110 protein-coding genes and 1 tRNA gene (1 of these 111 running past the window's edge) are annotated in these 115343 nt (G+C 58.1%); 84 read left to right on the forward strand and 27 right to left on the reverse strand.

Translation table 11 applies throughout. The annotated features are described in order from the left end of the window. Window positions 1-50: 50 nt before the first annotated feature. The 12 genes from BLV11_RS10175 (at window position 51) to BLV11_RS10225 (ending at window position 13951) form a co-directional block, all read left to right on the forward strand. Entirely contained in the window at window positions 51-2195 is a 2145-nt protein-coding gene (locus tag BLV11_RS10175) for a type VI secretion system Vgr family protein (RefSeq protein WP_091813277.1), read from the forward strand. Window positions 2196-2221: 26 nt separating this feature from the next. Continuing rightward, window positions 2222-3064, forward strand: a complete 843-nt coding sequence (locus tag BLV11_RS10180) for a DUF4123 domain-containing protein (protein ID WP_245725991.1) — start codon at window positions 2222-2224, stop codon at window positions 3062-3064. Next, window positions 3057-5924, forward strand: coding sequence for a toxin VasX (locus BLV11_RS10185; RefSeq protein ID WP_091813283.1), 2868 nt, complete (start codon window positions 3057-3059; stop codon window positions 5922-5924). Before BLV11_RS10180 ends, BLV11_RS10185 begins: the two co-directional genes overlap by 8 nt. Further along, window positions 5899-6774, forward strand: a complete 876-nt coding sequence (locus BLV11_RS10190) for a hypothetical protein (protein ID WP_091813285.1) — start codon at window positions 5899-5901, stop codon at window positions 6772-6774. The genes BLV11_RS10185 and BLV11_RS10190 overlap by 26 nt, the downstream gene beginning before the upstream one ends. 75 nt (window positions 6775-6849) lie before the next feature. Next, complete coding sequence (locus BLV11_RS10195) at window positions 6850-7725, forward strand: hypothetical protein (RefSeq protein ID WP_091813288.1); 876 nt, start codon at window positions 6850-6852, stop codon at window positions 7723-7725. Between the two features lie 96 nt (window positions 7726-7821). Further along, window positions 7822-8697, forward strand: a complete 876-nt coding sequence (locus BLV11_RS10200) for a hypothetical protein (protein ID WP_091813293.1) — start codon at window positions 7822-7824, stop codon at window positions 8695-8697. 96 nt (window positions 8698-8793) lie between these two features. Further along, entirely contained in the window at window positions 8794-9669 is an 876-nt protein-coding gene (locus tag BLV11_RS10205) for a hypothetical protein (RefSeq protein WP_091813296.1), read from the forward strand. Window positions 9670-9847: 178 nt separating this feature from the next. Next, window positions 9848-10000 (forward strand): hypothetical protein, encoded by a 153-nt coding sequence (locus tag BLV11_RS18320; protein ID WP_175528326.1) that lies wholly within the window; start codon window positions 9848-9850, stop codon window positions 9998-10000. A 101-nt stretch (window positions 10001-10101) separates the two neighbouring features. Further along, the gene (gloA, locus tag BLV11_RS10210; protein ID WP_091813299.1) at window positions 10102-10542 is read left to right on the forward strand and encodes a lactoylglutathione lyase; all 441 of its coding nucleotides are present in this window, start codon (window positions 10102-10104) and stop codon (window positions 10540-10542) included. Window positions 10543-10623: 81 nt separating this feature from the next. Then, entirely contained in the window at window positions 10624-12024 is a 1401-nt protein-coding gene (locus BLV11_RS10215; protein WP_091813303.1) for a mannose-1-phosphate guanylyltransferase/mannose-6-phosphate isomerase, read from the forward strand. 79 nt (window positions 12025-12103) lie between these two features. Continuing rightward, window positions 12104-13498: a hypothetical protein gene (locus tag BLV11_RS10220; protein WP_091813305.1), complete on the forward strand. Its 1395-nt coding sequence runs from the start codon at window positions 12104-12106 to the stop codon at window positions 13496-13498. 75 nt (window positions 13499-13573) lie between these two features. Then, a complete protein-coding gene (locus BLV11_RS10225) occupies window positions 13574-13951 on the forward strand; it encodes a hypothetical protein (protein WP_091813309.1) in 378 nt (125 codons plus the stop codon). 67 nt (window positions 13952-14018) lie between these two features. Here BLV11_RS10225 and BLV11_RS18620 read toward each other — a convergent pair whose 3' ends face one another. After that, window positions 14019-14555, reverse strand: a complete 537-nt coding sequence (locus BLV11_RS18620) for a cold-shock protein (RefSeq protein WP_091813312.1) — start codon at window positions 14553-14555, stop codon at window positions 14019-14021. 199 nt (window positions 14556-14754) lie between these two features. Here BLV11_RS18620 and BLV11_RS10235 point away from each other — a divergent pair, with 199 nt between their 5' ends. Beyond that, entirely contained in the window at window positions 14755-14973 is a 219-nt protein-coding gene (locus BLV11_RS10235; protein WP_091813315.1) for a SlyX family protein, read from the forward strand. A 14-nt stretch (window positions 14974-14987) separates the two neighbouring features. Here BLV11_RS10235 and dapE read toward each other — a convergent pair whose 3' ends face one another. The 6 genes from dapE to map all read right to left on the reverse strand — a co-directional run bounded on the left by dapE (window position 14988) and on the right by map (window position 22324). Then, entirely contained in the window at window positions 14988-16118 is a 1131-nt protein-coding gene (gene dapE / locus BLV11_RS10240) for a succinyl-diaminopimelate desuccinylase (protein ID WP_091813318.1), read from the reverse strand. 57 nt (window positions 16119-16175) lie between these two features. Further along, window positions 16176-17204, reverse strand: a complete 1029-nt coding sequence (dapD, locus tag BLV11_RS10245; RefSeq protein ID WP_091813321.1) for a 2,3,4,5-tetrahydropyridine-2,6-dicarboxylate N-succinyltransferase — start codon at window positions 17202-17204, stop codon at window positions 16176-16178. A gap of 116 nt (window positions 17205-17320) precedes the next feature. Further along, window positions 17321-17665 carry an ArsC family reductase gene (locus tag BLV11_RS10250; RefSeq protein ID WP_091814085.1) on the reverse strand — a complete coding sequence of 115 codons (345 nt, stop codon included), beginning with the start codon at window positions 17663-17665 and terminating at the stop codon, window positions 17321-17323. 49 nt (window positions 17666-17714) lie between these two features. Next, window positions 17715-18911, reverse strand: coding sequence for a succinyldiaminopimelate transaminase (gene dapC, locus BLV11_RS10255; protein ID WP_091813325.1), 1197 nt, complete (start codon window positions 18909-18911; stop codon window positions 17715-17717). Then, complete coding sequence (locus BLV11_RS10260) at window positions 18908-21553, reverse strand: [protein-PII] uridylyltransferase (RefSeq protein ID WP_091813328.1); 2646 nt, start codon at window positions 21551-21553, stop codon at window positions 18908-18910. The genes dapC and BLV11_RS10260 overlap by 4 nt, the downstream gene beginning before the upstream one ends. Then, complete coding sequence (gene map / locus BLV11_RS10265) at window positions 21554-22324, reverse strand: type I methionyl aminopeptidase (RefSeq protein ID WP_091813331.1); 771 nt, start codon at window positions 22322-22324, stop codon at window positions 21554-21556. Between the two features lie 296 nt (window positions 22325-22620). Here map and rpsB point away from each other — a divergent pair, with 296 nt between their 5' ends. The 17 genes from rpsB (at window position 22621) to BLV11_RS10350 (ending at window position 40062) form a co-directional block, all read left to right on the forward strand. Next, a complete protein-coding gene (gene rpsB, locus BLV11_RS10270; RefSeq protein WP_091813334.1) occupies window positions 22621-23367 on the forward strand; it encodes a 30S ribosomal protein S2 in 747 nt (248 codons plus the stop codon). A 203-nt stretch (window positions 23368-23570) separates the two neighbouring features. Continuing rightward, window positions 23571-24440, forward strand: coding sequence for a translation elongation factor Ts (gene tsf / locus BLV11_RS10275; RefSeq protein ID WP_091813337.1), 870 nt, complete (start codon window positions 23571-23573; stop codon window positions 24438-24440). Window positions 24441-24652: 212 nt separating this feature from the next. Beyond that, the gene (gene pyrH / locus BLV11_RS10280; protein ID WP_091813341.1) at window positions 24653-25384 is read left to right on the forward strand and encodes a UMP kinase; all 732 of its coding nucleotides are present in this window, start codon (window positions 24653-24655) and stop codon (window positions 25382-25384) included. Between the two features lie 72 nt (window positions 25385-25456). After that, window positions 25457-26014, forward strand: coding sequence for a ribosome recycling factor (gene frr / locus BLV11_RS10285; RefSeq protein WP_091813344.1), 558 nt, complete (start codon window positions 25457-25459; stop codon window positions 26012-26014). Window positions 26015-26082: 68 nt separating this feature from the next. Beyond that, entirely contained in the window at window positions 26083-26862 is a 780-nt protein-coding gene (gene uppS, locus BLV11_RS10290; protein ID WP_091814088.1) for a polyprenyl diphosphate synthase, read from the forward strand. A gap of 12 nt (window positions 26863-26874) precedes the next feature. Continuing rightward, window positions 26875-27711 (forward strand): phosphatidate cytidylyltransferase, encoded by an 837-nt coding sequence (locus tag BLV11_RS10295; protein WP_091813347.1) that lies wholly within the window; start codon window positions 26875-26877, stop codon window positions 27709-27711. Continuing rightward, window positions 27711-28883 (forward strand): 1-deoxy-D-xylulose-5-phosphate reductoisomerase, encoded by a 1173-nt coding sequence (gene ispC / locus BLV11_RS10300; RefSeq protein WP_175528327.1) that lies wholly within the window; start codon window positions 27711-27713, stop codon window positions 28881-28883. Before BLV11_RS10295 ends, ispC begins: the two co-directional genes overlap by 1 nt. Window positions 28884-29077: 194 nt before the next feature. Beyond that, window positions 29078-30436, forward strand: coding sequence for an RIP metalloprotease RseP (gene rseP, locus BLV11_RS10305; protein WP_091813352.1), 1359 nt, complete (start codon window positions 29078-29080; stop codon window positions 30434-30436). A gap of 43 nt (window positions 30437-30479) precedes the next feature. Next, window positions 30480-32798 carry an outer membrane protein assembly factor BamA gene (gene bamA / locus BLV11_RS10310; protein WP_091813355.1) on the forward strand — a complete coding sequence of 773 codons (2319 nt, stop codon included), beginning with the start codon at window positions 30480-30482 and terminating at the stop codon, window positions 32796-32798. 45 nt (window positions 32799-32843) lie between these two features. Beyond that, a complete protein-coding gene (locus BLV11_RS10315) occupies window positions 32844-33341 on the forward strand; it encodes an OmpH/Skp family outer membrane protein (protein ID WP_091814091.1) in 498 nt (165 codons plus the stop codon). Between the two features lie 64 nt (window positions 33342-33405). Next, window positions 33406-34431 (forward strand): UDP-3-O-(3-hydroxymyristoyl)glucosamine N-acyltransferase, encoded by a 1026-nt coding sequence (lpxD, locus tag BLV11_RS10320; protein ID WP_091813358.1) that lies wholly within the window; start codon window positions 33406-33408, stop codon window positions 34429-34431. Window positions 34432-34442: 11 nt separating this feature from the next. Continuing rightward, a complete protein-coding gene (gene fabZ / locus BLV11_RS10325; protein ID WP_091813362.1) occupies window positions 34443-34880 on the forward strand; it encodes a 3-hydroxyacyl-ACP dehydratase FabZ in 438 nt (145 codons plus the stop codon). Next, window positions 34880-35671 (forward strand): acyl-ACP--UDP-N-acetylglucosamine O-acyltransferase, encoded by a 792-nt coding sequence (gene lpxA / locus BLV11_RS10330; RefSeq protein ID WP_091813365.1) that lies wholly within the window; start codon window positions 34880-34882, stop codon window positions 35669-35671. Before fabZ ends, lpxA begins: the two co-directional genes overlap by 1 nt. 12 nt (window positions 35672-35683) lie before the next feature. Then, on the forward strand, window positions 35684-36862 hold the full coding sequence (lpxB, locus tag BLV11_RS10335) for a lipid-A-disaccharide synthase (protein ID WP_245725992.1): 1179 nt from the start codon (window positions 35684-35686) through the stop codon (window positions 36860-36862). Further along, entirely contained in the window at window positions 36862-37542 is a 681-nt protein-coding gene (gene rnhB, locus BLV11_RS10340) for a ribonuclease HII (protein ID WP_091813372.1), read from the forward strand. The genes lpxB and rnhB overlap by 1 nt, the downstream gene beginning before the upstream one ends. Window positions 37543-37614: 72 nt before the next feature. Beyond that, window positions 37615-37691: transfer RNA gene (locus BLV11_RS10345), tRNA-Met, on the forward strand. Between the two features lie 559 nt (window positions 37692-38250). Next, window positions 38251-40062: a CocE/NonD family hydrolase gene (locus BLV11_RS10350; RefSeq protein WP_245725993.1), complete on the forward strand. Its 1812-nt coding sequence runs from the start codon at window positions 38251-38253 to the stop codon at window positions 40060-40062. Window positions 40063-40110: 48 nt separating this feature from the next. Here the strand turns inward: BLV11_RS10350 and BLV11_RS10355 are convergent, their stop codons facing one another. The 4 genes from BLV11_RS10355 to BLV11_RS10370 all read right to left on the reverse strand — a co-directional run bounded on the left by BLV11_RS10355 (window position 40111) and on the right by BLV11_RS10370 (window position 45248). Then, window positions 40111-41592: an amidase gene (locus BLV11_RS10355; RefSeq protein ID WP_245725994.1), complete on the reverse strand. Its 1482-nt coding sequence runs from the start codon at window positions 41590-41592 to the stop codon at window positions 40111-40113. A gap of 19 nt (window positions 41593-41611) precedes the next feature. Continuing rightward, a complete protein-coding gene (locus BLV11_RS10360) occupies window positions 41612-42622 on the reverse strand; it encodes an ion transporter (protein ID WP_091813377.1) in 1011 nt (336 codons plus the stop codon). Window positions 42623-42721: 99 nt separating this feature from the next. Further along, window positions 42722-43930 (reverse strand): acyl-CoA dehydrogenase family protein, encoded by a 1209-nt coding sequence (locus BLV11_RS10365; RefSeq protein ID WP_091813381.1) that lies wholly within the window; start codon window positions 43928-43930, stop codon window positions 42722-42724. Between the two features lie 13 nt (window positions 43931-43943). Continuing rightward, entirely contained in the window at window positions 43944-45248 is a 1305-nt protein-coding gene (locus tag BLV11_RS10370; protein WP_091813384.1) for an acyl-CoA dehydrogenase family protein, read from the reverse strand. Between the two features lie 233 nt (window positions 45249-45481). Between BLV11_RS10370 and trhA the strand changes: the two genes are divergently transcribed. From trhA to BLV11_RS10385, 3 genes are read left to right on the forward strand one after another with little or no spacing between them, the layout of a single operon-like run. Further along, entirely contained in the window at window positions 45482-46144 is a 663-nt protein-coding gene (trhA, locus tag BLV11_RS10375) for a PAQR family membrane homeostasis protein TrhA (protein WP_245725995.1), read from the forward strand. Continuing rightward, window positions 46144-47877: an autotransporter assembly complex protein TamA gene (locus tag BLV11_RS10380; protein WP_091813391.1), complete on the forward strand. Its 1734-nt coding sequence runs from the start codon at window positions 46144-46146 to the stop codon at window positions 47875-47877. Before trhA ends, BLV11_RS10380 begins: the two co-directional genes overlap by 1 nt. A gap of 10 nt (window positions 47878-47887) precedes the next feature. Then, window positions 47888-51589: a translocation/assembly module TamB domain-containing protein gene (locus BLV11_RS10385; RefSeq protein WP_175528328.1), complete on the forward strand. Its 3702-nt coding sequence runs from the start codon at window positions 47888-47890 to the stop codon at window positions 51587-51589. Between the two features lie 79 nt (window positions 51590-51668). Here the strand turns inward: BLV11_RS10385 and BLV11_RS10390 are convergent, their stop codons facing one another. From BLV11_RS10390 to BLV11_RS10400, 3 genes are read right to left on the reverse strand one after another with little or no spacing between them, the layout of a single operon-like run. Beyond that, entirely contained in the window at window positions 51669-51848 is a 180-nt protein-coding gene (locus tag BLV11_RS10390; RefSeq protein WP_091813398.1) for a hypothetical protein, read from the reverse strand. Further along, window positions 51829-52563: a gamma-glutamyl-gamma-aminobutyrate hydrolase family protein gene (locus tag BLV11_RS10395; protein ID WP_091813401.1), complete on the reverse strand. Its 735-nt coding sequence runs from the start codon at window positions 52561-52563 to the stop codon at window positions 51829-51831. The genes BLV11_RS10390 and BLV11_RS10395 overlap by 20 nt, the downstream gene beginning before the upstream one ends. Next, complete coding sequence (locus BLV11_RS10400) at window positions 52553-53557, reverse strand: amidoligase family protein (protein WP_091813404.1); 1005 nt, start codon at window positions 53555-53557, stop codon at window positions 52553-52555. The genes BLV11_RS10395 and BLV11_RS10400 overlap by 11 nt, the downstream gene beginning before the upstream one ends. Before the next feature lie 188 nt (window positions 53558-53745). Between BLV11_RS10400 and lexA the strand changes: the two genes are divergently transcribed. Further along, a complete protein-coding gene (gene lexA / locus BLV11_RS10405) occupies window positions 53746-54354 on the forward strand; it encodes a transcriptional repressor LexA (protein ID WP_091813407.1) in 609 nt (202 codons plus the stop codon). Between the two features lie 64 nt (window positions 54355-54418). Continuing rightward, window positions 54419-54946 carry a cell division inhibitor SulA gene (locus BLV11_RS10410; RefSeq protein ID WP_091813410.1) on the forward strand — a complete coding sequence of 176 codons (528 nt, stop codon included), beginning with the start codon at window positions 54419-54421 and terminating at the stop codon, window positions 54944-54946. Between the two features lie 100 nt (window positions 54947-55046). Here the strand turns inward: BLV11_RS10410 and BLV11_RS10415 are convergent, their stop codons facing one another. After that, a complete protein-coding gene (locus BLV11_RS10415) occupies window positions 55047-55307 on the reverse strand; it encodes a hypothetical protein (RefSeq protein WP_091813413.1) in 261 nt (86 codons plus the stop codon). 56 nt (window positions 55308-55363) lie between these two features. Then, the gene (locus BLV11_RS10420) at window positions 55364-56002 is read right to left on the reverse strand and encodes a DUF6586 family protein (protein WP_245725996.1); all 639 of its coding nucleotides are present in this window, start codon (window positions 56000-56002) and stop codon (window positions 55364-55366) included. A gap of 139 nt (window positions 56003-56141) precedes the next feature. Between BLV11_RS10420 and BLV11_RS10425 the strand changes: the two genes are divergently transcribed. From BLV11_RS10425 to flhB, 23 genes are all read left to right on the forward strand, one after another. After that, the gene (locus BLV11_RS10425; RefSeq protein WP_091814096.1) at window positions 56142-57497 is read left to right on the forward strand and encodes a DUF1329 domain-containing protein; all 1356 of its coding nucleotides are present in this window, start codon (window positions 56142-56144) and stop codon (window positions 57495-57497) included. Window positions 57498-57700: 203 nt separating this feature from the next. Continuing rightward, window positions 57701-58021 carry a flagellar protein FliT gene (gene fliT / locus BLV11_RS10430; RefSeq protein WP_091813420.1) on the forward strand — a complete coding sequence of 107 codons (321 nt, stop codon included), beginning with the start codon at window positions 57701-57703 and terminating at the stop codon, window positions 58019-58021. 169 nt (window positions 58022-58190) lie between these two features. Then, window positions 58191-59642 carry a sigma-54 dependent transcriptional regulator gene (locus BLV11_RS10435; protein ID WP_091813423.1) on the forward strand — a complete coding sequence of 484 codons (1452 nt, stop codon included), beginning with the start codon at window positions 58191-58193 and terminating at the stop codon, window positions 59640-59642. Window positions 59643-59867: 225 nt separating this feature from the next. Next, window positions 59868-61130 carry a sensor histidine kinase gene (locus BLV11_RS10440; RefSeq protein WP_091813425.1) on the forward strand — a complete coding sequence of 421 codons (1263 nt, stop codon included), beginning with the start codon at window positions 59868-59870 and terminating at the stop codon, window positions 61128-61130. A 12-nt stretch (window positions 61131-61142) separates the two neighbouring features. Further along, window positions 61143-62588, forward strand: a complete 1446-nt coding sequence (locus BLV11_RS10445; RefSeq protein WP_091813428.1) for a sigma-54-dependent transcriptional regulator — start codon at window positions 61143-61145, stop codon at window positions 62586-62588. A 267-nt stretch (window positions 62589-62855) separates the two neighbouring features. After that, window positions 62856-63224, forward strand: a complete 369-nt coding sequence (gene fliE, locus BLV11_RS10450) for a flagellar hook-basal body complex protein FliE (RefSeq protein ID WP_091813431.1) — start codon at window positions 62856-62858, stop codon at window positions 63222-63224. A gap of 15 nt (window positions 63225-63239) precedes the next feature. Next, entirely contained in the window at window positions 63240-64952 is a 1713-nt protein-coding gene (gene fliF, locus BLV11_RS10455) for a flagellar basal-body MS-ring/collar protein FliF (RefSeq protein ID WP_091813434.1), read from the forward strand. Then, window positions 64945-65982 (forward strand): flagellar motor switch protein FliG, encoded by a 1038-nt coding sequence (gene fliG / locus BLV11_RS10460; protein ID WP_091813437.1) that lies wholly within the window; start codon window positions 64945-64947, stop codon window positions 65980-65982. Before fliF ends, fliG begins: the two co-directional genes overlap by 8 nt. Further along, entirely contained in the window at window positions 65982-66833 is an 852-nt protein-coding gene (locus BLV11_RS10465) for a flagellar assembly protein FliH (RefSeq protein WP_091813439.1), read from the forward strand. Before fliG ends, BLV11_RS10465 begins: the two co-directional genes overlap by 1 nt. Continuing rightward, window positions 66814-68184, forward strand: a complete 1371-nt coding sequence (gene fliI / locus BLV11_RS10470) for a flagellar protein export ATPase FliI (protein WP_091813442.1) — start codon at window positions 66814-66816, stop codon at window positions 68182-68184. The genes BLV11_RS10465 and fliI overlap by 20 nt, the downstream gene beginning before the upstream one ends. Further along, window positions 68184-68624 (forward strand): flagellar export protein FliJ, encoded by a 441-nt coding sequence (gene fliJ, locus BLV11_RS10475; protein WP_091813446.1) that lies wholly within the window; start codon window positions 68184-68186, stop codon window positions 68622-68624. Before fliI ends, fliJ begins: the two co-directional genes overlap by 1 nt. Before the next feature lie 123 nt (window positions 68625-68747). Continuing rightward, entirely contained in the window at window positions 68748-69053 is a 306-nt protein-coding gene (locus BLV11_RS10480; RefSeq protein ID WP_091813448.1) for an STAS domain-containing protein, read from the forward strand. Window positions 69054-69084: 31 nt separating this feature from the next. Next, complete coding sequence (locus BLV11_RS10485) at window positions 69085-70803, forward strand: ATP-binding SpoIIE family protein phosphatase (RefSeq protein ID WP_091813450.1); 1719 nt, start codon at window positions 69085-69087, stop codon at window positions 70801-70803. 44 nt (window positions 70804-70847) lie between these two features. Further along, complete coding sequence (locus tag BLV11_RS10490; RefSeq protein WP_091813452.1) at window positions 70848-71195, forward strand: Hpt domain-containing protein; 348 nt, start codon at window positions 70848-70850, stop codon at window positions 71193-71195. A 106-nt stretch (window positions 71196-71301) separates the two neighbouring features. Then, window positions 71302-72537 carry a flagellar hook-length control protein FliK gene (locus BLV11_RS10495; protein ID WP_091813454.1) on the forward strand — a complete coding sequence of 412 codons (1236 nt, stop codon included), beginning with the start codon at window positions 71302-71304 and terminating at the stop codon, window positions 72535-72537. A gap of 229 nt (window positions 72538-72766) precedes the next feature. Further along, entirely contained in the window at window positions 72767-73267 is a 501-nt protein-coding gene (locus tag BLV11_RS10500; RefSeq protein ID WP_091813456.1) for a flagellar basal body-associated FliL family protein, read from the forward strand. A 40-nt stretch (window positions 73268-73307) separates the two neighbouring features. Next, window positions 73308-74306 (forward strand): flagellar motor switch protein FliM, encoded by a 999-nt coding sequence (gene fliM, locus BLV11_RS10505; protein ID WP_091813459.1) that lies wholly within the window; start codon window positions 73308-73310, stop codon window positions 74304-74306. A 67-nt stretch (window positions 74307-74373) separates the two neighbouring features. Further along, complete coding sequence (gene fliN / locus BLV11_RS10510; RefSeq protein ID WP_245726006.1) at window positions 74374-74841, forward strand: flagellar motor switch protein FliN; 468 nt, start codon at window positions 74374-74376, stop codon at window positions 74839-74841. 1 nt (window position 74842) lies between these two features. Further along, window positions 74843-75295, forward strand: a complete 453-nt coding sequence (gene fliO / locus BLV11_RS10515; RefSeq protein ID WP_091813464.1) for a flagellar biosynthetic protein FliO — start codon at window positions 74843-74845, stop codon at window positions 75293-75295. Between the two features lie 38 nt (window positions 75296-75333). Further along, window positions 75334-76041: a flagellar type III secretion system pore protein FliP gene (fliP, locus tag BLV11_RS10520; RefSeq protein ID WP_091814099.1), complete on the forward strand. Its 708-nt coding sequence runs from the start codon at window positions 75334-75336 to the stop codon at window positions 76039-76041. A 29-nt stretch (window positions 76042-76070) separates the two neighbouring features. After that, window positions 76071-76340 (forward strand): flagellar biosynthesis protein FliQ, encoded by a 270-nt coding sequence (gene fliQ, locus BLV11_RS10525; RefSeq protein WP_091813467.1) that lies wholly within the window; start codon window positions 76071-76073, stop codon window positions 76338-76340. An 8-nt stretch (window positions 76341-76348) separates the two neighbouring features. Continuing rightward, window positions 76349-77134, forward strand: coding sequence for a flagellar biosynthetic protein FliR (gene fliR / locus BLV11_RS10530; RefSeq protein ID WP_091813472.1), 786 nt, complete (start codon window positions 76349-76351; stop codon window positions 77132-77134). An 11-nt stretch (window positions 77135-77145) separates the two neighbouring features. Then, window positions 77146-78282 (forward strand): flagellar biosynthesis protein FlhB, encoded by a 1137-nt coding sequence (flhB, locus tag BLV11_RS10535; RefSeq protein WP_091813474.1) that lies wholly within the window; start codon window positions 77146-77148, stop codon window positions 78280-78282. Here the strand turns inward: flhB and BLV11_RS10540 are convergent. From BLV11_RS10540 to upp, 3 genes are read right to left on the reverse strand one after another with little or no spacing between them, the layout of a single operon-like run. Next, window positions 78265-79143, reverse strand: coding sequence for a class I SAM-dependent methyltransferase (locus tag BLV11_RS10540; protein ID WP_091813477.1), 879 nt, complete (start codon window positions 79141-79143; stop codon window positions 78265-78267). The two genes, flhB and BLV11_RS10540, sit on opposite strands and share 18 nt — an antisense overlap. Continuing rightward, a complete protein-coding gene (locus BLV11_RS10545; protein ID WP_091813479.1) occupies window positions 79124-80380 on the reverse strand; it encodes a uracil-xanthine permease family protein in 1257 nt (418 codons plus the stop codon). The genes BLV11_RS10540 and BLV11_RS10545 overlap by 20 nt, the downstream gene beginning before the upstream one ends. 2 nt (window positions 80381-80382) lie before the next feature. Beyond that, window positions 80383-81021 (reverse strand): uracil phosphoribosyltransferase, encoded by a 639-nt coding sequence (upp, locus tag BLV11_RS10550; RefSeq protein ID WP_091813482.1) that lies wholly within the window; start codon window positions 81019-81021, stop codon window positions 80383-80385. Between the two features lie 206 nt (window positions 81022-81227). Between upp and flhA the strand changes: the two genes are divergently transcribed. From flhA to BLV11_RS10630, 16 genes are all read left to right on the forward strand, one after another. Continuing rightward, a complete protein-coding gene (gene flhA / locus BLV11_RS10555; protein ID WP_091813485.1) occupies window positions 81228-83405 on the forward strand; it encodes a flagellar biosynthesis protein FlhA in 2178 nt (725 codons plus the stop codon). Between the two features lie 67 nt (window positions 83406-83472). Beyond that, window positions 83473-84750 carry a flagellar biosynthesis GTPase FlhF gene (gene flhF / locus BLV11_RS10560; RefSeq protein ID WP_091813488.1) on the forward strand — a complete coding sequence of 426 codons (1278 nt, stop codon included), beginning with the start codon at window positions 83473-83475 and terminating at the stop codon, window positions 84748-84750. Between the two features lie 108 nt (window positions 84751-84858). Continuing rightward, complete coding sequence (locus BLV11_RS10565) at window positions 84859-85671, forward strand: MinD/ParA family protein (protein WP_091813491.1); 813 nt, start codon at window positions 84859-84861, stop codon at window positions 85669-85671. 36 nt (window positions 85672-85707) lie between these two features. Beyond that, window positions 85708-86448: an RNA polymerase sigma factor FliA gene (locus tag BLV11_RS10570; protein ID WP_091813495.1), complete on the forward strand. Its 741-nt coding sequence runs from the start codon at window positions 85708-85710 to the stop codon at window positions 86446-86448. Between the two features lie 170 nt (window positions 86449-86618). After that, complete coding sequence (gene cheY, locus BLV11_RS10575) at window positions 86619-87002, forward strand: chemotaxis response regulator CheY (RefSeq protein ID WP_091813498.1); 384 nt, start codon at window positions 86619-86621, stop codon at window positions 87000-87002. A gap of 21 nt (window positions 87003-87023) precedes the next feature. After that, the gene (locus BLV11_RS10580) at window positions 87024-87818 is read left to right on the forward strand and encodes a protein phosphatase CheZ (protein WP_091813501.1); all 795 of its coding nucleotides are present in this window, start codon (window positions 87024-87026) and stop codon (window positions 87816-87818) included. A 12-nt stretch (window positions 87819-87830) separates the two neighbouring features. Further along, window positions 87831-89927 (forward strand): chemotaxis protein CheA, encoded by a 2097-nt coding sequence (locus tag BLV11_RS10585; RefSeq protein WP_091813504.1) that lies wholly within the window; start codon window positions 87831-87833, stop codon window positions 89925-89927. Window positions 89928-89980: 53 nt separating this feature from the next. Next, window positions 89981-91135, forward strand: coding sequence for a protein-glutamate methylesterase/protein-glutamine glutaminase (locus BLV11_RS10590; RefSeq protein WP_091813508.1), 1155 nt, complete (start codon window positions 89981-89983; stop codon window positions 91133-91135). Next, on the forward strand, window positions 91135-91875 hold the full coding sequence (locus tag BLV11_RS10595; protein ID WP_091813510.1) for a flagellar motor protein: 741 nt from the start codon (window positions 91135-91137) through the stop codon (window positions 91873-91875). Before BLV11_RS10590 ends, BLV11_RS10595 begins: the two co-directional genes overlap by 1 nt. A gap of 40 nt (window positions 91876-91915) precedes the next feature. Next, window positions 91916-92698, forward strand: a complete 783-nt coding sequence (gene motD, locus BLV11_RS10600) for a flagellar motor protein MotD (RefSeq protein ID WP_091813513.1) — start codon at window positions 91916-91918, stop codon at window positions 92696-92698. 190 nt (window positions 92699-92888) lie between these two features. Next, window positions 92889-93677: a ParA family protein gene (locus BLV11_RS10605; RefSeq protein WP_091813516.1), complete on the forward strand. Its 789-nt coding sequence runs from the start codon at window positions 92889-92891 to the stop codon at window positions 93675-93677. Window positions 93678-93734: 57 nt separating this feature from the next. Then, a complete protein-coding gene (locus BLV11_RS10610) occupies window positions 93735-94568 on the forward strand; it encodes a chemotaxis protein CheW (RefSeq protein WP_091813518.1) in 834 nt (277 codons plus the stop codon). 135 nt (window positions 94569-94703) lie between these two features. After that, on the forward strand, window positions 94704-95192 hold the full coding sequence (locus BLV11_RS10615; protein ID WP_091813522.1) for a chemotaxis protein CheW: 489 nt from the start codon (window positions 94704-94706) through the stop codon (window positions 95190-95192). Window positions 95193-95254: 62 nt separating this feature from the next. Further along, the gene (locus BLV11_RS10620; protein ID WP_091813525.1) at window positions 95255-95647 is read left to right on the forward strand and encodes a DUF2802 domain-containing protein; all 393 of its coding nucleotides are present in this window, start codon (window positions 95255-95257) and stop codon (window positions 95645-95647) included. Between the two features lie 60 nt (window positions 95648-95707). Then, a complete protein-coding gene (locus BLV11_RS10625; protein ID WP_091813528.1) occupies window positions 95708-97969 on the forward strand; it encodes an ATPase, T2SS/T4P/T4SS family in 2262 nt (753 codons plus the stop codon). Between the two features lie 5 nt (window positions 97970-97974). Then, window positions 97975-99072 carry an ATP-binding protein gene (locus BLV11_RS10630; protein ID WP_091813531.1) on the forward strand — a complete coding sequence of 366 codons (1098 nt, stop codon included), beginning with the start codon at window positions 97975-97977 and terminating at the stop codon, window positions 99070-99072. A gap of 24 nt (window positions 99073-99096) precedes the next feature. Here BLV11_RS10630 and BLV11_RS10635 read toward each other — a convergent pair whose 3' ends face one another. Continuing rightward, window positions 99097-99396 carry an EscU/YscU/HrcU family type III secretion system export apparatus switch protein gene (locus BLV11_RS10635; RefSeq protein ID WP_091813534.1) on the reverse strand — a complete coding sequence of 100 codons (300 nt, stop codon included), beginning with the start codon at window positions 99394-99396 and terminating at the stop codon, window positions 99097-99099. After that, window positions 99393-100754 carry a flagellar hook-length control protein FliK gene (fliK, locus tag BLV11_RS10640; protein WP_091813537.1) on the reverse strand — a complete coding sequence of 454 codons (1362 nt, stop codon included), beginning with the start codon at window positions 100752-100754 and terminating at the stop codon, window positions 99393-99395. The genes BLV11_RS10635 and fliK overlap by 4 nt, the downstream gene beginning before the upstream one ends. A 145-nt stretch (window positions 100755-100899) precedes the next feature. Between fliK and ccmA the strand changes: the two genes are divergently transcribed. From ccmA to ccmI, 9 genes are read left to right on the forward strand one after another with little or no spacing between them, the layout of a single operon-like run. Beyond that, window positions 100900-101541 carry a cytochrome c biogenesis heme-transporting ATPase CcmA gene (gene ccmA, locus BLV11_RS10645; RefSeq protein WP_091813542.1) on the forward strand — a complete coding sequence of 214 codons (642 nt, stop codon included), beginning with the start codon at window positions 100900-100902 and terminating at the stop codon, window positions 101539-101541. A gap of 10 nt (window positions 101542-101551) precedes the next feature. Next, window positions 101552-102253 (forward strand): heme exporter protein CcmB, encoded by a 702-nt coding sequence (gene ccmB, locus BLV11_RS10650; protein WP_091814102.1) that lies wholly within the window; start codon window positions 101552-101554, stop codon window positions 102251-102253. Between the two features lie 21 nt (window positions 102254-102274). Beyond that, the gene (locus BLV11_RS10655) at window positions 102275-103039 is read left to right on the forward strand and encodes a heme ABC transporter permease (protein WP_425433827.1); all 765 of its coding nucleotides are present in this window, start codon (window positions 102275-102277) and stop codon (window positions 103037-103039) included. A gap of 4 nt (window positions 103040-103043) precedes the next feature. Further along, window positions 103044-103271 (forward strand): heme exporter protein CcmD, encoded by a 228-nt coding sequence (gene ccmD / locus BLV11_RS10660; RefSeq protein ID WP_091813549.1) that lies wholly within the window; start codon window positions 103044-103046, stop codon window positions 103269-103271. 21 nt (window positions 103272-103292) lie between these two features. Beyond that, on the forward strand, window positions 103293-103751 hold the full coding sequence (gene ccmE, locus BLV11_RS10665; protein WP_091813552.1) for a cytochrome c maturation protein CcmE: 459 nt from the start codon (window positions 103293-103295) through the stop codon (window positions 103749-103751). A gap of 30 nt (window positions 103752-103781) precedes the next feature. After that, window positions 103782-105779, forward strand: a complete 1998-nt coding sequence (locus BLV11_RS10670; protein ID WP_091813555.1) for a heme lyase CcmF/NrfE family subunit — start codon at window positions 103782-103784, stop codon at window positions 105777-105779. Then, on the forward strand, window positions 105776-106312 hold the full coding sequence (locus BLV11_RS10675) for a DsbE family thiol:disulfide interchange protein (RefSeq protein WP_091813558.1): 537 nt from the start codon (window positions 105776-105778) through the stop codon (window positions 106310-106312). The genes BLV11_RS10670 and BLV11_RS10675 overlap by 4 nt, the downstream gene beginning before the upstream one ends. Further along, window positions 106312-106782 (forward strand): cytochrome c-type biogenesis protein, encoded by a 471-nt coding sequence (locus BLV11_RS10680; protein ID WP_091813561.1) that lies wholly within the window; start codon window positions 106312-106314, stop codon window positions 106780-106782. Before BLV11_RS10675 ends, BLV11_RS10680 begins: the two co-directional genes overlap by 1 nt. A gap of 49 nt (window positions 106783-106831) precedes the next feature. Then, window positions 106832-108085 carry a c-type cytochrome biogenesis protein CcmI gene (gene ccmI / locus BLV11_RS10685; RefSeq protein ID WP_091813564.1) on the forward strand — a complete coding sequence of 418 codons (1254 nt, stop codon included), beginning with the start codon at window positions 106832-106834 and terminating at the stop codon, window positions 108083-108085. A 26-nt stretch (window positions 108086-108111) separates the two neighbouring features. On the opposite strand, the gene BLV11_RS10690 is transcribed toward ccmI, so the two are convergent. The 6 genes from BLV11_RS10690 to BLV11_RS10715 are packed head-to-tail and all read right to left on the reverse strand — an operon-like array spanning window position 108112 to window position 115062. Then, entirely contained in the window at window positions 108112-109860 is a 1749-nt protein-coding gene (locus tag BLV11_RS10690; protein WP_091813567.1) for a BatD family protein, read from the reverse strand. Beyond that, complete coding sequence (locus BLV11_RS10695) at window positions 109854-111671, reverse strand: VWA domain-containing protein (protein ID WP_091813570.1); 1818 nt, start codon at window positions 111669-111671, stop codon at window positions 109854-109856. Before BLV11_RS10695 ends, BLV11_RS10690 begins: the two co-directional genes overlap by 7 nt. Then, complete coding sequence (locus tag BLV11_RS10700) at window positions 111664-112668, reverse strand: vWA domain-containing protein (RefSeq protein WP_091813574.1); 1005 nt, start codon at window positions 112666-112668, stop codon at window positions 111664-111666. Before BLV11_RS10700 ends, BLV11_RS10695 begins: the two co-directional genes overlap by 8 nt. Next, window positions 112662-113132 carry a DUF4381 domain-containing protein gene (locus tag BLV11_RS10705; RefSeq protein WP_091813577.1) on the reverse strand — a complete coding sequence of 157 codons (471 nt, stop codon included), beginning with the start codon at window positions 113130-113132 and terminating at the stop codon, window positions 112662-112664. Before BLV11_RS10705 ends, BLV11_RS10700 begins: the two co-directional genes overlap by 7 nt. Before the next feature lie 9 nt (window positions 113133-113141). Further along, window positions 113142-114083 (reverse strand): DUF58 domain-containing protein, encoded by a 942-nt coding sequence (locus BLV11_RS10710; protein WP_091814106.1) that lies wholly within the window; start codon window positions 114081-114083, stop codon window positions 113142-113144. Between the two features lie 16 nt (window positions 114084-114099). Next, window positions 114100-115062: an AAA family ATPase gene (locus BLV11_RS10715; RefSeq protein ID WP_091813580.1), complete on the reverse strand. Its 963-nt coding sequence runs from the start codon at window positions 115060-115062 to the stop codon at window positions 114100-114102. A gap of 232 nt (window positions 115063-115294) precedes the next feature. On the opposite strand from BLV11_RS10715, the gene BLV11_RS10720 reads away from it, so the two are divergent. Then, on the forward strand, window positions 115295-115343 hold the start of the coding sequence (locus BLV11_RS10720; RefSeq protein WP_091813583.1) for an NAD-glutamate dehydrogenase. Its footprint extends 4829 nt past the window's final position; the window shows 49 of its 4878 coding nt (coding positions 1-49); its start codon is at window positions 115295-115297; the stop codon falls past the right edge of the window.

Consider the following 115343-nt stretch of genomic DNA (forward strand, 5'->3'; position numbering starts at 1 on the left):
GGCTCAGGAAGAGCCCACACTCACAAGACGTCTCTTCAAGGATTGAAGATATGCCCGAGGCTCCCGCTTCCCCTCGTCCCCCGTCCGTGGGGCTGCAGTTTACTGTCCGTATAGGCGACCTGCCCGCCGACCTGTTGGCTGTCGTTGGTTTTGAATTCAGCGAGGCTCTGTCCTGTCTGTTCCGCGGCAAGCTGGCGTTGGCCAGTCCCGATCCTGCTTTAGGCCAGGCATCGGGCTCTGATGGGGAACAGGTTTCAAATCCGTCCCCCTCCCTGGATCAGATTCTCGAGCAACCGGTCGAACTCGCCATCTGGCAGGATGGCCAGCTGCTGCGTCGTTTTTCAGGCGTCGTCTCCGAATTCGCCCGCGGTGACAGCGGCCACCGCCGCACCTGTTACGAGGTGGTCGTAGAGCCGCCTTTGTGGCGCCTCGGGCTGATGCACAACAGCCGCATCTTCCAGACCCAGACCCCGGACGCGATTCTCAAAACCCTGCTGGAAGAGCGCGGCATCGTCGACACCGTGTTCGACCTCAAACGTTCGGCTCCGGAGCGGGAATACTGCGTTCAGCATCGGGAAAGCGATCTGGCCTTCCTCCAGCGCCTGGCCGCCGAAGAAGGCTGGCACTACCGTTTTGACCTCGACGCCGACAACCCGCCCCTGGTGATTTCGGACCATCACGGCGACGCCGTCACCCTGCCGCAGGCCACCTGCAACGCCACCGCCGGTGGTAGCACCCGGCAACCGGCGGTATTCCAGTTCAGCTACCGCGAACGGGTCCGCGCCGCGTCGGTGGTGATGAAAGACTACACCTTCAGGAACCCTGCCTACGCGCTGATGCACGAGAGCAACGCCGCCGGTATGGATCACCAGCGGGAGGATTACCAGCACTACGATTACCCTGGCCGCTTCAAGAATGACGCCCGTGGCCGCGCCTTCACCCAGGCCAAACTGGAGGCCCTGCGCAACGACGCCAGCGTGGCCAGTGGCCGCAGCAACCGCCCTGATTTTGCCGCTGGCGCCAGGCTGCCCCTGAGCAGCCACACCCAGGACGACCTCAACCGCGACTGGCTGATCACCCGGGTCGTCCACACCGGCAAACAGCCCCAGGCTTTGGAAGAGGCGGGGGGCAGCGAGCCAACCACCTACCACAATGCCTTCGAGGCCATTCCCGCGGATCGCAACTGGCGGCCACAGGGACTGGATCGACCGCTGATGGACGGCCCCCAGATCGCCCTCGTCACCGGCCCGGCCGGCGAAGAAATCCACTGCGACGAACACGGCCGGGTCAAAGTCCGCTTCCCCTGGGACCGCTACAGCCAGAATGACGAACACTCCAGTGCCTGGCTCAGAGTCAGCCAGGGCTGGGCCGGAGGGCAGTATGGCTTTATGGCGTTGCCACGGATCGGCCACGAAGTCATCGTCAGCTTTCTCGACGGTGACCCGGACCAGCCCATCATCACCGGTCGCACCTACCACGCCACCAACACGCCGCCCTATGCGTTGCCGGAGCACAAAACCCGAACGGTGCTGAAAACCCAGACCCACAAGGGCGAGGGCAGCAACGAGCTGCGGTTTGAAGACGAAGCCAATCAGGAACAGATCTACCTCCACGCCCAGAAAGACCTGGACCTGCTCACTGAAAATGATCGCACCGAGGTGGTCAAACACGACAGCCACCTGACGGTGGAGAACGAACGGATCAGCCACATCCAAGCCGACGATCACCTCACCGTGGACGGCGAACAACGGGTCAGCATCGGAGCCGACAGCAGCCAAACCATCGGCGGCAGCTATCACCAGAAAACCGCCCAAGCCACCCTCAGCGAAGCTGGCACCGAAGTGCACCACAAGGCCGGTGCCAAAGTGGTCCTGGACGCTGGCGCTGAACTCACCATCGTCGCTGGCGGCAGTTTCCTGAAACTCGACCCCAGCGGCGTTACCTTGTCTGGGCCGACCTTGAAGATTAACTCCGGCGGTGCGCCGGGAAGTGGAAGCGGGCAGGGGGTGAGTGGGCCGGTGTTGCCCTCGACATTGGGCGAAGCCAGTCCAACGGGTGATGGAGCAGAGAATCTCCCAGAGGTTTCGCAAAGGCCTATGGCTAGAGCCGACCAGATTCGAGCACTAAAAAATGCCGCGAATCAGGGGAAAGGGGTTTGCCAAATCTGCACCGGTCAAGCAGGGGGCTCAGCATAATGGCGTCGCTTCCACGACCCCAAAGCATGGGGGATAGCTTTATCCTGATCGATGGAGCGAAAGTAGACGCTTTGCCCCAGTATATTTATCGGGAGGAGGTGTCCCCCGAATGCGACGCGCTCTATCGGCGGACAGAATTGGAGTCTCTTGTTGAGATTTCTCCGTGGTTGGTGAAGGCAGAATTTGATGGGCCGATTTCCAGGAAGTGCTTTGTGGATTGGATGCACGATGGCGTGGCGATTGCGGTAACGTCGGAGGTTGGGTTCGATGCCTTGCTTGAACATTTCCGAAGTTTGTTGATTGCACACACAACCACTGGTGAAGACGCGATTTTCCGGTTTTACGATCCGGAAATCCTCAGGAGTCTATTGTCAGCTGGTGAATCAACTGATGATGTCAGGCGACTATTGGGACCGTGCAGCTCGGTTGCCATTCAGGATCGGGGCAATGGACGCTGGGAGTACTTCCAGAATGATGTACACCCGACAACTCATCTAACAGCATCGTTCGTTATCAGGGAAGAACACTTGGTTGCCATGGAACAGGGGGCCGAAAGAACCGCGTTAAGAAATCTGGAAGCGCACACGGCTACCTATTTCCCTCATCTTCTGAGTAACGGTGAAGACGAGCAGGAATCAGACAGCTCTATGGTGGCTCGGTTGATTAAAGCCGCCAATGGGAAAGAGCTGCGGAGTACAAGGGACATAGCTCTATTCATCAATACAATTGGCTGGCTTGGTGCAGATGCATTCGAGGATGTTGAAGTCAGCAATTTATGGCGTAGTGGTTCCGCGCAGCCAGGTAAGGCCATCGCACAAGTAGCGGAATACGCAGAGAGGAAGTCAATGGAGGGACTGAATCATGGGTAGTGCCAACAGCGCAGCATTCCTGCAGGGACGGGACGACATAAACTCTGCCGTGCAGGTGTGTCCCCTTCAGCAAAAAACGGTCGCGCTCTATCCGATTCGCTGGGCGATCAGTCAGGATGAAATCACTCTGCCTGACAACTTTTTCCCGCCTTCAGTACCTCTGGATAAAACGCACTATTGTTTGCGAAAACTGACCGCTGGGTGGGTCTATCTGTACTCAGATACATATGCCACGCTCCACGAATATCGGGTTGATGCGCAGGGCGCTATCGCTGAGGTGCTTCCGGGCAATCAGTGCGAACTATTGCCGGATGTTGATGCTGACTCCGCCTTACCCTGTATTCACCATCCAGCAACGGGCAAAGTTTTTTTGAAGTTTTCACCGCATAGGTGGACCGTTCGTTTGCAGGAACTTGTCCGGGTAGATGCTGCTGTCAGGGCAGGTTACATGCAGGCTTTCGAGTTGGATGGGCTTCCGGAAAACGGCCAGGGGGTGAACATTGCCGAAACCGAGATTGCGAACCAACTTATTGAAGATTTTCGCCCTGAGCCGATGGAATTCAACTGGAGTCTGACAGACTTCGCCCAAGGCATTGAAGAGCCCGACTTTAATGGTGTTTGCAAGAAGGCAACAGAGTTCTCCTACTGTGTGGCACTGGACGATGAGATAGGGATTACCTCCGAACTGGGGCAGCTGCATGCGCTGTATGTAAACCTGATTCAGAATCACGCCGAAGAGAATGCCTACGCCTACACCACGGCACAGATGGTGGATGCGCTGATCGCCCGGGAATCGGCGAAAGAAGAATCGGAAGACGACCGGAAAGAGGTTGCCGACAAGCTGAAAGAGCGCATTCGTTCCGCGGACAAGGATGCATTTGTTGCGCGTTACCACAAGAAGATTGAAGAGTATGACCTGGCCCGTGCCCAGGTATTTGACGACTGGAAGCAGTGGATTGACTCTGACCAACTGGCCAGTAAGTTGCAGTTCAACGACATTTACAGTGCCGATGGGTTCCAAGTGGTTGAGCAAGAACTTGCTGAGATCCTGGACGGCTATGTTTCAGCAGAAAAGGGCAAGGATGATGCCAAAAATTGGTTGGAGCCAGGTAACGAGTCCAGTGTAATTGGCACCGCATTGAAAAGTGTGTTGTTTCTGGTTTCCTCCACCAACAAAATCACCGAACAGCTGAAAGGCGTTCCTGGCTTTGATTACGGTAGCCTGAAAATCGTAGACAGCATGTACGACATGCCGGGGTATGTGACCGCCACTAAGGCCACAGACACCCTGCTGCTGGAGTTTGCTGCGCCGGCTGCGGATATGGGGGCCTGGGCAGCCAACCCTCAAACCCGGCCGCAGTGGAAAAAGTGGATCAAGCGTGTCTCGAAACGCTACCAGATCGATATCCATGAACATGGCATGACGCTGGACACCGCGACAGACCTGCTCCTGAAGGCTAATCGTGATGCTTTGGCGAGTGCCTCCGGCTACGATCTCACCGAACTCTCGATGACGCCCCTTGCCGCTGGAATGATGGAGGCCAATATCAGGAACCGCCTGCGCGAGAGCCTGATCGATGTGTTCCATCTTTATCCGGATCTCAGGGACAACCCTTTTGGATGGCTCCAGACCCGGCTTGATCCCGTCGTTGAAGGCATCAAACAGAACCGTACCAAATTCATTGGGGCTGTGACCTTCTTTCAGGCGTTTAACCTGGTGAGCTTGTTCAGCGGCCTGAAGGAGACCCAACAGGATGTCATGATGGCCGACCGCCAAGCCGCGCTCGATAAGTGGCTGCCGTTTATGGATGGCCTCTGGAATGTGGCTGAAGGGGTGGTCAACCTCAGTGGATTGCTGATCCGGTCGGAGTACGCCAAAGCTTTGGGGGTGGATTTGGCCGCGGCTGGGACTAGAGTGTCGGTAGCATTTAGTGGTGCTAGAGCACTTCAGATAACTGCTGGTTTCTCAAAATTCTTAGCAAGAGTGACTGTTAAGTTTCTTCCGTATGTTGGGCCACTACTTGCAATAGGCCTTGAAAGTAGGAGTGCATGGCGAGCGTGGCGTACGGACCATAGTGCGGCTGTGGCCCTGGCCGCTGTCCAAATAGGTTTGACCATTGGCATAGGTTACCTGACCGCTTTGGCGGTGGCGGGAACAGCGACTGTCGTTGGCGCCCCGGCTGTGCTTGTGGGGGCTGTATTAGTGGTGATTTCCATAACAGTTACTGCTATCCAGCTATACATCGCCCGCTCCCGAATTGAGGATTTCCTGTCGCAATCCTTTTGGGGTAATGCTCCCTATCTCCGTTACTGGGACGGCCAATCCAGGCCCAAGACGGTGGAGCTTCTAGAGACGAGTCAGGCGATTGTTTCTCCGGATAAAGGCGTAAATATTTGGGGCTACTTCGAGGCAGAGGTGGACGCGTTCTACTACCTGCTGTTCTCTCCGGTGGTGCGGATCACCAACTTTGTTGCCAGTCACTGGGAAACGACCCGACAGGGAGAGCTCAAAGTGCTGCCGGAAATTACCGGCTTCAAAGTGCACTTCCCCGGCTTCGATGAGGGAACCTGCATAATGTCCATCAAGCTCTACGAAGCCAGCCGGAATGTCTTCACCAGCAACGACGTGAATGACATTTCAGATGTGTTCGATGCGAGGCGAAAAGTTGAGGGCTCACCTCAGGGGGCGACGTATCGGTTCACGCACTACAACCATGATAAGTACGAGCAACTTGAACTGCTGATCGAATACGTAAAGGATGGCCGCAAAGTAACGGGGGATGATGGCTTGCGTATCATTCTGGATGGAAACGACGTAGAGGAGCTGAGCGTTGATGAGCGACTCACCTTTGAACTGTGATTTGCCAGTAACGGACATCGAGCAACAACTGGATAAGCGCTGGTATCGAACCCATGGTGAACGACTTGCTAGCCCTCCTGCGCGTAAAGTGGCGGGGGTGTCCGATTCTTCGGAAGAACAGGACTTCGGTGTTGCTTATATCAGTGACAAGTTTATAGACGTTCGCACGTTTTATATGATTTTTCGACGAGGTCAGCTGATATTTATAAATCTTTTCATGATGGCGGCCTTATCCATTATGTGGGTCATTGGCCAGTTCTATTACGGGGTTTTTACGGCATCCGCAGCCTTGTTTGTACCCTTGTGGGCAGCGGTATACTTGTTCGAGGTTTTTGCGCCGCTTACGTTGCCGGTGCGGATCGACCGGCAGGAAGGCTTCGTATATGTGGGACATCGCGGCACCTTCTACCGAATACCCTGGGAGGAACTGGAGGTGAGTTTTTCCCACAATTTGCAGTACCTCGGTTCTGGTGTGATGTGGGAGCGACAGTATTATTCTCACCTCTATCTGCGCGAAAAATATTACTTTTGCGGAAAAGCACCTAAACGAGCGCTATATCGCAGAAAAATCTCTTCCACGTTTAATGAAGAGATGATGTATCAGCGATGGAACTTTATAGTTAGATACTATAACGAAGGGGTCAGTGAGCATGATCTTGATATTCTTGCTACAGCCAATTATGACTCTTATATAAAGGCAGTTGGGTTTAAGTCATTGAGAGTTTTTCTAATAGATCATTTTTTCTTTGTGGTTTTTATGCCGACGATGATTTGGTGGAAGTTTAGCCCCTTCAAGTATAAATGGCCAAAGGAAATCGAAGCCGTTTTTGGGCAGATTAACTACTACTGACCTAAGGAAACACCTCAGCTCCATGGCAGACGGTGCGTCTTCTGGATGGAAATGACGTAGAGGAACTGGGCGTAGATGAGCGACTCACCTTTGAACTGTGATTTGCCAGTAACTGATATTGAGCAGCAACTGGAAAAACGCTGGTATCGCACCCACGGCGAACGGCTTGCTAGCCCACCAGCTCGTAAGGTGGTTGGGGTGTCTGATTCATCTGAGGATCAGGACTATGGCGTTGCTTATATTTGTGGCCGCTTCTTGGATATTAGAACTGCCTTCTCAGGTTTTCGTCGAGCCCAACTACTATTCATAAACTTGTTCATGATGGCCCTCCTTTTACTAGTGTGGGTTGTCGATGTTTTATTTTCCGGGAAGGCCCTTCAGGCAACGGCGACTTTTTTGGTGCCGATGTGGGGGGCGGTCTACCTGTTTGAGATTTTCTTCCCGCTCACGCTGCCAGTGCGGATCGACCGGCAGGAGGGGGTCGTGTATGTCGGGCATCGGGGTACATTCTATCGGATACCTTGGGAGGAAATGGAGGTGAGCTTTTCTCACAACTTGCAGTATCTGGGCTCCGGTGTGATGTGGGAGCGACAGTACTATTCCCATATTTACTTACGGGAGAAATATTATTTTTGCGGGAAAGTCCCAAAAAGCTCTCTTCTGCGAAAGAAGATCTCTTCTACATTTAATGAAGAAATGATGTATCAGCGCTGGAACTTCATTGTTAGATATTTTAACGATGGGGTCACAGTTGACGACGAGGGGCATCTATATGGGGCAAACCTTGACTCATATAATAGATATATGGCTGATGAGCCGCGGCAACGCTTTATTGGATATGCGCTATTCAGTGTTTTTTTGCCAGCTATGTTTTGGTGGAAGATAAGTCCGTTTAAGTACAAATGGCCCAGGGAAATTGAATCCATATTTGGTAAGAACAACTATTACTGATCCGCGGAGTCCTTTCTGGTCCCTGCTGTTGGGATGGCTAAACCTTCACGGGACTCGTTGTTCTTGATGGAAACGACGTAGAGGAGCTGGGCGTCGATGAGCGACTCACCTTTGAACTGTGATTTTCCGGTAACGGACATCGAACAACAACTGGAAAAACGTTGGTACCGCACCCATGGTGAGCGGCTTGCCAGTCCCCCTGCGCGAAAAGTGCCGGGGGTGTCCGATTCGTCAGATAAGGTAAGTTATGGCGTAGCCTACATCAGTGGCCGAATAGTGGATATTAGGACAGCCTTCTTGATTTTTCGACGGGGTATGCTCCCCATTATCAATTTGTTTATGGTCGTTGCACTTTCCATCATGTGGGTGATAGGTCAGTTCTACTACGGGGTGTTCATAGCATCTGCGGCGCTGTTTGTGCCTCTTTGGGTAGCAGTCTATCTGTTTGAAATCTTCGTTCCACTGACCCTACCAGTAAGAATCGACCGACAGGAGGACTTCGTGTACGTTGGGCACAGGGGGACTTTCTACCGAATACCGTGGGGCGAGCTGGAGGTGAGCTTTTCTCACAATCTACAGTATCTGGGATCTGGCGTGATGTGGGAGCGACAGTACTATTCCCATCTTTATCTACGCGATAAATATTACTTTTGTGGAAAGGCACCTAAAAGAAGCCTGCAGCGCAAGAGGATCTCTTCCACGTTTAATGAAAAACTGATGTATCAGAAATGGAATTTTATCGTTAGGTATTACGTCAAAGGGATGGTTGGTGAGGACGTTTCTAAATTATCCAAAATTAATTATGACTCATGCATAGCCACCGCGAATATTAAATCTACCAAGGATTGGCTTGTTGAGCACTTTTTCATGACAGTATTTATGCCAACAATTATTTGGGCGAAGATCTCTCCATTCAAGTACAAATGGCCGAGAGAAATAGAAGCCATATTTGGTAAGAACAACTATTACTGATCAACAGAATACATACTGCTCCCAGCTGCTTGAGCGGTTAAACGTTCTCGGGGCTTCTCGTTCTGCATGGAAATGCCATAAAGGAGCTGGGCGTCGATGAGCGACTCACCTTTGAACTGTGATTTGCCAGTAACTGATATTGAGCAACAACTGGAAAAACGTTGGTACCGCACCCATGGTGAGCGGCTTGCCAGTCCCCCTGCGCGAAAAGTGGCGGGGGTGTCCGATTCCTCCGAAGAACAGGATTTTGGTGTTGCCTATATCAGTAACCGATTTATGGACGTTCGCACGCTTTATATGATTTTTCGACGTTTTCAGTTGGTGGCCATAAATCTGTTCATGATAGCGGCCCTATCCATTATGTGGGTGATTGGCCAGTTCTATTACGGGGTTTTTACGGCATCCGCAGCGTTGTTTGTACCCCTGTGGGCAGCGGTATACTTGTTCGAGGTTTTTGCGCCGCTTACGTTACCGGTGCGGATAGACCGGCAAGAAGGCGTCGTGTATGTCGGGCACCGGGGCACCTTCTACCGAATACCTTGGGATGAGCTGGAGGTGAGTTTTTCCCACAATTTGCAGTACCTCGGTTCTGGTGTGATGTGGGAGCGACAGTATTACTCTCACCTCTACCTGCGCGACAAGTATTACTTTTGCGGGAAGGCTCCTAAAGGAGCGCTACAGAGGAAGAAGATCTCGTCCACGTTTAATGAAGAGATGATGTATCAAAGATGGAACTTTATTGTGAAGTACGTCAATGAAGGGCTAACTAAGCAAGAAATCGATGACCTTGTCGGTGTGAATTTCGATGCGTACAAAAACTATTTGAGCTCAAAATCTCTAGGGCGACGAATTCTCAGTTATTCGATTTTCTTGATTTTGATGCCAACGATGTTTTGGTGGAAGGTGAGCCCATTCAAGTACAAATGGCCCAAGGAAGTCGAAGCCGTTTTTGGGAAGATTAACTACTACTGACACTAAGGAAACACCTCAGCTCCATGGTAGACGGTGCGTCATCCCGGATGGAAACGACGCAGAGGAGCTGGGTGTCGATGAGTGTTGATCGAATACGTGAAGGATGGCCGAAAAGTTACGGGGAATGATGGCTCGCGTATCATCCCGGATGGAAACGACGTAGAGGAGCTGGGCGTAGATGAGCGACTCTCCTTTGAACTGTGATTTGCCGGTAACGGACATCGAGCAACAACTGGAAAAACGCTGGTATCGAACCCATGGCGAACGACTTGCCAGTCCCCCCGCGCGGAAGGTGGCTGGTGTGTCCGACTACTCGGAAGACCTGAGCTAAGGTGTCGCTTATTTCAGCGACCGATTTATGGGATGGTTACAGAAGCACCGGCTGGGTTATGGTAATCGTGTGTGCAGAACAGCCTCAAAGGAACAACCACCATGCAATACCTCCACACTATGGTCCGTGTTCACGACCTGGAAAAGTCCCTGCATTTTTATTGTGATCTGCTGGGATTGAAAGAAATCAGTCGCAAGGACAGCGAAAAGGGCCGCTTTACGCTCGTGTTTCTGGCGGCGCCGGGGGATGAAGCCCGGGCGCGGGAAGACAGGGCACCGATGATTGAGCTGACCTACAACTGGGATACCGAGGAGTACACCGGGGGGCGGAACTTTGGCCACCTGGCCTATCGGGTGGACGATATTTACTCCCTTTGTGAGCACTTGAAGAGCAATGGGGTCGTCATCAATCGGCCGCCCCGTGACGGCTATATGGCGTTTGTGCGTTCACCGGATGGCATATCCATTGAGTTGCTGCAGAAAGGCGATGCCCTGGCGCCGAAAGAGCTCTGGGTCAGTATGGAAAACACGGGTTCCTGGTGACCGCCATGGGGCCGGGTGCACGGGTATTCACGCCTGCTTTGATATAGACTTTCAAAGACACATAGATTCCAAGGACGAACCATGCTCGCAGTTATTCTTTCCGGTGGCTCCGGAACCCGGCTCTGGCCGCTGTCCCGTGAAGCCTATCCCAAGCAGTTTCTCCCGGTTGTTTCAGAAGACTCGCTGCTGGCAGAAACGATTCAGCGAGGGTTGATGCTGGAGGACGATCTGCGGGTACTGGCAATCACCAATGAGGACCACCGCTTTGTCGTTGCGGCACAGTTGCAGGTACAGGCACCCACTCGCACAGACGGTATCATTCTGGAGCCGGTGGGACGCAATACAGCGCCGGCCATAGCGCTGGCGGCATTGGCTGCGAGTGACCCGGAAGAGCTTCTGCTGGTGATGCCCTCCGATCATGTACTCAAGGATATCGAGGCCTTTCGGGTGGCGGTCAGAAAGGGAGCTGAAGCGGCCCGCAAGGGCAAGCTGGTCACCTTCGGCATCGTGCCGTCGGCGCCGCACACGGGCTACGGCTATATCCGGACCGGTGAAGATCTGGGTGGGTATTCCGAGGTGGCCGCATTTGTTGAGAAACCTGACGAAGCAACGGCCAGGCAGTATCTCAATGAGGGCGGCTATCTCTGGAACAGCGGCATGTTCCTCTTCCGTGCGGATCGCTACCTTGAAGAGCTGGCGGAACACCAGCCCGATATGCTGGCGGCCTGTAAGGCGGCCTGGGCTGAAAAACAGGACGATCTGGACTTTACTCGGGTAGGGCGTGAGGGTTTTGAGGCCTGCCCGGATGACTCTATCGACTATGCCGTGATGGAGAAAACCGGCGATGCGGTGGTGATTCCTCTGGATGCCGGTTGGTCGGATGTCGGGTCCTGGTCTGCACTGCAGGATATCCTGCCTCAGGATGAGCATGGCAATGTCTGCCGTGGTGATGTCATTGTTGAGGATGTTTCCGGATCCTATATTCATGCCGACAGCCGGCTGGTGGCGGTTCTTGGTGTTGAGGATCATGTCATTGTCGAAACGGATGATGTGGTTCTGGTTGCCGACCGCTCCCGGGTGCAGGATGTCAAAAAGCTGGTGGCGAAGGTCAAGGCTCAGGGGCGCCTGGAACACCGTTTTCACAAGAAAGTCCATCGCCCCTGGGGGACTTACGAAGGCGTGGCTATGGGGGAGCGGTTCCAGGTCAAGCGGATTACCGTAAACCCGGGAGCATCGCTGTCGCTTCAGAAGCATCATCATCGGGCCGAACACTGGGTCGTGGTTAAGGGCACGGCCAGTGTCCATCGTGGAGAAGAAACCCTGCTGTTGACCGAGGACCAGTCCACCTATATTCCACTTGGTGTGACTCATCGCCTGAGCAACCCCGGGGTGATTCCTCTGGAACTGGTCGAGGTGCAGACCGGCAGCTATCTGGGTGAAGATGATATCGTCCGCTTTGAAGATACCTATCACCGTACCTAGGGAGGGTCAGGATGACCGCCCAAGCGTTCTAATGTGCCCTTCGGGCAGCGATATATAGACCCGCAAAAAGGAGTTTGCGATGGAAGACTGGCAAGGATGCCTGAGTCCCTCCTGTCAGCTGGCGCTGGTCAATGCCCGGCAAAGTGTTGAAAACCGCAGTGGTTGCGCGATTACTGCAGAAGATTTCCTGTTGGCGCTTCTTGACGCCGAACCCCGTCTGCTAACCACGCTGAAAGCTCATGGGGTAGAGCAGGATGAACTCATCCGAACGATTCAATGCGAACAGCCCATTGTTTCAACTCTGGCTGGCGAAGGGCTGTTGTCGTCACAGCTGGTGTATTGGTTTGCTCTTGCCCGGGAGCGGACAGAGGCTGCCTGGCTCGACTGGCCGTTACTGATGAAGGTGCTGGTCCAGGGCGCTGAGCGTCTTCAGGGTAAGGCCTATGTCGCTGTACTGGAGCAGGTGGGTGACTGGGGTCCGGATGTGTCTGGTGTTGGAAATCTGGTCTCCGCTTCCGCATCAGCAACGATCTCTCCGGTTGTGGTTACAGACACCGATTGGCTTTACCTGGCCCAGGATATGGTTGTTGCCATGATGGCGTCCCCGCAATCCGTGTTCTGGCTGTCGGGAAACCGGGGGACGGGTAAGACGTCCTGGCTGCACTCGCTCTTGCCAATGCTGCCGTGGGGTCATATCTGCGTGGACCTGCGCCGGGAAACCGAAGTTATGGCATCCCGGGATCCCCTGATGCCGGTTTGCGGTTCCGGCGAAACGCCTGCATTGATACTGGACAGCATATCGCCCGGGCAACTCGCAGACTTTCTGGATCGGGACGGTCATCTTGCACGGGAGCTGGTGCCTGATTTTCCCGGCCCGGTTTTGTTGCTGGGGCACAGCACCGGCAATGACGGGCAGGCCTGTGAAGACCTGGCCTGTCGCTTGGGACGGCCAGTTGAGCACTATTGTCTGCCGGGTGTTACGGCCCGCCAGTTGCTTGCGGTTGCTGTTGCTCACCAGTCCCGGATTGAAAAGCGTTGGCAGGTGGAGCTGAGTCCGGGGGCGGTCAAATGCGCTGCGCGCCTTGCCGCCTGGAATGAACTGGGTCCCGGCAGAATGTTGGCGCAGTTGGAACGAGCTGCGGTACGAGTGGTGCTGTATGCAGAGCAGGGGCCACTGGAAAGCTTGAGCATTGCTGATGAGGAGCGTTCATTGAGGCGTCAGTTGCTGGTGGCGATGGCCCGACACCATGAGTTGGGTACATTGGAGCATGCGCTGCAAGAGCTGTCGCTGCAGCGGGCGGCCTCGGAAGTTGGCTGGCATGAGCGGAAAGCCGCAGGTAACTTGCGCCGGGTGTTGATGGATGATGTGGTTGCGGAGATGGCGCGATCTTTGGCGGCGGTGCAGCCCGGTTCGGTCACCACCCAGCTGGCACTGGTAAAACCGGCGGCCGGTCACGAGCCGATGACCGGTTAAAAAGGGGGCAGTGCTTGCAGGGCAACGAACTCCGCGTCACTATTGGGCCAACCTAATGTAACAGGAGAGACTGGGGTGCAAGACCTCGAAATCTACGTCCGGGATCTGGAACCGGGGCAATTGAACCGCTGGCTTTGTCAGCACCTCGATAGCCTGCAGCTCGACGATACCGTAACCGATGGCGATGCCTTCAAGGGTGAGGGATATGTCCGGAATAGCATGGTCAGGGTAAGTGTCTACCCCAAGGCTAACGGGAAACGTTATGCCTGCGTGGTTCTGGAAGGTGCTGAGCTACCCTGGAATGACGACCTGGACTGTGCACGAAGTGCCTGGCGGGCCCTGGATAATGAAGTCCGCTGCAGCCCGGGTGGCTGGAAAGAGGGCGACTCGGTTGAAGAGGATAAGTGGTGGCGGATTGACCCGCGTGGCGAGATGCTGGTGGTCTGGAACTGAGTGGAACACAGGGCTTTAAGGACATGCTGCGGGAACGATCGGTGCCGTTCCCGCAGCATGAGGATAATCAGTCGCTCAGGATGGACACATTGTCGGCCTGCAGGCCTTTGTCTGCGTCTACCACGCTGAACCGGACCAGCTGGCCCTGGCGAAGAACGCGACGGCCGCGACCGCGGATGGCGCGGAAGTGGACAAACACCTCATCGCCATTGCTGCGAACGATAAAACCAAACCCTTTCTTGACGTTGAACCATTTCACGGTGCCTTCTTCGTCACCTTCCGGGCCTTCTGCTTCGTAGTCACCTTCATCGTCGTAGCTGTCAGCGGAACTGCGGCGGCTGCTGGCGCGTGATGGCTGGCGCTGAACCAGGGCTACGGTCAGGAAACCTGCCAGACCGAACAGGACAAAACTGATGACATAGGCGGCGATGCCCTGAGCACTACCCAGAACGAACGGGGTGCTGCTGGCAAGCTCGCTGGAACCGGACTGAGAAAGAATCTGGAATACCTCAGGGGCGAATGTCAGCAGGGCAAATGCGAGTACAAAGGGCGCAGGAATTGCGATCAGGACGGCAAGAAGGATCGCTTTGGCTGGATTACGCATTGACGCAAGAATCTCCATTAATCAGATACTAACCAAAAAAACCGGCAATCACGTAAAATGGCCATGCCGGCAAGTGAAAACAGCCAGAAAACGCCAAAGCAGGACGTACTGGCTGGAAAAGCGGCATGATAACAGATATCCATGACGGCCCCCAAAGGCCGTCCCCGAATAATCCCATTTCCAGAAGTGGATCACAGCCATGAACACAGAACGGCTTGAAGAGCGCCTGGCGGAACTTGAAACCCGCCTGGCTTTTCAGGATGACCTGATCAATACCCTAAGCGAGCAGGTAGCGCGGCAAGAGCTGGATATCCGTGAACTCTGGGATGCCAAGCGTCACTTGCACAGCCAGCTCAAGGCGCTGTCACCGTCGAACATCAAGATGGAGCACGAAGAAACGCCGCCACCCCATTATTGAGTGGCGGCGCAGGGTCAGGCGAGCAGTTCGATCAGGATCTGCTCGTAAATCCGAGAGATGGTATCGAGGTCATCAACGCTGACGCACTCGTTCACTTTGTGAATGGTGGCGTTGAGCGGGCCCAGTTCAACAACCTGAGCGCCCGTCGGGGCAATGAAACGGCCGTCGGAGGTGCCTCCGGACGTGGACAGCTCGGTGTCCTTACCGGTGACCTGGCGAATGGCGTTCTGACTCGCAGTCACCAGCGCACCCCGGTCAGTGAGGAAGGGGCGGCCACTCAGATTCCACTCCAGATCGTACTTCAGGCTATGCCGGTCGAGAATTTCCGACACCCGTTCCGCCAGTGACTCGGCGGTATTCTCTGTGCAGTAACGGAAGTTGAAGTGCACCAGCAGCTCGCCGGGAATGATATTGCTGCCGGTTCCTGCCTCGATTTTGGTGATCTGGAACGTGGTTGGCGGGAAAAACTCGTTGCCACTGTCCCAGTGTTCCCTTGCAAGATCATCCAGTGCCGGAGCTGCAATGTGAACGGGGTTCTCAGCCAGGTGAGGGTAAGCGACGTGGCCCTGAATGCCGTGCACTGTCAGGTAGCCGTGGAGTGAACCGCGGCGGCCATTCTTGATAATGTCCCCGGCCCACTCAGTGCTTGAGGGTTCGCCAATCAGGCACCAGTCGATCTTTTCGTGGCGGGCTTCCAGTGTTTCGACAACCTTGACGGTACCATGCTTGGCCGGGCCTTCTTCATCGCTGGTGATCAGCAGGGCAATGGAGCCCCGGTGGTCCGGGTAGGCCGCCACGAAACGCTCGCAGGCGGTGACGAAGGCGGCCAGGCTGCCTTTCATATCCGCGGCGCCCCGGCCATGCAGCAGGCCGTCTTTGATCACGGCATCAAACGGGGCAATATCCCAGTTTTTCTCGGGGCCGGTCGGAACCACATCGGTATGGCCAGCGAAGGCCAGTACCGGGCCGTCCGTGCCCTTGCGGGCCCACAGGTTATCGGTGTCGCCAAAACGCATGGCTTCACCGGTAAATCCCAAAGGAGCGAGGCGGGCCATCATCAGGTCCTGACAACCGGCATCGTCGGGGGTGACGGAAGGGCGGCGGATCAGCTCCTGGGCGAATTCAATCGTGGGCGAATATGTCATGTGTCAGCCTGTTGCTTGGTAGAACGGGGCGCACAGCGCCCCGGGGTGCGGCAAGGATCAGTTGTTGGCGTGCAGTTCTTCGTTCAGCTCAATGGCTGATTTGTTGGTCTTGCACTCAACGGCTCCGGTCTGGCTATTGCGGCGGAACAGCAGGTCAGGTTTGCCGGCCAGGTCGCGGGCCTTCACAGTGTCCACCAGCTGGTTGTTATCGTCGAGCAGAGCAACCTTTGAGCCGGAGGTGATGTACAGGCCGGCTTCAACGGTGCAGCGGTCGCCGAGAGGGATGCCGATGCCAGCGTTGGCGCCAATCAGGCAGTTTTCGCCGACGGAGATGATAATGTTACCGCCACCAGACAGGGTGCCCATGGTGGAACAGCCGCCGCCGAGATCAGAGCCCTTGCCAATCATCACGCCCGCAGAAATCCGGCCTTCTACCATGGAGGTGCCTTCGGTACCTGCGTTGAAGTTGATAAAGCCTTCGTGCATGACGGTAGTGCCTTCACCCACATAGGCGCCCAGGCGTACACGGGCGGTGTCGGCAATACGTACGCCGGCCGGAACCACGTAGTCGGTCATCTGCGGGAACTTGTCCACGGATTTGACTTCCAGGGTGCGGCCTTCAATTCGGGCCTGCAGTTGGCGCTGGGGCAGTTCGCTGAGGTCGATGGCACCTTCGTTGGTCCAGGCCAGGTTCGGCAGCAGGCCAAAAATGCCATCGAGCTTGAGGCCGTGCGGCTTGACCAGGCGGTGTGAGATCAGGTGCAGCTTCAGGTAGACCTCGGGCGTGCTGGCAGAGGTATCGTCGCTCTCCAGAAGGGTGACCACAACCGGGCGTGTGCTTTTCGAGGCCAGCTCTGCGAGCTTGGCCTGGTCTTTGTGGTCGGTGGACCACAGTGCTTCTTCCAGAGCATTGAGGTCGTCGAGGCCGACCGTCAGGGCCTGGTTGCCACCCTGGTAGCCCAGGATGTCACGGGCGCACTGGAGCAGTTCAGGTGCCGGGTTCAATACTGGCTGCTGGTAGTAGACTTCCAGCCACTCGCCCTGAGTGTTCTGGGTGCCGATGCCGATTCCGAAAGCGAAGCTCATGTAAGGGTGCTCCTAGATCTGTATGGTTGTCTGTCGGGCACGGCAGGATTGCCGTGCCCGTTGAATGGATTGAGTTCCCGGCCAGTACCGGGCTGGCCTGTTGATCCTGACGCGGATCAGCGGCCGAAATTTGCGCTCCAGTCGTCGGCGTTGAAGCCGACGCTGAGCTGACCGCCATGCTCCACCACCGGTCGTTTGATGATCGATGGATTGTCGAGCATGACCTTATGGGCGGATTGGGCGTCAATGTTATCACGAACGTCATCCGGCAGTTTTCGCCACGTGGTGCCACGTTTGTTCAGCAGAACTTCCCAGCCCAGCTGCTCCTCCCAGCGCCTGAGCAGGGCGTCGTCCAGCCCCTCTTTTTTGAAGTCGTGGAATTCATGGGTAATGTTCGCATCATCCAGCCACTTACGTGCTTTCTTGACGGTGTCGCAGTTCTTGATGCCGTAGAGTTTCATGGTCATTCTTAGTATCGGTTGTCGTGGGTATCCGGCAGGTGCGGTGGATCTACCGGTTTTTCAGGTAGGTGACAATACGTTCAGCAGCTTCAACGCATTCCTCAAGGGGCGCAACCAGCGCCATGCGAATGCGGTTTTCGCCAGGATTGTAGCCGTTGACCGTACGTGACAGGTAGCGTCCGGGCAGTACGTTGACGTTCTGGGTGGCGGAAAGCTCCAGGGCGAAGGTCTCATCGCTGAACCCGGTTCGAGGCCACAGATAGAAGCCAGCGTCCGGATAGTCTACGTCCATTACCTGCCGCAGGATGGGGACCACCGCTTCGAACTTGGCGCGATAGGCCGCCCGGTTTTCGCGCACGTGGTCCTCGTCACGCCAGGCGGCAATGCTGGCCAGCTGATGTTGGATGGGCATGGCGCAACCGTGGTAGGTGCGGTAACGCAGGTAATCGCGAAGGATCGTGGCGTCGCCGGCGACAAAGCCAGAACGCAGTCCGGGCAGGTTGCTGCGTTTCGACAGACTGTGGAATACCACACAGCGCGCGAAGTCGTGACGGCCGATGGCCGCGCAGGTCTGCAGCAAACCCTCCGGTGGCTGGTTTTCGTCTGGATAGAGTTCGGAGTAGCACTCGTCAGAGGCAACTATGAAATCGTGCCGGTCGGCCAGCTCGATCACCTTGGTCAGGGTGTCCCGTGACACCACTGCGCCACTGGGGTTGCCAGGCGAGCATAGGAACAGGATCTGGCAATCTTCCCAGACCGCGTCGGGCACCTGATCGAAATCAGGAATGAACCCGTTGCTGTCATCGCAAGGCAGGTAATGGGGTTCGGCTCCTGCGAGAATCGCGGCGCCTTCGTAGATCTGGTAGAACGGGTTGGGGCTGACCACTTTGGCTGAAGGGCGGCGTTCCACCACCGATTGCACCAATGAAAAAATCCCTTCCCGGGTACCGTTGACCGGAACGATATGCTGATCCGCTGTCAGTGTGCCTGGCTTCAGCTCGAATCGCCGGGTTGCCCAATCAGCAATGGCCTCCCTCAGCTCATCCAGCCCTTTGGTGGTCGGGTAGTTGGCGAGCTTGTCGAGGTTGTCCGCGATGACCTGCTTGACGAACTCCGGAGCCGGGTGCTTGGGTTCACCAATGCCCAGGGAGATCGGCGGCAGATCTGCCGGTAGTTCGATGCCTGCTTTGAGCTTGGTCAGCTTTTCAAACGGATAGGGGTGAAGCAGGGAAAGGTTGGGGTTCATTGGCTATCGTCCAGCATGTTGCATAGGTCTTTCTGGAGGCTTTCGCAGATTTGCGGATCGCAAATCGGATTCCCGGTTTCATCGGTGACGAAAAACACGTCTTCCACTCTCTCGCCAAGGGTGGCAATTTTGGCGTTAGTCAGGCGAACCCGGTGTTCAAGGAATACCTGCCCTATGCGCGCCAGAAGTCCGGGGCGGTCAGGTGTGACGACTTCGACCACCGTTCGTTGATTGATGGTGTCGTTGGAGAAGGTCACTTCTGTCGGGAATGCGAAGTGTTTGAGTTTGCGCGGCGTCCGGCGGTGGATAATGTCCGGGTAATCTTCCGGATCATCCAGTTCCTCGATCAGGCGCTTGCGCACCCGTTCTTTTCGGGCAGGATCAATGCCCAGCGGGTGGCCTTTCTCGTCCAGCACCACATAGGAACTGATGGAGTAGGGGCCATCGCCACAACTGATACGAGCATCCGCGATGTTAAGGTTCAGTTGTTCCAGCACGGCGGTGGTTGCCGCAAACAGGGCAACCCGATCCTTCATGTAAATGGTGATCTGGGAGTAGCCTTCACTGGGGCCGCCACGGGTATCGCGGATCAGCACCAGTGGGTCAGGGTTGTCGCCGTGCTTGATAATTTCTGCGGTCTGCCAGGCGATGTCCACCGTCGAATCCTGCAGGAAATAGTCACCCTCCAGATTTCGCCAGATGTTATCAATCTGCTTGTTTGAGTAATTCTGCGCGCGCAGCATCTCACGGGCTTCGGTCTGGGTTGCCCGTATCCATTCCTTTCTGTTGACCGGGTTTTCGCTGCCGCGGCCGAGGGCCCGTTTGGCCTCAATGTAGAGTTGACGCAGCAGGGACGCCCGCCAGGTGTTCCACAGGCTGGGGTTGGTGGCGCTGATGTCACATACGGTCATGACGTAGAGGTAGTCCAGATGTACGTCACTCGGCAGCGCCCGGGCGAACCCGTTGATAATATCCGGGTCAGAGATGTCCTTGCGCTGTGCGGTCATCGACATCAGCAGGTGATTCTCAACCAGCCAGGAGATCAGCTGAGTATCACGGTCGCTGAGATGGTGGCGGCGGCAGAAAGCCTCGGCATCAATCGCACCCAGTTCAGAGTGGTCGCCACCTCGTCCCTTGGCGACGTCGTGGTAGAGGCCGGCAATGTAGAGATTTTCGACTTTGGGCAGGCGGTGGATCAGTCGTGATGCCAGGGGGAACTCAGAGCGAGCCTCGGGGCCGTAGAGCCGAACCATATTGCGGATCACCCCGAGGGTGTGGGCATCGACGGTGTAAATGTGGAACAGGTCATGCTGCATCTGGCCGATGATCTGCCCAAACTCCGGGAGGTAACGGCCCAGCACATTGTATTTCTTCATCGACGACAGCGTGCAGTGCAGCTTGTGGGGCGTGCGCAGCAGTTCCATGAAGAGGCTCGTCACCGCAAGGTCTGAGCGGAAGGCATCGTCAATGAGATGGCGATGCGCCCGTATCGAGCGGATAGTGGTGGCCCGGATGCCAAGGATGTCGGGGTGCTGTGCCATCAGTACGAAAATTTCCATGATGGCATAGGGGGCGTAGGCGAAGACCTGATTGTTGACGGCTTCGATGTAATGATTGCGAATCTGGAAGCGCTTGTTGAGGGGCTGAATGAGCTCCTTGCCTTCGGTATCCAGAATCGCTTCATCGTAGTACTGGAGAATAACGTCGGTGAGCTCGACCAGTGCGAGGACGGTGCGGTAATAGGCCTGCATCATCAGTTCGACGCCCAGGCGCTTGCCTTCGTCGTGGTAACCGAGCATCTGGGCGAGCGCGCGCTGGTGATCAAACAGCAGACGGTTCTCATTGCGGTCCGCAATCAGCTGAAGACCATATCGCAGTTGCCAGAGAAACGTTTCGCCTTCAACTAGGATCCGGTATTCCTCTTCGGTCAGGATGCTGAACCGGGTGAGGTCGGCAATACTTTCGATGCCAAAGTGGCGCTTGGTTATCCAACCGATGGTCTGAATGTCCCTTAGCGCGCCGGGTGAGCCCTTAACGTTGGGCTCAAGGTTGTACTCGGTGTCGCCATACTTGTGATGCCTTTCCTGCTGCTCTTCCCGCTTGGCGATAAAGTAGCTACGGTCTGAGCTGATCTCGTCGGAATAGACAGCGTCGCTGAGTTCTGCCCGCAGAGCGTCCGGGCCGGCAATGGTCCTGGTTTCCAGCAGGTTGGTGAGGATGGTGACATCTTCCCGCGCCGCCTGTTTGCTTTCATCCAGACTGCGGACGCTGTGGCCGATATCAAGGCGGAGATCCCACAGCAGGGTAATAAAGGCGCCGAGATCGTCCTGCCAGGATTCTTCGACGCCGTTCCGCGTAAGGATCAGCAGGTCAATATCGGAGTGTGGGTGGAGCTCGCCGCGGCCATAGCCACCTACGGCAATCAGCGCGATGTCGTCAGACCCGGCAAACGGGTAGCGAGACCAGATGAGCTGAAGTACCTCGTCAATGGTATTGGCCCGTGCGTGAACAAGTTCGCGTACACCCGCACCTTGGCGGAATGCCTCCGCATCGGCCACATAGCGGAGTTGCAGCAGTTCCCGGGCAGCCAGAATTGGCGAAAGGTCTTCCTTGATTCGGCGTTTCAGCTCAGGAGTATCCACCTAGAAAGACTCTTCCGCTCGCTTGGTGAGCACCTCGCAGCCATCCGCGGTTACCAGCAGGGTGTGCTCCCACTGGGCAGACAGTTTGTGATCCTTGGTGACGACCGTCCAGCCGTCGGGTAGCAGTTTGGTCTGGTACTTGCCCTGGTTGATCATTGGCTCAATGGTAAAGGTCATGCCTTCCTGAAGTTCCATGCCGGTACCTGGTTTGCCGTAGTGCATGACCTGGGGCTCTTCGTGGAAGACCTTGCCAATACCGTGGCCGCAGTAATCGCGAACCACCGAGTAACGATGTTTCTCGGCGTACTGCTGAATCACGTGGCCGATGTCGCCGAGGCGGGCTCCTGGTTTAACCAGCTCGATACCTTTATACAGGCAATCCTGGGTGACCTGGATCAGCCGTTCGGTTCCGGGCTTGGGCTTGCCGACAATAAACATCTTGCTGGTGTCGCCATGGTACTCATCCTTGATCACGGTGACGTCAATATTGATGATGTCGCCGTCCTTGAGGATTTTCTTGTCCGAGGGAATGCCGTGGCAGATCACGTGGTTGACCGAGGTGCACACCGATTTCGGGAATCCCTTGTAGTTCAGCGGTGCGGGAATGGCCTTCTGAACATTAACGATGTAGTCGTGACAGATGCGGTCAAGTTCTTCAGTAGAAACGCCCGGCTTGACGTGCTCGCCGATCATCTCAAGGACTTCGGCCGCCAGTCGGCCTGCAACCCTCATCTTTTCAATTTCTTCCGGAGTCTTGATCGTTACCTGCATTGGGGATCCCGTTGGTGTGAATCAAACGGCCATTTTAAAGGTGAGGGGCCGGTTGGTACAAGGTGATTGCCGAATCCGCCGGCTTGGAACCGGGAAAGAGGAGGGGGAGGCGAAGGGAAAAACAGATGGCGTTTTCGCGTCGGTTTATGGTATAAACGCGCCCGCTGGAAACAAATCCGGCAAATTCGCACACGCGTCGGCACGTTGTCCCAGGGTGCCTGCTTCTTATTAGATAAGAGGCTGGTTGGGGCAATCGGACGTGTGGAGGACTAACCCGAAGCTACAAGGTAAATATCATGGCTCAGGTAAATATGCGTGACCTGCTGAAAGCAGGTGCTCACTTTGGTCACCAGACCCGTTACTGGAACCCGAAAATGGGTAAATACATTTTCGGTGCCCGCAACAAGATTCATATCATCAACCTGGAGCAGACTGTTCCGGCCATGAACGATGCGCTGAAGTTTGTTCAGCAGCTCGCAGAAGGCAAGAACAAGGTTCTGTTCGTAGGTACCAAGCGCGCCGCTTCCAAGATCATCAAGGAAGAAGCTCAGCGCTCTGGTCAGCCGTACGTTAACCACCGCTGGTTGGGTGGCATGCTGACCAACTACAAGACCATTCGTCAGTCTATCCGTCGCTACCGTGAACTGGAAGCCCAGAGCAAAGACGGTACTTTCGACAAGCTGACCAAGAAAGAAGCTCTCGAGCGTACCCGTGAAATGGACAAGCTGGAGCGCAGCATCGGCGGTATCAAGGACATGGGCGGCCTGCCGGACGCACTGTTCGTTATCGACGTTGACCACGAGCGCATCGCTATCAAAGAAGCCAATAAGCTGGGCATCCCTGTTATTGGTGTTGTCGATACCAACTCCGATCCTGACGGCGTTGACTACGTAATTCCAGGCAACGACGACGCGATTCGCGCCATCCAGATTTACGTGAAGTCTGTTGCTGACACCTGCCTTGAAGGTGGCCAGGCTGGCGGTGCTGACGAGTTCGTTGAGGTTAGCGAAAGCGCCGAAGGCGAAGCACCAGCCGCCGAGTAAACATCTGGCGTCATATGCTGATCATGTTTCAGTGTTTGAATGTGGGGGCTGAGGGGCTGAACTCTGAGTCCCCCTTTCTTTAAGCGCCTGAGGCGTGGCAGATCAGCCAGTCAGCAGAGCCTGGTGTCTGCTGGCAAAGCGAAAACAAGTGTGCCGGCCCTATGGGGCGGAACCCCAGAATTCTGATATTAAGAGGACTGAACATGGCTGCTATTACCGCTGCAATGGTCAAAGAACTGCGTGAGCGTACCGGTCTTGGCATGATGGAGTGCAAGAAGGCGCTGGTCGAAGCTGGTGGCGACGTTGATGCTGCTATCGAGGAACTGCGTAAGTCTTCCGGCCTGAAAGCCGCGAAGAAAGCCGGTCGTACCGCTGCTGAGGGTGTGTCCCTGGTAAAGGTGTCTGACGACAACACTGTGGCTTTCATCCTGGAAGTAAACTCCGAGACTGACTTCGTTGCCCGTGATGACAACTTCATGGCTTTTGCCGCTGATGTGCTGGACGCTGCGTTCGCCAAGGGCGAAACCGACGTTGCCGCTCTGATGGCTGGCGAGCTGGAAGGCAAGCGTGAAGCCCTGGTTCAGAAAATCGGCGAAAACATCACTGTGCGTCGTGTGGTCAAGGTTGAAGGTCCGGTTGTTGGTGGCTATGTCCACAGCAACAACAAGATCGCTTCTGTTGTCGCTCTGTCTGCCGGTACGCCTGAGCTGGCCCGTGACATTGCCATGCACGCTGCGGCCGTTAACCCGCGCGTAGGCAAGCCGGAAGAGATGCCTGCTGAAGAGCTGGAAAAAGAAAAGGAAATCATCAAGGCCCAGCCAGATATGGAAGGCAAGCCTGCTGAAATCATCGAGAAGATGATGGGCGGCCGTATCCAGAAGTTCCTGAAAGAGAACAGCCTGGTTGAGCAGCCGTTCGTTAAGAACCCGGACCAGACCGTTGGTCAGCTGATCAAGGCTGCTGGCGGTGAGCTGGTTGGTTTTGTTCGCCTGGAAGTGGGCGAAGGTATTGAGAAAGAGGAAGTGGATTTTGCTGCTGAGGTTGCTGCTGCAGCCGGCACTGGCAAGGCCTGATTCCTGTTCAGTCCCCGGCATTCGCTGAATGCCAGGGGGCTACCTGTCTGCCACGTTGGTTGGGGAAACCCGGCCCTCGTGGCGGGCTTGTATCTGAGATACCCCTTTTTAAAGAGGTATGTCAGATGCAAGCCCGATGGGGTGAGTGGGCCGTAACAGGCCTGACCTCTTTGGGGTACAGTTCAGCCAGTATACCGATATAGGGGATCATCATGCCGACGTCTTCAAAAAGCCAGCCGAGATACAAGCGTGTTCTGCTCAAGCTCAGTGGTGAAGCACTGATGGGGGAACTCGATTTTGGTATTGATCCCAAGGTCCTTGATCGAATGGCGCTTGAAATTGGCGCCCTCGTTGGGATTGGGGTGCAGGTTGGATTGGTTATTGGCGGTGGCAACCTGTTCCGCGGGGCTGCTCTCAGTGCTGCCGGCATGGATCGGGTCACCGGTGATCATATGGGGATGTTGGCCACCGTTATGAATGGCCTGGCGATGCGTGATGCTCTGGAACGCTCCAATATCCGCACCCGGGTCATGTCTGCAATCCCCATGAGTGGTATTGTTGAGCATTATGACCGTCGTCGTGCCGTCCGTGACCTGAAAGATGGCGATGTCGTGATCTTCTGCGCGGGCACCGGTAACCCCTTCTTCACCACTGATTCCTCTGCCTGCCTGCGCGGTATTGAGATTGAAGCGGATGCCGTGTTGAAGGCAACCAAGGTAGATGGTGTCTATTCTGCGGACCCGATGCTCGACCCGACCGCGGAGAAGTACGATCATCTCACCTATGATGAAGTACTGGACAAGAAACTTGGGGTAATGGATTTGACGGCCATTTGCCTGGCTCGTGACCATGACATGCCCCTGCGAATTTTCGACATGAACCAGCCAGGTGTATTGACTCGCATTGTTACCGGCGAACCGGAAGGTACGCTTGTTCATCCGTAGTACGGGCTTGTCAGTAGTGCCGGGCCATCAGTGATAACGGTTCAGTAAAGTCAACGAATTGAGGATGCTGCAGTGATAAACGAAATCAAATCCGATGCCGAAAAGCGCATGAAAAAGAGCCTGGAAGCTCTGGGCTCCGCGTTCAACAAGATCCGTACCGGTCGCGCCCATCCGGCGATCCTGGATAGCGTCATGGTGAATTACTACGGCCAGGATACCCCGCTAAAGCAGGTGGCGGCGGTCAACGTTGAAGACAGCCGGACACTGGTGGTAGCGCCTTGGGAAAAGAACCTGACGCCGACCATCGAGAAGGCCATCATGAGTTCCGACCTTGGCCTGAATCCGTCAACTAACGGCGATGTGATTCGTGTTCCCATGCCGATGCTGACCGAGGAAACCCGTCGCGAAATGGTCAAGCAGGCCAAGGCTGATGCAGAGCATGGCCGTGTTTCCGTTCGTAATGCTCGTCGTGATGCGAATAACGACCTCAAGGAGCTGCTGAAGGAAAAGGAAATCAGCGAAGACGACCAGCGCCGGGGTGAAGACGAGATCCAGAAGCTGACGGATCGCTACATCGCTGAAGTCGATAAGATGCTCAAGGCCAAGGAAGAGGACCTGATGGAGGTATAACCTCCATTCCAGGTAGCATTAACTGAATGCCGGCAGGTCAGGAAAGTGCCTGTCGGCCAGGGGAAAGCATGTCGGAAAGTGTAACCGCTGAGATTCCTGTCTTGGCCAGTCAGAGTCCCCGCCATGTTGCCATTATCATGGATGGCAACAACCGCTGGGCCAAGGCGCACAAGCTCAAGGGTGTGGCAGGGCACAAGGCCGGGGTAAAAGCGGTCAAGGCTGTTGTTGAAACCTGCGCCAGGGAAGGTGTGGAAGTGCTGACCCTGTTTGCGTTCTCCAGTGAAAACTGGCGCCGGCCGGCGGAGGAAGTCTCCGCGCTGATGCGCCTGTTCCTGTTCGCTCTTGAACGGGAAGTCAAAAAGCTGCACCGCAATAATATCCGCCTGAGGATTATCGGTGACCGTTCAGCGTTCAGCCCGGTGCTCCAGGAGCATATGGCCCGGGCGGAGGAACTGACTCGCGATAACACCCTGATGACTCTGGTTATCGCTGCCAACTACGGCGGACACTGGGATATTACTCAGGCGACCCGGAAGGTTGCGGAGCAGGTTCGCAATGGCGAGCTTGAGCCTTCTGATATTTCCGATGATCTGATCCAGCAGCACCTGTCGATTGGTGACCTGCCAATGCCGGATTTGATGATTCGCACTGCCGGCGAGCAGCGCATCAGCAACTTCCTGCTTTGGCATCTGGCCTATACAGAATTTTACTTTTCTGACGTTTTCTGGCCCGATTTCCTCGCCGACGAGATGTTGAACGCCTTAGCCGCCTACTCTCAGCGCCAGCGCCGTTTTGGCCAAACCGACGATCAGTTGGCTGCGGCCAAGATTGATAACAACGAACAATAAGCGAACCTAAACGTGCTAAAAACCCGTGTCATCACTGCACTGATCCTTGCCCCCATCGCCATTGGTGGCATCTTCTTCCTGCCGCCGCTCGGCTTTGCGCTATTTACCGGTGTCATGATTACTCTTGGTGCCTGGGAATGGGCCAATATGGCCGGAATGAGCAAGCCAGCGGCCCGCATCGGCTATGCTGGCCTGGTCGCGGCAGTCCTGTTCCTGTTGTACGAGCCTCACTCGCTGGTCTTGTGGCTGGCGTTGGTGTGGTGGGGGATCTGTCTGCTTCTGGTGCGCAGTTACCCGACTGGTTCAAATGTCTGGTCGCCCGTCCCGGTGAGAGCGTTAATGGGGCTGTGTGTTCTTGTGCCGGCCTGGGTCGGTCTGAACCAGTTGCGTACCGGATCCTTCCAGTTTGGCAGTATTGATAACAACCTGCTGCTGATCCTCTACGTGTTCTTCATTGTGTGGGTCGCTGATATCGGCGCCTATTTCGCGGGTCGGGCATTCGGCAAAGCCAAGCTGGCGCCGAGGGTCAGTCCTGGCAAATCCTGGGCGGGAGTCTGGGGTGGCCTTGCCGCCGTCAGCGTGTTGGCGGTTGTTGCTGCCTGGCTGGCGGATGCGGGTGTCCGGGATGGCGGTCTGTTAATCGTTGCCAGTCTGTTGACCGGGGCTGTTTCGGTTTTGGGTGACCTGCTGGAGAGCATGCTCAAGCGTTTTCGTGGTATCAAGGACAGCAGCCAGCTGTTGCCGGGTCATGGCGGGATCATGGACCGCATAGACAGTCTGACCGCTGCCATTCCGGTGTTTGCCCTGCTGATCATTCAGCTTGACTGGTTGACAGCAGGCGGTTGGTAATGCGCAATGTCACGGTTCTCGGTGCGACTGGCTCCATTGGCCAGAGTACCCTGGATGTCATTCGCCGCCACCCCGAGCGATTTTCAGTCTATGCCCTGACTGCCAGCTCACGGTTTGAAGAGATGGCGGCCCTGTGTCGTGAATTCAGGCCCCGGGTTGCCGTGATGGCTGATGAGGGGGCGGCAGCGTCACTGTCGCGGGCCCTGGGTGAGTGCAGTGATACCGAAGTGCTGGCAGGCGAATCCGGATTATGCGAGGTTGCCAGCGTGGATGAGGCTGACACGGTCATGGCGGCGATTGTTGGCGCGGCTGGACTGGCGCCCACCCTTGCTGCCGTCAGGGCTGGCAAACGGGTCTTGCTGGCCAATAAAGAAGCTCTGGTCATGTCAGGGCAGCTGTTTATGGATGCGGTGGCAGATTCCGGCAGTGAGCTGCTTCCCATTGATAGTGAACACAATGCGATTTTTCAGTGCCTGCCTCCCGCCCAGGTGCGTGACCTGCCAGGTGCCGGAGTCAGACGCATCCTGCTGACCGCTTCTGGCGGACCTTTCCGTACTCACAGCGCAGAAGATCTTGCATCCGTCACGCCCGAGCAGGCATGCGCTCATCCCAACTGGACCATGGGCCGGAAGATCTCCGTGGACTCGGCAACCCTGATGAACAAGGGGCTGGAGCTGATTGAGGCCTGCTGGCTGTTCAACACCACGCCTGACCGGGTTGAGGTTCACATACACCCTGAGAGCATCATTCATTCCATGGTCGACTATATCGACGGTTCGGTGCTGGCCCAGTTAGGGAGTCCGGATATGCGCACTCCCATCGCCAATGGTCTGGCCTGGCCGGAGCGAATTGACGCAGGGGTTCCCTCTCTGGATCTGTTTGCTCTGGGACGCTTTCACTTTGAGCGGCCCGATGTGGCTCGCTTCCCTTGCCTGAGGCTGGCATCTGAGGCTTTTCGCCTGGGCGGGACGGCACCGGCAGTGCTGAATGCAGCCAATGAAGTCGCGGTGGATGCGTTTCTTAACGGTAAGATACGTTTTATTGACATACCATCGGTGATAGAGCGCACACTGGAGCGCGTCGCTGATGTGCCGGCCGACGGGTTTGAGACGATATTTGCCAAGGACAGAGAAGCCCGTTCCGTAGCGAACGAATACCTGAACAACCTGTAGCGAGCCTCCCGGATAAGGTCCGGCGTGGCTGCACGTTAGCAGCGCGACAGGAACACAGGGTAAAGTTTGCGGTCTGAAGCGGTAGGCTTGCCGGAGCATGTGCGTTCGAGGAGGCGGCGACAAACCGTCTGGACGGCGCGAGCCTGTCGAGGCCGTGTTGATTGACAAGGTGGGGTGATGGCCCCGGGAGTTGTATGGAATTCATTCAGACCGTTCTGGCGCTGGTTCTGACGCTGGGCATCCTGGTCACAATTCACGAATATGGGCACTTCTGGGTTGCCCGGCGTTGTGGTGTCAAGGTATTGCGGTTCTCGGTGGGGTTTGGCAATCCCATCTATTCCTGGTACGACCGGCACGGCACCGAGTTCGCCATCGCCGCCATTCCTCTGGGCGGTTACGTCAAAATGCTCGACGAACGCGAAGGGCCGGTTGCGGACGAAGAGCGGGATCGGGCGTTTACCTCCAAGCCTCCCGGGCAGCGGATTGCCATCGCTGCAGCGGGCCCGGCCGCCAATTTTCTGTTTGCCATCGCCGCCTACTGGTTGCTGTCGGTCATTGGCTTTACCACTGTTGCGCCTGTGGTCGGGGAAGTGGCCCCGCAGTCGGTAGCGGAGCGTATGGGGTTGTCTGGCGGGATGGAGATCCTGGCTGTTGATGGCCATGAGGTCTCTTCCTGGCGCGATATCAATATGCGGCTGTTGGAGCGGGCAGGGGAGTATGGTGAGGTTTCCCTGACCGTGACTGAGGCTGCTGATGGCGCCGGGGAGCGTACGCTCATTGGAGACCTGGGTGGCTGGCGGCTGAATGAGGATAACCCGTATCCGCTGCAGGAATTTGGTGTGTCACCCTGGCGTCCGGCCGTTCCGGCGGTGATTGGTGAGGTTGCAGCAGATGGCCGGGCAGCGTCTGCCGGTTTGCTCGCCGGTGACCGTGTGGTTGCGGTCGATGGTGAGGTGATCGGTAACTGGTTCGAGTTGGTTGAACACATCCGTAATGCGCCTGAGCAGGAACTGAGTGTTACGGTGGTTCGCGAGCAGGGCGAGTTTGAGCTCAGCGTGACGCCGGCGGAACGCACCGCCGAGGACGGTCAGGTGACTGGTTTTATCGGTGCCGGAGTAACTCCGATAAGATGGCCGGACGAATTCTTGCGCGAAGTCAGTTACAATCCGCTCTCTGCGATTCCCCATGCGATTGGGGAAACCTGGTCTGACACCCGTCTGACTCTGGTTGCGGTGAAAAAGATGCTGACGGGTCTGCTGTCACCCAGTAACCTCAGTGGTCCGATCACCATCGCAAGGATTGCTGAAGAAAGTGTCAGCTCTGGTTTTGAGGATTTTATTCGCTTTCTGGCTTACCTGAGTGTCAGCCTGGGGGTGTTGAACCTGCTGCCCGTGCCCGTACTGGATGGTGGACACATCGTGTTCTACACCATCGAGGCGATTCGCCGGAAGCCGGTTTCCGAGCAGGCGCAGGCACTTGGATTACGAATTGGTATGGTAATGATTCTTTCATTGATGGTGTTTGCACTTTACAACGACCTGATGCGGTTGTGAGAATTGCCACCTTCTTACCCGCACTAACAGGCGAAATAATTGAATGAGACGTTCTCTTTTCGGCGCGGTATTCGGCCTATTAGTTACAACAGTCGGTGGCCAGCCTGCCCAGGCTGATGATTTCATCGTATCGGACATTGAGGTAGAAGGACTGCAGCGGGTCTCCGCCGGCAGCGTCTTCTCTGCGTTCCCGATTGCCGTTGGCGAGGAGCTTGACCCGCAGGTTCTGGCCGGTGCGATTAAGACCCTGTTCCAGACCGGCTTGTTTACGGATATTCAGGCGAGTCGTGATGGAAATGTCCTGATCCTGACGGTCACCGAACGACCGAGCATCAGCTCGATCGAGATCGAAGGGAACAAGAACATCGAAACGGATATGCTGATGGATGCCCTGTCCACTGCAGGCCTGGATGAAGGGCAGGTCTTCCGTCGTGCGACCCTGGATCGTCTTGAACTCGAAATTCTCCGGTCCTACGTGTCCCAGGGCCGTTACAGTGCCCGGGTTCAGGCAACCGCCGAGGAACTGCCTCGTAACCGGGTTGCGGTCAGACTGGATATCAATGAGGGTGATGTTGCTGCGATTCAGCACATCAATATCATTGGTAACGAGGCCTTCTCCGATGAAGAGCTGCTGGGGTTAATGGAGCTTCAGACGTCCAGTTTGTGGGCCTCCATCACCAGTGCGGACAAGTACGCCCGTGAACGCCTCAGTGGGGATCTGGAAACCCTGAGGTCCTATTACCTGGATCGGGGGTATATCGATTTCACGGTAGAATCGAGTCAGGTCTCCATTTCGCCGAACAAGAAAGACGTTTTCATCTCCATTGCGATTGATGAAGGGCCTCAGTACACCGTGCGTGATATTCAGCTGCGAGGCGATCTTATCCTCGCGGAAGAGGCAATGCGTAACCTCATTTTTATCCAGCCGGGCGACGTCTATTCCCGCGCAGGTATGACGTCAACCTCTGAGATCCTGTCCCGCCGTCTGGGTACCGAAGGCTACGCCTTCGCCAACGTCAATGCGATTCCGGAAACCCATGAGGACAACACGGCAACTGTGACCTTCTACGTGGAGCCGGGCAGGCGAGCGTACGTGCGCCGGATCAACTTCAGCGGCAACGTATCCACCCGCGATGATGTACTGCGTCAGGAAATGAACCAGATGGAGGGTGGGGTTGCGTCCACCGATCGGATCGAATTCTCCAAGACCCGTCTGGAACGGTTGGGGTTCTTCAAAACCGTGAATGTGGAAACCGTTCCGGTTCCGGGCACCGACGACATGGTTGATGTGAATTACACGGTTGAAGAGCAGCCGACAGGAAGTCTGTCTGCGTCTGTGGGCTACTCCCAAACCTCCGGGGCCATTCTGGGGGCCAATATCTCAGAGAACAACTTCTTCGGTACCGGTAAGCGGGTATCCATTGGCGCAAATGTCAGTGATTCGGTCAAAAGCGCCAACTTCACTTACCTGGACCCGTACTTCACAGTAGATGGGGTCAGCCGCGGGTTCAGTCTTTTTGCCCGTGAAACTGATTACGAGTCGGAAGACATTTCATCCTACCTGCTCGACGAAATGGGTGGGCGTCTGACCTTTGGTTACCCGGTTGATAACATCACCCGTCTGAACTTTGGTGTTGGCTACACGCATTCCAAGATTCAGACCGGCGAATTTACGGCGCTGGAAGTTCAAGACTTCATCGCTGAGCAGGGCAGCACCTACGGCAACTACTTCCTGTTTGGTTCCTGGAACCGCAGCACCTTGAACCGGGGTGTGCTGCCGAGCGACGGTTACAGCCATTCGTTGTCGCTGGACGTGGCGGTGCCGGGCAGTGACCTGACGTTCTATAAATTGCGCCACAAGACTGACTGGTTCCAGCCGCTGAACAATGCCCAGAGCTGGGTGCTCAGGCTGCGTACCGAAGTCGGCTACGGCGATGGCTACGGCGATATTACGTCCATGCCATTCTACGAGCACTTCTACGCCGGTGGTTATGGTTCCGTTCGCGGTTATGAAGCAAACTCGCTGGGCCCCTTGGCGACCAACAGCCCTAATGACAATTCGGATCCTGATCCGTTTGGCGGTAACCTGTTGGCGGAAGGCAGTCTGGAACTGATTTTCCCGACACCGTTCGCCGGAGATACCCGCTCCATGAGAACGGCGTTTTTCCTGGATGGTGGTCAGGTGTTTGATTCTGACCGCGGTTACGAGCCGGAGGTCGGCGACATCCGTTACTCAGCGGGTGTGAGCTTCCAGTGGATTACCGCTGTTGGCCCGTTGGCATTCAGTCTGGCCAAGCCGCTGAATGACAAGCCTGGGGATGATACCCAGGTGTTCCAGTTCTCGCTGGGGCAGAGCTTCTGATAACACAGGATATGTGGTTAGCCTATAACAATGAGGAGAATGAACATGTTTAGACTGCGCGCCTTTATTGCCCTGGTTGCGATGACACTTGCGGTTCCGGCTGTTGCGGAGACCCGGATTGGAGTTGTGGACCTTCGTCAGGCCCTGTTTTCCTCCAACGCTGCCCAGGCTTTCAGTGAGCAGCTGCAGCAGGAATTTTCTGACGACGAGGAAAGTGTGCGTGCCGCCCAGGAAGCTGCGCGCCAGTTGGGCGAGCGTCTGGAAAAGGACGGCGCCATGATGAACGAATCCGAGCGCAACGAGCTGAACACCCAGTTCCAGGAAAAAGTACAGGAATTCAATTTCCTGCGTCAGCGTCTGGACACGGCGGTTTCCGGTCGCAAGCAAGCCTTCCTTGAGCAGGCCCGCCCCAGTGTGGATGCTGCTGTGCAGGAGTTGCTGGAAGAGCAGAACCTGGACTTGATCCTCCCCAGCGAAGCCGTTGTCTACGTCAAGCCAGACCTGAACCTGACGCCGCAATTGCTGGAAAAACTGAACCAGTAATGATGATCTTCGCCCCGTTAGCGGGGCGATTCCTGGATTCTGGTCATTCCTCGCGGAGCCTGCAATGACACCTGCTACCTATACACTTGGAGAGATCGCGGAAGCCCTTGGCGCTGAGCTCAGAGGCGATCCCGACACCAGAATCCATGGACTGGCTACCCTTCAGGCGGCTGAGCCCGGCCAGATTTCGTTTCTGGCGAATCCCTCTTATGCCCGCTACCTCGAGGGCAGTCGCGCCTCGGCTGTGATCCTTTCCCCAGCCGCCGCGGAGCAATCTCAGACCAATGTCCTGTTACTGGATAACCCCTATCTTGGTTATGCTCGCCTCAGTCACTGGTTTGATCCTGCACCTCTAGCACAGCCCGGCATTCACCCCACTGCGGTGGTGGATGCCTCGGTCACCGTGCCTGACAGTGCCAGCATTGGCCCGATGGCCGTCGTCGAAGCGGATGTTGTTATTGGCGACGGTGTTGTCATTGGTGCCGGATGTGTCGTGGGCGCACGCTGTGAACTGGGCGCCGGAACGGTGCTGAGGGCTCGTGCAACCCTTGCCCACGACGTTATTCTGGGACAACGCTGCCATATTCTGAGTGGCGCAGTGCTGGGCTCCGATGGTTTTGGCTTTGCCAACGAGCGGGGCGTCTGGCATCGCATTGCCCAGGTTGGCCGAGTGGTTCTGGGAGACGATGTCGAAGTCGGGGCCAACACCACCATTGACCGTGGTGCCCTTGATGACACTGTGATCGGCAACGGTGTGAAGCTGGATAACCTGATCCAGATTGCCCACAACGTGACCATCGGCGACCATTCGGCGATGGCGGCCAAAGTGGGTATTGCCGGTAGCACCCGAATTGGGCGACATTGTGTTTTTGGCGGCGCTTCCGGCGTAGCCGGGCATCTGGAGATTGCAGATCAGGTTCACCTTACGGGAATGACGCTTGTCACCGGTCATATTTCCGAGCCGGGGGTCTACTCTTCTGGTACAGGTGCTGAACCGAACAAGCAGTGGCGAAAAAACGCGGTTCGCTTCCGACAGCTGGATGCCATGGCTCGAAAGCTGAAGGAACTTGAAAAGAAATTAGAGGGCTGAGGCCGATCCTGATGATGCACATTAAAGAAATCATGGAGTTCCTTCCACACCGTTACCCGTTCCTGCTGGTTGATCGTGTACTGGAAGTCGAAAAAGGAAAATCAATTGTTGGGTACAAGAACGTATCCATCAATGAGCCGTTCTTTAACGGGCACTTTCCCAACCACCCGGTCATGCCTGGCGTTCTGATCGTTGAAGCCATGGCCCAGCTGTCCGGTATCCTCGGCTTTGTGACGGTGGACAGGAAACCGTCTGACGGCGTGGTACACTATCTCGCTGGCTCCAGCAAGGTGCGCTTCAAGCGGCCTGTTGTGCCAGGGGATCAATTGCGGATGGAGTCGCAGTTTATATCCGGTAAACATGGAATCTGGAAATTTGACTGCCGTGCGCTGGTTGACGGAGAAGTGGCCTGCGTCGCGGAGGTTATGACCGCTGAGAGAGATGTTTAATGGCGACAACTGATTGGTCGGGAGTTCATCCGCAGGCAATTGTAGATCCTTCCGCCAAACTTGCCGACGGCGTAACAGTCGGGCCCTGGAGTTATATCGGGCCAGACGTCGAAATCGGTGAAGGCACTGAAATCATGTCCCACGTTGTAGTCAAGGGCCCTACGGTCATTGGTCGCAACAATCGGATATTCCAGTTCTCCAGTATCGGAGAGGAATGTCAGGACAAGAAGTACGCGGGTGAGCCTACCACTCTGGTGATCGGTGACGACAACGTTATCCGTGAGAACTGCACCATTCACCGGGGTACGGTTCAGGATCAGGGCGAAACCCGGATCGGCAGCGGTAACCTGTTGATGGCTTATGTCCATGTCGCCCACGACTGTGTTGTGGGTGACAATGTCATCCTGGCTAACTGTGCCACGCTGGCGGGTCATGTCACCGTGGGTGACTGGGCCATCCTGGGTGGTGGCACTATGGTGCACCAGTTCTGCAAGATCGGTCCCCACAGTATGAGTGCGGGTGGCAGTATCGTACTGAAGGACATTCCAGCCTATGTCATGGCGAGCGGCCAATCCGCTGAGCCCTTTGGTATGAATGTCGAAGGCCTCAAGCGCCGGGGTTTCAGCAAGGATGCCTTGCTGGCGCTGCGTCGCGCCTACAAGGTGATCTATCGCCAGGGGCTGACCACCGAGCAGGCGATTGAAACCCTGGAAGCCGAGTTCGCCGACATTCCAGAGGTCAAACCGCTGATTGAATCCCTGCGTGGTACCCATCGCGGCATCATTCGCTAAGTGGCCTCGTCTGTGACCTGCAACGTTTCGAGAGTGATCAGCGAGCGCCGGATTACCTTTGGCATTGTGGCCGGGGAAGCCTCTGGCGATATTCTTGGAGCAGGATTGATCCGTTCCCTCAGAGCGCGCTATCCCAAGGCGCGTTTTGTGGGTATTGGCGGTGATGAAATGATTGCCCAGGGTTTTCATTCCCTGGTTCCGATGGAGCGCCTGTCTGTCATGGGGCTCGTCGAGGTGCTGGGGCGTCTGCGTGAGTTGTTCAGCATTCGCGACCGGCTCATGGATTACTTCCTGACAACACCGCCAGATGTCGTCATCGGCATCGATTCCCCGGACTTTACTCTCGGCGTTGAACGCCGATGCCGCGACGCCGGTATCCCCACGGTCCACTATGTCAGCCCTTCGGTTTGGGCCTGGCGCCAGAAGCGTATTTTCAAGATCGCAAAATCCGTCGATCTGATGCTGACCTTGTTTCCCTTTGAAGCCCGGTTCTATGAAGAGCATCAGGTGCCTGTGGCGTTTGTTGGCCATCCTTTGGCGGACCGGATTCCCATGGAGACGGATACCGAAGGCGCCCGCCAGTCCCTTGGGCTGAGTGATGAGGCTCCGGTGCTGGCCATCCTTCCGGGCAGTCGCGGTGGTGAGGTGGCCAGGCTTGGTGATCTCTTCCTCTCTGCCGCGCGCTGGATCCAATCCCATCGTGCTGATGTTCAACTGGTCATACCCTGCGTTAACCGGGAGCGGGAACTGCAGGTGAGGGCACTGGTGGAGAGTCTGGACGTCAAACTGCCGGTGACCATTGTCCGGGGACGTTCCCGGGAGGTGATGGCGGCTGCTGATGTGGTGTTACTGGCGTCAGGTACGGCAACCCTTGAGGCCATGCTGCTAAAGAAGCCCATGGTGGTCGGTTATCGCCTGAGTGCATTGAGTTACAAGCTGGTATCTCGTCTGGTTAAAGTGCCCTATGTCGCCCTTCCCAACCTCTTGTCGGGAGAGGCGTTGGTGCCAGAGCTGTTGCAGGATGATGCAACCCCCGAGGCTCTCGGTGCTGCCGTACTGGAACGACTGGAAAACGACGGTGAGCGTGAGCGTCTCCGGGTTGCCTTCAGCGATCTTCACCACGAGTTGCGTCGCACGGCTGACGAGCGGGCCGCCACGGCCATTTCGAGCCTGCTGGAAAAGGTCTCCTGATGGCCGCAAAAACGCCGCTGCCGCCGTTTATTTGCCACTACACCGGCCCATTACTGGCGGGTGTTGACGAAGTCGGACGTGGCCCACTGGCGGGGCCGGTCATTACTGCGGCGGTCATACTTGACCCGAAGCGGCCGGTGCCGGGGCTGGCAGACTCCAAGAAGCTGACTGAAAAGCGCCGGGATGTACTTTACGAAGAGATTCTCGAGAAGGCCCTGGCCTGGAGTATCGGACGTTGTGACGTCCATGAGATTGATCAGCTGAACATCTATCAGGCAACCATGCTGGCCATGCAGAAGGCGGTGGCCGGGTTGGCCATCAAGCCGGAGTATGTGCTGGTGGACGGTAATCGCTGCCCCAAGTGGAGCTGGCCATCCGAGCCGGTGGTAAAGGGTGATGGACGGGTGGCGTGTATCAGTGCGGCATCAATCATCGCCAAGGTGACCCGAGACCGGGAAATGGTGGCCCTTGAGGTGGATTATCCCGGCTATGGCCTGGCTCAGCACAAAGGGTATCCGACACCTGTACATCTGGAGGCGCTTAATCGCCTTGGCGTCACCTCGATTCATCGCCGTTCCTTTAGGCCGGTGCAGGAGGCGCTGGAGGTGGTCGGAGCCAACTCAGGGACTGAAAATAACGATTTGGAATATCCAACGGATTTATTTCAAAAAAGTGTTTGACAGGTCGGGCCTTAGTCCTTAATATACGCGCCACGTTGATCGGGAAGGGTTCCGAAAGACGGAAAGTTTTGATGCGGGGTGGAGCAGTCTGGTAGCTCGTCGGGCTCATAACCCGAAGGTCGTTGGTTCGAATCCAGCCCCCGCTACCAACATAGAAAAGGCCGGTCATTGACCGGCCTTTTCTTTTTTTGTCAGGGACTTGTGAGTCGACGTTGTTTGCTGACGCCACGCGCAGCAGTGGCGTTGCCGTCGAAGCCGATCGCTTCTGCTCCCTGTTGCCAACATGAAAAAGCCGGTCTTTGACCGGCTTTTTTTGTTTTTGCCGGGAGCGTTTGGGGCATCCTTGTTGTTTCGCCCTGTGTGTAGCTCGTGTTTGCTTGGCCGTCATCGTCGGGGTGTGCCACAAATTCCTCTCTCCCTCATTTCGGTAACTTATTCGTCAACTGAGTCAATGCGGATGATGGCTCGTCCTCTCTAAAATGTGTGCACTGTGTCACGTTTTCCAAAGAGAGAATAAAAACCATGATTCAACGTGCAGGTGCATTGGCCTTTGCAAGCAGTCTTTTCTTAACCGCATGTATTGGCGGATCTGGTGGCGGAGAGGGAGAGGCTGCAGGTCCCTTGCCATCCGAGAAAATACTGCAACCCAATCCAGGCAGGACGGCAGAACCCTCAGCTACGCGCTCAACGCTGGGCAGTCGCTCTGCGTTGTCGCAGCAAGTTCCCATTCTTCAGAGCGGAGGCCAGCAATGGCAGCCTTATGAGCGGGCTGAGGATTTCCCGAACACCGTTACATTGGACAATCAGCTCATCCCGATGTCGGATGGCGTAAAACTGTTTGCCAAGATAACGGTGCCGGCCACGGAGGCTGGAACCCCGGCGCCGGGACCATTCCCCGTCATTCTTACTCAGACTTCCTATAACTCGTCGGTGGGGCAGTACGTGCCAGCAGTGGGTGCCAGTGACTACCTGGTCAAGCGGGGCTATGCGTCGGTCCTTGTTGATGTTCGCGGTACCGGTAATTCTGAGGGCAACTGGGAGGCGTTTGGTGAACGGGAGCAGGCCGACTACAACGAAGTCGTGAACTGGGTTGTTGACCAGCAGTGGTCTGATGGCCGTATTGGCGTGCAGGGTATCTCCTATCTGGGGATTACCGCCGTACTGACCGCAGAGCAACAGAACCCGGCGGTCAAGGCGGCGTTTCCGATTGTTCCGATTGGCGATGGCTACCGGGATATTGTCTTTACTGGCGGCAATGTAAATGCCACGTTCATCCCCATCTGGATGGGCGCAGTGACCGGATTGGGTATTTTGCCACTGGAGTTGCTGGCTACTGATGACCCGTCAGCCATACTGGAAGCGATTCCGGACCGGCTGGCCGGTGCGATCCTGGATTTTCAGGTGCCGACCATGTTGAAGGCCGTGCTGGGCGATGAAGAAACGGTTTTCGATGAGGGCTTCTGGTCCGTGCGTTCTCCGCTTGAGGGTGTAGACAACATTCAGGTTCCCACCTTTATTGTTGGCGGATCCCATGACCTGTTCCAGCGCAGCGAGCCACTTTGGTTTGAGCGGCTCAAGGGCCGGGTGCCCGTCAAGTTGCTCATTGGTCCCTGGACTCACATTGAGGCGGCAGGGCTTCCCTCCAATGGTTTGCCGGCCGATGGCGTGCCTGATTTTGATCATCTTCAACTGCAGTGGTTTGACGAGTATGTCATGGGGCTGGAGACAAATGTGGACGCTCAGCCTAATGTCACTCAGTATGTGACCGGTGTTGAACGCTATGAAACCACCACCGACTGGCCTCATCCTGAGATGTCAGCCCAGCAGTTCTTCCTGACCTCAGACGGTGCGCTGGCAAGCCGGGGCCAGTTGCAGGATTCTGTTCCTCAAAACGCCACTACGATGTCAACGCTTCAGCAGCCGCTGAACGGTCTGTGTTCGTTCAGCACCACTCAGTGGACGGCGGGTGCGACGGGCTTTATTCCGCTGCCGTGTTTCGAATCCAACGACCTTGCCGAGCTGGCCTCACTGACGTTTGATCTGCCGGCAGGGGAAGACGGGATATACATCAACGGCCCGATTCAGGCTGACCTTTGGGTATCGACCACCGCACAGGATGTACAACTGTCGGTGCGGGTTGATGTTGTTGGCGCCGACGGCCGCTCTGAACCGTTGACCAACGGTTTGATGACCGCCAGCATGCACTCGGTGGATGAGGCGCGCTCCCGCTACGACAACGGCATCATGCTGCAGCCATGGCACACGTTCAGGAGTACAGACCGAGAGCTGCTGGTGCCGCTGGAGCCGAAAAAGGTGTCTGTTGAAGTTTTCTCCACCAGTGCCTATATCCCGCCGGGATCCAGCCTGCGTGTTTCAATCAGCACCAGCAATGTGCCGCAGGGTATTCCTCCCTTGCTGGAGCTGATCAACTCGTTGCTTGGTGTGATGACTCTGCACATGGGCCCGGAGATGCCCTCCGGCATTGCGTTACCCATCGTGCCTTCTGAGGCCTTGCACTAGCATCGGCTGACAGCTCGTAGCGTCACTTCCGGGGGGAGTGTTCTCCCCCTAGAACCCCGCAGGGACCTGGAAGCCCGCAAGGCCTTGTTGTTCGAGAAGCCGGGCAAAGCCGATGGTGGTCAGGTCCTTGCCCGGGGCACCGATCACCTGCACGTTGTAGGGCAGGCCGTTGGCGGTTCGGCCCACTGGCACCGAGGTGGCTGGCAGGCCAAGCAATGTTGCCAGAGCGATCCAGCAGAACTGATCCAGATAGGGGCGTGCTTCCCCGTTGACGGTTATCCGGCGTTTGAACACTGGTTGGCTGTGATCGTGGGGAATGGCAGAGGTTGGCGTCACGGGTGTGAGCAGTACATCGCAGTCATTGAACAGACTTTCGATCTGGGCCCGCATTTTCTCCCGCTTTTCATTCCATATCAGCCATTCGCGATAGCTGAGGTTGGCGCCGTGACCATACTGCCCCGAGCCAACGGTCATGGCCGTTAAGCGGCTGATGATCGGATCAAGGTGGCTCGCCAGCAGCATTTGTCGCCTTTGGGCAGGCTTCAGTGATGCTCCCATCAGCCCGCCGAGCAGGGTGAAATAGGCTGGCATGATTCGCTCGAGGCTGAGCAGGGGATGGCTGGCCTGGCTGACGCGGGCGCCGGTGTTCGCGATCCGGGCTGCAAGATCCCTATAGCCTGAGGCCAGTTCATCGTCAATCGGGCAGGCGGCATCCTCGAACCAGTGGCCAACCCGAGTCTGAGACAGCGCCGTGAGCGACGTTGGCTCCATGTCCAACGTCCAGCTGCGGGCTTCCTGCCGGTTAGGGCCGGCGATGACGTTCAGTAGCAACTCCAGATCATCACTGTTGCGGGCCATGGGGCCACCGACCACCAGATCGGGTTCGCTCAGGGCACCGGGAGGTCCGGGAATGTGGCCACGCATCGAGACCAGGGCGCGGGATGGTTTGTGCCCGAAGACACCGCAGAAATGGGCGGGGGTACGGATTGACCCGGCCAGATCACTGCCCACCTCCAGAGGTGTCATGCCGGCGGCCAGAGCAGCGGCGGCGCCTCCGGAGGAGCCCCCGGGGGTATGGCGGCTGTCATGGGGATTGTTGGTGACACCGATCAGTTTGTTGTAACTCTGAAGGTCGGATGCATACAGTGGCACATTGGATTTACCGATGATGATGGCGCCAGCGTCTTTCAGCCGCTGGATCGCTGTGGCGGACTGCTGCGGGTGGTGCTCCCTGAGTCTGGGGGCGCCGGCGGTACATGGCATGCCAGCCACTTCCCAGGTGTCTTTGACCGTCATTGGCAGGCCATGCAAGGGCCCCGGCGTGATGCCGGATTGCAGCAATTCATCGGCGCGGGCAGCGGCATCCAATGCTGCCTGTTCGTTCAGGAAGGTAAAGGCATTTAGCCGGGTGTTATGACTGTTTATCCGCTGCAGCAGGCTGCGGGTGAGTTCGACACTGCTGAGTGTGCCGGACTTCAGCTCGGTGGCCAGTTCATGGGCGGGGCGGTAGTGCAGTGGGGCTTGGCTCAAAATTGGGCTCCCTGGAGGATTACTGTTTCAGTTCCGCACGCCAGTGCTTGACCCGGACCTGGTCCTTGACGGCTTCGATAATCTCGTTAATCAGCGCGATCAGGGCATCATTTCGGGCCTCATCGGGTTCTCCGGCGCCTGGCTCAGGCAGCATGACCTGAACGATGTCTTCAATAAAACCGTGGTTGTCGGTAGACGCCAGGTCCTCCAGAATCTGATGGATCACGTTGGCCACAATATCACCCACGGCGTCTTCCAGGGTCTCCTGAATCGTGGGGCCCACCACGGGCACCAGTCGGAGGCGGGACAGCTCTAGGTTCTGTTTCAGGGCATGATCGACCCGGTGTTCAAGATAGATCCGAAGCTCGGCCCGTTTGGGCATGTATCCGTGGCTGGCAGCCTTGGCAACCCGTGTGGATATCCAGTCGGTCAGCATCTCCCGGCGGGGGTACAGGATGTCGCCCTGGATGCGCTCGAACAGGGGCGAACCACGGTCCATCTCGTGTTGTACGCCGCTGAGCACCTTGATCACGATGCGGTCGGACAACTCCTCCATGAAGGCGTCATAGTAGAAGGCAACCAATTGGTAGAGCCTGGACTGGGTGACGTCGATAATCCGGTACTGGTGGAGCCGGTAAATGATGGATATCACCCGAAGTACCCGCAGGAAGCGCAGACTGCCCACCGGAATACAGCCAACCAGGTCGTACCAGTGAATAAACGGGTAGAAGTACCAGCGGTCATAGACCCTGGCTTTGAGGGCATAGCCCCAGCGCACAAAAAACTCGCTGAGGAAAATGGCCACGAAGATCATATCCAGGAACAGGAAGTTTTCATGGACCGGTTGATAAAGTTGCTGGACCCGTGGCGCGTGTTCCAGTAACAGGTTCTGTACCGCGATGAAGCTGTAGGTGGAATCGATGATGATCAGGGTCAGGTTGATGATTAACAACCCCAGCATCAGAAAGTCGATGATGAACCAGATTAGCTGATGGCTGGTTTTCAGGTTCTCCCGGTTGATCTTGAGCATCTGGTTGCCTTGGAAACTGCAGCTGAGCTGAATGTGAATATGGACGGGCGAATGGCCGCACGCAGGTCGGGCGGAACGCCCAACCTGCGCAAGATTAGCCTATTTAAGCTCGGCAGACGACTTGCCGAGAAGCCGGCGGGCAATGATAAGGAGCTGAATTTGCTGGGTTCCTTCAAAAATATCGAGAATTTTTGAGTCTCTTGACCACTTTTCCAGCAACTCTGTTTCGGCAAAGCCTATGCTGCTGCTCAGTTCCACACAGCGCAACGTGATGGCATTACCCACCCGTCCGGCCTTCGCCTTGGCCATCGAGGCTTCCTTGGAGTTGGGCTGGCCATTGTCGGCCATCCAGGCGGCACGCAGGGTCAGCAGCCGGGCGGCCTCGAGTTCAGCTTCCAACAGATGCAGTTCCCTCACGGCAGCGGGCTGGTTCCAGCCCTGCAAACGGTAATCCAGATCAAGGCCGGCGGAGTCTAGCAGGTCGCGGGTTTTCTCCAGCGCGGCCCGGGCCACCCCTATGGCCATGGCTGCGACCACTGGCCGGGTATTGTCGAAGGTTTGCATCGCGCCGGCAAAGCCTTTATCGACACTGATTTCCGGATCGCCCAGCAGGTTTTCCCGGGGCACCCGGCAGTTCTCAAAGCGGATGGTGGCGGTGTCTGAGGCGCGGATACCCAGTTTTTTCTCCAGCCGTTCCACCGTCATCCCGGGCGTTCCTTTCTCCACCACAAACGATTTGATGGCCGCCCGACCCAGACTGCGGTCCAGGCTGGCCCAGACCACCACCGCGTCAGCGCGTTCGCCAGCAGTGACAAAAATCTTCTCGCCATTGATGAGGTAATGATCGCCGTCCTCGGTGGCAGTGGTGCGAATGGCTGCGCTGTCTGACCCTGCTCCGGGCTCGGTAATTGCCATCGCCGCCCAGGTCTTGCCAAAGCGTTTCAATTGTTCCTCGTTGGCGACGGCCGCGATTGCGGAGTTGCCCAGCCCCTGACGGGGAATTGACAGCGCCAGCCCGACATCGCCCCAGCAGACTTCGGTCAGGCCGAGTACCGTGTTCATGTTGGTGCCGTTGCGGTTGCCCTCACCGCTGCCATTGCCGGACCTGGCCAGCTTTCCTGCACCAGCACCGCCGTTGAGCGAGCCATCGTTCATGCCATCCATAATGGTGGCAAACATATCGAGTTCTTTCGGGTAGCTGTGTTCGGCCCGGTCGTATTTGCGGGAGATCGGCCGAAACACTTCTTTGGCGGTCTGCTGGGCCTGATGGATGATCGGACCAAACTTGCGGGGAATATCCAGATACATGATGCAGTGCTCCTCAGGCGTGTGCGCCACCAAAATGGACGGCAACGGATCTCAGGTCCCGGTACCAGCGTTCAACCGGGTGTTCCTTGACGAAGCCATGACCGCCGAGCAGCTGTACTCCGTTGGTGCCGGTTTCCATCGCCTTTTCGTTACAAAGCAGGCGGGCGAGGCTGGCCTCCCGGTGCCAGCTCTGGCCTGTTTCGGCCCGGCTGGCGGCGCGCCAGGTCAACATGCGCATGCTGTCGGTCTCAATGGCCATGTTGCTGATCATGAACGCCACTGACTGACGATGGCTGATGGGCTCGCCAAAGGCCGTGCGCTCATTGCAGTAAGGGATGACATAATCGAGCACCGCCTGGGCCGTGCCGATGGCGAGACCGCAGCGCATGAGGCTGGCCCGGTCCAGGAAACCTGGATAGTCAAAGCTATCATCCCCCAGCAGGGCATCGTTGGGGACGGTGACCTTGTTCAGTTCAAGGCGGGTCAGCTGGGCGGCACGCAAGCCCATACCCAGGTCTGCGCTGCGTTGCAGTCCGTCGCTGTTGCCGGGAACGAGGAACAACCGGGGTGTGCCTTCGAGTACTGCGGCCACGAGTATCAGGTCGCTGACTTCGCCCAGCACCACGGCGCTCTTGGTGCCGCTGAGCTCGAAGCCGCTGCCGGTGCGGCGGGCACGGGTTTGCAGCTGCATGGGGTCAAACAGCGGCGAGGGTTCGTCGACAGCGATGGTGGCCACGGGGGCATCACCGTCGCAGAACAGCGGCAGGTAGCTCGATTGCTGGGCGCCGGTACCCCACTGGCTGATGGCCTGAGCGACGCCAAACGGGGCGAGCAAGCCAAGGGCCATGCCCATGTCGCCCCGCGCCAGTTGTTCCGCAATCAGCACGCTGGTGACTGGGGACTGGCTCTCAGCAATGCCACCGAAGGCTTCCGGAACCGCATACAGAGTCAGCCCGAGCTCTGTCGCCGCCTCATAGACCTCTGCTGGCATGGCGCAGGCTTCGTCCGCCTCGGCAGCAGCCGGGCGCAAGGTGTCCATGGCCAGTCTGCTCAGGGTTTCGACAATCAGTTTCTGGTCATCATCCAGCGACAGGTCGAACAGGTCCTGGGACGAACGGGCGGGCAGTTGCTTACGCGGCATCCAGCCTGACACACGGCTCACCTCACGGGCGGCCAGGGACAGGGTCCGGAATCCTGCTTTGGTGCCCTGGTAGGCGGCTTTCTCAACCGGGGTTCGCACACCAAGACGATCCAGCCAGGGGCTGGCTGCGAGTCGGGTCATGGTCGATAGCGCTAGGCCGATGGGGTCTCGGGGCATGGAGGCACTCCTGTGGAGGTTGTTCTTGTTATTACTTCATGGTTTAACTTGATCATGTGGCGATTGCCGGGGATTACCATTGGCATAAGGAGCAGGTGTCGGTGGCGAAACGGCCAATCTGCAGTTGTTCGTGGATTAACCTGCCCATCAAACGTAAACTCGCAAGGGGGAGGCAGGGCAAAATGCCCGCTCGCCTCTACAGCAACATTTGCGAGAATTCAGGGAGAGACAGAGTGCCCCAATCGGTGTCGTTTGAGCCTTACCCCAAAGTCGAGGAGTGGCTGAACTGGCTGACCCATGGGCTGGCCGCCTTGTTCAGTATTGCGGGCATGGCTGTGCTGCTGGTGATGGCCGTCGAGCGGGAAGATGTCTGGAAAATCGTCAGCTTCGGTATCTACGGCAGCAGCATGACACTGCTGTTCCTGGCCTCTACGCTTTATCATTTTGCCCGTCGGGCGGAGATGAGGCGATTATTCAAGATGTTGGATCACTGTGCGATTTTTCTCCTGATCGCCGGCACCTACACTCCCTTTCTGCTGGTGAATATGCGTGGCACCGTGGGTTGGACAATGTTCGCGGTGATCTGGGGGCTGGCCATCGGCGGCATTGCCCTGAAACTGATCTTCGGGCACCGCTTCAAACCGCTTCAGATTACCATTTACCTGCTGATGGGATGGCTGGTGGTGGTTGCCTCCAAGGAGATGTCGGAGACGGTCAATGATCTGGGGTTGTCATTGCTCATCGCAGGCGGCGTGACCTACACCCTTGGGGTGGTGTTCTACCTCATCAAGAAGATTCCCTATAACCATGCAATCTGGCACCTGTTTGTGGTGGGTGGCAGTACCTGCCACTTCTTTGCCATTTACCACGGGGTGCTGAACGGCCATATCGCCTGATGCCAAGGAGAACCTGGAAGCCCCGAGCCGTCTGGGCGTTATTGATATGGCTGGCATGGTCCTCGGTCTTGGCGCAGCAGGTGAGTGTTGTGGTTCAGGGCGATTATCCGGAACTGCAGGCGAACGCGGACGCTTTTATCGGCGACGTTGAAGGGCGCAGTGCCCAGCGTCTGCGTCGGTACGTGCCAACGGCGCTGACTCAGGTGCGGGAGGCGCTGAAGGCACTGGGCTACTACCAGCCGGAGCTCGAATGGACCTTGAGGGATGACGGCTTGCCGACGGTGGTGATTAACGTTATCCCGGGCGAGCCGGTCCATGTCCGGTCGGTGACTGTGACCATTGAGGGGCCGGCCAATTCGGATCCGGAGTTCCTGCCGGTACTGCCCGACAGGCCCGCCGTTGGCGATGTACTTCACCACGGTCACTACGACGCCTTGCAACAGCTGATCCGGAACCGGGCGATTCGCCTGGGGTATTTTGACAGCGAGTACCGGACCCATACCCTGGCTGTGAATCCGCAAGAGGGCTATGCGGACATCACTCTGGAGTTTGTCAGTGGCCAGCGTTATCGCCTCGGCAACGTCGACTTTGTCGGAGCGGAGGCGTTTGAGCGCGAGTTGCTGGCGCGCTTCGTTTCCATTGAGCCTGGTGAACTCTATCACGCAGACAAGATCGCCGCGCTCAATGCTGATCTCTCCAATAGCGGGTATTTTGCGCAGGTGCTGGTTGATGCCTCGCCGGACGAAGCCGAGGATCTGGAAATTCCTGTCAGTGTGCAGCTGACTGCCCGAGCTCCCCGCTCGGTGTCTGCCGGGGTCGGGTTTTCCACCGACGTGGGCCCACGCCTCAAGGGCACCTGGCGGGAGCACTGGGTCAACCCAATGGGGCATCGTCGCGGAGCGGAAACAGAGCTATCGGAACCTCGCCAGAACGTCAGTGCGTGGTATGAAATCCCTCTCGACCCTCCCATGACCGACCTGATCCGTCTGAGCGCCGGCTACCAGATGGAAGATATCGAAGATGTGCAATCTGAGCGTCTGACCCTTGGCCAGCAGTGGCAGCATGAGCTGGACAGCGGTTGGTTGCAGATCCTGTCACTGCGGGCGGAAGGCGAACGTTATCGCATCGGTGGTGAACCCTCGTCGTTCAGTCGCCTGTTATTGCCCGGCATCAGCTATTCCTGGCTCACGGCGGATTCTCCGCTGGATCCGGCCAACGGCTTTCGTACCCAGTTCGACATTGCGGGGTCTCACCGGAAACTGCTGTCTGACGTCGACATTCTCCATGTTAATGTGCTGCTCAAAGGGATGGTCACCTTCTGGGATAACCATCGTTTGTTAACGCGCTTTCAGTTCGGCGGTGTGGCGACCAACAATTTTGATAATGTGCCGCCGTCACTGCGATTCTTTGCCGGAGGTGACCAGAGTGTGCGCGGCTATGCGTACGAGTCGCTCTCCCCCCGTGACGACAATGGCAACCTGGCTGGGGGGCGTTACCTGATCGTTGGCAGCGGAGAATACCAGTACAGCTTTGCTGAGCGCTGGCGCCTGGCGGCTTTCTTCGACCGTGGTAATGCCATTGATCACCTGACGGATACCCTGGTGGATGGTGTGGGTATTGGTATCCGCTGGGTGAGCCCGGTGGGCCCTCTGAAGTTTGATATCGCCAAGGGAATGGATGAAAACGCCGGCGGCGACTGGCGGATTCATTTCTCCATGGGACCAGAGCTATGAAGGAGTGGGGATGAAGACGCGCCGTTTCCGCTGGCTACGGGTAGCCATGATCAGTCTGGTGGGGATTGGCGTATGGCTGCTGCTTGCGGTGACGGGGCTGCTGATTGCTCTGGGCAGCGATTCGGGTACCCGTTGGGTGTTGTCCCAGATCCCGGGTCTGGAGGTGGAGAATGGACAAGGTTCATTGTTCGGGCGCTGGCAGGCCGAGCAATTGCGCTGGCGTGGTTATGGGGTTGCGGCAGACCTGGCGTTTCCACTGGTAGACTGGTCTCCGGCCTGCCTTATTACCTTGACCGTGTGCCTGGACGAATTGTCGGTGGCGCAAACGAATGTGGAGATCCAGCCCTCACCGGATGAAACGGAGAGCGGCCCCTTCACTCTGTCATCCATTCAGTTGCCTGTTGATCTCGACGTTCGCCAGGTGACGCTGGGGGCGCTCACGGTTAACCAGTCGCTGATCTGGAGTCAGGTGAGCATCTCTGCTGAGGGGGTAGGCTCAGCCTGGCAGCTCCACCAGCTGAGCTATCGGCGCGAAGCGCTGGCGGTCAATGTCAGCGGCTGGCTGGAAACCCGCGGAGACTGGCCTCTGGCACTGGAGGTTACCGGTCAGTTGCCGCCGCCTTATGGCGACCACTGGGAGCTGGCTCTGAATCTCAGTGGTAACGCCAGGAACCTTCGCGTTCAGGGGACCAGTGACGGCTATCTGCAGGCTGACATTCAGGGGCGTGTAGAGCCTTTTGAAGACAACCTGCCAGCGGAGCTGGCGGTACGCGCCCGCGAGTTCCTGGCGCTGGATACGTTGCCTGAAACCCTGATGTTGACGACCATGGCGCTCAATCTGGATGGCTCCCTGGCGAACGGGTATCGCGCCCGTGCCGAAGGCAGTTTTGCAGGGGCTGGGGACGCTATTGGGGTAGCTGCTGCTGGTATTCTGACCGACGCAGGTGTTGACGATCTCAGGGTTACCCTGACGTCCGCTGAAGGGGGGCAAGCCCCGGGTCAGGTAACGCTGACCGGCGATATGGACTGGCACGGTGGGCTGGTGGCGACCGCCGATATCGTTATGAATGCCTTCCCCTGGTATCAGCTTGTTCCTGAACTGGCTCCCCCACCGGTGGTGGTGGAAGCATTGCAGGGCGACATCCGCTACGACAATGGTCGCTACCAGGCGCATCTGAACACGCGGGTTAACGGCCCGCAGGGGCCTGCGGACCTGGAAGGGCTGGTGAACGGTGACCTGCAGGCGCTGACCCTTGAGGAGTTGCTCATAACCACCGGCGCGGGCAGGGCAAGTGGCAGGGGAGATCTTCAGTTTGCGGGCCCGCTGGCCTGGAATCTCGACCTGATTCTGCAACAGTTCAACCCGGGGTACTGGCTGCCGTTACTGGAAGCCAGTCTTGACGGCGAGGTTGCCAGCGAGGGGCAGTTCGGTGATGCGGGGTTGGTGATGGAGGCCCGCTGGGACATTGGTGGGCTGTGGCAATCGCACCCCGGAGCGAGTCAGGGGTTACTGAGCGTTGCCGACGATGACTGGCGTCTGATGGACTTTTCACTGGCTGTTGGTAACAACCGGGTGAGTGGGCAGGGCCGCTGGAAGCAACAGATCGATGCACAGCTCAGCATTGAGCTGCCTAGCCCTGAGCTGCTGGTTCCAGGGTTCCAGGGCCAGCTGCAGGGCGAGGTCAAAGCCAGGGGGGCGCTTAGCGAGCCCGAGGGAGACCTGACACTGTCGGGGACGCAGATCAGCTGGCAGGACGAGGTCGAGGTCAGTCGGGTTAATCTGGTCGCCTCGTTGAGGGAAAGCCTGATGCTGGACGCCAACCTGAGGGTGTCGGGCCTGAGTGCCGGTGAACAGGGCATAGACTTGATGGAGGCCCGGTTCACCGGTAACCCGCAGCAACATGCCCTTGCGCTTGAGGCCAGTGCCGAGGCGCTGACAACGCGATTGAGGCTTGAGGGACGATGGTCCGATGGCTGGAAGGGCGTGCTCAGCCGTGGTGAGATCGAGCTACCGCAGGCGGACCAGGTCTGGCAGCTTGATGGCCCCGCCGCGCTTACCTATCGGCCTGAAACCAGCGTGGAATTCGGGGCTCACTGCTGGAGCTGGCAGGAAAGCTCGGTCTGCGCAGGTGACCAGCTGCTCTGGCCGGATCTTGCGATTAACTATCAGCTCACGGACTTCCCCACCCGGGTTTTGGCCCCGCTGTTGCCGCCGAGTATACGCTGGCACTCGCAGCTGACCGGAAGCATGGCCATTGCGATGACCAATCAGGGGCCGGATGGTCAGATCGAACTGGCTGCTGATGCGGGTGAAGTTGGCGTGCTCGTCGGGGAAGAGTGGCAGGCTCTGGCCTACGACACGTTTAGCGTCAGCCTGGGCCTGAAGCCGGAGACCGCGCGGTTTGAGCTTGCCTTGTCGGGGCCGGAGGTGGGGCGGTTGTCGTCGACGCTGACATTGAACCCATCCAGTCCGGACTACCCCATGGCCGGAGAATTTGAGCTGGAAGGGCTGAATATAGCGCCGGTCGGACTGATGGCGGATCTTGAGGTGCTGGAAGGTACCATTGGCGGCAGCGGGCGTTTGTCAGGACCCTTGCTGCGCCCGGACATTACCGGTGAGCTTTACCTTACCCATGGTCGGTTGCTGGATCCCCGTATCCCGATCCCCATGGAAGAGATCGAATTGCAGCTGGGGCTGAATGGCCAGACTGCGGAGATCGACGGCCACTGGAAGAGCCATGAACGCAGTTCCGGGCAGCTTCGTGGAAGCTTCGACTGGCGCGAGACTCCGTTGCTTGAGCTGGCGGTGACCGGCCAGCGCCTGCCGTTCAGTTATGAACCCTATGCCAGTGTGGAGCTGGATCCGGACCTGATACTGCAGTACCGAGGTGGAGCGCTCACCGTCAAGGGCACTCTGGCCGTGCCCCGGGGACAGATTGCGATCAAGGAATTGCCGTCACAGGCGGTTACTGTCTCCAGTGATGAAGTGATTGTCGGGGCGGCGGCCGAGGATCCGGTGCTGCGCTCGCTGGTCATGGATGTGTGGGTGACGGTAGGCGCAGACCAGGTCACCTTCGATGGTTTCGGGATCCACGGTGACCTGAAGGGCGGCTTAAGGGTTGGCAATAACCTGGATGCCCGCGGGGTGCTTCAGCTCGAGGATGGCCATTTTGAGGCGTTTGGCACCGAGCTGGAGTTGCGGCGGGCGCGACTGGTGTTTGTGGGGTCGTTGACGGAGCCTTACCTTGACGTCGAAGCGGTACGAGTGGTGGACGAGGTGACCGCGGGCCTGCGCCTGACCGGTCCGGTCTCCGCGCCTGCTACCGAGGTGTTTTCGGAACCGGCCATGTCCCAACCCAATGCCTTGTCCTATGTGATTCTTGGCCGGCCGCTGCAAACCGAAGGCGATCAGGGGCAGGTAGGGCAGGCCGCTATATCGCTGGGATTGTCGCGGGCCAGTCAGGTCACTGAAAAAATTGGCGATGAGCTGGGCATCGAACAGCTGGTTCTGGAAACCGAAGGTTCCGGAGAGGAGGCCTCGGTGGTTGCCAGTGGCTACCTGACCGAAGATCTCAGTGTGCGCTATGGTGTCGGTATCTTTGAGCCGATCTCCACGGTTGCCTTGCGCTATGACCTGGGGCGCTATTTCTACCTGGAAGCCGCCAGTGGTCTGGCTGCATCTCTGGACCTGTTCTATACCAGGGATTTCTAGCCGGTGAGGCGAGGCCACCGCTGATATATACTGGTTCAGATGCGGCTTTATTCTGCCGCCTGAGGTAGCTTCCATGTTATTACATGATCAGCAGGTCCGCCTGACTCGCCGGGAGAGGGAGATTCTGCACCGGCTCACGGGTGTCGATCCACGCGACATAACCACCCGGGCCGAGCTCCGGAAATGGGCGGAGTGTTATCTGCAGTCCCTGCCTGGCGATGACCGTGAGATCAGCGCCATCAAGGATCTGTTGCGCCACCACCTTCCAGTCTAGCCAGTTTCCATTGTCGAGCGGCTTCCACCAGAGACGTAAAAATTCGCCGGTGACCACTGTGGTAGAGCAGGTACTCCGGGTGCCACTGAATGCCCAGTATCCAATGTTCATCAGTGGTTTCAATGCCCTGGACAAACAGGTCGTTATCGACGGCCACCACCCGCAGGTTTCGCCCGAGAAGCTTGATCGCCTGACTGTGTATCCGATTGGCTCCAATGGACGTCGCCGGCATGATGTGGCCAAGCACACTGTCGTGGACCAGGCGGACCGTCTGTAAAGGAAAAAGCAGCGGATGGTGGCGGGTGTGGACGCGGAGTGGAGTGACGTCCTGGCACAATGAGCCGCCCCGGTAAACATTGATCAGCTGAGCCCCACGGCAGATTCCCAGAACCGGGAGGTGAAGCTGTTCCGCTTGGCGGAGCAACTGCCAGTCGGTTTCATCCCGGGGAAAATCATAGCGTGCGGTCACCTCTGGTTCCTGACCGTAACGGCCGGGGTGAATGTGGGAGCCTCCAGACAACACCAGGCCATCCAGCAGCCCGACATTGATCCGGGAGCCCGGCCGGATGTAGACGCTGCCGGCTCCGGCGAGCTTCAACCCGAGGCTGATCAGTCTTTGCGGCGTTCCAGCCCGTCCCGGACCACTGATACCGATGGTCAGGCCGGGATGATCGGACCGGGTGACGGTGTTATGAGACATAGCCTTTTGCGTGTAGCCACTGATCGCAGGCTTCGGTCCAGCCATGGGTCAGGTTGTGAAAACTCAGCCGCCGGCTTTCGCGGAAAGCCGTGAGCAACTCCTTGAGATCGGCTGCATTGGCAGCGACCTGTTCCAGTACCACCCAATCATTCCAGACTACTGAAAAATGCCAGTCAGGATTGTCGATGTCGCAGTCCGGGAGGCGGTAATGCAGAGTTGGACGGGCCTTGATGCGGGGGTCGGAAACGTGCTCCTGGAGAAGCTCGCGGTTGAGATGGGCAAACAGCGGGAGCAGATCCAGGGCGCGGTTTCGGGTCGGATTATGGCGAAGGTAGTCCTCCATGAGCTGATTCAGGTCTGGTGCGTAACCGGGTTCGATCAGCTGATCAACGAACAGGCTGTCCCAGGGTTCGATGTAGCTGGTGAGCTTACGGCTGATATCGAGTTGATGTCGTGATTTGAGCCAGTCGTACAGCGCCGCGAAGGCCTGCAGGTATCGAACCAGTGTTGGCGCCTCCAGATCCGGCAGCTCCGGATTGAGCTGCAGACCAAAGGCATAATAGATGGCTTCCCGACTGCCAAGGGCCCCGGATTCCCGCAACTGGTTGCAGAGCCTTTCGATGCGCTCCAGCTTGGTGATCGGCAAGGGTGGGGTCACGATCTCCAGCGGCACAATCTTCTCGGCGGCGGCATCAATCAGCTGCAGAGCCTGGCCACCGAGTTCACGTATGGCCTCCGGCAGTTGCTCGTCCTGGAAATTGAGCTCCTTGATCGGATCCGAGTCCAGCTCAACCCCGAAGTCACCGAGGTCGGTGTGGATCGCGGTAATGTATCTCGACACCGGCGTGGGGGCTCCGGGCAGTAGCTGGCAGAGCAGGTCAACCAGTCGGGCATAACTGAGCCCCGAGATCTCGATTTCAACCCCGACTCTGCGTTCTTGCTGGGACCGGGTCAGACGAATATCGGGTAACCGGCATTGCTGTTGAAGGCTCAAACTCTGTTCCTCCCTGTGGTGTCGACACCACCCCTTCGGGCCAACCCGGCGTTCAGACGCTGGCGGTGAACCCCTATGCAACCATTGCAGTCGCTTGCCTGTAAACCGTTGTTGATCAAAAAGGGGGTTTACACTGGATAAAACACTGTATATATTTTCGTTACTGTATAAAAAAACAGGATCGCTTTATGAAGCTCACTGCAAGGCAAAGTCAGGTTCTGGACATTATCCGGCGCTATCTTGACGAAACCGGGTACCCGCCAACCCGTGCCGAAATTGCCGCCGAACTGGGGTTCCGCTCGGCCAACGCCGCCGAGGATCATCTGCGAGCGCTTGCCCGTAAGGGTGCGATCGAGATGGTGCCGGGTGCAAGCCGGGGTATTCGTCTGCCAGAGGCCGAAGAGGACCTGGGGCTGCCGGTAATCGGGCAGGTGGCTGCGGGCAGTCCGATCCTAGCCCAGGAGCATATCGAGGATCACTGCACGCTGAAGCCGGAGTTCTTTTCCCCGTCCGCGGATTATCTGCTCCGTGTGCGCGGGATGAGCATGAAGGACATCGGCATTCTCGATGGCGACCTGCTGGCGGTTCATCGCACCCAGGATGTCCATAACGGGCAGGTTGTGGTGGCCAGGGTCGGTGATGAGGTGACCGTAAAGCGCTTCCGGAAGGAAGGCTCAAAGGTTCTGCTCATTGCCGAGAACGAAGAGTTCGCTCCCATCGAAGTGGATTTGCGCGAACAGGAGCTCTACATCGAGGGGCTTGGCGTTGGGGTGATTCGTCGCTCTGATCTCCACTGATCGTTCGTTTACGGACGTAAAACCAATCCCGGTCGGGATGTTGACGAGTAATGTGAGGGTAAACATGGAACAGCTCAGCTTTAATCAGAATCTGGCGTGTGCCCAACCGGTTTCCGGATTCGCCCGCGCTTCACGTCCGGCCGGCGAGCGGGTTGTAGGCTCGGTATCGGTGAAACCTGCTGTTGGTCGCACCCCGCAGGTTACTCGTCGGCACGATCAGGGTGATGCCGGGACGGGGGCGGGAAATGTCACTGAGATCATTTTACCGGAAGGGCAGGTGGAGAATTTTCAGTTGTTGCTGCCCATGCTGACCCAGCTCAACCAGGAGAAACGCTGGCTGGCACTGATAGATCCGCCTGCCGCGCTGGTCAGTCGCTGGCAGACCATGCATGGAATCGTTGCCAGCGAGTTGCTGGTGCTGCGTTCCACTGCTGAATATTCCACTCAGGCTCTGGCTGAGCGGGCGTTGAGTGCAGGTACCTGCCACGCGGTGGTGATGTGGACCTCGAAGCTGGGCAAGGGGGCTTTCGATGCGCTTCGCGAATCCTCCGCGCTAGGCAACAGTCATGGGGTGGTGCTGCGCCAGCGCTGATTCGCTTTGTGCGGCCTGAATGGGGCGAGGTGTCAGTTTATCGCAGTGGATATCAGGAGGAGCCGGGACCTCCCAGGTGGCAAATCCCGGACGGTATTAATCAGTGCAGGGTATAAGACGGACGGGTTTCCACGGTATCGTTGTCGTCGTCTTCCCAGTCAATGTCGTGGCTGATGTTGCCTACGGCTTCAATTCCGGCGGCAATCATGGCCTTGGCAACGGCCATGTCACGATCGTCCAGCATGTCCCTGGCTTCCGGGGAGAACGAAATTTTTACCAGTGGTGCGCTGTCGTCATCAATGCGACGGAGTGCATAGTCTCCGTTCGTCAGCTGCACAATTTCAAAATAAGATGGTGACATCGGCTTGGCCTTTCACTTGCTAAAATCTGGGTGCGTCGGTAGGTGGATGCGCTGCATCACCACTCGTTGTGTCGCTCGGCGACAGTGTCTGCAAACTGTTTCATCGGCTCAATAATGCTCTTGAGCGCCTCTATGGATTTGTCGGGCCCCGAGGCAACGGCTACTGCGATGATGTTTTCAGCCGAAACAGTCTTCTGCTTTTCTGGCGGTTTTGTCTGGCTGGCTTCGAGTTCATCCAGACGGCTCCACCAACTTTCCTTCAGTCTGGCCAGGTGAGCCAGCTCAGCAATCTCCGGGGCCTCATCGCTGATTAACGCGTTGAGCTCTGCCAGATTCTGAGGGACGCTCCGTCGGTGCTGGTAAAGTTCGGCAATCATTGCCAACAGCAATTGCCTCGCCCGGAGCATCAGTTCACTGGCGCCCTGGTTTGCGGCTTCACGCTCAGCCGGTTGATCGCTTTGTTCCTGAACGGCCAGAAGTGTCTTGGCCAGGAAAAGTTTTTGGGAAACCAGAGTTTGAAACTGGGAAGCCATCGATAGCCCGCTGGGTAAAGACCAGTCCGTAATAACAGAGACCGGCCAGTCTACCATTTTTTGGTGGCGATTTCCTCTCGGATAACCGCTACGGCGCGGTGAAGCGATGAATTTTGAGTAGGGGGCTAACAAGAAGCTACAAAAAAAACCTTGTATGAACATAGCCGATCAGGCAAATAAGCTCCCGACAATTAAAAATACGTAAAACTTGGCCCTTTGGACGGGGCTGTTTATGACCGATGCGGAGACGGTGTTGCAGGACACCGTCGCTGGAGATTCAGTTAGGTTGGAGGAGAAGCAGATGCGTAACCTGCTCTGTATTGGGTGCACGGCGGCGGTATTGATGATAGGTGGCGAGGCCGCGGCGAAAGTGACGGAAGCTGAAGCGGCCCGGTTGGTTGGCGATCTCACGCCGGTTGGGGCTGAGCGTGCAGGTAATGCCGATGGCACGATTCCGGCCTGGACAGGGGGGTTGAGTCAGCCTCCGCAGGGCTGGTCCCGCGGGCAACGGGAGATCAATCCATTTCCGGATGATCAGCCGCTTTTCACCATAAATGCCGGGAATCTGGATCAGTACCGGGACTCCCTGAGCGGTGGTCACATCGCTATGTTCGAGACCTACCCAGACTACACCATGCCTGTGTATCAGAGTCGCCGAACTGCGGCCTACCCGGAACAGGTCTATGACAAGCTCAGACAAAACGCGTTGACGGCAGAACTGCTGGATAACGGTAATGGTGTTCGAAATACCATCATGACCAGCCCGTTCCCGATTCCCAAGAACGGGCTTGAAGTGATCTGGAACCATATTCTCCGGTACCGCGGTGAGCAGATTTCTTTTCGTTCGGCCTCCGCGACGCCTTCAGTGGACGGCTCTTTCAACCCGATTGTGACCGAGTACGATTACTTTATTGCGTATTCGGAACCCGGTGCCGAGCTTGCTGATATCGACAACAAGATTTTCTATCTGAAGACGGAGACTATTTCACCTCCAAGTCTCGCGGGCTCCATTACACTGGTCCATGAAACTCTTGATCAGATCCGTTCGCCCCGTCTTGCCTGGCGATACGATTCCGGATCGCGTCGGCTGCGTCGTTCGCCGAACCTCGCCTATGAAACCGACATGCCGAACTCTTCATCGCTGCGATCAGTCGATCAGAAGGATATGTATAACGGGGCTCCAAACCAGTACGAATGGAACCTGTTGGGCAAGCGTGAGCTGTACGTTCCATACAATGCCTATGAGCTTCATTCCGGCAACCACGGCGCTGATGACATCATTCACGCCGGTCACATCAACCAGAACCTGACTCGTTACGAACGCCACCGGGTCTGGGTGGTTGAAGCCATCCTGCGTACAGGGATCAGTCATATCTACTCTCGTCGAATGTTCTATCTGGATGAAGACAGCTGGCAGGTCCTGATGACGGAAGAGTATGACAACGCTGGCGACCTGTGGCGGGTTTCCGAAGCTCACAATATTTCGTTCTACAGTGAGCCGGTGTTCTGGACGACCCTGGAAACGACCTACGACCTCAAGGCAAAGCGTTACTATATTGACGGTCTCAATGAAGGTCAGGCTCCATTTGATTTTGAGCCGGGTTTCCGTAGTAACGAATTTACGGCCTCTGCCGCCCGTCGAGCCGCCCGCCGCTGACTCGATCGCCCCCTGGTTTACCAGGGGGCTTCCGCTTTTCTCAGTCAGCTCCGCTTGGGCCTTTTGCCAACGCCGTGTGCGTTTGATCCCCGCTGAAACTTTGTTCGCAGGCGGGTGTTCCCGAAAGGGGTGGCATTTGTCATATCGCGGTGGCAACCTGAAACCCTGCCTTGCTTGGTACGTCTACAATCGGGAACCCTGATATGGCCTTGATATTGGAACAGTTTGACCGCCTGCTTGATGACATGAGGCATGCCTTGGTCAAGGAGGACTGGCAAGGTCTGTCAGTGCTCGATGCGTCTGCCCGCCCTCTGGTGGAGTCGCTGATGGCCGAGCTGCGCAGTGGTGAGGTCCCCACGCCGCTGGTACAGGAGCGGCTCGAAGAACTGCAGGCCATCTGCCAGCAGGCACAATCCGCAGCGGTTGCTTCCAGGGACGAGGCCCGCAAGGCGCTGGAGGGGATGCGGCGAACGTCCAGTGCGGCGCGTACCTATCAGGATGTGTCTGGCAGACGTTCCAGATAATTGTCACGTTTACGCGTCATAAAATTGACTATCAACGGTTAAGCGTCTTAAATACCGCTCAAGACGACGGAAAGTTGCGCACCGGCGCCTCAAGGGAAGATGAGGTGCGGTCTGCTATACCCTGCATGGGTGTGTCGATGCCAGGATTTCATGCGAGAGACTTTATTGAATGTCAAAAAATAACAATGTGCTGGTGCTGAGTGAGGATGCAATCCGCAGCAGGGATATCCAGACGATCCTTGAGTTTGTTGGTGAAGAGCAGATCCATGGTGGCGACGCCGCCGAAGAGATACTAAACAGCAATGACTCCAGCACGCTGGAGGCGGTAGTGGTTGCGATCATTAACGGCGACGATGCCAGCGCTGAGCAGGCGGTAAAGAAGGTATGTGCAGCTGACGATGGTCTGCCTGTTTTACTGGTAGGCAACCCTGAGCTCAAAGGGCTGTCAGAGGACGAAAACAGTCGCATCATTGCCCGCCTGGACTGGCCGCTCAATTACACAAAGTTCGTGGATTCGCTTTACCGGGCTCAGGTCTTCCGCGATCAGTACACGCGTTCCCGGGGCCGGGGGCAGCAGCGGGGTGTGCAGTTGTTCCGCAGCCTGGTGGGCACCAGTCGCAGTGTTCAGGTCGTGCGGCAGCTGATGGAACAGGTTGCAGATAAAGATGTCAGTGTACTGATCACCGGAGAGTCGGGCACCGGTAAGGAAGTGGTCGCCCGTAACCTGCATTATCATTCCACTCGCCGTGACAAGCCGTTCGTTCCCGTCAATTGTGGTGCCATTCCGGCAGAGTTACTCGAAAGCGAGCTCTTTGGCCACGAAAAAGGCGCGTTTACCGGAGCGATTACCGCGCGGGTAGGGCGCTTTGAGCTCGCGGAAGGGGGCACTCTGTTCCTGGATGAGATTGGCGACATGCCGCTCAACATGCAGGTAAAGATCCTGCGGGTGTTGCAGGAGCGCACCTTTGAAAAGGTAGGTAGTAACCGGACCCAGGCCGCGGATGTCCGAGTGATTGCGGCAACCCACAAGAATCTGGAAGAGATGATTGAGTCCGGTGAGTTCCGTGAAGACCTCTATTACCGCCTCAATGTGTTTCCCATCGAAATGCCGGCGCTGCGTGAGCGGGTCGAGGATATTCCTCTGCTGATCAATGAATTGATCTCCAGAATGGAAAAGGAAAAACGTGGGTCTCTGCGCATGAACTCTGCCGTTATCATGAGTCTGTGCCGACATGATTGGCCGGGTAATGTGCGGGAGCTGGCCAACCTGGTGGAGCGTTTGGCCATTATGCACCCCTATGGCGTCATCGGTGTTCAAGAGCTGCCGAAGAAATTCCGTTATGTGGATGATATCGATGAGAATCGGCCGGTCGAAGACAGCGGAATGCCGTCCGGTGTGCCTGGGTTGGTTGGTCTGGATGCGCCAGCCTTGTTGCCGGTGAACGGCATCGATCTGAAAGACTACCTGGCGAATCTTGAGAAGCAGCTTATCCAGCAGGCACTCGACGAGGCTGGCGGAGTGGTTGCCCGAGCTGCCGAGAAATTGCGGATTCGTCGCACCACCCTGGTGGAGAAGGTGCGTAAATACGGCCTGCGTCAGGACGAATCCGAAGAGGTCTGACCTCGTTTTACGCTCGTCAGAACGGCGTCAACACTTTGTTTTCGCCGTTCGTATTCCCCTCTGACTCCGCAATATAGTGACAGAAAAACGTCACCGCCCCCTGAATGAAGTGCAAAACACTTTGTTTTAAAAGAAAAAATACAAAGTGGCATAGCATTAGCTTAATCCCTGTCAAATGATCACGCCGACCTCTGGGGTTGGTGCCGGTACTCGTCAGGGGGAACCATGAGTCAGTTACAGTCCTACGCCCATTCCGCGCATCCAGAGGCAGTCAGCAATGCTGCTGCCGATGCCAATGAAAAAGTGACCGCGTTGTTTCCGCCCCAGGACGACCGCAAGGCAGTGGGTACCGCTCTGGAGCTGTTCAACCAGATGTCCCGGCAGATCACCGATTCCTATCGCACGCTGGAATCCAGGGTTAACCAGCTGTCAGGCGAGTTGACTGCGGAAAGCGAACAACGTCAGCGCGAGCTGGAAGAGAAAGAGGAGCTTGCCGACCGTCTCTCCACCCTGTTGTCGGCACTGCCGGCGGGTGTGGTTGTGCTTGATAGCCAGGGTGTGGTGACTCAGTCCAATCCCGCGGCGGTGGGGTTGTTGGGTGAGCCTCTGGAGGGGGAGCGATGGGTCAGTATCATCCAGCGTTGTTTTGCGCCCCGTCGCGATGATGGTCATGAGGTATCTTTGCGTGACGGTCGTCGTGTCAGTATCGAAATCCGCACCATGGAAAACCAGCCAGGGCAGCTCATTCTGCTGACCGACCTGACGGAAACCCGTCAGCTCCAGGCTCAATTAGCCCATGCCCAGCGTCTGTCAGCCATGGGCAAGATGGTGGCTTCGCTGGCTCACCAGATCCGTACGCCCTTGTCTGCCGCCATCCTTTACGGCGGGCACCTGTGCCAGGACGAACTGGACAGCGAGTTGCGCCAGCGTTGTGCCTCCCGTCTGATGTCGCGGCTGACCCACCTCGAGCAGCAGGTTCGCGACATGCTGATATTCGCCCGTGGCGAGACCCGGCTGGCTGAAGAGCTGTCGACCCGTTCTCTGGTCCAGGGGCTGGCTTCCGCAATTGAGGGGCTCAATCTCAACGGCAAGGTCGACGTGTCGCTGAGTGCGGATATTCCGGAGCGGTATCTGTTATGTAACCGCGATGCGCTGGTCGGGGCCTGTACCAACCTGGTGAACAACAGTATTGAAGCCGGTGCCAGCAAGGTCGCTGTATCCGCGGTGGTCGAGCGCGACTGGCTCACTATCCGGGTGACCGATAATGGCCCCGGGTTTGCCCCTGAACAGGTGGCACAATTGATGGAAGCCTTTTACACCACTAAATCCCACGGCACGGGTCTGGGGTTGGCCGTGGTGCAGGCGGTCGTCAAGGCTCACCAGGGGCGTTTTGCGTTAACCGCGCCCGAACACGGTGGCGCCTGCGCCACCATCAGTCTGCCGTTGACCGGAAGTGTCGGTGGTCAGGCTGATCAGCGTATTCAATAAGCGGAGGTAATCATGGCCAAGGCTCAGATCCTGATCGTTGAAGATGACCAAGACCTGCGCGAAGCGCTGGTCACGACCCTGGAATTGGCGAAGTTCCGGATCCGGGAAGCCGACAGTGCCGAGCAGGCACTGGTAAGGCTGGCCGAGGAGCCGGTGGATATGGTCATCAGTGACGTCAATATGCCGGGCAAGTCGGGTCATGAACTGCTGGCCGAGGTCCAGCGTCTCTATCCGGGGTTGCCGGTTTTGCTGATGACTGCCTATGGTCAGATCAGTCATGCGGTCTCTGCAATGCAGGCTGGCGCGACCGACTATCTGGTGAAGCCATTTGAGCCTCAGGTGCTTGTGGATGCGGTCAGTCGGATTGTGGGTGGAAGCCAGAGCAAGCGTGCGGATCAGCCGGTAGCGGAAGATCCCATCAGCAAACGGATGTTCCAGCTGGCCAGCAAGGTCGCCGCCAGTGATTCCACCGTGATGATCTCCGGGGAAAGTGGGACCGGCAAGGAAGTGTTGGCCCGCTACATTCATCAGCATTCGCCCCGCGCCGAGATGCCGTTCATCGCAATCAACTGTGCCGCCATTCCGGAAAACATGCTCGAAGCTATCCTGTTCGGGCATGAGAAGGGAGCCTTTACCGGTGCCCATGCGTCTTCACCCGGTAAGTTCGAGCAGGCCAACGGCGGAACCATTCTGCTGGATGAAATCTCTGAAATGGAACTCAGCTTGCAGTCCAAGTTGTTGCGTGTGTTGCAGGAGCGGGAAGTTGAGCGGGTCGGTGGGCGCAAGACCATTGCGCTGGATGTTCGCGTCATCGCTACCACCAACCGTGAGCTGTCCCAGTATGTCCGCGAGGGCAAGTTCCGTGAAGACCTTTATTACCGCCTGACGGTTTTTCCCATGCAGTGGCAACCGCTGCGGGAGCGCCCGCTGGATATCATGCCGCTGGCCCAGGCTTTGCTCAAGAAACACAGCCGCAAGATGAAGCTGACCGGAATCACCTTTGCGCCTGACGCCCGGTCGGCGCTGCTGGAGCATCCGTGGCCGGGTAACGTGCGTGAGCTGGACAACGCAATACAGAGGGCGCTGGTACTGCACCAGGGGAATGTGATTCATGCGTCAGATCTGTGTCTGGAGTTGGGTATCACCGGGCAGGTAACGGGGCTGGCACCGGTTGCAGAGTCTGCACCCACACCTTCGGTACAGCCGTTACCGGTACACGATGACTCTGGCCTTGCTGAGACCTCGCAAAGCCTGCCGTCGCTGTCAGAGCCTGCATCACTGGGTGATGATCTGCGTCAGCAGGAGTTCAGGATTATCATCGACACCCTTCGTCGGGAGCGGGGTCGTCGCAACCGGGCCGCAGAGCAACTGGGTATCAGCCCGCGTACGCTGCGCTACAAGCTGGCCCAGATGCGTGACTGTGGTATCGATCTTGATGCCGAGCTGGCCATGGCCTGAAGACCGGGTGCGTGAGCGCGTTATTGTTGAACTGACCTCTTTTTGAGCTAACTCCTTCGTGCGGCGTCTTCGGGCGCCGTTTTTTTATGCTGGCCGGTCTGTCAAAACTTTGTCACAGGTTCTCTCTCTACCTTTATATATTGTTATAACCTGCTGTATTAAAAGATAAATAATTAAATGGCCGGTGTTTTGCTTAAGTGTGTGTAATGAACATTTAAGTCAAAAGGCAGTAGTCCGCTGGCGCGACTACTTGTCCGGGGAGGAACCATGGTTCAGCGCGCAGACATCAACAACGTGCTCTCTGAGATTCGCAACCTGCGTACGCAGATGATGCAGAACCAGCGTGTCGAGCAGGATAACGGAATTCGGGGACGGGTCGATAATCCTGCCCGGGTGTCTGAGCCCCGTGAGGTGCCTGCCTTCTCCGATATGCTTTCCCAGGCGGTGGGTAGTGTTAATGACGTGCAGCAAAATGCCAACCACTTGCGCACGGCCTATGACATGGGGGATCCCAGCGTTGATATCACCCGGGTGATGATCGCCTCCCAGAAAGCCTCAGTCTCCTTCGATGCTTTGACCCAGGTGCGTAACCGGGTCGTGAAAGCCTACGAAGACATCATGAACATGCCGGTGTAATAGCGGAGCCAAACCATGTCCACTGTACCTGCCGAAGCAACCAACGCGAATCAGTCGCTGACCACAACGGATCAGCCCTCCGGTCTGGAAGCCCGAAGCGACATGCTGCTCGGATTCAACCGGCTGGCATTGCTGCGCCAGATTGGCCTGATGATCGGACTGGCGGCCAGTGTTGCCTTGGGTGTCGCTGTCGTGCTGTGGGCCCAGGAGCCCAATTACCAGCCGGTGATTGGCGACATGTCGGGCTACAATCCTCAGGATGTCACGTCAATTCTGGACCAGAGCAACATCCAGTACCGCATGGACCCTCGTACCGGCGCGCTGCTGGTCGCCTCCGACGAGGTCTACAATGCCCGGCTGAAGCTGGCTGCAGAGGGTGTCACCGACGACCGGACCATTGGTTTCGAACTGCTGGACCAGGAGCGAGGGCTGGGCACCTCGCAGTTCATGGAAGCGATCAGTTTCCGTCGTGGTCTTGAAGGTGAACTGGCGCGCACGATCAGCAGCATGCGCAATGTCCGCAATGCGCGGGTTCATCTGGCGATTCCCAAGCAGTCGGTATTCGTCCGAGACGCCCGCACACCAACGGCCTCGGTGTTTCTGGAAGTATTCGCGGGGCGGCTGCTCGAACAGGAGCAGATCAACGCGATTATCAATCTGGTGGCGGGCAGCATCCCTGAGCTCAATAAGGATAATGTCACCGTAGTCGATCAGAACGGCAACCTGTTGACCGCAAGGGCCGAGCAGACCCAGCGGCAGCAGATGCAGGACCAGTATGACTACAACTCCCGGGTTGAGGAGCGGCTGACCAGTCGGGTGGCTTCTATTGTGAACCCCATCGTTGGCGATGGTCGTTTCCGAGCGGAAGTCACAGCAGACCTTGATTTTTCATCCGTAGAACAGGCAGAAGAGCTGTTCAACCCGGACCAGCAGGCGGTTCGCAGCGAGCGCGAATTGACCGAGCAACGTGCCAGCAATTATACCGGCGGCGTACCCGGGGCCTTGTCCAACCAGCCCCCAGGAGCGGCAACGGTGCCAGAGCAGGCCGGTGGAAATGTGGATGGCCAGCCTGCGGAGCCGGCTCCGGTCAATGTTCGCAGCGAAGCGACCCGAAATTATGAAATGGATCGCACGGTCAGTTACGTTCGTCAGGAGCAGGGGCGAATCAAGCGCCTGACCGTTGCGGTGGCGGTAGATGATATGAAAGTGATCGATCCGGCAACTGGCGCGGTCAGTTACCAGCCCTGGCCGGAGCAGGAACTCCAGCGGCTGACCATGCTGATCCGGGACGCCGTGGGCTATTCGGCGGTGCGGGGTGATAGTGTGACGGTGATGAATACCGCCTTTGCCCCCCTTGAAGCGGTTGAATTTGACGCGCCGGGTTTCTGGGAGCAGCCCTGGTTCTGGGACCTGATGAAGCAAGTGCTGGCCGGCCTGGTGATTCTGGTACTGGTGCTTGGGTTGCTGCGCCCAACGCTCAAGAGCCTGTCAGGTTCCGGTCGTACTGAGCGCGGGGGTGACCTGGGCGAGGGCGAAGGATACGATGAGACGAAGGGGCTGGGCAGCGATGCGGCCTTGCGGGAAGCCTTGACCACTCAGGATGAACTGCTTTTGCCCGGTGCAACGGACGGTTATGATAGGCAGTTGAACGCACTGAAAGGGCTGATCACTGAGGATCCCGCACGGGTGGCCCAGGTGATGCGCCAGTGGGTAAATGTCGATGAGTGAACAAACCAGCCAACCGGCCGAGGCACCAAAACCACGGCGCAAGATTCCCCGGGTAGAGCAGGCTGCCATCCTGCTGATGACACTGGGCGAAGCTGATGCCGCCGAGATCCTCAAACACATGGGGCCCAAAGAGGTCCAGAGGGTTGGGGTGGCGATGGCCCAGATGAAAGACGTCAGCAAGGATGATGTGTCATACGTCCTGGAGCAGTTTGTCGATGCCGTTGGCGGTCAGACCGGCCTGGGGGTGGGGAATGACGACTACATCCGCGCCATGCTGACTCAGGCCTTGGGCGAGGATAAGGCGGCGAGCCTTATCGACAGGATTCTTATCGGTGGCAACACCACCGGGCTCGATACCCTCAAATGGATGGAGCCACGGGCAGTGGCCGACATCATCCGTTACGAACACCCGCAGATCCAGGCCATCGTGATTTCCTATCTGGATCCGGACCAGTCCGCAGAAATTCTGGCGTCGCTCGATGAAAAAGTCCGGCTCGATGTGGTGATGCGGGTCGCCTCGCTGGAGAGCATTCAGCCCCAGGCCCTGCAAGAGCTGAACGACATCCTGGAGAAGCAGTTCTCCGGAGGCTCGGCAGCCCAGACCAGCCGTATCGGCGGCATCAAGCGGGCCGCGGACATCATGAACTTCATGGACCGCAGCGTGGAAGGCAGTCTGATGGATTCGATCAAGGACATGGATCCGGATCTGGCGACCACCATCGAAGACCTGATGTTCGTCTTCGACAACCTCAAGGATATCGATGACCGTGGCATTCAGGCGCTGCTGCGGGAAGTGTCTTCGGATGTCCTGGTGGTTGCCCTCAAGGGCGCCGACGAGGCGGTCAAGGACAAAATCTTCAAGAACATGTCCAAGCGCGCTGCCGAGCTGCTGCAGGATGACCTGGAGGCCAAGGGCCCGGTTCGCGTCAGCGAAGTGGAGACCGCCCAGAAAGATATCATTACCGTCGCGCGGCGGATGGCTGAGGCCGGTGAAATTACCCTGGCCGGTTCCGGCGAAGAAATGATGTGATGAAAGACGATCCCCGCAACCGCATTCCCTCCGAAAAGCTCACAGCCTATGAACGCTGGGAGTTGCCCTTGCTGGATCAGCAAGGCAACGAAGTAGCGAGGGAGGAAGAGCGCGATGTCAAACCGTTGACGGCTGCCGATCTCGAAGAGATTCGCCAGACGGCCTGGGAGGATGGCCGCGCCGAGGGTCATGCCGAGGGGTTTAAGGCCGGCCACGCCGAAGGGCTGGAGAAGGGCCATCAGGAAGGCCTGGTACAAGGTCTGGAAGAGGGGAGAGGCAAGGGCCATGACGAAGCGCTGACCGAGACCCGAGAAAATGTCGAACAACGCCTTGAGAGTCTCCAGCAGTTACTCGGTGAACTGTTGACTCCAATCCAGCGTCATGAAGACGAACTGGAAACGGCTCTTTTTAACCTGACAACGGTGCTGGCCCGGGCGGTGGTGTACCGTGAGTTGTCCATTGATTCCTCGCAAATCCAGGCGGTGGTTCAGCGTGCCATGGCCGCACTGCCTTCGACCCAGGACAATGTTCGCCTGTTGGTAAATCCTGCGGATGCCGAGTGGGTATCCCAAGTGGCCGCCCGATTTGAGGCGGAAACGTCTATTATTGAAGATGCGTCGATCCTGGCGGGGGGCTGCAAGCTCGAGACCCGTCACAGTCTGGTGGATTTCACCGTAGAGAAACGCTTCCAGAAAGCGGTTCAGGGCATGCTGAATCAGCAGCTCGACAGTGATGACCCGGGTGACAGCGCTGAACTTGACGCAATGATGGGTGATTTGACGGATTTCCATCGCGACGTGTTGTCGCAGTCTGATGAGGCGGGGGACGACAATGGCAATCTCCCTGACTGATCGCCTGACCCGCCTCAAAGATTATCTTCCCGCTAACCTTGCCCCGGAACTGTCGGGCCGTCTGACCCGCTCTGTTGGCCTTACGCTTGAATGCGTAGGTTGCCCGATGGTCGTGGGTGACCGCTGCCTGATCCAGGGCGAGACGACCGGAGCCGTGGAAGCGGAAGTGGTCGGATTTGAGGATGATCGGGTCTACCTGATGCCATTGACCGCCGTGGAAGGGCTTCGGCCCGGCGCCCGTGTTGTTCCCCTGTCGGCGGCCAGCCGCGTGCCGGTGGGCCCGGAGCTGTTGGGACGGGTCGTTAACGGCACCGGCGAGCCGCTGGATGGTAAAGGTTCGCTGAAAGCCCAGGCTCAGGTGTCTCTTTTCGGGGAAATCATCAACCCGCTCAACCGTGCGCCGGTTCGTCAGTCCATGGATGTGGGTATTCGCGCAATCAATGCGTTGTTGACGGTGGGCCAGGGGCAGCGCCTTGGATTGTTTGCCGGCAGCGGCGTTGGTAAAAGTATGCTGCTGGGCATGATGACCCGGTTCACCGATGCCGATATCACCGTGGTTGGGTTGATTGGCGAACGGGGGCGGGAGGTCAAGGAGTTCATTGAGGATATTCTTGGCGAAGAGGGGCTGGCGAGGTCGGTGGTAGTGGCTTCCCCGGCGGATGACTCGCCCCTGATGCGACTGCGTGCGGCCATGCTGACAACCCGTATCGCCGAGTATTTCCGCGACCAGGGCAAACGGGTACTTCTGTTGATGGATTCACTGACCCGTTATGCCCAGGCCCAGCGCGAAATTGCCCTGGCCGTTGGCGAGCCGCCAGCGACCAAGGGATATCCTCCCTCAGTGTTTGCCAAGCTGCCGCAACTGGTGGAACGGACTGGCAACGGTAAGCCCGGAGGGGGATCCATTACCGCCTTCTACACGGTACTGACCGAAGGGGATGATCAGCAGGATCCCATTGCGGATGCCGCCCGGGCCATTCTTGATGGTCATATCGTGCTGTCACGACGGTTGGCGGAAGAAGGTCACTATCCGGCCATTGATGTCGAGGCTTCCGTTAGCCGGGTGATGCCCCAGGTGACGGATGACGCCCATTTCGCCCGCGCCCAGCGTTTCAAACAAGTTTATTCCCGCTACCAGCAGGCCCGAGATCTGATCAGTGTGGGGGCTTACGTTCCGGGATCCGATCCGGAAACCGACTTTGCGATTGAACATATCGAAGCCATGCGTCAGTTCCTGCATCAGGGGCTGCGGGAAAGCGCGCCACTGCAAGCATCTATTGAACAGCTGATGAACGTGGTACCGGGGCGGACTGAGGGCAATCCGTCCAGTGTATCCGGAGCCGGTAGCTGATGTTGCGCTCCAAGCGCCTGGAAGTGGTGCTCACCATGGAGCAACGACGCGAGAAAGAGACGCTTGAGAAACTGGCGGATGCCCGTCGTTACTGGGAATCTCAGCAGCAGCGTCTGAATGAGCTGAGGAATTACCACACCGACTATCGTGAGCAGATTCGTCGCAGTCAGCAGGGGGTGGTTCAAGTCAGCCAATTGCAGGGCTGGCAGGCGTTTATTGCCCAGTTGGATCAGCTGATCCTGCGGCAGGAGCGCCAGGTGGCACAGGCAGCCGGCAAGATGGAAGAGTGTCGCCAGGCCTGGCTGCAGGCCTATGAGCGTCGCCGGGGTATGGAAAAGTACATTGCCCGTTGCCGTGACCAGGAACAGCGGGAACGGGATATCCGCGAACAGAAACAGCTGGATGATGCCGCCAACCGGCTGGCGGCCCGACGGCGATAACCTCCACTTTACTGTCCGCTCACGTGGCAAAAACCAGGTGCATTTTATGGTAGCTGGGCTATCCTTTGACAAGGCATGCAGTACCGTTGAGTTGCCAGTGTATTCAGTGATGGAGGAGCCGGAATGCCAATACAGACGCGCCGTAGTGACGATGGTCGGACCCTGACCATAAAGATCGAGGGGCGCTTCGATTTCAGTACACACCAGTCGTTCAGGGATGCGTACGAACATAATGAGAGCAACGTTGCCAGCTACGTTGTCGATATGTCCGATACAACCTATCTGGACAGCTCTGCGCTGGGAATGCTGCTGTTGTTAAGGGATTTCGCGGGTGGCGATTCGGCGAAAATCTGCATTGAAAACTGCAATGGCGATGTCCGTCGCATACTGTCCATTTCCAATTTTGAACAACTTTTTGCCATTCGCTGATCCAACGAATTTCCCCTGACTGGAGCAGGTCATGGAAGACGCATTTCCTGAACCGGGCCCCCTGCGGATACTGATCGCTGAAGATAGCGATACCGACCGACTGATTCTTTCAAAGCTGATAGAACGGCAGGGTCACCAGCCCATCGGCGCCGCCGATGGTGATGAGGCGGTGGCGCTGTTTTGTAAGCACAACCCGCATATTGTTCTTCTGGATCTGGTCATGCCTCGCATGGATGGCATGGAAGCGGCTCGTCAGATCAAGATGCTGGCCGGAGAAAGCCTGGTACCTGTCATATTTCTGACGTCGATGTCAGACCCTGACACGCTGGCCCAGTGCCTGGAATCTGGCGGTGATGATTTCCTGTCCAAGCCCTACAATCGGGTGATTCTGGAAGCGAAAATCAACGCTTTCAACCGGATGCGCCTGATGCACCGGACCCTATCCCAGCAGCGGGACCTGATCCGCAGCCGCAACCGGATGCTGTTACAGGAACAAGAGGTGGCAAAGCGGGTATTCGATAACGTTGCCCATACCGGCTGTCTGAATGCCGACAATCTTCGTTACCATGCCTCGCCGCTGTCGATCTTCAATGGCGATGTCCTGTTCGCCTGTCGACGCCCATCCGGTGGCATGCATATTTTTGTGGGCGATTTTACCGGCCATGGTTTGCCTGCGGCGATTGGCGCGATGCCGGTGGCCGAGATTTTCTATGGCATGACCAGCAAGGGCTTCAGTTGTGAAGACGTGCTGCGGGAAATCAATCAGAAGCTCAAACGCATATTGCCGACAGGTATGTTCTGTTGCGCTGCTTTCATTCAGGCAGACTTCCATACCAGTCAATTGCGGGTCTGGAACGGCGGGCTGCCGGATGGTTACCTGATTCGTGGTGACGGCAGTCGCGATATTCTGCCATCCCGCCACTTGCCGCTGGGGGTGCTCAGCCCGGAACGGTTTTCCGTCGACGCTGATGTTATCCCGACGGAACCTGGCAACGTATTGCTGGTGGCGACCGATGGCATTCTTGAAGCCGAAAACGCTCATGGCGAGATGTTCGGCGAGGAGCGGTTACTGGCCACCCTGGATTCGGTTCAGGAGCCGGCGGCGGTATTTGATGCGGTGATGGGGGCGATACGGCAGTTTTCATGGGATCAGGGGGCTCAGGACGATCTCACGGTTTTTGCCCTGGAAATGAACGAGAGTGACAAGGCCGCGGAAATGAGTGCGGGCCTGACGCTATCCGCTGCCGCCGGTGCGACGCAGTGGGTATGTGATTACGAACTCTCTGACCAGACTCTGGGTCAGTTCAATCCTTTGCCGTTGTTGCTGCACATCTGTATGGAAGTGCCGGGGCTCCGACTTCGCAGCGGGGAGGTCTATACCTTGTTGTCCGAGCTCTACACCAACGCCCTTGAACACGGCATCCTGAAATTGCCTTCAGAGTGGAAGGACTCTCCGGAAGGTTTTGGTCGCTATTACGCTGAGAGGGAACGGCGGCTTGCGCGAATCCAGGGCCACAGCATACGCTTCACCCTTCGCCATTCACCCACCCATGATGGAGGGCGTTTGTTCATTGAATGTCGTGACAGTGGTGAAGGTTTTGACTATCAATCCGTTCTCCAGCATCATCACGACCGCCAATGCCGGTACGCAGGGCGTGGACTGATTTTGCTGCAACAGCTCAGTCATTCGTTAGCGTTTCACGGTGCCGGTAACCGTGTTGAAGTTGTGTATGACTGGAATCTTACCTAAATTAACAATGAACGAGCGTACAGGGAGCGGCTTAGGGGCTGGTTATGACAGATAGGCTACATCTGGATGAAGAAGCTCTCGCGGAACTGAAAGAGGTCATGGAGGATGAGTTCGGGATCCTGATTGAGACCTACCTCAGCGACTCCGCAGACCGCATTTCGGCCCTGCAGCAGGCGCTTGACGCCGGTAATGATGAAAGCTTTGCCAAGTCGGCTCACAGTTTCAAAGGCAGCTCGGTCAATATCGGGGCGCCGCAGCTCGGTGCTCTGTGTCTGGAAGCTGAGCTTGCGGGCCGGGCGGGGCGGCTCGACGAGGCCGGAGTTATGCTTGAGCGTATAGTCCTGGAATTCCAGACCGTCCGCGCGCTGTTCCAGCAGCTATTGAATCCCTAATCTCTGATTCCCCTTCTTTCTGGCATCACTTTTGCGTTATTACGGGAGAACCCGTATTTGCGCGCCCTTGGGCGCGTAACTGACAGCAAAGCGGCAAGAGGTTGCCATGTCCGGAATGGTATTTCCCCAGAGCCCAGCGCCTGAAAAGGCCGGGCAAGCCAGTGAACCCCGGCCATCCGTGGCACGGGAAAAACACAGTGACAGCGAATTTGATTCGGTTTCCCGGCAGGAACAGGTCAACGCAGAGCGCAGGCTACAGATGCGCCGACAGGAGCGTGCCGACCGGGCTGAGCGGGCCGCAGAGTCGAAAGCCCAGGACACTGAGGTCGAGCAGCGGCAATCGGCTGCCGCTATGGCTGACAGTGGCGCCCGCGAGGCTGAAGAAGGCAGTCCAGCCGATGGCACCCCGCCAGCAACAGAATCTGCTGGGGCTGATCCAGGCGGTCAGGGGACCGATGATGCGAGCGACCTTGCGTCGGCAGACCTGGTGGTGGCTCCGGAGTCACCGCTGGTGGAAGTCGAGACCGATGAAACTGCGGTGTTCACCTTTGCCGACTTGCGCTCAATGGCGATGTCCGGCGAGGATGCCGCTGCAGAGGTTGGCCCGGCGCTGACTGACCGTTCGCTGCGAAAAGGGGGCTATGCTGCGCAGAATCCGGTAATGGCAGGGACTGCGGAAGTCTCCGGCGCAAAAGGCTTGCCGGGGCTGACCGGAGGTTCATTTATGGAAACGATGGCCTTGACGCCTGCGACCAGCCAAGGTTCAGATAGCGGGGACCTGGTCGCGGCCCGGTTGGTGCCGCTGAGCGACCAGACAACCCCGGCCTCCCAGCTGACGGCGGGTGGACAGAAAGTCGCGGAGCAGGCCGCGATGCTTCGAGGTTACGCCACCAGTATTGAAGTTCCGGTTGGTCACGCCGAATGGGGTGACAAGCTGGTGGGCAAGCTGACCTGGCTTACCGCCAATAACATGAGCTCTGCCGAAATCCATTTAACCCCACCGGATATGGGGCCAATGGAAGTGCGGGTGCAACTGAACCGGGATCATCAGGCGGCGGTGACCGTTCATTCCGCCAATCCGGTGGTACGCGACCAGCTGGAACTGCACAGCCACCGGCTGCGGGACATGCTCAGCGAACAGGGCATTGACCTGGGGCGATTTGAGGTGGCTGATCGGGGTGGGCAGGGCAGTGGCCAATGGTCGTCCCGTGGCGATGAGGACGGCAGCGGGCGCGGCGGTTCCTCCGGGTTGCCCGGCGATGATGCTGGCACTGAAGGGGCCCCGGCGGACGGAGGCAGTGTGGAGTTGGCCTGGAAAGGCGAACTTGATCTCTACGCCTGAGGTGTTGTCGACCGACAGGGTGCTTTGGGTGCCCTGTCCGTACGTTTATTTTTCCAGCCCGTTTTCCCTCTCTCCTGATTGCCAACAAACTCTTTTGCTCCGATAACGCCCGGGCGCTAAACTGCTGTTTTATCGAGACAGCTGTGCCTTTGTGGCCCGCTGTTTGCTTTATACTCCATACATGGGCCGAATCTCGCGGCATCTGACAATTTTATGACAGAAGCGTCCTATGGCAGATAACAATGCGCCTGACCAGGCACCCAAGAAAAGCAAGCTCAAGCTGATCATTTTGATTGCGCTGGTAGTCATACTGGCCATCGGGCTGTCCATCGCGGGAACCCTGTGGTTCCTCAAGGACACCGCTGGCGATGCCGGTGCAGACGTTGAGGAAGCGGCGGCGGAAGAGGTGTTCCAGCCGAGCCAGTATTTTGTCCTCGACAAGGCACTGGTGACCACCGTGCAGTCCGAGGGGCGCCAAAGGTATGCACAGGTTTACCTGGCGTTCGAGGCGGATGATCCGGCAGCACTGGCAGCGACAGAGCTGCACATGCCGTTGTTGCGCAGCCAGCTGATCAATGTGTTGGCGGCCAGTGATTTCATGGCGCTGCAGGCCGAGGGTGGCCGGGAACAGCTGGTGACCGAGATGCTGACGGTTGTGAACGGCGTATTGGAACAGGAAGGGGAGCCGCCACTGAAAGGCGTGCTGCTACGAAACTTTGTGATGCAATAAAGGCCCCGATCGCGGGGGCTGACCACGGGCAGGACCGATTATGCAGGATCTACTGTCACAGGATGAAATCGATGCCCTGTTGCACGGTGTGGATGACGGGGACATCGATACCTATGATGAAAGCGACGAGGAAGGCGTAAAAAACTACGACCTCGCCAGCCAGGATCGTATTGTCCGTGGGCGGATGCCCACGCTGGAAATGATCAACGAGCGTTTTGCCCGCTACACCCGAATCAGCCTGTTCAACCTGCTGCGTCGCAATGCCGATGTCTCCACCGGCGGCGTGCAGATCATGAAGTTCGGGGAATACGTCCACACTCTGTATGTCCCCACCAGTCTCAATCTGGTCAAGGTTCGCCCCCTGCGGGGAACGGGCTTGTTCATTCTGGACGCCAAACTGGTCTTCAAGCTGGTGGATAACTTCTTTGGGGGGGAGGGCCGGCACGCCAAGATTGAAGGCCGGGAATTTACCCCCACTGAAATTCGTATTGTCCAGATGGTGCTGGACCAGGTCTTTCGCGACATGAAAGAGGCCTGGCAGGCTGTGCTCAAGGTCGATTTCGACTATATCAACTCGGAAGTCAATCCGGCCATGGCCAACATCGTCAGCCCGAGTGAAGTCGTGGTGATCAGCACGTTCCATATAGAACTGGACGGTGGCGGCGGTGAGCTTCATATGGCATTGCCGTACTCGATGATTGAGCCCATTCGGGAAGTGCTCGACGCGGGTGTCCAGAGTGATATTGATGACGTAGACGAGCGCTGGGTCAGTGCCTTGCAGGAAGACGTCAAGGATGTCGAGGTTCCGATCAATGCGACAGTCTGCCGGCGCAAGATTTCGTTGCGCGACGTAGCCGACTTCAAGGCCGGTGACGTGATCCCGATAGAAATGTCGAACGATCTGACGGTGACCGCAAACGGTATACCGATCTACCATGCCACATTGGGAACCCGTGACGGAAAACTGGCACTCAGGGTGAATGAGCGGGCCAAGCGCCCAGTCGTGAAAAAACAGTTGAAGGTAGGGCGAAATGGCTGACGACGACAAGAAAGACGGGCAGGAAATGAGCGAAGACGAAAAGCTCGCTGCAGAGTGGGAAGCTGCCATGGAAGAAGCGGGTGATGGCGACAGCGATGGCGATGGCTCCGCAGAGGCCGGTGGCGATGACGAGCAGGCCCGCGCCGATGAATGGGCGGCGGCCATGGCGGAAGCCGGCGATGCAGAGGAAGACTCCGTGCAGGCGGCTCCGATGGAGGAGTTTGGCGCCGACACGGGTATGGCTACGGCTACGGCTACGGCTGGCGGCACTTCCCCGGATCTGGATGTCATTCTGGATATTCCGGTGACCATTTCCATGGAAGTCGGCAATACCCAGATTCCAATCCGTAACCTGCTTCAGCTCAACCAGGGCTCGGTGATCGAGCTGGACCGGTTGGCAGGGGAGCCTCTGGACGTGCTGGTTAATGGAACCCTGATTGCCCATGGTGAAGTGGTCATGGTAAATGAGAAGTTCGGTATCCGTCTGACCGATGTCATCAGCCCCGCTGAGCGCATCAAACGGCTGCAGAAATAGCATGCACCGGCTCAGCGGGCTTGTTGGACTGACGCTGATGCTGCCGGCGCTGAGCTCGGCGGCGGAGAGCACACCGCAGGCACCATCACCGGTGCCCGGTGCCGTTGGCAGTCTGGCCAGTCTGGGTCTTGGCCTGCTGGTGGTCATCGCGCTGATATTCGGTTGTGCCTGGCTGGTTCGCCGTATGAGCGGGCTGGCGGGCATGAACAACCAGTTGATGAAAGTCGTTGCAGTGATGAATCTGGGTACTCGCGAACGCATTGCGCTGCTGGATGTCGGAGGAAAGCAGATCCTGGTCGGCATCACTCCCTCTACCATTCGTACCCTCCATGTGTTCGATGAACCGATTGCCAATCCCGCGGACCTCGATTCCAGCGATTTTGCACGCCGCCTGCAGGGTATGATCGGCAAATCGTGGAAGGGTGGGGCTGCTTCTGATGGAGAGCCGTCTTGAGACGTCTGTTTACTGTCATTACCGGTTTGATCCTGACGATGTATCTGCCGTCGGCATTTGCGGAGGTGCCGGGCATACCGGCACTGACCGTCACTCCGGGCGAGGTTGACGGAACCCAGGAATATACGGTTACCCTGCAAATCCTCGCGTTGATGACCGCACTGACATTCCTGCCTGCGATGCTGATGATGATGACGTCGTTTACCCGCATCATTGTGGTGTTTGCGATTCTGCGTCAGGCCCTGGGACTGCAGTCAACGCCATCTAACCAGATTCTGTTGGGGCTGGCACTGTTCCTGTCGATCTTTATCATGAAGCCGGTTTTTGAAGAGGCTAACCAGGCGGCGTTGCAGCCTTATATGAGTGAGGAAATCACCTCGATGGAGGCGGTGGCGCGGGCGAGTGTGCCGTTCCGGGAGTTTATGCTGGCTCAGACCCGGGAAGACGACCTCATGCTCTTCATGCGCATCGCCGATGTTCAGTTTGAGACGCCGGAAGACGTTTCCTTCTGGGTGCTGATGCCTGCCTTCGTGACCAGTGAACTGAAGACTGCCTTCCAGATCGGTTTTATTCTGTTCATTCCGTTCCTGATTATCGACATGGTGGTGGCCAGCGTCCTGATGGCGATGGGGATGATGATGTTGTCTCCGGTCATTATATCGCTGCCATTTAAGATCATGCTGTTTGTCCTGGTGGACGGCTGGGCCCTGATCATGGTAACCCTGGCGGCCAGTTATGGTATATAGCCCGGTGAACCATCGGGGGGAGCAAGGCCATGACGCCTGAAACCGTCATCGACATCATGCGCGACGCGCTCTGGATGATCGTGTTGCTTGCCGGGGTGATTATCATGCCCGGGCTGGTGGTGGGGCTGGTGGTCAGTACTTTCCAGGCGGCTACCCAGATCAACGAGCAGACGCTCAGTTTCCTGCCGCGACTGATCATTACCCTGCTGGTGATCATCTTTGCCGGGCCGTGGATGCTGACCAAGCTGATTGACCACGCTCACGGCCTGATCACCAATATTCCCTACCTGATCGGTTAGGCCTCACCATGATTCCTGTTGGCCTGGGGGAAGATCAGATTAGCCAGTGGGTGGGGCAGCACCTGTGGCCACTGTTCCGTATTGCCAGTTTCATGATGGTGATTCCCTTCATTGGGACTCAGCTGGTTCCTGCTCGTATCCGCCTGGGCCTGGCGTTATTGTTCACCATACTGGTCGTGCCCTGGATTGATGAGGTGCCCCAGGTGGAATCCCTCAGTGCCGAGGCGGTGGTAATTACCCTGCAGCAGATTCTCATCGGTGTGGGGATGGGGTTTACGCTGACCGCGTTGTTCCAGGTGTTTGTGGTTGCAGGCCAGATGATTGCCATGCAGATGGGCCTCGGTTTTGCGTCAATGAACGATCCCGCCAACGGTGTCTCTGTGCCGGTGCTGTCCCAGTTGTATACGGTAGGCATCACATTGCTGTATCTGTCCATGAACGGGCACCTGGTGGCCTTTGAAGTGTTTGTGGAAAGCTTCCGCACTATCCCCATCGGGCTCGAAGGCCTGGGGCAGGGCGGCGTTTGGGCCCTGGCTCACCGGATCAGCTGGATCTTTGTCTCGGCGATGCTGCTGGCGTTACCTGCGGTCACCGCGGTACTGATCGTGACTATCTCGTTTGGGGTCATGACCCGAGCGGCGCCACAGATGAATATTTTTGCTCTCGGTTTTCCCATTGCCCTGATGTTCGGTCTGTTTGCCATCTGGGTGTTGCAGGGTAACTTCGCGCCGCACTTCCAGCAGTACACTGAAGAGACCTTTGAATTCATGCGCCAGTTGCAGGGCCAACCCTGAGGTAAGCGGACGTGGCGGACGACAACGACAACAGTCAGGAAAAAACCGAAGAGGCTACCCCCCGACGATTGGAGAAAGCCCGGGAGGAGGGCCAGACAGCGCGTTCCCGTGAGCTGGCGACCATGGCGGTGCTGATGGCCGGTGCGGGAGGGTTGCTGGTGTTCGGTTCAGGGCTGGGCAAGGCGCTTGCGGACATCATGCGCAACAGTTTTTCCCTGGAACGGGAGGTCATTTTCGATACCCATCACATGGCGCTACACCTGCTCGATGCGGCTGGTGAGGCGTCGTGGGCGGTGGCGCCGCTGTTGCTGGTGCTGCTGGTGGCGGCCATCATCGGCTCGATCGGCATCGGTGGTTTGTTGTTCAGTGGCAAGGCCATTACACCGAAATTTGACCGCATGAATCCTCTCAAGGGGCTCAAACGGATGTTTTCGGTGCGTTCGGTCGTGGAACTGTTGAAGGGGGTGGCCAAGGTTGCCCTGGTCATGACCCTCGCGATCCTGATCCTCGACTTGCGTACCGACGACCTCCTCAAGATTGCCGACGAACCGGCGGTTCCGGCCATGGCGCATGTGGTGTGGACGCTGGGCTGGACCTTTCTGCTGTTGTCTTGTGCCACCATCATCATTGCGGCCATCGACGTACCCTTCCAGATTTACGACCACCAGAAAAAGCTCAGGATGACCAAGCAGGAGGTCAAGGACGAGTACAAGGACACCGAGGGCAAGCCCGAGGTCAAGGGCCGCATTCGCCAGCTGCAGCGGGAAATGGCCCAGCGCCGGATGATGCAGGATGTGCCTGAGGCTGACGTGGTGATCACCAACCCCACCCACTATGCGGTGGCGCTGAAGTACGACCAGAAAACCATGGCTGCGCCAATCGTGGTGGCGAAGGGCGCAGACGAGATTGCCTTCAAAATCATGGAAATCGCCCGCGAACACAAGGTCGAGGTCCTGCGCACTCCGCCACTGACCCGGGCTGTCTACCACAATACCGACATCGGCGGTGAGATCCCCGATGGCCTGTATATGGCCATAGCCCAGGTGCTCGCCTACCTGTTCCAGTTGCGTCAGTTCCGGCGTGGGCAGGGGGCGAGGCCGGGGATGCCGGACTTCCCCATACCCAACGATCTAAGACGGGATATCTGAGGCGCTGCCCGGAAACCCGGTTTCAACGACTCGCACCAAGGGGTTGTTGCGACTCTGGGGTATCGGGAGCACGGTATAGTAGTCCCGGGGATTGTGTACCTGGGTTTGGCTGAAACCAAGGCCCTGCAGATGCTGCATGACCTGTTGGTCATTGTCGAAATGGAACGATACCTGGCTTTGCGTCATGCCTCCCAGAACCTTGCTGAGCAGGTGAATGCCGCCCTTGATCAGAGGCTGTTCCGGCATAAGGTAGCTGTCGAACAGGTAGTACGAACCCGGCCGCTTGCTCAGGGCTGTGGCGAGTCGCCGCCAGAACGTTGTGATCACTGGCAGCGAAAAATAGTTGGTTAAGCCTTCGGTGACCACGATGACCGGCCCCTCCTTCAGTACCCGATCCATCACCGCTTCCAGTGCATGCTCGCCGTCATCGGCAAGGATATCAACGGGTGTGACCTGATGGCTGGCCCCCAGGTGGCCGGTCGAGGCCAGTCGGGAGGCCTTGCGTGCGGCCATGTCCGGCAAGTCGGCCTCAACCATGTGCAGGTTCGGGTGGCGTTGACGCAGGTGCAGGCCACGGGGTGACAGGCCACAGGCGATTTCGAGTACCTGATTGACGCCGTGCTGGCTGATCCTTTTCTCGATCAGGTGATCGATGATCAGGTGGCGCTGGAGCAGAAAGGTTTTGAGGTTGCCGCCGGCAAGGGTTTTGCTGGCGGCCTCGAACGGGCTCATCAGGGTATACAGCCATTGCCCCTGAGGCGTGACCAGGCTGTTGTCGGAGAGCCCGTTCCGGTGCCAGACGGCACCGGTGTACAGGGCAGTAAAACTGATACCTGAGCTGTCAGTTGGTTTGCTGCTCATGGATTGCTTTTCCCCAGGATTCCCTTTCGCCAGGAAGCACCAGGTTCAGACCGATAGCGACCACAGCGCAAAGGGCAATGCCCTCCATGTGGCCCAGCACCATTCCGCCAATACCAAACACCAGCGTTACAGCGACGATCACCAGGTTTCGGGCTTCCGACAAATCCACCTGATGGCGGATCAGGGTGTTAAGTCCTACCACGGCGATAGAGCCGAACAGCAGGCACAGTATGCCGCCCATGACTGGCACCGGAATGGACTGCAGGGCAGCTCCAAACTTGCCGATGAAGGCAAGTGCGATGGCAATCACAGCGGCCCAGATCATGATTCTGGGATTGAAATTCCGGGTCAGCATCACCGCACCGGTCACTTCGGAATAGGTAGTATTAGGTGGTCCGCCCAGCAGTGCCGCTGAGCTGGTGGCCAGGCCATCGCCCAGTAGGGTGCGATGCAGGCCGGGGTTTTTCAGGTAGTTCCTGCCGGTTACGTTGCCAATGGCAAGAACATCGCCAATGTGCTCAATGGCCGGAGCGATGGCCACCGGTATCATGAACAGGATGGCAGACCATCCAAATTCCGGGGCCACGAAGTTCGGCAGGGCAAACCAGGGAGCCGCGGCAATGGTGCTGAAATCCACAATGCCGGCAACGACCGACAGACTATAGCCGGTCATGACGCCGAACATGATCGGAATCAGGCGAAAGATGCCCTTGGCCCAGACCGCTGCGATCACGGTGACCAGCAGCGAGATCATCGAAATGAGAATGGCGGTGTCGTAGGGCACCAGTTCTATGCTGCCATCGCCAGCCCGCCCTGAGGCCATGTGGACAGCCACCGGGGCCAGGCTGAGACCGATCACCATGATCACCGGGCCGATGACCACCGGAGGCAGCAGTCGGTGAAGGAAGCCGGTCCCACGTAGGCGGATCAGTCCGCTCAGCAGGATGTAGAGAATGCCGGCAGCGACCAGGCCGCCGAGGGTCTGTTCAAGTCCGAATTTAGTCTTGGCGGCGAGAATCGGAGCGATGAAGGCAAACGACGAGGCCAGGAAAATTGGAATCTGGCCACCGGTTACCACGTGGAAAATCAGGGTGCCGAATCCGGCGGTAAACAGGGCAACATTGGGGTCAAGGCCGGTGATCAGTGGCATCAGCACCAGGGCGCCAAATGCTACGAGGAGCATCTGGGAGCCAGCAAGGGCCTGTCGCCACACGGCGTTGTTGGTGGTGTCCTGCATACTCAGTTGTCCTTTTGCCGGGTGCCGAAGATCTTGTCGCCGGCATCGCCCAGTCCCGGAAGGATATAGCCTTTTTCGTTCAGACACTGATCAATTGAGGCCGTATAGATAGCGACATCAGGATGGGCCTCCAGCACCTTGTCGATCCCTTCCGGGGCGGCAACGAGCACCAGTGCGCGAATTTCTGTGCTGCCGGCCTTCTTGAGCAGGTCGATGGTGGAAATCAGTGAGCCGCCGGTGGCCAGCATGGGGTCGATAATCATTGCCATGCGCTGGTCCAGCTCGCCCACCAGTTTCTCCAGGTAGGTGCTTGCTTCCAGCGTTTCCTCGTTTCGTACCTGGCCTACCACGCTGACCTTGGCGCTTGGGATCAGGCTGAGTACCCCGTCGAGCATCCCCAGTCCGGCGCGGAGAATCGGGACGATGGTGACCTTCTTGCCCGTAATCGTGTCCACGGTGACAGGCCCAGCCCAGCCTTCGATGGTGGTTTCTTCCAGAGCAAAATCCTGGGTTGCTTCGTAGGTCAGCAGGGCGGCAACTTCCTGAGCCAGTTCACGGAAGTTCTTGGTGCTGATGTCGGCCCGGCGCATCAGTCCGAGTTTGTGGCGGATCAGTGGGTGTTTCACCTCATGGATGGGCATGGCTCACCTTTGCGTTAGTCAGTGGTGGGAATGGGGAAAGTTGCTGGAAGAATAACTGATCTGCGGGCAGGCGTCAGGCGAGGTTCTGCATATAGGTGTAAGGAGTGGTACGGATATTGCGATAAACCGGGACAGGTGACGTGTTTTCGTCAGAATATCGACCCGCCTGATCCTCAGGCGCAGTCTCCAGCGGGGTGTTTCCGGGTATGGACCGAGCTTTAGTCCTGAACAACGTCAAATCTCTGACGCGCGGTAATCTGGGCATTCCAGTGATGCTGATGGCATTGCTGGGCATGATGATCCTGCCCATGCCGACGTTCATGCTCGACGTACTGTTCACCTTCAATATCACCTTGTCGATCGTCATTCTGCTGGTTTGCGTGTACGCCCTGCGTCCCATGGAATTTGCCTCTTTTCCCACCGTGCTGCTGGTGGCGACGCTGCTCCGGCTGGCCCTGAACGTGGCGTCGACCCGCATTGTGTTGCTCAACGGACATGAGGGTGGCGACGCGGCGGGTAAAGTGATCGAGTCGTTCGGTGAGGTGCTGATTGGTGGCAACTACGCCGTTGGTCTGGTGGTCTTTGCGATCCTGATGATCATCAACTTCATGGTAGTCACCAAGGGTGCGGGCCGGGTCTCGGAAGTCAGTGCCCGCTTCACCCTGGATGCCATGCCTGGCAAACAGATGGCCATCGATGCCGACCTTAACGCCGGGCTGATCAATCAGGACGAGGCCAAGGGCCGACGTGCGGAGATTGCTCAGGAAGCCGATTTCTACGGTTCCATGGACGGCGCCAGTAAATTCGTGAAAGGGGATGCGGTCGCAGGCTTGTTGATCCTTGCGATCAATATTATCGGTGGCATCGCCATAGGGATGCTGCAGCACGATCTGGATTTCTCCACGGCTACCCGGTTTTACGCCCTGTTGACCATCGGTGATGGTCTTGTGGCGCAGATACCATCGCTGTTGCTGTCTACCTCTGCCGCCATCATGGTGACCCGGGTAACCTCTTCCCAGGATATGGGGGGGCAGATTATTAGTCAGATGTTCAGTGCACCCCGCGCGCTGTCCATTGCTGCGGGTATCCTGATCATACTGGGTCTGATTCCCGGCATGCCTCATGTCGCTTTTCTGGGGCTTGGGGTCATCTCTGCAGCCACCGCCTATTTTATCTGGAATCGGGACCGGCAGACGGTGGAGGAGGGTGGCGGCTTTCCATCACGGGGTGGCCTGGCGCCTGCGGGCGGCGGCCCGTTGGGTCCTGAGGTGCTGCCTGCCGGAGGTTCACGTCCGGACCAGTCATTGCCAGCGCCCGCGGAAAGCCGCGAACTGGGCTGGGATGACGTCGCCACGGTAGATGTGGTTGGGCTGGAAGTGGGCTACCGGCTGATTCCTCTGGTCGACAAAAGTCAGGGTGGGCAATTGCTGTCGCGGATCAAGGGTGTCCGCAAGAAACTGTCCCAGGATCTGGGATTCCTGATGCCGTCGGTGCATATCCGCGACAATCTCGATCTCATGCCGAACATGTACCGCATTACGCTGATGGGCGTCACCATCGCCGAGGCGGAGATCCATCCGGACCGCGAGCTTGCCATTGATCCGGGCCAGGTGTTTGGCAAAGTGGAAGGTATTGAAGGCAAGGACCCCGCGTTCGGGCTGGATGCCTGCTGGATTGAAGAGAGCAAGAAAGACCAGGCGCAAACCCTGGGTTACACCGTGGTCGATGCGAGCACCGTGGTCGCGACCCATCTCAACCAGGTACTGCAGAAGCATGCACACGAACTGCTGGGTCATGAAGAGGTGCAGAAATGGCTTGAGCAGCTGGAGAAGGTTTCGCCGAAACTGGCGGAAGAGCTGGTGCCTGCGACCGTTTCCATCAGCATTCTGCTGAAAGTCCTGCAAAGTCTGTTGCTGGAAGAAGTGCCGATCCGCGATATGCGCTCTATTGCAGAGGCCATCGTCAATATTCACCCCCGTAGCCAGGACCCGAAAGTGCTGACGACGGCTGCCCGACAAGCGCTGCGACGGATGATCGTGCAGAGCATCTGCGGCAATGAGGCTGAAATCCCGGTTATCACCCTGGATCCTGATCTGGAACAGTTATTGCTTAAGTCACTGCAGCAGAGTCAGCAAACTGGCGGTGGCGATGATATTGGGCTGGTACTTGAGCCCAGTATGGTGGAAAAGCTGCAGCGTTCACTTCAGGAAAGTGTCCAGCGCCAGGAAATGCTCGGGAAACCTGCGATATTGCTGGTTTCCGGGCCCTTGCGTCGGGTACTCGCCCGCTTCGCCAGTTACGGAGTTGAGAGACTGCACGTACTGTCCTATCAGGAAGTACCGGACAACAAACAGATCACGATTGTGGCATCCGTCGGGCAATAAGCGGCGGCCAGATGGCAGCAGGTGACGGGATTTCGACGCTCACCCGGCTGGAATGGGAGGAACAGGTATGAAAGTGAAACGCTTCTTCGCGCCGACGATGGCTGAGGCACTGAAACTGGTGAGCAGCGAACTCGGCCCGGATGCGGTCATTCTTTCCAATCGGCGGGTTGAGAACGGTGTCGAGATCGTGACAGCGTTGGACTACGACGAGAACATGGCACGCCAGCGCCTCGGTGAAGAAGCGAGGGATGCCACCAATAGTGGGCGTCTGGCCGAGCTTCAGGCCGAGCAGCACCGGCGCCTGGAAGACGAACTGGGTCGTTCACGGGCGCGAATCGCCGAAGTGCGTGAGAAGCGCGCCAGTCAGGGTGCGGGTTTCCAGCCCGCTAGTGCTGCGGCCAGCGTGGCCGGTGGCCAGGCGGCATCGGCGCAGCGAGCCGACATGGGGGCGGATGAACTGGCCCTGATGCGCGCAGAGATCAGCTCCCTGAGAGATCTGGTCCAGGGGCGGCAGGGGCCGGAAGCCGCGCCGTTGGCGTCGGTGAATCCCGCTCAGCAGCGACTGGTGGAGCGCCTGCTCGACTTTGGCGTCAGCCACAACCTGGCCTCGGCGCTGGCAAAAAGCCACGGCAAGGGCCGCCTGGAAGACGGCTGGAAGCAGTCTCTGAAAACCCTTGCGGCCGGGATCAAGACGGTTCGTACCGAGTGGCTGGACCGAGGTGGTATCTATGCGCTCGTAGGCCCGACGGGGTCTGGCAAGACCACCACCATTGGCAAGCTGGCAGCCCGCTATGCGCTTCGCCACGGTGCTGACAGTCTGGCCCTGGTGACCACAGATCGTTTCCGGGTGGCTGCCCACGAGCAGTTGTTTGTGTTTGGCCGTATTCTCAATGTACCGGTTCGGGTGGTCGATGAGAGCCACACTCTGGACGATGTGCTTGACGAGTTGTCGGATCGTCATCTGGTGCTGATTGATACTGCCGGCCTGACGCCCAGTGACAAGGGGTATCAGCAGCAGCTCGGTGAGCTGGCCCGAAGCCGGCACCCGATCCAGTCCCATCTGGTGGTGTCCGCGACCAGCCAGCCCCGCATTATGAAATCTGTCTGGCATTGCTATAAGATGGCTGATCTTGCGGGTTGTGTGATGACCAAACTGGACGAGGCAATGACGCTGGGTGAATCCCTGGGCTTTGCCATGGAGACCGGGCTGCCGGTGGCCTACTACACCGACGGCCAGAAGATTCCCGATGACCTCCACCACGCCGAGGCAGCACCGCTGGTGCGCAAGGGTGTGGAGCGGCTGAAGGAGCTCAAGGCATCACAGAGCATGGCTGAGGGGGCCTGATCCCTTGGTGCAGGTGGTTGATCTGCAAGGGCTCGACGATAAACAATAACACCGGGGTGCGGCTACTGCCGGCATCCTGATTTCGATCGGCAAGAGACAAAAGTCAGTATGAGCAAAGCACATCCGGTTCAGGTGATTGCGGTATCCGGCGGCAAAGGTGGCGTTGGCAAGAGCAATGTCTCGGTCAACCTGGGAATTGCCCTGGCCCAGAAAGGGCGTAGGGTTGTCCTGCTTGATGCAGACCTCGGCCTTGCCAATATCGACGTATTGCTGGGTCTTACGGCCAATCACAACCTTGCTGATGTACTGGCTGGCGAATGCGATATCCGCGATGTTCTGGTGGATGGGCCCGGCGGCATCAAGATTGTTCCGGCCTCCTCAGGCACCCAGAAAATGACCCAGTTGTCGGCGATGGAACATGCTGGCCTGATCAATGCGTTCAGCGAGCTGGGCGACCAGATCGACGTTCTGATTGTCGATACCGCGGCCGGTATTTCAGAATCGGTTGTCAGTTTCCTTCGTGCCTCTCAGGAACTTCTGCTGGTGGTATGTGACGAGCCCACGTCCATTACCGACGCCTACGCCCTGATCAAGCTGATGAACCGCGACTATGGGGTTAACCGTTTCCGTATCCTTGCGAACCAGGTCCGTACCGAACAGGAAGGTCGCCATCTGTTTAACAAACTGACCCGGGTCACTGAGAGATTCCTTGATGTCGCGCTACAATACACAGGAATGGTGCCTTACGATGAAGCGGTGAAGAAGGCGGTTCAGCGTCAGCGTGCCGTACTGGACGCCTATCCCCGTGCCAAGGCATCGTTGGCGATCAGGGCGCTGGCCGATCAGGTTGATAACTGGCCATTGCCGTCCTCACCGAGAGGACATCTTGAGTTCTTTGTTGAACGACTCGTTGAGGCCTGAGCTTCATCCCGTTACTGCTAATCCGGTTACAGAACATTGGCTAGAAACCTGGGTATCTATCAGAGAACGGCAGCCGGCCAAGCCCATCAGCTTGTGGAAAGCCATGCGCCGCTGGTGAAGAAAATTGCATTGCACCTGCTGGCCAGGCTGCCTGACTCGGTTCAACTTGATGATCTGATGCAGGCTGGCATGATCGGTCTGCTCGAAGCTGCCCAGAAATACCAGCCCACCAAGGGCGCTTCCTTTGAAACCTACGCCGGCATCCGTATTCGTGGTGCCATCGTGGACGAGATTCGCAAGGGCGACTGGGTGCCACGATCGGTGCACCGCAATGCCCGGCGGGTATCGGAGGCGATTCGTGCGATCGAGAGCCGGATGGGGCGGGAAGCCCAGGATGTGGAAGTCGCGGAAGAGCTCGGCATGACCATGGACGAGTATCATTCCTGCCTGAACGATGCCAACGGCGGACGACTTTTTAGCCTCGATGAGCTCAATGAATCCGGCGACGTGCCGTTAGAAGAATCAGATGGCTCAGATAATCCGCTGCAGGGCATTACGTCCCACGCCTTCCGCACCAGCCTCGCGGAAGCCATTGAAGGTTTGCCTGAGCGGGAAAAACTGGTGCTGAGCCTGTATTACCAGGAAGAACTCAACCTGAAGGAGATCGGGGCGATCCTGGAAGTCAGTGAAAGCCGGGTCAGCCAGATCCACAGTCAGGCCGCCATGCGATTACGGGCAAGATTGTCGGATTGGCAAAACAGCCCGGACGGTGAGTGACCGTCACTCTGTTGTAGCTTTTGGTAACTGCCGCTTTACAAGTCGGTGAAAGGCCACACAATACAGGGTGTGCGAGCGACGGCCTGCTAGAATTTGAAAGGGGTTCGGGGTGTCCGGCAAGCGACCGGAGTCTGCCCAGGAATGCCGGGTGTTATTAACTGGAGGTCCCTTTGGACAAAAACATGAAAATCCTGATTGTGGACGATTTCTCCACAATGCGACGGATCATCAAGAACCTGCTGCGTGATCTTGGGTTCACCAATACCGACGAGGCCGACGATGGCAACACGGCGTTGCCAATGTTGAAAAGCGGCAAATATGACTTCCTGGTAACCGATTGGAACATGCCAGGCATGACCGGTATTGAGTTGCTCAAGCACGTACGCGCGGACGACAGCCTCAAAACCCTGCCGGTGCTGATGGTTACGGCAGAGGCCAAGCGTGATCAGATCGTGGCAGCCGCTCAGGCTGGTGTTAACGGTTACGTTGTAAAGCCATTTACCGCAGCGGTACTGAAAGAAAAGATCGAGAAAATCTTCGAACGAATTCAGTGATATCGGGTCGGAAGAGCTCCCATGAGCAATAATAACGAAGACCATAAAGGCCTCGACCCGGAAGCAATTGAAAAGCTTCGGAGCCAGGCTGCAGAACTGATGGAACAGGTCGATGCGGGTAACTATGCCCGCGCCATGACCCTGATCAGTGACCTGGGCGAAGTTCGGGATCAGAGCCTGTACCGCGAAGTCGGGCGGCTGACCCGCAGCCTCCATGAAGCGATTCGCAATTTCCAGATCGATCCCCGTAACGCCGAACAGCAGGAAGCACTGTCGAAAATGACCGATGCGTCTGACCGACTGGAATACGTCGTGCAGATGACTGGTAAGGCGGCCAACCGGACCATGGACCTGGTTGAAGAAACCATGCCCAAAGCTTTGGCCCTCAAGGAACAAGCGGCAGAATTCCGGGATGATTGGCTGCGTATCCGCCGCCGTGAGATGGAACCCCAGGAATTTCGGGACCTGTACGGCCGCATCGACAATTTCTTCGTCAGCCTGACGGAAGAGGCCGATACCATTCACGGCAACCTGTCAGAAATTCTGCTGGCCCAGGACTTCCAGGATCTGACCGGGCAGGTCATCCAGAAAGTGACTGCCCTGGTGAAGGAAGTGGAAGATCATCTGCTCAATCTTGTAGTCATGGCGAGCCATGTAGATCAGCTTACCGGCACTATTCACGAGCTCGAAGAACAGGAAGAACAGGAAGAATCTCCCGACAAGGGCCATGGTCCGCAGATTAATGCCGCGGAGCGTTCTGATGTGGTTTCTGGGCAGGACGACGTGGATGACCTGTTGTCCAGTCTCGGTTTCTAAGTGAGGTAATGCATGGCATTCGATGCGGATGAAGAAATTCTTCAGGATTTTCTGGTAGAAGCGGGCGAAATACTGGAAAAACTGTCCGAACAGCTGGTGGATCTTGAACAGAACCCGGACGACAGCGATCTGCTGAATGCCATCTTCCGGGGCTTCCATACCGTCAAGGGCGGTGCCGGTTTCCTGCAGCTGGACGCTTTGGTCAGCTGTTGTCACTCAGCGGAAAACGTCTTTGACACGCTTCGGAATCATAAGCGGCGGGTGGATTCTGAATTGATGGACGTTGTCCTGCAGGCGCTGGACAACGTCAATGCCATGTTTGATCAGGTGAGAAGCCGGGAAGAACCAACCCCGGCGCCAGCTGAACTGATCGCTGCACTGGACCAGTTTGCCGAGCCGGAAGGTACCGCCGCCGTTGAGCCTGTCGCGGTACCACAGGATCAGGCCCCCAATTCCGCTGCCGAAGGCGAGCAGGGCGGAGATATTACCGACGAAGAATTCGAGCAGTTACTGGATGCCCTCGACGGCGGCAAGCCAGAGGGCGGAGCTGAGCCTGCGGGTGAGTCAGACGTGTCCGAAGGGAACGGCGACGACATCACAGACGATGAATTTGAAGCCCTGCTCGACGAACTCCATGGCAAGGGACAGTTTGCGGGTGTGCCGGAATCTGCCTCTGCCGATGAGGCGAGTGAGCCTGAACCTGACGGCTCCAAAGCCGCCGGTGACCTGATCACCGATGATGAATTCGAGGCGCTGTTGGACGATCTTCACGGAAAGGGCGGTAGCCCCACCGGGGGTGCTAGCGCACAGGAGGAAGCCGGTGAACCGAAAGCGGAGCCGGTTCCTCAGCCTCAGCCAGCCCCTCAACCAAAACCGAAGCCAGAGCCGGCCAAGCCGGTAGCTGCCCGTTCTGGCGCTGAAGGGGGGGCTTCAGCCCCGGCTCCGGCGGCAGAGACCACGGTACGGGTGGATACCAAACGCCTTGATGACATCATGAACATGGTGGGTGAGCTGGTTCTGGTCCGTAACCGGTTACAGCGTCTTGGGGCTGAAAGCGAAGACGAACAGATGCAGAAGGCGGTCTCCAACCTGGACGTGGTGACCACGGATCTCCAGTCCGCCGTTATGCAGACCCGCATGCAACCGATCAAGAAAGTGTTCGGCCGCTTCCCGCGAGTCGTCCGGGACCTCGCCAGGAATCTCAAGAAAGAGATCAATCTGGTGATGCACGGGGAAGACACCGATCTCGACAAGAACCTGGTAGAAGCGCTGGCAGACCCCTTGGTGCACCTGGTTCGCAATTCGGTGGATCATGGTATCGAGGCCCCGGATGTCCGGGAAGCGGCAGGCAAGCCACGGGTAGGGCGGGTCACACTGTCGGCTGAACAGGAAGGTGACCATATCTTACTGGTCATTGAAGACGACGGCGCCGGTATGGATCCCGAGAAGCTGCGCCAGAAGGCCGTGGAAAAGGGCCTGTACGATCAGGACGCGGCTGATCGCCTGACGCCCACCGAATGCTACAACCTGATTTTTGCGGCCGGCTTCTCCACCAAGGAGGAGATTTCCGACGTTTCCGGCCGTGGCGTGGGCATGGATGTGGTCAAGACCAAGATTGGTCAGCTCAACGGCATGATCAATGTCGAGTCAGCGCTTGGCAAAGGCTCGCGTATTGTGATCAAGGTGCCGCTCACCCTGGCCATCATGCCAACGCTGATGATCATGCTGGGCGACCAGTCCTTTGCGCTGCCGCTGGTGAATGTGGTGGAAATCTTTCACCTTGACCTCAGCAAAACCAATGTGGTCGATGGCCGCGAATGTATCGTGGTGCGGGACAAGGTTTTCCCGCTGTTCCACATCAAGCGCTGGCTGGTGAAAGGCGCTGCGGGCGAGCCGCAGCCGGAGAATGCGCACGTGGTCATTGTTGCCATGGGCACCAAGCGGGTCGGATTTGTGGTGGACCAACTGGTAGGGCAGGAAGAAGTGGTGATCAAGCCGCTGGGTCGGGCTCTGCAGGGCACCCCCGGCATGGCCGGAGCCACAATCACTGGCGATGGCCGCATTGCGCTGATCATTGATGTGCCCAGCCTGTTGCAGCACTACGGCTGAGCCGGTAGCGCAACGTTTTGAGCACGGACACACATACATGAAAGGAGGAGTGAATGACGGTTTCAGTTCTGGTCGTTGATGACTCAAGCTTTTTCCGCAAGCGACTGACTGAGATCCTCAATGCCTCCGGTAATATCAAGGTTGTCGGTGTTGCCAGCAATGGCCGCGAAGGGGTCGAGCTGGCGGAAAAGCTGAAACCTGACGTCATCACCATGGACTACGAAATGCCGGTCATGGATGGCATTTCCGCAGTCCGGGAAATCATGAAGCGCCGGCCAACCCCGGTATTGATGTTTTCCTCTCTGACCTACGAAGGCGCCCGGGTGACCCTTGATGCGCTCGAGGCTGGCGCGGTGGATTTCCTGCCCAAGAACTTCGAGGAAATTGCCCGCGACAGTAGCGAGCTGCAAAGAATCCTCAAGGATCGAATCATCGACGTTGCCGGCAGCCACCCAGGTGCACGGCCGACAGCGCCAGCCTCCAGACCGGCAACAGCCGTCAGGCCAGCGCAGACACCTGAAAGTGACCCGGTCCGTTCACAGCCCGCAGCTCTGGTACCCCGACCCGGCTCCCCGGCTCGGTCTCAGGCGCCGGCAAGGCCCGCCGCACAGCCTGCGTCAGCAAGGACGCCCGCCCGAAACTACAGCGTGGTGGCCATTGGCACGTCCACGGGCGGCCCGATTGCCCTGCAGCGGGTTCTGATGGCGCTGCCGGCCAATTTTCGCGCCCCGATCGTGCTGGTTCAGCATATGCCTGCCAGTTTCACGCCTGCCTTTGCAGATCGCCTCAACAAGCTGTGCCAGATAGAGGTTCGGCAGGCCGAGGAAGGCGACGTACTGAAGCCGGGACTGGCGTTGCTCGCTCCCGGTGGCAAGCAGATGATGATCGAGAACCGGGGGGGGCAGGGCCGGGTGAGGATCCTTCCCGGCGATGATCGCTTGAACTACAAGCCCTGTGTCGATGTCACCTTTGGTTCTCTGGCAAAGAGTTTCCCTGGCAAGACCCTGGGCATCATCCTGACGGGGATGGGCGCGGATGGCCGCGAAGGTTGTCGCCTGATGAAGCAGGCCGGGTCTGTGGTTTGGGCGCAGGATGAACAGAGTTCAGTGATCTATGGTATGCCCATGGCGGTGGCCAAGGCCGGTCTGGCTGACGAAATCCTGCCATTGGACAGTGTTGGCTCCCGCCTTTTGGACGGGGTCAGCTGATGGATATCCTCAGCCTGCTGGGCATCATCCTCGCGTTTGCCGCCATCCTCGGGGGAAACCTGCTGGAAGGTGGTGTGCTGAGTTCGTTGTTCAATGGCCCGGCAGCATTGATTGTCGTAGGGGGCACCTTTGCCGCAACCATTCTGCAGACGTCCTGGCCGGTGCTGAAGCGGGCTTTTATACAGGTGCGTTGGGTGTTTGTTCCCCCTTACATCGGTATGGAAGACGGCATTGGCAAGGTCATCGACTGGAGCGTTAAGTCCAGAAAGCAGGGCCTGCTGGGGTTGGAGGGTCTGGCTGAGCGTGAGCCCGAACGTTTTGCCCGTAAAGGCCTGCAGCTGCTGGTGGATGGCGCAGAAACCGAAACCATCCGCAGTATCCTGGAAGTGGACCTCGAAAACCGCGAGCAGCGTGACGTCGATTCCGCCAAGGTGTTTGAGGCCATGGGGGGCTATGCACCCACCATCGGTATCATCGGTGCGGTTATGGGATTGATCCAGGTGATGACCAATCTGGAAGATCCGGCAACCCTGGGCAGCGGGATTGCGACGGCTTTTGTCGCAACCATTTATGGAGTTGCCCTTGCTAACCTGCTGTTTTTCCCTGTAGCCAACAAGCTGCGTAGCCTGACGCGGGAGCGATCGCGTTATGAGGATATGATGATCGACGGGATTGTTGCGATTGCGGAAGGCGAAAATCCGCGTTCGATCGAGCTGCGTCTTCGTGGTTTCCTGCCCTGATTAGTCGGGCAGGTGATCCTTTCCGTCCGGGAGCTGACCAATGAGACGACCGAGAACGTCCGAAGACGACCAGCATAACCGCGAACGCTGGCTCATTTCCTACGCCGATTTCATCACCCTGTTGTTCGGTTTCTTCGTTGTGATGTACTCGGTGTCCTCGGTGAACGAAGGCAAATACAAGGTTTTGTCCGATACCCTGACCGGGGTCTTCAACGCGCCTCAGCGTTCCGTCAATCCGATTGAGGTGGGACAGGAAGTGACGCTTACGCCGCCAGCGGATACCCAGGCGGTGATTCCGCCAGTAGTGACCGAAGCGCCGGTGAATCCGGTCGAGGACGAGCGCGCCAGAACTCAGGCGCTCCAGGACATGTCGCTGCAATTTTCCATGGCGTTCGACGAACTGATTGCCCAGGGTGTGGTAACGATGGAGGTCAGTGAGCGCTGGCTGGAACTGAGTCTTCGCAACAGCCTCCTGTTTGGTAGTGGTGATGCAGAACCTCACTATGACGCGTTCGAAGTGATCGAAAAAATTGCCTCAGTCCTGCGTCAGCGGGATAACGCCGTGCGGGTTGAAGGCTTTACCGACAACCAGCCAATCCGAACCGGGGTCTATCCATCAAACTGGGAGTTATCCACGGCCCGCGCTGCAACGCTGGTGCGAATGCTGACCATGGAAGGTATAGATCCCCAGCGTCTGGCAGCCGTTGGCTACGGTGAATTTCAGCCGGTGGCTCGCAACGACACTGAAGATGGTCGCCGACGTAATCGGCGGGTGGTGTTGCTGATCTCCAGGGATGCCAGTATCCGCGGCGCGATGCGCTGATCTTCCGGCTTTTCCGCTCTGTCTCCAAGGCCGTTGCGGCCAAGTTGGCACGGATTCTGTATTTTCTCCTGAGACACAGGCAGTTGAGGCAATTTCTTGCCGTTCATTGTTAGGGCTGTTGCAGTCGAACAGCTGAAGTTTCTTCGGGTATTGCCGATACTGTTAGTTAGAGACACATGGGGAGCACAACGTGCGAATCTGGGCCGTAGCCAATCAGAAAGGTGGAGTGGGAAAGACGACGTCTGTCGTGACGCTGGGTGGTTTGCTGGCGGAGCGGGGCAAGCGGGTGCTGGTGGTGGACCTGGATCCTCATGGCTCGCTGACCAGCTGGTTTGGTTATGACCCGGACACCATAGCCCATAGCGTTTTTGACCTGTTTCAGCACCAGGGTAAGGTGCCTGACGGCTTGCCGGCACAGCTGATTACCGAGACCAGTTGCAAGGGGCTATCGCTGCTTCCCGCCAGTACTGCCCTGGCGACGCTGGAGCGGCGGATGGTCGGTGTCGAAGGCATGGGGCTGATTGTTTCCCGGGCCCTGGCCCAGCTCTGGGATGACTTCGATTATGTGCTGCTGGATAACACCCCGTCCCTGGGGGTGCTGATGGTGAATGCCCTGGCGGCTGCCCAGCATCTGATTATTCCCGTTCAGACAGAGTTTCTGGCGATCAAGGGGCTGGAGCGCATGCTGCATACCCTGGAAATGGTCATGCGTTCCCAGAAGAATCCGTTGCCCTATCTCATCGTTCCCACCATGTTTGACCGCCGCACCCAGGCCTCCGTCAAAAGTCTGAACCTGCTTCGAAAAACCTATCCTGACCGGCTCTGGCGTTTTGCCGTTCCGGTGGACACCAAGTTCCGGGACGCCAGCCAGGCGGGCGTCATACCATCGGCGGTGGATCGTGAAAGTCATGGCATCAGGGCCTATCGCCATTTGTTGGACGAGTTGCTGGCGCGGACAGAGTCCGCAGAGGTCCGCTGATGGCTGACGGAAATTTGACACGACGTGCCGGGGCGATGGTTCGGGAGGAGAGGGGTTATGTCCTCGTCCCGTGATACCGACCTGGCCACACCGGAAGTGGCGCTTGCCAGTTACCTGGATGATCTACTGCACACAGCAACAGATGCTGCGCTGAAAGACGAGGCGCAAGCAGAACCAGAGTTGCTGCAGGCAAAGCCGGTGGAGGAAACACGACCCGAACCTGAGCCGGAACCTGAGCCGGAACCTGAGGTGCCCGCGGAACCGGAGCCAGAATCTAAGCCCCAGGTGATAGCGCAACCGGCGGTGACGGAGACGCAGGTTACGCCAGTGGTCGCGCAGGAATCAGCGCCTGCGCCGGTCGTTGCCCGGAAAATAGCGTCTGCATCGACTCCGGATGTGCCCGCTGGTGGTGAGCCGGTCGGGCGACCGGAATGGTCAGAACGTCCGTTTGAATGCCTGATATTCCGGGTCGCGGGGCTGCAGTTGGCGGTGCCGCTGATTCTCCTCGGCGCGATTCACCGGCTGGAAGACGGGATCAAGGCGATGCCCGGTAGCCCGCGCTGGTACATGGGCATCCTGCCAGGCAAGGATCATAATCTCAGAGTGGTGGATTCGGCAGAGTGGATCATGGCCGGAAGGGGCCCCGACAACGCCCGTGAGAACTACCGCTTTGTTATTCGTCTGGATCAGAGCGAATGGGCGCTGGCCTGTGATGATGTAGCCCAGTCGTTCACGTTGAATCCTGACGATGTGCGCTGGCGGACATCACGCAGCAAGCGGCCCTGGCTCGCTGGCACGGTGATCAAACAGATGTGCGCACTGCTTGATGTGGGAACCATGGCGGAGCTGCTGGCGAGAGCCGAGCGCGAACAGCACCTCAATATGGAATAGAACACATCGGTTACTGAATGAAACCGTGCACGACTGGCACGGTTTGTGCCCTTAACTATAGTATTGGGCACTGATGATGATTTTTTGACGATCAGGTTGCCCGCAGCGGGTGGCCTACCCAGGAGAATTGGCTATATGGCATCCCAAAGCGGTCAGCAGAATCAGTCCCAGGATGATCAGGTACTCCAGTACGTGACCTTCCGGCTGGACGATGAAACCTACGGAATCGATGTGATGCAGATCCAGGAAGTTCTGCGTTACACCGAAATAGCACCGGTCCCGGGCGCTCCCGATTACGTGCTGGGTATCATCAACCTGCGAGGCAATGTCGTGACGGTGATTGATACCCGTCGTCGTTTTGGCCTTGCAGAGGCGGAAGTGACCGATGCCACCCGCATCGTGGTCATGGAGTCTGCCAACCAGGTGATGGGTATATTGGTGGATTCTGTTGCGGAGGTGGTGTACCTGAAATCCAGCGAAATTGAGACGGCACCGAACGTGGGTAACGAGGAAAGCGCCAAGTTTATCCAGGGTGTCTGCAACAAGAACGGCGAACTCATCATTCTGGTGGAGTTCGACAAGATGCTGTCAGACCACGAATGGGCGGAAATCGCAGGACTCTGATCCCCTCAGGGCAAGGGTGTCTGGCGAATCCCAGGGTGGTCGTAATCGGAGGTAATCCTGTGATGAGTGAGCAATGGACAACCCTGGCCCCCTGGCTCTTTTCTTCAGTGGTGCTGGTACTGCTGTTGGTTCAGACGGTCATTTCCCAGCTCCAGATCCGCACGTTGCGTTCGCAGCTAAAGTCACGGTGTGACAGCCTTGGCCGCGAGCTGCATGCCAGTGGTAGTGGCAATATTGGCATGGGCCATCGGGTGGTTGCCTGCGAGCGCAAACTCCATGAGTTGGCCACCACCGTTGATGAAATGCGTCAGAACGATCCCCTGCGGATTTCCTACGACGAAGCCTCGCGGCTGGTCGAGTTGGGCGCGGACATCGACGACCTGATGAACACCTGTGGCATCTCCCGACCCGAAGCTGAGCTGGTTTCCGCCTTGCGTCGCAAGCAGGTTGCGTGATACTCAATACCCTGGATCACTGTTAACGGGTTAACCTGTAACATACTAGGGTCAAAACGCATGGCGTCAGTTTCCCCGCGGGTTGCAGAGGCGGTTGCCTCAGTTTCCCGAAAGGATTTTGTGTTTTCCTCAGACCTGACCTCCACGGTGTCCGGTCGTTCCATCCCCCGTGAAGATATCGTCCGTCATATTCTTGGCATGGTGCCCGAGATTGAGCCCACCCAGGTCGTGATGCATGTGGGCGGTGGCGCCGGGTACCTGGCGGCAGTTCTGGCTCACCTCGCCAATCGTGTCTTTTACGTCGAAAAAAATCCGGTTGTGGCTGAGGCCGCCCGGGAACGCTTTTTCAAGCTGGGCATCACAAATGTCGATGTGATTGACCAGTCTGCGCAATCCGGCTTTGAGCTGGATGAACCCTGTGACGTCATCCTGGTCACAACATTCTTGCCAGACCGTATGGCGCTGTTGCCATACCTCCGGGAAGGCGGCGCGCTGTTGCTGATCGAGGGCAAGGGCGGGCCGGTGCCCAGTCTGACTATGTATCGCCGCGAAGAGCAGGCTCTCAAGCGTATCCGCACCCTCGGCTGGATCGATTTCAACCGCAATACTGAACAGATTCTGATCGACATGGGGCTGGTCAGCGAGGACAGCCTTGCCAAGGCCAGGGAAGAGGCCATTATCTCAAACCGGCGTCTGCTGGATGTGCTGCGGGGTAAGCTCAAGCTGGAAGATGATGAGCTGTACCGGTCGCTGGCCAAGCAGCGCAACATGCCCTATGCCATGGCGGACGAGCTGCTGGAACGCCTGGACCCTCACCTCTTCGGCGTCTTCTCTCGTACATTTCTTGATCTCTCCCGGCTCATTCCTCTGTGGCAGGATGACCATCGCATCACGGTAGCCACCGATGACCCGGATGCGCGTGCGGATCAGTTGGAGCACATGACTCAGGGCAAGGCTGTGCATTGCCTGCTGGTGACGCCGACCGACTACCGCCGGCTCTGGTCTGCGCTGGATCTGACGGAGAAGGGCAACCAGTTTATCGCCGACAATACGGTGAGCGAGCCGGAACGCCATGAAATGACCTCCGAGCTGCTTGGGGCCGAGGACGGCAAGCACATCAGCCCGTACCTGGTGTCGGTGTACGAATCCATTTTGCTGGAAGCGGTCAGCGAGAAAGCCAGCGACATTCATATAGAACAGTACGGCGAACGGGTTCGGATTCGTCTGCGGGTCGATGGCGACCTTCATGAGCTCAATCAGTACCAGCTGACGCCGCGGGAGTTGCGCGGAGTGATCAATGTGATCAAGCTGCGAGCTGAACTGAACATTGCTGAACGACGGCTACCCCAGGGTGGGCGATCGCGGCTGAAGCTGGCAGATACCAGCTACGATCTGCGTATTCAGACCCAGCCGAGTCTGCACGGGGAGCACGCGATCATCCGCCTGTTACCCCAGACCGGGCGAGCCATGACCATTGCCGAACTCGGCATGTCTGCGATGATCGGGGAACAGTACCAGCGGCTGCTGGATAATCCGGCAGGCTTGGTCCTGGTGGTTGGGCCGACCGGCTCTGGCAAGTCCACCACCTTATACGCCGGCCTGCAGACCCTGGCTGATGACGGCCGCCGGAAGGTGATTTCCGTTGAGGACCCCATCGAGTATTCCATCGATAACGTCCAGCAGACACGGGTGCGTGCCGAGATAGGCTTCAATTTTGCCGATGCCATGCGGGCTTTCGTGCGTGAAGACCCGGACGTGATCATGGTTGGTGAGATTCGTGACAAGGAAACGGCGATAGAAGCCATGCGAGCCTCCCAGACCGGCCATGTGGTCCTGTCCACGCTGCATTGCAACGATGCGGTGGATGCGCTTCAGCGCCTCTATGACCTGGGTGTTCATCCCAATTCCATCGCCAGTGAGCTGCTGGCGGTGATCGCCCAGCGCCTCGCGAAACGGATCTGTGTCCACTGTCGTGAACCGGCCGAAGCGGATCCGGTGATTCTGGCGGAACTGTTCCCCAACGGGGTCCCTGATAATTTTCGCTGCTTCGAGGGGCGAGGCTGTCCCCAGTGCAATGATCGTGGCACCCATGGCCGGATCGGGGTGGTTGAATTCATGTTGGTGGATGCCGATATCCGCAACGCCATTTCCAGCCAGCCCCCCATCGGTGAATTGCGTTGGCGGGCACTGGATTCTGGTTTGGTGACCATGAGAGACAGCGCGCTGGATCATGTCATCAGCGGTGAGATTCCCTTATCCGAACTGCCACGTATCCTCCCGCGGGAGCGGATGGCACCAGAGCAGCGCGGTGGAAGGAGATAGTGACAATGAGCAACGACAGGGCGATTCAGCGACTGCCGGCAGAACTGGCCTATCAGGAAGAGCTGGTTCGGCTGGCTGCCGCAGACAGCTCACCGAAGCCAGAAGGCTGGCGAATGTCTCCTCTGGCGGTCGAGGCCTTTGTGCTGGGCGATTCCGAGCGCAAGACCGAGGCCAAGTTTGTGGCGGAGCGCACGCTGGTGCGTCGCATCATTGTCTCTTTGTGTACCAATCGCGGCTGTCTGCTGGTGGGGGAGCCTGGAACGGCCAAGTCGTGGCTGTCGGAACTGATCGCAGCGGCGGTATCCGGGGACTCGACCCTCGCCCTTCAGGGGGGGGCGGTGAATCAGGTCAACCAGCTGTTGTACAGCTGGAACGGCGCCGTGTTGGCCAGTAAGGGACCCTGCCCGGAAGCGTTGGTGCCCAGCCCGCTGCTGCGGGGCATGCAGGCCGGTCAGTTGGTGCGTTTCGAAGAACTGGCGCGATGCCCTCAGTCATTGCAGGACGCCTTGCTGTCTGTGCTGTCGGATCGGGTCGCGGTGATCCCCGAGTTGGCCGGGGCTGAGGGTGTGGTCCATGCCCGTGCGGGTTTTAACGTGATAGGTACCGCTAACAGTGTGGATGCAGGGCTGTTCCAGATGAGCGCGGCCCTCAAGCGGCGGATGGATTTCGAGGAAATACGGCCGATTTCCCGCATTGACGACGAGATTGCCGTGGTGCAGCGTGAACTTGCGAAAAGTAATCGACAGGCGGGGGTAGATGTCCCGCCGGACGACTCGGTACTGGAAGTGCTGGTGACCATGTTCCATGAGTTGCGCAACGGTCAGTCCCTTGACGGGCGCAGCACCGATCGTCTCTCCGGTGCCTCGCTGTCGACAGCCGAAGCCGTGTCGGTCGCCCATGCCACCAGTCTGAACGCCTGGTATTACGGCGACGGCCGCATGACCATCGAGCAGTTGATGAACCACATTGTCGGCTCGGCGCTCAAGGATCATCCGGAAGACCGGCGCCGGTTGATGCATTACTTCGAGACTGAAGTCGCCCAGCGGGACGGCAGCCACTGGCAGGAACTGTACCGCCACCGGACTCTGCTCAAAGGCTTGTAGGGCCCGGGGGCGGCGGAACGTGTGTCAGTCCTGGTCGTTGCTGCCCGAATCAGCGTCCGCTGGGGTCTTTCCCTGCAGGTTGAAGGCAAAGGCAAGAATTTCTGCAATCACCCGGTACAGGGTTTCCGGGATTTCGTCATTGAGTTCCAGCCGGCTCAGAATCCCCGCCAATTCGGCATTTTCATACAGCGGAACGCCATGGTCCCGGGCGATGCGGATGATCTCTTCGGCAAGTTCATCGGTGCCGGTGGCTGAGACGGTCGGTGCTTGCTGGCCATCATACTTAAGGGCAACGGCGGCCTGTCTGACAGGTTTCGGGTTCATGCCTTGATATCCACCAGTCGATGTTCCAGTTGCGTGCGGGCGCCACTCGGCTGGCCCTTGCGGCAGTCCAGATCAGTGACCTCCAGTCCCAGCTCGCTGAAGCTGCGGTGCAGCTCACCAATCTGGGCCTTGAGCTGGTTCAGGGTCGTGCTGCGCTCTGCCCAGACCAAGGCAGATACCTGCTGCTGACGCAGGGATACATCGAAATGCAGCGGGCCGAGGTCATCAAGGTCCATGGCCAGGGTAAGGCGCCATTCTGCGACCTGCTTCCGGGCCGAGGTTTCCTGTTGTTCCCGGTTCTCCCGCTCCTGTTCGATTTTCAGCTGTGCGATTCTTGGCTCGCCGGCATTGGTCAGCCACGGTAGCTCCAGTAACAAGGTGGCCGGAGGGGCGCCGTCGGCGGTGGTCCTGGCGCTTAGGGTCTGACTGTGTAACTGGTTGACCGAGACCCGGTTCAGCATACCAGCCAGCAGGCGCAGCATCTGAGCCACGGTGACCGGCTCGCTGCGGCTGATGGGGGCAGGGCTGGGGTGAAGGTTGGGAAATTGCAGGGGGGCCTGTACCAACTCCGGGCTGGTGAGCGGAGTCAGCCGGTTGAGGGGGTTCCCCTCTGCGCTATTGGCCGTGCCCCGGTCAGTCGCCAGGGCGGCGACTACGCGGGCCAGCGCCAGTTTCAGGTCGGCCAGGGCGGGGTCCGGTGAACGGCCCAGTCTGGCTTCGGCAAACAGTCCGCTTTCCGTCAGCCACTGACGGATCTGGTTGCTGGCGAATCCGGGTTGCGTATCGTTCAGCGTCGGCGCGGTTGCAAGTCCGGCCTGGGTAGGCAGGCGGGCGATGAGTTGCTGGATAGCGGAGCGGGCGGGTTCCGGTAGTGGTAGGAGCGGTGGTTTGCCCGGGCCAGGAACGTCAGGGCGCACGCCGTTCCTGGCTGCACCGAGCAACTGCGCCAGGCCGCTGTCCAGACGTTGTTGCCAGGGCAGGTGCTGGGCAAGGGCCTGTGCGATTCGGGCTTCCGGTGTCGCCGCAAGCTTGCCAAGCAGTTGCAATTCGTTGCCGACCCGCATCAGTTTTACCCAGTCACCGGGGGCCAGCCGGGTTTCGCCAATGGCGGCTTGAACCGTTAATGGCTTGCCGCGAAGATCCAGCACCAGCTGATCCACCTGACCTTCCACTTTCTGTAACACCTCTGCCACCCTGGCCAGCACGGTCGCGCGGTTGGCGATCTGCAGCTGGTCAAGCTGGATCCGGGCCTGCAGCAACAGCGCTGCGTTGGAGCCAGCGCTTTCCTTCGCCGGTGCGGCGGCGGAGACGCCCTGTTGCGGCATGGTGGTTGGTGTGCTGCCGTTGGGTACTTTCATCGTTACGTAATTGACAGGGGACAAAGGTAATCTTGTCCGGGTTTCGGTATACTACCGCGGTTTTTTTTATCCATGCCGTTGGCAGAGTTTTCTCCGGAACATTCCATGCTGATCATAGCGGCTTTGCCCCAGTTTTGAGGCCCCGATGTCTGAGCCCATGCTAAAGGCTGTCAATCTCCAGTGTGAACGTGGTGACCGTATCCTGTTTCAGGGCCTTGATGTGTCCATAGTGCCCGGGACTGTCACGCGTGTCGAGGGGCCCAACGGTGCGGGTAAAACCACGTTGCTGAGAATTCTCGCCGGGCTGAATGACAGCTACAGTGGTGAGGTGCTGTGGTGCGGCGAACCCCGTGCCTGGCACCGGGAAGCTTTCCACCGCAACTTGCTCTATATCGGCCATCGGCCAGGTATCAAACCGTTGCTGACACCGCTGGAAAACCTCCGTTCCCTGACGTCAGTCCGCCGGCCCCTGTCGGATGAGTCTCTCTGCCAGGCTCTGGACGGAACCGGTCTGCACGGGTATCACCACGCGCAGTGTCGCAGCCTGTCGGCCGGTCAGCAGCGTCGTGTTGCTCTTGCGCGCTTGCTGGTTTCTGACGAGCCGTTGTGGATCCTTGATGAGGCGTTTACCGCGCTGGACTACCACGGGGTGGCCGGGCTGGAACAGTTGCTAAGTGATCATGCGGCTTCTGGTGGCGCGGTGGTGATTACCACTCATCATGATCTTGACCTGCCCGGCATGCACCGGCTGCGCCTTGGGGCAGGGGAGGCAAGTCATGAACTCTGAGGCGCCCGAGATGACCCTGGCCGCAGTCAGGGTGCCGGTCTGGCGGGCGATGGCGGCCATCATTCGGCGGGACCTTCGGGCCAGCCTGCGCCAGCGTCAGGACCTGTTGAACCCGCTGCTGTTCTTTTTCATGGTGGTGACGCTGTTCCCCCTTGGTGTTAGCCCGGAAGTTTCATTTCTCCAGCAGGCGGGTACCGGTATCCTGTGGGTGGCGGCACTGCTATCGACGCTGTTGTCCCTGGATCACCTGTTTCGCCATGACTTCGATGACGGCACGCTGGAACAGATGATGCTCCAGCCACAGCCGCTGTTTTTGCTGGTGCTGGCGAAAAGCCTGGCGCATTGGCTGCTGACAGGGCTGCCGTTGGTGATGCTGGCACCGGTGCTTGGCATAATGTTGCATCTGGACGGGAACTCTATCGGAATATTGTGTCTAACGCTGCTGATCGGCACCCCGGTGCTGAGCCTGATTGGTGCGATCGGCGCCGCGTTGACCCTGGGATTGCGTGCCGGCGGGGTGTTGCTGTCGCTGTTGATCATTCCCCTGTACATTCCGGTGCTGATCTTTGGTACCGGAACGGTGGCAGCGGCGTCTAATGGTGCGCCGGTAGGAGGCTACCTCGCCCTGATGATGGCATTTCTGGTGCTGGCCGTTACACTGGCACCCTTTGCGTCAGCCGCAGCACTGAAGATCAGTCTGTCAAACAGCTAACGGGTAGCAGTTTATTTAGGTATTAACTTGATGTGGCAATTCATTCGGCAACTCTTCCATAAATTCGGTTCGCCCAAATGGTTTTACGGTATCGCGTCAAAAATGATGCCGTGGCTGTTGGCCATAGGATTGATCCTGCTTCTGGCGGGTTTGGTCTGGGGGTTGGCGTTTGCCCCGGCGGAACGTCTGCAGGGTAATAGCTATCGAATCATCTTCATTCATGTACCCAGTGCCTTCCTGGCTCAGTCGATCTACATCATGATGGCCGTCGCTGCGGTAGTGACCCTGGTGTGGCGGATGAAACTGGCTGACCTGTTTGTGCGGGCGGTGGCGCCTGTGGGTGCGGTGCTGACGTTCCTGGCGCTGTTCACCGGTGCAGTATGGGGGAAGCCCACCTGGGGCACGTGGTGGGTCTGGGATGCCCGCCTTACGTCCATGCTGATCCTGCTGTTCCTCTATTTCGGGGTGATTGTACTGATGTCGGCGATTGCCGATGAGAAGTCCTCCGCCCGTGGTGTTGCCGTTCTGGTACTGGTGGGCGTGGTCAATATCCCCATCATCAAGTACTCGGTGGAGTGGTGGAACACACTGCATCAGCCGGCCACCTTCAAACTTACCGAAAAACCTTCCATGGCCCCGGAGATGTGGGTTCCGTTGCTGTTTGCGGTACTGGGTCTTTACCTGCTCTTTGGCTGGCTGGCGTGTTTGCGCATGCAAACTGAAATTCTGAAACGGGAGCGCCGTACCCGGTGGGTCCGCGATCTGGCCGCGGCAGGGGGCAACTGACATCATGGCCTTTGACTCCATCTCTGCATTTATTGTCATGGGCGGCCACGGCCCTTACGTATGGACCTGCTATGCGGTCTTTGTCTTGGCCCTGCTGGGGCTGGGTGTGTGGTCCCGGCGCCAGCGCAACACGGTATTGCGTACCCAGAAACGCCAGATGGATCTGGAACAGAATGGCCGCGTCACCGACAAGCCGGCGCCAGCCTCCTTTACCCGAATTCACCCATCCTGATTATTGGTAGTTCAATTCATCATGCACCCGATACGAAAAAAGCGACTGACCATTATCCTGTTCCTGCTGGCCGGGCTGGCCATTGCTGTTGGCCTGACCACCTATGCCCTGCGCCAGAACATTAACCTGTTCTATGACCCCACCCAGATTGCCTCAGGGGAGGCACCTCTGGATGCCCGAATCCGTGCCGGAGGCATGGTCAAGCAAGGCTCCGTGGTCCGCAGTGATCAGGACTTGACGGTGGAGTTCGAGGTCACTGACTTTGTATCGTCGGTCACAGTGCGTTACACCGGTATTCTTCCGGACCTGTTTGACGAAGGGCAAGGCGTGGTCGCCATGGGACGTTTGCACCCCGACGGGGTGTTTGTGGCAGACCAGGTGCTGGCCAAGCACGATGAGAATTACATGCCGCCGGAAGTGAGCGATGCGCTCGAGAAGGCTGAGGCCAGTGGAGCCCGGGCTCCCGCCATGAACCAGTAGCCGAACACCGGCGCGGACAGAGGTAGACCCATGTATCCTGAGCTTGGACAATTTACGCTAATTCTGGCGTTGCTGTTGTCGGTATTGCTGGCAACTGTGCCGTTGGTTGGCGCGATCACCGGTCGCGAATCCCTGATGGGATTTTCCCGCCCACTGGCTGCTGGCCTGTTTGTGTTTGTCGCCATTGCGTTCGGCATTCTCACCCACAGTTTTCTGGTCGATGACTTTTCAGTGGCCTACGTGGCCAACAACAGCAACAGCATGTTGCCCTGGTACTTCAAGTTCAGCGCGGTGTGGGGCGGGCATGAAGGCTCGCTACTGCTCTGGATACTTATGTTGGCGGGCTGGACGCTGGCGGTAGCGGTGTTTAGCCGACGCCTGCCGACGGTCATGGTGTCCCAGGTGCTGGCGGTGATGGGGATGGTATCGGTTGGTTTCCTGCTGTTCATCCTGATGACCTCCAACCCGTTCAACCGCTTGTTGCCAAACGTGCCGGCGGATGGCGCTGACCTCAATCCGCTGTTGCAGGACTTCGGCCTGATCATTCACCCGCCGATGCTGTACATGGGCTATGTTGGCTTCTCGGTTGCCTTTGCTTTTGCCATTGCCGCGCTGATCAATGGCCGTCTGGACGCGGCCTGGGCCCGCTGGTCCCGGCCCTGGACCACGGTTGCCTGGGCTTTCCTGTCGGTGGGCATTGCCCTGGGAAGCTGGTGGGCCTACTACGAACTTGGCTGGGGCGGCTGGTGGTTCTGGGATCCGGTCGAAAACGCGTCGTTGCTGCCCTGGCTGGCAGGTACCGCGCTGATGCACTCGTTGGCAGTGACTGAAAAACGGGGTGTGTTCAAGTCCTGGACGGTGCTGCTCGCCATTGTCACCTTTGCCCTGAGTCTGCTGGGAACCTTCCTGGTGCGCTCCGGGGTGCTGACCTCGGTGCATGCGTTCGCTTCGGACCCCACCCGGGGGGCCTTCCTGCTGGGCCTGCTGGCGGTCACCATTGTTTCCAGCCTCACGCTCTACGCCTTCCGGGCTCCGGTGGTGCATACCCGGGTCCGCTATGGCTCCCTGTCACGGGAGATTTTCCTGCTGCTCAATAACGTCCTGCTGGTGTCCTCGATGCTGCTGGTGCTGGTCGGCACGCTGTATCCGCTGGTACTGGACTACATGGGCGGTGGCCGTTTGTCCATCGGTGAGCCGTTCTACAACACCACATTCAGTCCTATCGCCATTGCCGTAGGCTTGTTGCTCGGAGCGGGTATCTTTTCCCGCTGGAAGAAGACCGATGGTGGCTGGCTGGGCCGGAAACTGCTGTGGCCGGCGGCCATCAGTCTGCTGGTGGCCGCCGCAGTTGTCGCCGGATTTGGCAACTTTACCCCGTGGGCTTTTGCGGGCGTGTTCACTGCGGCCTGGGTAACGGTGGCCACTGTCGCAGACCTGTGGCTCAAGTCGGCCTCCCGTCAGGGGCGCTGGCATGGCCTGCGGCGCCAGTCCCGAAGCTACTACGGTATGGTGCTTGGCCACCTGGGCATGGCAATGACCATGGCGGGCGCTACGGTTGTTTCCAACTACGGCGTTGAGCGGGATGTGCGGATGGCGCCGGGCGAAACCGCTGAAATTGGTGAATTACGCTTTACCTTCAGTGAGATGGGCTCACGTCAGGGCGCAAACTTTGTTGCCCAGTACGGGCGCTTTGACATCACTCGTGAGGGTGAACTGGTGGCGACCCTCTATCCCGAAAAGCGTCAGTACCATGTCCAGCGCAATGTAATGACGGAGGCCGGTATTGATGCCGGCCTGACCCGGGACCTCTTTGTCGCCCTGGGCGAGCGGGTCGGCGATGACGCCTGGGCCGTGCGGATTCAGTACAAGCCGTTGATCCGCTGGTTGTGGTTGGGAGCGCTGTTCATGGCCGCGGGTGGCTTCCTCGCCATTGCTGACCGGCGATATCGCATTCGAGAGCGAGCCAGTGAGACGGCTTCGTCGACGCCTGGAAAGGCTGAAGGAAATGTTGTGGAGGCGGTGTCATGAGGCGGATCTTACTGTTTATTCCGGTGGCCCTTGCGGTGGCTCTGGGTATTGTTCTGTTTGCCGGTATTGGCAAGGATCCGACGCATCTGGAGTCCGCGTTGATTGGCAAGCCGGTACCGGCTTTTGCCCTGGCTGACCTGCAAAACCCGGATAGGGTACACCACGATGATGTGTTCAAAGGGCAGGTGTCTCTGCTGAATGTCTGGGGCACTTGGTGTCCGGCTTGCCGCGATGAGCATGATGATCTGGTACGACTGGCGGCAGAAGAGGGCGTGCACATCATTGGCCTGAATTATAAGGACAACCGCGATGCGGCTTTGCAGTGGCTGTCCCGCCTGGGTAACCCCTATGCCCTGAGTCTGTTTGACCCTCAGGGTAAGCTGGGTTTTGACCTGGGGGTGTATGGCGCTCCGGAAACCTACGTGGTCGATGCCGATGGCATTGTTCGTTACCGCCACGTTGGGGTGGTCAATGACCAGGTCTGGAATGAGATCCTGCAGCCACTGGTGCGTCAGTATGGAGGGCAGGGCTGATGGCGCGGGTGCTGTTACTGCTGTCTATGATGATGGTATCGCTGTCTGCGGCGGCGATAACCGATGTCTATCCGTTTGACTCTGATGCCGATGAGGCGCGGTTTCGCACCCTGGTTGCCGAACTGCGTTGCCCCAAATGCCAGAACCAGAACATTTTTGATTCCAACGCCCCCATCGCCAAAGACATGCGTGACGAAGTCTATCGGATGCTGTTGGACGGTGCCTCCGACCAGGAAGTCAAAGATGCCCTCGTTAACCGCTTTGGGGAGTTCGTGCTCTACAAGCCGGAATTCAACCAGCGCACGGCGCTGCTTTGGGTCACCCCTTTGATTGCGATCCTTGGCGGGATACTCATTGTGATTGGCGTGGTGGTGCGTTCACGTCAGCGGGAACACAGCACGGTGTCCCTGACCGACGATGAGCGGCGCAAGGCCGAGCGTATTCTCGGTGGCGACGACTCTGCTTCCTGACTCTTTCCCATTTACATCGCTGTTCCACTGACTCATCAATGGTCGATCTATGACAACCACCTTTTGGCTGATTGCCACTGTTCTGATTGCCCTGGCCCTGGCATTCGTTTTTTACCCGTTGCTGTTTACAAAATCCGGCCGACAGCAGACCACCGATATTCGTAACCAGAACCTGATGGCTTACCGCAGCCGCATGGAAGAGCTTGACTCGGAACATGCTGCTGGCCTGATTGACGATGCTGCCTACGGCCAGCTCAAGGACGAACTCGAAGGTAGCCTGCTCGACGATGTCGGTGACGCGCCGGCACCCCGGGCCGTTCAGGGCAGCCATCGCCGGCCGGCGCTGCTGGTGGTGCTTGCCAGTGTTGTGGCGATTCCCGCTGTCGCGGTTCTGCTTTACCAGCAATGGGGAGGACTCGATCAGCTCGAGCAGTATCAGACGATGTTGGCGATGAACTCCGATGATGCGAGTCGTCAGGCACGCATGGGGGATCTGACGGCTCAGTTGCGGGAACGACTGGAGGCCAGTCCTGATAATCCCGATGGCTGGGCCATGCTGGGCCGGTCCTACATGAAGATTGAGCGATACCGTGACGCCGCCTGGGCCTTTGAACAGCTGGCCGGCCAGGTGCCGGACCCGCAGTCCCAGGCCGTTGCCTGGGGACTGTCAGCTCAGGCCCTGTTCTTTGAAAGCCGGGGGGAGATGAGTACCGGTGTAACCCGTGCCATTGCCAATGCGCAGGCGCTTGACCCCGACGAGGTCAATGCCCTGGGGCTTCTGGGCATCTATGCCTTCAGTCAGGAAGACTTTCAGGGGGCGATTGATTCCTGGGAGCGCATCGTAGCCGTGGCGCCGAACCACCCCCAGTTGCCGTCGATACGTGAGGGCATCAATCAGGCCTACCAGCGGCTCGGCAAGGAAAACCCCGCGCTGGCGGTGTCGGGTAAAGGCGTATCTGTTCGCGTAGAGCTCGCGAACGGTCTGGCTGGCGAGGTGCCTGCAGATGCGGCGCTGTTCGTGTATGCCCGGATTCCGGGCGAAGGGCGCTCCATCCCGGTGGCGGTTGCCCGCCTGACCGCAGCAGATCTGCCGCTGGATTTACGTCTGGATGACCGTTACATCATGAATCCGGCCATGCGAATTTCAGACACCGCCGAAGTCCTGGTTACCGCACGGGTGTCCATGACCGGCAATGCCATGCCGCAGTCTGGCGATCTTCAAGGCGAGGCGGACGACGCCATCGCAGTGACTGACGCCGAACAGCCCCCGGTCTCTATCGTCATCGATAGCCGTATTCCCTGACACCTTGGCTGGCTGTACCCGCAGGATCAGTGGTGACTGGCCAGCTCCTGAGGGTACAGTGGCGGTAACGTCAGCTCAGACTGGTCGTCACGGGAGTGGCCTGGCTCTTGCAGCCTGAGCCGCTTCAGAGCGGCGACCAGGGCCTCTCCCTGCCAGCGGTCCTGCTGATGGTCATCCTGACGTCCAAAGTAATGTCTTTGTAGTTTTTCCAGCTCCTGGGTCAGGCCATCGTCGCCTGCCTCTCTCAACAGGCTTCCCACGTTACGATAGGGCTTTTCGGGACGATTCAGGTTGGCCCAGGCAAGCAATAAGGAAGGGGTGTTGGCCTTGCCCCTGCGGGCCGCCTGCAAGAGGTTCTCGAACGCCTCGCGTTCCCGGTTGCTGACGGTGCGCGTCGGAGGCTGTTTGGGCGCGTTGCCACGACCACGTAGCCAAAGGATCAGGGTGATGGCCCAGGCAATGGCGAATGCCAGGCTGAGCCAGGCCCAGAAGTGGCTTGAGTCGTTGGCGATTTGCGGAAACGAAGGTGTCGTCGTTGGTGTGCCCGGTTCCACTGCGGGTTCCATGGAGGCCGGCAGCGGGGAGGCCGGTTGAGGCCCGGCCGCGGTGCCACGAATGGTGACCGTATGCGCAGGCAGAACCGCGACTTTTTCGGTATCGGTGGTGGTATCCCACCAGGGAATTCGGATTTCAGGCAGGCTCACCTCACCAGGACTGACCGCGACCAGGGCCGCGCTCTGGGTCAGACGTCCCTCCAGTCCGCTGGCGAGCACATCGGTCTGCCGCTCGGGTGCATCGGGATAGCTGCGCAGGTTGTCGGGCAGGGTGTCGGGCAGCGGCGGCAACGCTTCGGACGTCAGCCCGCGGGCGGTCACAGTCAGGGTGCGGGTCAGGCTATCACCGGTGTTCATGGTCAGCTGAGCGGGGATGTCCGCCTCGCTCAGGGTCAGATGACTGGCGGGCAGCCAGGTATCGCCGCTGAAACTGGCAGGTGGTGCATCGACGGTTATGGTGAACAGTTGCGCACTGTCGCGCAGATATTTTATGGCGCCGTTGGCGTCACGGGTCTGGCCCTCGAAGCGGAACGGCGCGAATGTCATGGCGCCAGGTTCCTGAGGGAACACGGCATACCGACGTTCAACCACGCGGTACTCACGGTTATCACGGAACTCCCGGTATTCCCGCTGATTCCCCAGCGGTTCGATCAGCGCCGTGGGGTGCTCTGGTTCGGAGAGTTCGCCTCGCAACAGACTACCGGTGAAGTAGAGCTTCAGGGTGATGACCAGCTGCTCCTGAACGTAGACCTGCTCCTTGTCCGTGGCCAGTTCAATAAACGCGTCCTTGATGACACCTTCGGGCTGGGGTGCGGTGCCTTCCCTGACGGTGATTTCGACTGGGGCAGAAACCTGGCCGTCGTACGCCAGTGACGGAATGGTGAGGGTGCCGGTGCGTTTGGGCGCGAGCTGGAAGACCCAGGTGATCTCCCCATGCATGTCGCTGTTGATCGTGCGGATGCTGTACTTCTGGTTCTGAGCCAGGATGTCGAAATCTGCCGCGAGTTTGTCGACATCGGGCATGGGTAACTGCGGAGCGCCGGGGTCGAACAGGCTTTCAAAGTTGAATTCAAGTTTGATGTTGGCCTTGACGGTCAGCGTCAACGTATCGCCTGCATAAAGCTCCGTACGGTTGGCCTCGGCTGTCAGGCCTTCACTGGCGTGAGCGGGTGCCGCCTGGAGAAAGATCAGGGTCAGCAGGAAGATCAGCCGAATTACCATGGTGTATCACCCTTGTCCGGTTGTGTTTCGCGATTCTGGTACTGTTGCAGGAATTTTCGGCGCAGCAGTCCACCGGGGTCATCCGGCACCCGCCGCAGCCATTGTTCTTGTCCCTGACTGAGCGGGGCCATATCCAGTTCGCTCAGTGCCGGGGCTGGTTGTTCCTCACCGTCACTGGGCTCGTCATTTGTCCGCTGGCTCTCGCCGTCCGATTCGGGCTCCTGGTCTGGCTGCGAAGGCTGATCCGCCTCGCCGCTGTCGTCCGGCTGCCCCTGACTGTTATCACCGTCTTGCGGGGCGCTTTGCGGCGACCCCTCATCGCCGCCATTGTCGTTTTCTCCAGGCTGTGGCTGTTCGCCACTGCCGGACGATGACTGGTTGTCCTGATTTTCCTCGTTCTCACCTTCGCTGTCTTGCTCGCCATCGCCATCCTGGTTCTGGGATTGCTGCTGTTCCAGCAGCTCCTTGACGATGTCGCGGTTGATCAGGGCATCCTCGTGGTCTGGGGCCTCGGCCAGTACGGTGTTGTATTCGTCGATGGCCTCTTGCAGCTTGCCACTGCGGGCAAGGGCGTTGGCGCGGTTGTAGCGGGCCTCCGCATGTTCGGACTGGGCAAAGGACCGGGCCGCACCCTCGTAGTCTCCGGCCCGGTAAAGAGCACTGCCGCGCCACTCGGGATCGTCAAATCGTTCGGCGGCCCGTTCCGGGTCTTCGGCAATCAGTGCCTCGCCGCGCTGATCCGGGCGCGACCACAGGTCATCCCAGTCCATGGCCATCGCAGGCGAGGGTTGCAAGGCCGGCAGGACGATTACCATGACCACCAGCAGCGAACCCTGGCGCCAGCTGAGAGCAAGCAACGGCAGTATCAGCCAGAGCAGCCAGTAGCCGTCATCCTGCCAGCGCTCGACACTCAGGTCCTGATCGGTGTCTTGCCAGCTGTTGCCATCGGCTGAACGAAGCTGGAGTGCCTTTATGTCCTGATCGTCCAGGGTCAGCGGGTGACTCCTGCCCCCCGTGGCCACCGCTAGACGTTCCAGCGCAGACGGATTGGCTCGTGCCAGAACAATGTCATTCCCTTGGCGAATGAAGCCATGACCGCTCAGCGGGATGGGGCCGCCTTCCTCGGTGCCCACCACCAATGCGCTGAGGGAATAGCGGCTGTCGTTCATCTGGTTCCGGATGGCCTGCTGGTAACGGGTACTGACGTCGTCCGTGATCAGCACAATCCGGCCGGGGCCGCGGGCCCCGTTGTTGAGCAAGGTGACGGCCTGAGCAATGGCCAGGTCGGCACGGTTGCCTGCCGAGGGCATGAGGGTCGGGTCCAGCACATCCAGCATGCCTTCAATGGTGCGGCGGTCATCGGTCAGAGGTGCCACCAGATGGGCATCCGCCGAGTACACCACCAGCGCGCTAAGACTGGCCTGACGTGAGACCAGGATGTCGCGGATCTTGCGCTTGGCCACCGTGAGGCGGTCAGGCATGACATCGGTCGCAAGCATCGACAGTGACAGGTCGAGCACGATCACCAGGCTGTCGTTCTGTTGTTGCACGGGGGTGGCCACCTGTCTCCAGGCGGGCCCTGCGAGGGCCACTGCCAGTAGCAGTACCAGCATGGTGACTGGCAGCAGGCGGCGTTTGTGCGGTCGGGATTGGCCGCTGGCATCCCCCATCAACGGGCCGAGCAGATGAGGTGGGATGATCCGTTTCCAGCCGTTTTCGCTGCTGGCAGCGCGGCGCTGGATCAGCGGAAGCAGCGGTATGAGCAACAATAACAGGAGCCAGAATGGCCGTAGAAAATGGAAATCAGCCATGGCGTGAACGCCTCCGTAGACCCGCGCCTGCGTTGGCAAACGGCAGCAGTAACCAGACCAGTGCGGCGGCTCCGGCGGGCCAGTAATACAGCTCGGTGACCGGCCGGTAGTGCTGGCCTTCCAGTTCGATGGGCTCGAGCTGGTTGATGTTTTCGTAGATCAGCTCCAGTTCCGGCAGACTGCGGGCGCGGAAATACTGGCCGCCGGTTTCGCTGGCAATCCGCTTCAGCAGGGCCTCATCAAGATCCCGCGACGGATTGACCCGCCGCGACCCCAGCAGCCCCCGCTGAATCAGGGATTCCGCACCAATGCCGATGGTGTAGATTCTCACGCCCGCGTCGCGGGCGATGCCTGTTGCGACATCCGGAGAAATTTCCCCAGCGGTATTGGCGCCATCGGTCAGCAGAATGACCACCCGCTGGTCTTCCGGGCGGTCGCGCAAGCGTTTAATCGCCAGACCCATGGCGTCGCCAATGGCCGTGGCGCGACCGGCCATGCCAATACCGGCTTCATCCAGCAGCAGACGAATGGTGCGGTGATCGAACGACAGTGGTGCCTGGATGTAGGGGGCGGTACCGAACAGAAGTAACCCCAGGCGATCGCCCTGGCGTTTGTCGATAAACTCGTGGAGAACCCGTTTGACCGCCTGCAGTCGGTTGATGGTTCGGCCGGAGACCACCATGTCGCGTTCGTCCATGCTGGGGGATATATCGACCGCCAGAAGCAGGTCGCGGCCGGTGACCGGCAGCTGGACCGACTCACCGACGTACTGGGGGCGGGCCAGGGCAATGACCAGCAGGGCCCAAACCACGGTGAGCAGGACTTTGCGCCAAAGGGGCGGTTGACTGCCTCTGGTGGTCACACCGGGGAGCCCGCTCAGCCAGTGGCCAACCGGGATAACCGGCGCCTCGACTGCGGTCCGGGTTGTTTGACGAAACACCAGAAACAACGGAACCGCTAACAGCAGCAGTAACCAGGGGGCGGCGAGGCTCAGCATTTTTGCCCCCTCAGCCAGAGCCGTGCCAAGGCAATCGCCTGATCGGCATCGCAGCCGGGCGCAGGATGCCAACTACTGGCCACCATTGCCTCTAGCGTGGGGCGGGAGGCGATCGTGTCGCCGGGGCCGGTTTCGAGCAGGAAATCGATCCAGGCATCACCGCTCAAGGATTCTGGGAACCGCTGCGGGTAGCGGCATCGGGCGCTGCGTTTGAGCAGCTGGTTCAGGCGACGGAACCAGTCGGAGTCGCGGTCAGGGGACATGGCGAGCTGGTCAATCTCGGACAGCGCCTGCACCAGCCAACGGTTACGACGGCGTTGGCGGATCAGCCACCAGCTTACAAACGCCAGTAGCACGATCGTCAGAATCAGCAATGCCCACCAGCCCGGCGCCGGGGGCCAGAAACCGCCGGGATCAGGTAAGTGGATGTCCCGCAATTGACTGAGGGGGTCTTGTTCCATCATGTACTGGTACTACCTGATATGACCTTTAGGGCCCAGCAGCGATTGCAGGAACACGGCCGGGTCGTCATGGGTGGAAAGTGTCTGGTGGCCGACGGCGGAACGCCTCAGGCACTGGCTGAAGTCCTGTTCATGTTGCTGCACCCGTCGGGCAAACGCCTGCTGAAACTGCCGGTCGCCACCATCGAACCATAGGGTGCCCGTTGGCCCGGCAACGGCAAAACGTCCGTTGTCTGGCAGGTGTTGCTCCAGCGGATCCTGAACCCGGATGGCCGTCACTGTGTTGTGACGTGCGAGTGCGCCCAGCAAGTGTGGGGTATCGTCGCTCAGGGTCAGGAAATCGCTGATTACAAACACCCGGCTACCGGTGTGACATACCCGCCGGGCCTCCTGCAGGGCAGTATTCAGGTCTGTTATGGCTACCGCCGATGTCGCCTCTGCGGATGGCTCGGGTCGATGTTGGAAATGAGCCAGGTGATCCAGCAGCTTGAGTACAGTTTTCTTTCGCCGTGCAGGGCGCACGACCACAATATCGTCATCGTTAAACACAATACCGCCAACCTGGTCCCCCGCCCACAGTCCGAGCCACGCCAGCAAAGCCCCCAACTGTGCGTTACGGACCTGTTTGTAGGCGCCGCCGCTACCGAAAAAGTGGGAGCGGGAAAGATCGCAGATCAGCAGCAGAGGGCGTTCCCGTTCCTCTTCATAAAGTTTGGTATGTGGTGTCTGTCGACGCGCGGTGACCCGCCAGTCGATGCTGCGGATATCATCGCCCGGCTGGTAGGGGCGGACCTCGGAGAACGCCATGCCCCGGCCCTTGCGCGGCGAACGCTGCTGCCCCGCTTGCTGACTGCGGGCAGGGCGGGAGCTGGGCAGCCGCAGGGCGCGGGCGTCGGCCTGCAGGCGAATCAGCCCGGGCAGGTCGATAACGGTGGTGGCGTCGGAATGGATCATGGTCGTGCCGGTCACCTCAGGCGGTGACTGGAACGCGTTCCAGCAATCGCTGGATCACGGTGTCCGGGGTCATACCTTCGGCTTCCGCTTCAAAGGTCAGCAACAAGCGATGGCGGAGCACATCAAAGGCCACATTGCGAACATCATCCGGGGTGACGTAGTCACGGCCATCCAGCCACGCCAGGGAGCGGGCGCAGCGATCAAGTGCAATCGTGCCCCGGGGGCTGGCACCGAACGCAGTCCAGCGACCCAGTTCCGGGTCAAGACGTCCCGGGTCGCGGCTGGCCAGTACCAGGGCCAGCAGGTACTCCTCCACCGCCTCGGCCATGAACACTTCGCTCACTGCGTTGCGGGCTTCAAAGACCTGGCTTGCGGTTACTTTTACCGCGGCCGGGGGCTGGCCCTGGCGATAGTCGTTGCGGGCCAGATGCAGGATGGCACGTTCAGCCTCGGCGGATGGATAGTCAATCAGCACATGCATCAGGAAGCGGTCAAGCTGGGCTTCCGGCAGCGGGTAGGTGCCTTCCTGTTCGATGGGGTTCTGGGTGGCCATCACGAGAAACAGCTGGTCCAGCGGAAAAGTGCGCATGCCCACGCTGATCTGGCGCTCGCCCATGGCCTCAAGCAAGGCTGACTGGACCTTGGCGGGCGCCCGGTTGATCTCGTCGGCCAGCACCAGGTTATGGAAGATCGGACCTTTCTGGAAGTCGAACTGGCCGGTTTCCGGGCGGTAGATTTCACTGCCGGTGACGTCGGACGGTAACAGATCCGGGGTGAACTGGATCCGGTGGAAGTCACCCTCCAGGTGATCAGCCAGAGCCTTGATGGCCGTGGTCTTGGCCAATCCCGGCGCACCCTCCACCAGCAGGTGACCATCGGCCAGCAGGGCGATCAGCAGGCGCTCTACCAGCGTTTCCTGACCAATGATCCGCTGGGCGAGCTGGGATCTGAGTTCCCCGAAGGTGGTTTGCAGCGACATGGGCAATGGAGCTCCTGACAAAAGTCGTAGGGGTAATTTCGGACCGAAAATAGAGGCTCCAGTCTTCGGGGACAGGGGACAAAAATCAAGGGTTTGACTATGCTTTTCGATACAGCATCGGTGTTTCCGGTATTGCCTGGGATTGGGCTGGGGCACGCCAGCTCTGGCTTTGCGGGGGAATGTCGGGGCAGTCAGTCTTTATTACCATTCCTTCACAGATATTGGGGTAGATATGAACGCGCTGACAGTGGCCAGCAAAGCACAGTTTATTGAGCAGTTGG

Source organism: Marinobacter mobilis, assembly GCF_900106945.1.
In the GTDB taxonomy this organism is placed as follows: Bacteria; Pseudomonadota; Gammaproteobacteria; order Pseudomonadales; family Oleiphilaceae; genus Marinobacter; species Marinobacter mobilis.

What these genes read in the sequence shown, in the direction of transcription:
- BLV11_RS10175 (WP_091813277.1), top strand. Translation starts at nt 51, where the DNA reads ATGCCCGAGGCTCCCGCTTCCCCTCGTCCCCCGTCCGTGGGGCTGCAG.
- BLV11_RS10180 (WP_245725991.1), top strand. Translation starts at nt 2,222, where the DNA reads ATGGGGGATAGCTTTATCCTGATCGATGGAGCGAAAGTAGACGCTTTG.
- BLV11_RS10185 (WP_091813283.1), top strand. Translation starts at nt 3,057, where the DNA reads ATGGGTAGTGCCAACAGCGCAGCATTCCTGCAGGGACGGGACGACATA.
- BLV11_RS10190 (WP_091813285.1), top strand. Translation starts at nt 5,899, where the DNA reads ATGAGCGACTCACCTTTGAACTGTGATTTGCCAGTAACGGACATCGAG.
- BLV11_RS10195 (WP_091813288.1), top strand. Translation starts at nt 6,850, where the DNA reads ATGAGCGACTCACCTTTGAACTGTGATTTGCCAGTAACTGATATTGAG.
- BLV11_RS10200 (WP_091813293.1), top strand. Translation starts at nt 7,822, where the DNA reads ATGAGCGACTCACCTTTGAACTGTGATTTTCCGGTAACGGACATCGAA.
- BLV11_RS10205 (WP_091813296.1), top strand. Translation starts at nt 8,794, where the DNA reads ATGAGCGACTCACCTTTGAACTGTGATTTGCCAGTAACTGATATTGAG.
- BLV11_RS18320 (WP_175528326.1), top strand. Translation starts at nt 9,848, where the DNA reads ATGAGCGACTCTCCTTTGAACTGTGATTTGCCGGTAACGGACATCGAG.
- gloA (WP_091813299.1), top strand. Translation starts at nt 10,102, where the DNA reads ATGCAATACCTCCACACTATGGTCCGTGTTCACGACCTGGAAAAGTCC.
- BLV11_RS10215 (WP_091813303.1), top strand. Translation starts at nt 10,624, where the DNA reads ATGCTCGCAGTTATTCTTTCCGGTGGCTCCGGAACCCGGCTCTGGCCG.
- BLV11_RS10220 (WP_091813305.1), top strand. Translation starts at nt 12,104, where the DNA reads ATGGAAGACTGGCAAGGATGCCTGAGTCCCTCCTGTCAGCTGGCGCTG.
- BLV11_RS18620 (WP_091813312.1), bottom strand. Translation starts at nt 14,555, where the DNA reads ATGCGTAATCCAGCCAAAGCGATCCTTCTTGCCGTCCTGATCGCAATT.
- BLV11_RS10235 (WP_091813315.1), top strand. Translation starts at nt 14,755, where the DNA reads ATGAACACAGAACGGCTTGAAGAGCGCCTGGCGGAACTTGAAACCCGC.
- dapE (WP_091813318.1), bottom strand. Translation starts at nt 16,118, where the DNA reads ATGACATATTCGCCCACGATTGAATTCGCCCAGGAGCTGATCCGCCGC.
- dapD (WP_091813321.1), bottom strand. Translation starts at nt 17,204, where the DNA reads ATGAGCTTCGCTTTCGGAATCGGCATCGGCACCCAGAACACTCAGGGC.
- BLV11_RS10250 (WP_091814085.1), bottom strand. Translation starts at nt 17,665, where the DNA reads ATGAAACTCTACGGCATCAAGAACTGCGACACCGTCAAGAAAGCACGT.
- dapC (WP_091813325.1), bottom strand. Translation starts at nt 18,911, where the DNA reads ATGAACCCCAACCTTTCCCTGCTTCACCCCTATCCGTTTGAAAAGCTG.
- map (WP_091813331.1), bottom strand. Translation starts at nt 22,324, where the DNA reads ATGCAGGTAACGATCAAGACTCCGGAAGAAATTGAAAAGATGAGGGTT.
- rpsB (WP_091813334.1), top strand. Translation starts at nt 22,621, where the DNA reads ATGGCTCAGGTAAATATGCGTGACCTGCTGAAAGCAGGTGCTCACTTT.
- tsf (WP_091813337.1), top strand. Translation starts at nt 23,571, where the DNA reads ATGGCTGCTATTACCGCTGCAATGGTCAAAGAACTGCGTGAGCGTACC.
- pyrH (WP_091813341.1), top strand. Translation starts at nt 24,653, where the DNA reads ATGCCGACGTCTTCAAAAAGCCAGCCGAGATACAAGCGTGTTCTGCTC.
- uppS (WP_091814088.1), top strand. Translation starts at nt 26,083, where the DNA reads ATGTCGGAAAGTGTAACCGCTGAGATTCCTGTCTTGGCCAGTCAGAGT.
- ispC (WP_175528327.1), top strand. Translation starts at nt 27,711, where the DNA reads ATGCGCAATGTCACGGTTCTCGGTGCGACTGGCTCCATTGGCCAGAGT.
- rseP (WP_091813352.1), top strand. Translation starts at nt 29,078, where the DNA reads ATGGAATTCATTCAGACCGTTCTGGCGCTGGTTCTGACGCTGGGCATC.
- bamA (WP_091813355.1), top strand. Translation starts at nt 30,480, where the DNA reads ATGAGACGTTCTCTTTTCGGCGCGGTATTCGGCCTATTAGTTACAACA.
- BLV11_RS10315 (WP_091814091.1), top strand. Translation starts at nt 32,844, where the DNA reads ATGTTTAGACTGCGCGCCTTTATTGCCCTGGTTGCGATGACACTTGCG.
- lpxD (WP_091813358.1), top strand. Translation starts at nt 33,406, where the DNA reads ATGACACCTGCTACCTATACACTTGGAGAGATCGCGGAAGCCCTTGGC.
- fabZ (WP_091813362.1), top strand. Translation starts at nt 34,443, where the DNA reads ATGATGCACATTAAAGAAATCATGGAGTTCCTTCCACACCGTTACCCG.
- lpxA (WP_091813365.1), top strand. Translation starts at nt 34,880, where the DNA reads ATGGCGACAACTGATTGGTCGGGAGTTCATCCGCAGGCAATTGTAGAT.
- rnhB (WP_091813372.1), top strand. Translation starts at nt 36,862, where the DNA reads ATGGCCGCAAAAACGCCGCTGCCGCCGTTTATTTGCCACTACACCGGC.
- BLV11_RS10360 (WP_091813377.1), bottom strand. Translation starts at nt 42,622, where the DNA reads ATGCTCAAGATCAACCGGGAGAACCTGAAAACCAGCCATCAGCTAATC.
- BLV11_RS10365 (WP_091813381.1), bottom strand. Translation starts at nt 43,930, where the DNA reads ATGTATCTGGATATTCCCCGCAAGTTTGGTCCGATCATCCATCAGGCC.
- BLV11_RS10370 (WP_091813384.1), bottom strand. Translation starts at nt 45,248, where the DNA reads ATGCCCCGAGACCCCATCGGCCTAGCGCTATCGACCATGACCCGACTC.
- BLV11_RS10380 (WP_091813391.1), top strand. Translation starts at nt 46,144, where the DNA reads ATGCCAAGGAGAACCTGGAAGCCCCGAGCCGTCTGGGCGTTATTGATA.
- BLV11_RS10385 (WP_175528328.1), top strand. Translation starts at nt 47,888, where the DNA reads ATGAAGACGCGCCGTTTCCGCTGGCTACGGGTAGCCATGATCAGTCTG.
- BLV11_RS10395 (WP_091813401.1), bottom strand. Translation starts at nt 52,563, where the DNA reads ATGTCTCATAACACCGTCACCCGGTCCGATCATCCCGGCCTGACCATC.
- lexA (WP_091813407.1), top strand. Translation starts at nt 53,746, where the DNA reads ATGAAGCTCACTGCAAGGCAAAGTCAGGTTCTGGACATTATCCGGCGC.
- BLV11_RS10410 (WP_091813410.1), top strand. Translation starts at nt 54,419, where the DNA reads ATGGAACAGCTCAGCTTTAATCAGAATCTGGCGTGTGCCCAACCGGTT.
- BLV11_RS10415 (WP_091813413.1), bottom strand. Translation starts at nt 55,307, where the DNA reads ATGTCACCATCTTATTTTGAAATTGTGCAGCTGACGAACGGAGACTAT.
- BLV11_RS10420 (WP_245725996.1), bottom strand. Translation starts at nt 56,002, where the DNA reads ATGTTCATACAAGGTTTTTTTTGTAGCTTCTTGTTAGCCCCCTACTCA.
- BLV11_RS10425 (WP_091814096.1), top strand. Translation starts at nt 56,142, where the DNA reads ATGCGTAACCTGCTCTGTATTGGGTGCACGGCGGCGGTATTGATGATA.
- fliT (WP_091813420.1), top strand. Translation starts at nt 57,701, where the DNA reads ATGGCCTTGATATTGGAACAGTTTGACCGCCTGCTTGATGACATGAGG.
- BLV11_RS10435 (WP_091813423.1), top strand. Translation starts at nt 58,191, where the DNA reads ATGTCAAAAAATAACAATGTGCTGGTGCTGAGTGAGGATGCAATCCGC.
- BLV11_RS10440 (WP_091813425.1), top strand. Translation starts at nt 59,868, where the DNA reads ATGAGTCAGTTACAGTCCTACGCCCATTCCGCGCATCCAGAGGCAGTC.
- BLV11_RS10445 (WP_091813428.1), top strand. Translation starts at nt 61,143, where the DNA reads ATGGCCAAGGCTCAGATCCTGATCGTTGAAGATGACCAAGACCTGCGC.
- fliE (WP_091813431.1), top strand. Translation starts at nt 62,856, where the DNA reads ATGGTTCAGCGCGCAGACATCAACAACGTGCTCTCTGAGATTCGCAAC.
- fliF (WP_091813434.1), top strand. Translation starts at nt 63,240, where the DNA reads ATGTCCACTGTACCTGCCGAAGCAACCAACGCGAATCAGTCGCTGACC.
- fliG (WP_091813437.1), top strand. Translation starts at nt 64,945, where the DNA reads ATGAGTGAACAAACCAGCCAACCGGCCGAGGCACCAAAACCACGGCGC.
- BLV11_RS10465 (WP_091813439.1), top strand. Translation starts at nt 65,982, where the DNA reads ATGAAAGACGATCCCCGCAACCGCATTCCCTCCGAAAAGCTCACAGCC.
- fliI (WP_091813442.1), top strand. Translation starts at nt 66,814, where the DNA reads ATGGCAATCTCCCTGACTGATCGCCTGACCCGCCTCAAAGATTATCTT.
- fliJ (WP_091813446.1), top strand. Translation starts at nt 68,184, where the DNA reads ATGTTGCGCTCCAAGCGCCTGGAAGTGGTGCTCACCATGGAGCAACGA.
- BLV11_RS10480 (WP_091813448.1), top strand. Translation starts at nt 68,748, where the DNA reads ATGCCAATACAGACGCGCCGTAGTGACGATGGTCGGACCCTGACCATA.
- BLV11_RS10485 (WP_091813450.1), top strand. Translation starts at nt 69,085, where the DNA reads ATGGAAGACGCATTTCCTGAACCGGGCCCCCTGCGGATACTGATCGCT.
- BLV11_RS10490 (WP_091813452.1), top strand. Translation starts at nt 70,848, where the DNA reads ATGACAGATAGGCTACATCTGGATGAAGAAGCTCTCGCGGAACTGAAA.
- BLV11_RS10495 (WP_091813454.1), top strand. Translation starts at nt 71,302, where the DNA reads ATGTCCGGAATGGTATTTCCCCAGAGCCCAGCGCCTGAAAAGGCCGGG.
- BLV11_RS10500 (WP_091813456.1), top strand. Translation starts at nt 72,767, where the DNA reads ATGGCAGATAACAATGCGCCTGACCAGGCACCCAAGAAAAGCAAGCTC.
- fliM (WP_091813459.1), top strand. Translation starts at nt 73,308, where the DNA reads ATGCAGGATCTACTGTCACAGGATGAAATCGATGCCCTGTTGCACGGT.
- fliN (WP_245726006.1), top strand. Translation starts at nt 74,374, where the DNA reads ATGGAAGAAGCGGGTGATGGCGACAGCGATGGCGATGGCTCCGCAGAG.
- fliO (WP_091813464.1), top strand. Translation starts at nt 74,843, where the DNA reads ATGCACCGGCTCAGCGGGCTTGTTGGACTGACGCTGATGCTGCCGGCG.
- fliP (WP_091814099.1), top strand. Translation starts at nt 75,334, where the DNA reads ATGTATCTGCCGTCGGCATTTGCGGAGGTGCCGGGCATACCGGCACTG.
- fliQ (WP_091813467.1), top strand. Translation starts at nt 76,071, where the DNA reads ATGACGCCTGAAACCGTCATCGACATCATGCGCGACGCGCTCTGGATG.
- fliR (WP_091813472.1), top strand. Translation starts at nt 76,349, where the DNA reads ATGATTCCTGTTGGCCTGGGGGAAGATCAGATTAGCCAGTGGGTGGGG.
- BLV11_RS10540 (WP_091813477.1), bottom strand. Translation starts at nt 79,143, where the DNA reads ATGAGCAGCAAACCAACTGACAGCTCAGGTATCAGTTTTACTGCCCTG.
- BLV11_RS10545 (WP_091813479.1), bottom strand. Translation starts at nt 80,380, where the DNA reads ATGCAGGACACCACCAACAACGCCGTGTGGCGACAGGCCCTTGCTGGC.
- upp (WP_091813482.1), bottom strand. Translation starts at nt 81,021, where the DNA reads ATGCCCATCCATGAGGTGAAACACCCACTGATCCGCCACAAACTCGGA.
- flhA (WP_091813485.1), top strand. Translation starts at nt 81,228, where the DNA reads ATGGACCGAGCTTTAGTCCTGAACAACGTCAAATCTCTGACGCGCGGT.
- flhF (WP_091813488.1), top strand. Translation starts at nt 83,473, where the DNA reads ATGAAAGTGAAACGCTTCTTCGCGCCGACGATGGCTGAGGCACTGAAA.
- BLV11_RS10565 (WP_091813491.1), top strand. Translation starts at nt 84,859, where the DNA reads ATGAGCAAAGCACATCCGGTTCAGGTGATTGCGGTATCCGGCGGCAAA.
- BLV11_RS10580 (WP_091813501.1), top strand. Translation starts at nt 87,024, where the DNA reads ATGAGCAATAATAACGAAGACCATAAAGGCCTCGACCCGGAAGCAATT.
- BLV11_RS10585 (WP_091813504.1), top strand. Translation starts at nt 87,831, where the DNA reads ATGGCATTCGATGCGGATGAAGAAATTCTTCAGGATTTTCTGGTAGAA.
- BLV11_RS10590 (WP_091813508.1), top strand. Translation starts at nt 89,981, where the DNA reads ATGACGGTTTCAGTTCTGGTCGTTGATGACTCAAGCTTTTTCCGCAAG.
- BLV11_RS10595 (WP_091813510.1), top strand. Translation starts at nt 91,135, where the DNA reads ATGGATATCCTCAGCCTGCTGGGCATCATCCTCGCGTTTGCCGCCATC.
- motD (WP_091813513.1), top strand. Translation starts at nt 91,916, where the DNA reads ATGAGACGACCGAGAACGTCCGAAGACGACCAGCATAACCGCGAACGC.
- BLV11_RS10610 (WP_091813518.1), top strand. Translation starts at nt 93,735, where the DNA reads ATGTCCTCGTCCCGTGATACCGACCTGGCCACACCGGAAGTGGCGCTT.
- BLV11_RS10615 (WP_091813522.1), top strand. Translation starts at nt 94,704, where the DNA reads ATGGCATCCCAAAGCGGTCAGCAGAATCAGTCCCAGGATGATCAGGTA.
- BLV11_RS10620 (WP_091813525.1), top strand. Translation starts at nt 95,255, where the DNA reads ATGAGTGAGCAATGGACAACCCTGGCCCCCTGGCTCTTTTCTTCAGTG.
- BLV11_RS10625 (WP_091813528.1), top strand. Translation starts at nt 95,708, where the DNA reads ATGGCGTCAGTTTCCCCGCGGGTTGCAGAGGCGGTTGCCTCAGTTTCC.
- BLV11_RS10630 (WP_091813531.1), top strand. Translation starts at nt 97,975, where the DNA reads ATGAGCAACGACAGGGCGATTCAGCGACTGCCGGCAGAACTGGCCTAT.
- BLV11_RS10635 (WP_091813534.1), bottom strand. Translation starts at nt 99,396, where the DNA reads ATGAACCCGAAACCTGTCAGACAGGCCGCCGTTGCCCTTAAGTATGAT.
- fliK (WP_091813537.1), bottom strand. Translation starts at nt 100,754, where the DNA reads ATGAAAGTACCCAACGGCAGCACACCAACCACCATGCCGCAACAGGGC.
- ccmA (WP_091813542.1), top strand. Translation starts at nt 100,900, where the DNA reads ATGTCTGAGCCCATGCTAAAGGCTGTCAATCTCCAGTGTGAACGTGGT.
- ccmB (WP_091814102.1), top strand. Translation starts at nt 101,552, where the DNA reads ATGACCCTGGCCGCAGTCAGGGTGCCGGTCTGGCGGGCGATGGCGGCC.
- ccmD (WP_091813549.1), top strand. Translation starts at nt 103,044, where the DNA reads ATGGCCTTTGACTCCATCTCTGCATTTATTGTCATGGGCGGCCACGGC.
- ccmE (WP_091813552.1), top strand. Translation starts at nt 103,293, where the DNA reads ATGCACCCGATACGAAAAAAGCGACTGACCATTATCCTGTTCCTGCTG.
- BLV11_RS10670 (WP_091813555.1), top strand. Translation starts at nt 103,782, where the DNA reads ATGTATCCTGAGCTTGGACAATTTACGCTAATTCTGGCGTTGCTGTTG.
- BLV11_RS10675 (WP_091813558.1), top strand. Translation starts at nt 105,776, where the DNA reads ATGAGGCGGATCTTACTGTTTATTCCGGTGGCCCTTGCGGTGGCTCTG.
- BLV11_RS10680 (WP_091813561.1), top strand. Translation starts at nt 106,312, where the DNA reads ATGGCGCGGGTGCTGTTACTGCTGTCTATGATGATGGTATCGCTGTCT.
- ccmI (WP_091813564.1), top strand. Translation starts at nt 106,832, where the DNA reads ATGACAACCACCTTTTGGCTGATTGCCACTGTTCTGATTGCCCTGGCC.
- BLV11_RS10690 (WP_091813567.1), bottom strand. Translation starts at nt 109,860, where the DNA reads ATGGTAATTCGGCTGATCTTCCTGCTGACCCTGATCTTTCTCCAGGCG.
- BLV11_RS10695 (WP_091813570.1), bottom strand. Translation starts at nt 111,671, where the DNA reads ATGGCTGATTTCCATTTTCTACGGCCATTCTGGCTCCTGTTATTGTTG.
- BLV11_RS10700 (WP_091813574.1), bottom strand. Translation starts at nt 112,668, where the DNA reads ATGCTGAGCCTCGCCGCCCCCTGGTTACTGCTGCTGTTAGCGGTTCCG.
- BLV11_RS10705 (WP_091813577.1), bottom strand. Translation starts at nt 113,132, where the DNA reads ATGATGGAACAAGACCCCCTCAGTCAATTGCGGGACATCCACTTACCT.
- BLV11_RS10710 (WP_091814106.1), bottom strand. Translation starts at nt 114,083, where the DNA reads ATGATCCATTCCGACGCCACCACCGTTATCGACCTGCCCGGGCTGATT.
- BLV11_RS10715 (WP_091813580.1), bottom strand. Translation starts at nt 115,062, where the DNA reads ATGTCGCTGCAAACCACCTTCGGGGAACTCAGATCCCAGCTCGCCCAG.